Origin of the sequence: Aquiflexum gelatinilyticum (assembly GCF_024741135.1) — a bacterium.
Lineage (GTDB): Bacteria > Bacteroidota > Bacteroidia > Cytophagales > Cyclobacteriaceae > Cognataquiflexum > Cognataquiflexum gelatinilyticum.
This window is the reverse complement of record NZ_JANSUY010000005.1, coordinates 115,343-230,685: the sequence shown is the minus strand read 5'-3', so window position 1 is coordinate 230,685 and position 115,343 is coordinate 115,343. Positions and strand designations below refer to the sequence as shown.

The window sequence follows — 115,343 nt, the reverse complement described above, 5'->3', positions numbered from 1 at the left end:
GGAGAGGTTTATTTTTTAAAATCTAAGTATGATTCTGCAATATATTTTCATCAATTGGCTTTAGAACTTTGCGATGGTACTCTTGACGCGACATTTCCGCTCACTCAATTAGGTGAAATCAATGCTCAATTGGGGAATTTTCAAAAAGCATTTGGTTTTCACAGACGAGCATTGGAAATCTCTGAACGCTTGGATGCAAAATTTGAGCTGACACAAGGCTTGATAGGATTAGCCAAAACCCAAAGGAAAAGGGAAGATTTTGAGAGTGCTGTCAATACTTTGGAAAGAGCCAAAATCATAGCTAAGGAGATAGATGCAAAAAACGAATTGGTTGATGTATATCTAAATCTTTCGGAAATACATGCCTTTGTGGGAGACTATAAAGCTGCCTATGAAAATGAAATCAATGCAAAGTCTGTAAAGGAGGAAATTGCAAAATCGAGTACTGAAAAAATGATCCAACAACTTCAATTCGAATTTGAATTGGATAAAAAAGAGGCAGAAATAGCCCTTCTTCAAAAAGATACGGATTTAAAAAATGCCGCAGTTTTTAACCAAAGGATAATCATCTTTACCTCATTAGGAGGATTGGTGATGTTTATCATCATCAGTATTTCTTTGTTTAAAAATAACCTCAGCAAGCAAAAGGCAAATCACTTACTTCAAGCCCAAAAAGAAGAAATCCACGCCCAAAGAGAAAAAGTGGAATCTGCTTTTGACCAACTGAAATCCGCTCAAGCCCAATTGATTCAATCAGAAAAGATGGCTTCTCTTGGGGAACTGACAGCGGGAGTTGCACATGAAATCCAGAATCCATTAAATTTTGTAAATAATTTTTCAGAAGTCAGTAGCGAATTGATTGATGAAATTGAACAGGAAAGAGCCAAAAGCGCAGATAAAAGAAGCGAAGCTTTTATTAGTGAAGTTTTGAGAGATGTCAAAACCAACCTGAATAAAATCACCCACCACGGAAAGCGAGCAGATGCTATTGTTAAAGGCATGATAGCTCACAGCCGTCCAAGTACAGGAGAAAAAGAACCGACAAATATCAATTCATTATGTGAAGAATACCTTAGGCTTTCTTATCATGGCATTAATTCCAAAGATAAATCCTTTAATGGCGAATTTATTACAATAGAGACCAAGACCAACTTAGATCCAAATCTGCCCAAAGTCAATATTGTCCCGCAAAACATTGGTAGGGTACTAATGAATATTTTAAGTAATGCTTTTCAGGCTTTGAATAACAATGAGTTTAGTATAAAAAAATCTATTAATCCCGGTTCAGGATGCAAACCACTTGTAACTGTATCGACTAAAAATAAAGGAAATAAAATCGAAATATCAGTAAAGGATAACGGACCGGGTATTCCTGATTCTATCAAAGATAAGATTTTCCAACCTTTCTTCACCACCAAACCCACAGGTCAAGGAACAGGATTAGGTTTGAGTTTAAGTTACGATATTATCAAAGCCCACGGAGGGGAAATTACTGTAGAATCTAAAGAAGGAGAGGGGACAGAGTTTATTATAACTTTACCTGTCTAGATTGATATTTAAGGCGTAAATCCAAATTAATTCCGGTAATAGGATTGGGATTTCAGATACCGGTTTTTCCTTGGAATTCGTAATTCTGTCAGTAAAAATTTTGCAAAAAAAATAATTTGTTAGGCATTATGTTTGGTTTTTGAATATTTTAAAAAAATTACCTCACAAAAGGAAATATGATTTTAGAAAATATTATTTCAATCTTTATTTTAAACTATCTCAGGAAGAATAGAGATTTAACGGCTGATTTTGCCAAATGGGAGAAATTACTAAGAATAGGAATCGGGATAGGAGTTGCTCTTATTTTTTTGGAAGTCACCCATCTGCTTCCGGGTTTTCTACTCACTGTATTGACCATAGCATTATTTGTCGCCCTCAGTTATTTGGTCTATAGGGTACCCGGATTTTCTAAAGGGAAATCATTCGTCTATGCTGTGCTGCCTTATTTTATTATCACTTCTGCCGGACAGTTGATTCAAAATCTGGCACCTGATTTTTTTGGTAAAATTGACACTTACTTTGAGACAGCTGAATTCTTTGCTTTTATATGGGCTATTTCTGTATGGTGGACAGGTAGAAAACAGAAAAAAGCACTTGATGCAGAAAGATTGAAAGCGCTTGAAAAAGAGAAAGAGTTTCAGATGAGTCAAGCTCTCAAGGCCCAGCTTGAAATCCAGGTTGCGGAACGTACTGCCGCTCTCACTCGACAAAAAGAAGAATTGGAAACTACCCTCAGCGAACTTAAAGCTGCCCAATCCCAACTCATTCAGGCAGAAAAAATGGCTTCTCTTGGAGAGCTCACTGCCGGAATCGCCCACGAGATACAAAATCCATTGAATTTTGTGAATAACTTTTCGGAAGTCAGTAACGAACTGATAGAAGAGATCGAAGAGGAGAGAAGTAAAAAACAAGAAGCCAGAGATGAAGAATTAATAGATGAAATATTAAAAGACATCAAAGAAAACTTGGGAAAAATAGCCCATCATGGCAAGAGGGCAGATGGCATCGTCAAAGGAATGCTGCAACACAGCAGGACAGGTTCCGGCCAAAAGGAGCTGACCGATGTCAATGAATTGGCAGATGAGTTTTTGAGATTATCCTATCATGGTTTGAGGGCCAAGGATAAAAGTTTCAACGCCGATTTTAAAATGGATTTTGATGCTTCATTACCGAAAGTAAATATTGTTTCACAAGACATCGGAAGGGTATTGTTAAACCTGATCAACAATGCATTTTATGCATGCGGAAACTCTGAATACAGGATAAAGAATCCGGAATTGAAACCCACAGTAACCGTTTCTACCAAGAAACTTGGAAAAAAAATACAAATCACTGTTTCCGACAACGGACCGGGTATTCCTGAAGACATAAAGGAGAAAATCTTCCAACCTTTCTTTACCACAAAGCCAACAGGACAGGGGACGGGTTTGGGTTTATCCCTTTCGTATGACATTGTAAAAGCACATGGAGGAGAATTAAATGTAGAAAGTGCAGCAGGAAGAGGAACTCATTTTGTAATTACTTTACCAACGGGGCATTAGGAATACATTTTATCCTTATCTAGAATTTGTTTTAAGTATTGAGTTAGCGATACATCAATTGAGTTAAAAACAAAGGATGTTCAAAATATCGAATAGAATTTGTATTTTACATTAATAATTGACCTTTGTCATAATATGAAAAAAGCCTTTCGCCCGAATAACTCTTTTTGTAGCATATTTTATTTACCGGTTTTCATTTTATTTTTTTTTCTTTTAATCCAATTTCCCGGAATAGCTCAATCCGATATTGAAATTGGTATTCCACCCATTAAAGCCTATCCTCCCAATGTGTACAAAGGCCACCATCAGGTTTGGAGCGCAGTTGAAGATAATAGAGGGATCATGTACTTTGGTACTTCTAATGGTATTGTGGAATTTGATGGAGTTTCTTGGAGAAAGGTTGATTTGCTTAAAGAATTCGGGTCCTCTAATGTCCGATTTTTGGGAAAAGATCCAAACGGGAAAGTGTTTTTTGGAGGAAGTGATTTTGGTTATTTGGAAGTTGACCCATTTGGGTTTACTAGGCCAAAATCCCTGAAGTCTATTTTTTCGAATAAGGAAGACCTATATGGAGATATCTGGAGTTTGGTTTTTTCAGGCAACAAAATTTTTGGACAGGCAAGAGAATTTCTATTTAGATTGGAACTTAATGAAGATAATACAGCGAAGGAATTTAAAATCTGGAAACCTGAGACCTCATTTATGTATGCATTTGACAAGGATGGAGAGGTTATAGTTCATGAACTTGGAAAAGGTCTATTTAAAGTTGTTGGAGAAGAGTTAGAAATTATAGAGGGCAGTGAAATTTTGGGGGATGAAAGAGTACAAGTCATGGTACCTCTTGGTGAAAGTCCTGAAGGCAAAAAAAAGTATCTTTTTGGTATGTTTTTTAGTGGGTTTATACTTTACGATGGAGAAAAATTTCAGCCTTTCAAATCAGAAATTGACCCATTTGTAAAAAACGGTTCTGTTATTTATAAAGGAATTTCTCTTCCTGACGGAAATCTGGCTTTTTCATTGTTAGGAGAAGGTTTGGTGATTGTAAACAAGGATGGTGAAGTCCAAAAAATCATCAATAGTGAGACAGGAATGTTAGATGAATCTTTTTATGCCACCTATTTAGATAAATCAGGCACTTTATGGTTGGGTAGTGAAAACGGAATAGCAAGAGTCGAGGCATCTTCACCTGCCACAAGATTTACCAAGCAATCAGGCCTTAATAGTGGTGTTTTGTCAATGGCACGTGTAAAAGGAAATCTCTACACAGGAACAGCCACAGGTCTATTTAAATTTGAAAATAAAACCAAAAGTTTTAACAAGATTCTTGGAGTTCCCAATACCCAGATTTTTCAATTATTGAGGGATGGTGAGGATTTGATAGTGCCCACTAAGGGATTGTTCATCATAAGAGACCAAGAACTTATCCAAATTGAAGGGACTGATTTAGGATTTGAAGCCCTTTCATTATCGATTTCACCTAATCGTCCGAATTATTTGTTTGCAGGAACCAATGAAGGTCTAGTTATATTTAAAAGGAATTTGGATTCTGGCAAAACCATTTGGGAGAATTTGGGAAAAGTCCCTTTACTCCAAAATCAAATATGGTCCATTGCCCAAAATTCAAGAGGGGAAATATGGGTCGGTACTCAAGACGGAGTGGTATTCAAAGTCGAATTCGAAGAGGATTCCTCTGGAAATTTAGATATACAAAAATCAAAAATCCGAAATTTTGGCCCTGAGCAAGGCCTTAAGGACGGTTCAGGTTTTGTCTTAGAGGTAAAAGACAAAGTTTATTTTCCTGCAGCCTCAGGATTCTATACGTTTGATACCAAAACTGAAAAATTTCAAATTGATAGTGTATTCAGTATTGATTCAAGAAATGTAGCACCAGAAGAAGCATTTATTCAGGAAGATGTTGAGGGAAGAGTCTGGATTCAATTTGAGGAAAAGCAAGCTATAGCAGAACCGCAACCTGATGGGAGCTATAAAATCGTAGATAGCCCTGCAAATATGTTTGGAGGTGAGGTGATTTTGTCTTTTTATTTTGAGGAAAACGGGATCGTGTGGATGGGAACTGGTAATGGATTGATAAGGTTGGATGAGAAAGTCAGTGGAAACGAATCCAGGGATTTTAAAATTCTAATGAGGCAGGTAAAAGCAGGTCCGGATTTATTAGAGTGGAATGAATCTTCCGGATCCCTAAAGTCAGAAATTAAAAATAGTATTAATTCTTTGAGGTTTGATTATGCATCCCCGTTTTTTGAACAAGAGGATCGGATTGAGTTTCAAACCTTTTTGGAAGGTTTTGACAAAGATTGGTCAGATTGGGGAACAAACTCATACAAAGAATATACCAACCTAGGTAAGGGGGATTACACCTTCAGGGTGAGAGCAAAAAACATTTATAATTCAGTCAGTGAAGAGGTTACATATTCATTTACCATTCTTCCACCTTGGTACGGTACCTGGTGGGCCTATCTAGTATACCTGACAATAATTGGATTCATAATTTACTTGATTGACCGCTACCAGAGAAGGAGATTAATAGCTAAGGCACGAGAAAAAGCTAGAGAAAGAGAATTGGAACATGCAAATGAAATAAGAGAGGCTTATGAAAACTTAAAAGCCACGCAAGAGCAACTTATCCAACAGGAAAAATTGGCCAGTCTAGGGCAGCTTACAGCAGGAATAGCCCATGAAATTAAAAATCCTTTGAACTTTGTTAATAATTTTTCAGAGCTGAGTATTGAATATGTCGGTGAAATAAAAGAAGCTGTCGAGAAGTTGGAACAGGTTGAAATTAAGGAAGAAATCAACTCCCTTCTTGATGAAGTTAACGGAAACCTTGCCAAAATTTTGCAACATGGGTCACGTGCTGACGGCATTGTAAGGTCGATGTTGATGCACTCACGGGGTGGAAAAGGAATCAAGGAACCGACAGATCTTAATGAATTGATTAAGGAATATGTCAATCTAGCTTTTCATGGAATGCGGGCAAGCAAGAATCCGATCAATGTGGATATAAAAGTCCAATTAGAAGAAAACCTTGCCAAAGTGATGCTCAATCCTGAGGACTTTAGTAGGGTAATTTTGAATCTATGCAAAAATGCATTTGATGCAATGCGGGATAAAATTGAAGCAATTGGTAAAGATTATCTCCCTAAACTTTCTGTGAGTACCAAAAACCTTGATGACAGTGTTATGGTTGTAGTTGAGGACAATGGGCCAGGTGTGGCGGATGATATTCGTGATAAGTTGCTGATGCCGTTTTTCACGACTAAAAAAGGGACAGAGGGAACGGGACTTGGCCTGAGCATCACACACGATATAATTAAAGACCATGAGGGTGTTCTGGAAATAGACTCTCAGGTGGGAGTTTACACCAGATTTATTATTTTAATTCCAAAGATTCAATAATTTAGATTGTTATGAAAATACTGATTGTGGACGATGAAAAAGACGTCGAAATGCTTTTTAGGCAAAAATTCAGAAAGGAAACACGTACCGAAAATCTGGAATTGGTATTCGCTTTTTCAGGTGCAGAAGCATTGGAAATATTAGAGGAATCAGACCCTCCAAATGTTGTCTACGTATTTTCAGATATCAATATGCCGGGAATGACAGGCCTAGAATTATTGGAAAAAATCAAGGATCGCTTTCCACAGATCAACGTTAGTATGATTTCTGCTTATGGGGACAGCGATAATTATAACAAAGCAATCAAATCCGGCGCAAAGGAATTTTTCACAAAACCAATTGATTTTGAATCTCTTAAAGAGGAAATTCGGAATTTGATGAAAACTTAAATCATTGATTTATTATGGCAAAGATATTAGTAGTTGATGACGAGGCTGATTTGGAGATTTTGATCAAACAGAAGTTTAGGCAGAAAATTCGGCAGAATGAATATGAATTTGTATTTGCGCTGAATGGTAGGCATGCGCTAGAACAACTCCATGAGCATAAGGATGTGGATGTAGTTTTGAGTGATATCAATATGCCTGAAATGGATGGTTTGACGCTTCTTTCCAAACTGAATGAGCTGAATGGATTGATGAAATCTGTAATTGTATCAGCCTACGGTGATATGGACAATATCCGGACTGCCATGAATAGAGGCGCCTTTGATTTTGTGACAAAGCCTGTCAATTTCGTAGACCTTGAAATCACAATCGACAGGACAATAAAACATGTACAGGGTATCAAAGAAACAATAAAAGCGATAAAGGAAAACAACATCCTCAAAATGTATGTTGATGAAACAGTTTTAAATTTCATGGTGGGAAAGGATGCTGAATCATCCTTTTTCGATAATGAAATAGAAGAAGGAACTGTGGTTTTTATTGACATATGTGGGTTTACGGCCATCAGTGAAAATGAACCTGCTGACAGGGTTGTGAGCATGTTGAACGCCTATTTTGATATCATGGTCCAAGAAATCATCAAAGAATCAGGTGTTGTGGATAAATTTATGGGAGATGCCATATTGGCTACCTTCAAAGGTGAAAGACATTTGGAGAAAGGTATCAGAGCTTGTTCTTCGATTAGGTCCAAAATCCATGAAGCCAAAATCGGAATCGAATCAGGTACCTATAAACCTGATGTTTCTATAGGAATCAATACAGGAGACATGGTTTGGGGAAATATTGGATCTGCCACGCTAAAAAGACTTGATTACACCGTCATCGGAGATACCGTAAATGTGGCAGCAAGATTGCAGGCAGCTGCAAATAGAGGACAGATTTTGGTGAGCGAAGCATGCTACGAATCTGCCAAAAATTCATTCCACTTTGAAAAAGTCGGATCTTTTGATTTAAAAAATAGGGAAAAGCCGGTAATAACCTATGAGATTTTGGAGTAAAAATTTTTGATTTTGGCACTGATATTCTTAATGTCATTTTCTTCCAAAAATGGGTTCAAAGGAAGAGAGAGTACAGTTTTGGAAAGTTTTTCTGAGACTTTGTATTCCTCTTGAAAAGAATAAGGTTTCATTTTTGGGACTATGGTTGGATAATGGATGGCTGTTCCAATTCCCTTGTTTTCCAGATACTGCCTTAATGCATCCCTATAATCACTTTGTATCACAAATAAATGGGCATTATGGTCAGGAGCCAAAATTGTCTCAGGTAGAATAATGTCTCCTACACCTGATAGTTTTTTAAGATAAACACCGGCCAAGGTTTTTCTTTTTTGCTGCCAAGTTTGAAAAAAACTCATTTTTACATTTAAAAAACCTGCTTGAATGGTGTCAATTCTGGCATTTCTGCCGAGAATTTCATGATGGTCTCTGCTGATTTGGCCATGGTTGATCAGCATTCTTATTTTCATGGCGAGCTGTTCATCTTGTGTAATCAGTGCACCGGCCTCTCCAAGTGCTCCAAGGTTTTTGGTTGGATAAAAACTTAAACATCCTATATCAGCAAAGCAACCGGCACTTTTCCCTTTTTGAATTGCTCCAAAAGCCTGTGCATTGTCCTCAATTACCTTGATTCCCTTAGATTTGGACCATGATACAAGTTTTTCCATATCCAACATTTTCCCATAAAGATGAACCCCGATCACTGCTTTTGTCATAGGACTCAAGGCACTGTCCAACAATTCCAAATTCATCAGTCCTGAAGAATCCGTATCAATAAAAACAGGAGTTGCTCCTACCATCGATACTGCTTCAGCAGTGGAAACCCAAGTCAAGGCAGGTACAATCACTTCGTCATTTTTCCCGATCCCTATAGCACGGAGAGCGATTTCTAAAGCGTCAGTTCCATTTGAACAAGGAATAATGGCACATGTTGTGTCTAGGAAAAGACAAAGATTTTTTTCAAGCAACTCCACTTCCTTTCCTCCGGAAAATATTCCCTCAGATAACATGTCTGAAAATTTCCGCTCCAAAGCAGACTTCAGTTCCCGGTCAATCAAACTCAGGTCAAGAAACGGAATTGGCATTTTCATTTAATATTTTGGCGAGTTGCTTGGTTAGCTTTTTTCTGGAATAATTCTCGATTGAACTGGATTCACTAAAGTCAGATTTTGGTTGGAAATCTTGCATAAAAGAACGTATTCCCTGTATATCTTTATGGGTATAAACATTTCCCGAACCCGAATTGTATAATATTTTGGCACTATCACCATCAGGATCTCCCAAAGCTATAATGGGTCTCCTTGTAGCTATGTATTCAAAAAGTTTTCCGGGAATGTTTCCTTGGGCATTTTTGGTATCGGTCAGGATCAAAAGAAGCAAATGGGCATTTTGGTAAAACTTAAAAATTGCTTCATGTGTGACATACCCTTCCAATATCACATGTTCTTTAAGCCAAGAATCTGATTCAATTTCACTTTTGACATTCTCGGAAACTTTCCCTACAAATCGAAGATTAACTTTTTCTGATTTCTTTTCGAAGACTTCCTTCAATGCCGTTAAAAAGGGGATTGGATTGCGGATGGAATCAATCACACCTGTATAAAGTATTTCAAGACCATTTGCAGAGGGCTTTAAAGCTGACCAATTTTCAGGTAAATCGGTCATATCAAATCCGTTGGTCAATAGGTGGATTTTTTTACCTGAAAGATTTTCAAAGTCTTTTTGAAAAGTTGGGCTGATAGTCATAATGGAATCTGCTTCACTTAGCACCTCTTTTTCAAAGGTTTCATGCTTTTTTCGTACCCAATCCATCATGGGCAGTGTATCTAGGAACTCCCATTTGGACCAAGGATCCCTGAAGTCTGCAATCCATTTAATGCCTGTTTTTCGCTTGAGAATTAATCCAATCAAATGCAAACTATGTGGTGGCCCTGTAGTGATAATGGCATCAAATTGCCCTTTTTCAATCAGCTCAGTCAAGAATTCTACCGAAGGTTTTATCCAGAATTTTCTTGGATCAGGAATCAAAGCATTAGCCCTAAGCCAGATTCCGGCTTTGTCAGTGAAAGATTTTTTCTTCTTTTCAAGGACTTTTGAAGTGTCAGCCAATTGCTCTTTTTTTATCTTTCTAAAAAGACCATATGGTTCCCATATCGGAAATTTCAGTACCTCTAAAGTAGGACTGATTTCTTTCTCAAGACTTTCATCTTTGAGTTCAAAATCAGGGTTTTCGGGAGTGAAGATGACCGGTTCCCAACCAAATTCAGGTAAATACTTTGCGAACTTCAACCATCGCTGTACGCCCGAACCCGCAGAAGGTGGCCAATAATAAGTGATGATAAGTACCCGCTTAGCCATTTGTTCAGTTGATAGTGTTCAGTTTACAGTAAACAATTTGATCAATTTGGATATAAAGGTTTCTCTTATTTGCTTTTGGAAAAACCCCGTCGAACTTTACCACAAAGGATGTATGTCTGCCTTGAAATATTTGTCATAAATATTTTTGACAGCTTCCATTTCCTTGGACGAAATCTCTTGAAGATTAGAAGCTTTGACATTAGAAAGAACCTGATCGATTTTGGAAGCACCTGGAATTACTGTGCTGACTTGAGGAAACATTAGTATCCACCTGATAGCCCATGACGCTAAAGATTCATTGCCTCGGAATATTTCTTTTAATTCTTCTACTGCAAGAAGTCCTTTTTTATAATCTACTCCTGAAAAAGTCTCTCCTTTGTCAAAAGCTTCTCCTTTCCGATTGAATTGTCGGTGATCTTCTTTGGAAAAAACAGTATCAAGTGTCAGTCTACCTGTCAAGAGGCCACTTGCCAAAGGTACTCTGGCAATTATCCCAAAGTTTTCAATATCAGGATGAGAAAACAGCGTTTCAGAGGGCTTGATTCTGAACATATTAAAAATAACCTGAATGGAAGAAACGATATCGTATTTCATTGCCGCCAAAGCTTCATCGACAGTTTCTACACTTACTCCCATAGCTAGAATTTTACCCTCTTCTTTAAGTTTTTCAAATAATTCAAAAATTTCATTCCGTCCGTAAACATTGGTAGGAGGGCAATGAAGTTGTATGAGGTCAATGGCTTCAAGTCCTGTATTTTTCAAGGAAGCTTCTACAAATGCTCTAAGATTTTTTGGTGTATATCCTTCAGAAACATGCGGTTGGATTTGTCTTCCGCATTTTGTAGCTACAAATATCCTTTCTGAACTTTCCCTAACAGCCTTGCCTACTGCTGCTTCACTCAATCCATTATCATATACATCGGCGGTGTCAATAAAATTGATTCCTTGATCTATTGCTGCGTGGATGATTTGATTGGCAAGCTTTTTATCAAATAGATTTCCCCATCCTCCGCCGACCTGCCAAGTGCCTAAGGATATTTCAGAGACTGACCATCCTGTTTTCCCAAGTTTTCTATAATTCATCTCGATTTGTTTATTTTGGCAGTCAATTTCAGGAAGCAATTTAAATTTTTATCTTTAAACCTTTAAATTACCCTTATGAAATCCAGAAGAAAATTTCTCCAAACCTTAACCGTTGCCGGAGCGGCAGCAACTTTACCAATTTCACTTATGGCAGAACAAGAAACAAAACAAAAAATGATCCACCAGGTGTTTTTCTGGTTGAAAGATGGCGTAGACACAAAAGATTTTATGAAAGAGGCCTCAGTGCTTGGAAAATGCAAGACCGTGGATAATTTCTACATGGGTGTTCCGGCACCCACCGAAGCAAGAGATGTGGTCGACCATAGTTACCAAGTAGCATGTACTTTGTTTTTTAAGAGCATCGAAGACCAGAATTATTATCAGACTGATCCGATGCATTTGGCATTTATTGAGAAAAACTCGAACAAGTGGTCAGGTGTAAAAGTTTATGATTTTGTGATTTAAACCATTTTGGCTCAGAATTACGTATATCCAAAAAATCATCTTAGTTAAGTTTATGTCAAAAGTAAGATTATCCATTTGGGGAATTTTCATGGTAGCTGTCATGTTGTTTCCCGCCTGTAACCCGGAAGAAGAAGTTCCTGCGATTGTACAGGAAGATGTTGTCAAAAAAGCGATTTTTGAAAGCATGAAAGAGTGGTACTATTGGGAATCCGAGCTACCTCAGACACTTGATGTTTCAAAATTCGCTTCCAACCAAGCTGTTTTGGATGAATTGATGTTCAAGCCTTTGGATATATGGTCTTATCTTACTACAAAAGCTGCTTTTGACGCGGCATTTACAGGACAAGCTTCAGGCGCACATGGTTTCAGTTTCGCTTTTGATCAGGATGAAAAGTTATTCGTTGCCTTTGTTTATGATGAAGCACCTGCGGGAAAGGACGGTTGGAAAAGAGGATGGCAGATAACTCAGATAAACAGCAAACCAATATCTGACTATAAAACAAGCACAGGAGTTTATTCTTTTAATTTGGGTGCCAATGAAGTTGGAGTGACCAATACCTTCAAATTCAAACTTCCTGACGGAACTGAGACAACAAGAACTATCCAGAAGGGAGCATTTCAGACCAATTCTGTTTTATACAAAAATGTATATGAAGTCGGCTCGAAAAAGGTAGGTCATTGGGTTTATCAAAGCTTCAAAGCAACTGCAGGTCTTAGTCCGACCCGAAGTCAAGAAGTGGAGGATTTGTTCAATTACTTTATTGCTGAAGGTATCAATGAACTGATTATTGACTTGAGGTACAATGGAGGAGGATCTGTAGCTGTGACTGAGCAGATTTTGAATTATATCGCTCCTTCAAGTGCCAATGGAAGAGTAATGTATACCAACAAACACAATGGTAATAAATTCGGAAACAACCGGACTGTGAATTTTTCCAAGAAAGGAAATCTCAACCTTGACCGTGTTATATTCATTACTTCACGAGGTTCAGCCTCAGCTTCTGAGTTATTGGTCAATTGTCTAGACCCTTATATGGATCTAGTTTTGATTGGCGATAACACCTATGGTAAACCTGTAGGGTCATTTCCTTTGTCAAGCTTCAATAGAAATCTAAGCAGCAACGATGTCGAATTGGTACCCATAACTTTTGCCATAGCCAATTCTGAAGGAAGGGCTGAGTATTTTGACGGATTCCCTGTCAATTTTACAGTTGGGGACGATCCTGCAAGGAATTGGGATGACAAAGAAGAAAAGAGATTGAAAGCTGCCCTGGAGTTCATCCAAAGCGGTTCTGTGAGTGCGAGGATGAAGCATACATCCTATATTCCAAAATGGGAAATGATAGATGCATTTGAAGGTTTAATGAAAGAATTTCCGATGTATTGAGAATCGAATTGTTAATACTTCAAAAGTAAAAAGCAAAAGCGGCACTCATGCCGCTTTTGCTTTTTATATTCCTACAAAAGAATGAAACCTTATTTATTCTTGTCTTTTATAGATTTTTCAGGGAATCTGATTTTTTGAAGAAAGGAAATTAAAAGTTTCCTCAATCAAGGTGTTGTGACCTGAATTCAATTCAAACATTAAAAGATGTGGGATTTTGGAATTGAACCTGCTGAGGTTATCCGAAGTGATCATTTTATCAAATTGACCTGTGAATAATGAAATGGGTGTCTGGTTCATTCTGATAGTTTTGATGATTAACCCCAAATCAGGGCGGAGCGGTTTAAATACATTCCAAGTAAAATAAACTTGAGCCCTCTTTTTTCGGGTGCCCATCTGAGATTTGACAAATTTGATCAGGCTACTTTGAAGAAGTCCGAGCCGATGAAAAAAATCCATTGTTCTAAAAAACCTTTCCGGGTGAAATACAACATGTCTAAACAACCGGTTTAGGATTCCCGGAAACGTGGCCATGTTGTACCAAAAGCCTGTTTTGATCCCATCCGGTGCCATCAAGAGAAGTGATTGGACAAAATTTGGAAATAACTCATACGTGATCAGACAGAATTTGCCACCCATGCTGTATCCGACAAGATGGAATTTTTCGAACTTTTCTTTTTGCATCAATTGAAGTACAATTTCTCTCCAGATTGCCTTTGTTAATTTTTGGTTGACCGATTTCCAACTGCTCTGTCCATGATAAAACATATCGAAAACCAAATAAGTGTCGGTTTCCCTTCTGAGGGTTAAAAATGAATCGTATGCTTTCATATTTTGGCCAAATCCATGAAAAAGTAAGTGAATATTTTGACCGGTTCCATGTTTTTTGTAAGCCAAATGGCCAAAAGTAGTCTCCAGAAATTCCATTTTTTTATTTAAAATAAAATATAATCAAAGGTAACTTTTGTGAATAATTAATTTATAAAAAAATGTTTTTTAAGTATATAATTCTGTATAAATGATAAAATTGGTTTTTTATATTTTTTGTATCCAATCAAAATTAGGTTTTTCAAAATATTATTTCAAAAAAAACTTAAGAAACTTTGAACATTCAAATAGTTTCCTGAGTTTTGTATCCTACTTATGGAAAATTTGGAGACAAGAAATAAGATAATTGAAACTGCGGCAGAGCAGTTCATGCGTTTTGGCGTAAGGTCCGTGACAATGGATGATATTGCCCGTCAAGCTGGGATGTCGAAAAAAACCATTTATCAGGAGTTTGCAGATAAAAACCAATTGGTATATGAAACATTTTCAGCCTCATTAGAGAAGGACAAATGTATGATGGAAATACTCCCAAAAATAAATGATGGGATTATTGAGCACCTAGTGGGGCTTTCCACTTATATGAGAAAGCGTTTTGCAGATATCAATCCATTGGTCATGAATGAACTGCAGCGCTATTTTCCACAATGCTGGCAATTGTTCGAAGATTTCAAACACAGCCATATTTTTAAGGAAGTGGTCAATGTTTTGGAAAGAGGAAAAGAAGAGGGTTTTTTCAGGCCTGAAATAAACAATGAGATTATAGCCTTACTGAGATTGGAACAGATGATGATCACTTTTGATCCGATAAAATTTCCCCCATCAAAATACAACATGGTCGATTTGCAGATAGAAATTTTCGAACACTTTCTATATGGAATTTTTACAGAAAAAGGAAGAGAAGCATACTTAAAACAGAAAAACGAAAACCAATGAAAACCACAGCCAAAAAGTTCTTAGGAATAGGGATATTCCTTTGTGCTATGTTGATTGAAGGACATGCCCAATCTGATCAGGTCCTGAAGTTGACACTTGAAGAAAGCTTGCGGTATGCCCTGGAAAACAACGTGGATGCGAAAAACGCACAGTTGGAGACCATGATTGCCAAAGCACAGATTGTAGAACGCCGGTCGGCCGGGTTACCCCAGATTACGGGTAGCTATGACATCACCCATAATGCCGCAATTCCGATTGTTTTTGTGCCAAACGAAGGAGGATTTCAACAGCCGGATATCGATTCTGATGTCCTTCCACTAAGATTTGGTGTCAATTACAGTTCGGCGTTGGTGGTCCAACTTAATCAGATGATTTTTGACGGATCCTATTTTGTGGGATTAAAAGCCGCTCGTACATATAAGATGTTGACAGAATTTGACAAGGAAAAGAGTGAAATTGATGTCAAGGAAACTATCAAGAAAGCTTATTTCTCAGTTTTGGTCAATGAACAGCGCAGCCGCCTGATAGGCGCCAACCTTGGAAGATTGGACACATTGTTAAAAGAGACCCAGGCATTGTTTGAAGCTGGTTTTTCTGAGAAAATTGATGTTTCCAGGATCAGGGTTCAGCGAAATAACCTTTTGACCGAAATGGATAGGGTCAATGCTGCCCGGGATATCAGCGTCCAACTCCTGAAGCTTCAAATGGGACTTCCTATGGAATTTGACATTGAATTGGCTGAAAGCCTTTCTGATCTGAACAGTCCCCAAGAAATCAATGAACTGTTCGCATTTGAAGGAACCCGTAGGGTAGAAATGGATCAGATCAATACCAACATTGATTTGGTTGGGTTGGATATCAAATACACCACCTCACAGTATATCCCAAATCTAGATTTTTTTGGTACCTACCAAAGAAACGCCGCTGCACAGTCAACTGGTTTGATCTGGGAAAATGACAGGTGGTTTACAGGCGCATTTATAGGCTTGAGATTGAGTATTCCGATTTTTGACGGTTTGTTGAAAAGCTCTCAAATCCAACAAAAAAGAGCACAGTTGAGTCAATTGGAAAACCAAAAATTGTTTTTGGAAAGCAATATCGAGGTAGAAAAATTCCAAGCTAGAACCAACCTCGAGAATAACATTCAGGCATTGAAAGTCCAGCAAGAAAACAGGGAACTTGCTATGGAGGTCTTTAGGATGGCAAAAATAAAATACGATGAAGGCGTTGGTTCAAACCTTGAGGTGGTAGAGGCTGATTCAGCCCTGAAGGACGCCGAAACAAACTATTTTTCAGCGCTTTATGATGCTTTGATCGCCAAAGTGGATCTGGAAAAAGCATTGGGTTTATTATAATTTATCAAAAGAAAAAACATACAGAAAATATGAAAACGAATTTTCCCTTTTTAATCATCGCCATTTTGGTTTTGGCTGCTTCATGTGGCCCCAAAGATGAGATCAGTATCAAAAAAGAAGAATTGGCTAAGATGAAGGCTGATGCTGCCAGTCTCAGGACATCGATAGAAACCTTGGAAAAAGAAATTGCGGTTTTGGACCCTGAGTTTGCTAAAGAAAACAGGAAATCCATTCTGATTTCGACAACCAAAGTTGAAAAAAAGCATTTTGAGCATTTCGTCGAAGTCACAGGATCGGTTTTGTCCAAGAAAAATGTCAGTATATCAGGTGAGGTTTTGGGTAGAATCCAAGAAATCACAGCTGTAGAAGGAATGAGGGTAAGCAAAGGTCAGATTTTGGCCAAAATAGATGCAGAGACTATCCTTAGAAATATTGACGAAGTTGAAAAACAGCTTGAGTTGGCGAAAATTCTTTTTGATAAGCAGGACAGGTTATGGAAGCAACAGATTGGTACTGAAATCCAATATTTGGAATCAAAAAACAGGAAAGAAACGCTAGAAGCCAATCTCGCTTCGCTAAAGACCCAACAATCAAAAACTTTGGTGAGAGCGCCATTTAACGGTACGGTAGAAACTGTTCAGGTAAGATTGGGTGAACTGGTTCAGCCGGGAGTGCCTATGTTTCAGTTTGTGGGTGACAGTGACTTGTTTATTGAGGCTGACATTTCTGAAAAATATGTAGGCTTGATTCAAAGGGGTGATTCGGTTGAGGTTAGTTTTCCTTCAGTGGAAAAAGAGCTCAGGGCAAAGATTACCTCAGTAGGAGCTATCATCAATCCTAATAACAGGACATTTAAGGTTGAAATTGCTGTTCCTTCTTTGGAATTTTTGAAGCCAAATATGATTTCAGTAATCAAAATCATGGATTATGAAAACAAAACTGCTGTAACGGTACCCAATTACCTGATCCTTCAGGACAACAAAGGCGATTATGTCTATACTGTCGATGAAAGCCTGAGTAAGAAAAGGTATATCAAAAGAGGAAAAACCTACAAAGAGGTGACTGAAGTTTTGGAAGGTTTGACAGGAACTGAAGTTCTGGTCGACAAAGGATTCAGAGAAGTGGGGGATAATTTTGTTGTAAACATTGCCAAGTAATTTTGTTATGGCAGAGATAGAAGAAAAGAAAAAAGGAGTTATCAGGGAATTTGGAATCAGTTCGTTTTCCGTTGACAACCAGATATCCGTACTCATTCTAGTGATCATTATCACGGCATTGGGTTTGGGTGCATACAGGACGATGCCTAAGGAGAGTTTTCCGGAAATCATCATACCAACGGTTTATGTGGGTACTGCTTATCCCGGAAACTCTCCGGTTGATATGGAAAACCTTATCACAAGACCGATAGAAAAAGAGCTCAAGTCGCTCAATAACGTCAAAAACATCACTTCTACTTCAGTTCAGGATTTTTCATCCATAGTGGTGGAATTCAATCCGGGTGTTGAAATTGCCAAAGCAATTCAGGATGTGAAAGACGCAGTGGACAAATCCAAGGGCGAGCTTCCTACAGATCTTGATCAGGAGCCTGATGTTTTGGAAATCAACACCTCAGACTTTCCCATTATGAATGTCAATATTTCCGGAAACTATTCAGAGGAAGAGTTGAAGAAATATGGTGAATTTTTGGAGGATGAGATCGAAAAGCTTGGTGAAATTTCTAAGGCTGAACTGCGTGGTACAATAGAAAGAGAAATCCGTGTAGATGCGGATATTTACAAGATGGAAGCTTTAGGAGTATCATTCAGCGATATTTCCGATGCGATTTCCCAAGAAAACGTGACCATTTCCGGAGGAAATATTCTTTCAGGAGATTTCAGAAGATCATTAAGGGTGACCGGAGAATTCAAATCCCCCGATGAATTGAATGACATTATCATCAAAACCGAGGAAAGCAAGATTGTTTACCTCCGTGATGTGGCCACTGTCACTGATACTTATAAAGAAAGAACAAGCTATGCCCGTAGCAACAAACTTCCGGTGGTCACTGTAAATGTGATCAAGAGGAGTGGAGAAAACCTATTGGACGCTGCTGATAAAATCAAAGAAATCATACAGGAAGCAAAAGCTCAGAGATTTCCCCAGGATTTGGAAATCAGCATTACCAATGACCAGTCCAAGACCACAAGAGCACAAGTAGCCGATCTTGAAAACAGTATCATCTTCGGTGTCATATTGGTGGTTTTGGTTTTGATGTTTTTCTTGGGTTTCAGAAATGCCCTTTTTGTAGGTATTGCGATTCCTTTGTCAATGTTCATTTCCTTCCTCATCTTGAATTCATTGGGAATATCACTCAACTTAATGGTGTTGTTTGCTTTGATTCTTGCTTTGGGGATGTTGGTAGATAATGGAATTGTGGTCGTTGAAAACATTTACCGACTTATGAGCGAAGGCTTGTCTCCGGTAAGGGCAGCCAAAGAAGGTGTCGGTGAAGTCGCATGGCCAATCATTACCTCTACGGCTACAACTCTTGCAGCATTTCTGCCTTTGGCATTTTGGGATGATATCATCGGGGAATTTATGAAATACCTTCCCATTACATTGATCATTGTCCTTTCTTCCTCTCTATTTGTGGCCTTGGTGGTGAATCCTGCTTTGGCGTCGGTTTATATGAAGGTTGAAAATCTGGACATCGTCAAGTCAAAGAAAAGGCCTTTGGTTGTTTCATTGGTACTCACAGTAATGGCCATCATCGGATACATTGCCGGTTGGATTGCTTTTGCAAATATTTTGATGCTAGCTGCAATCCTGACCGTTTTCAATGTTTTTGTGCTTAGAGGTGCTATCCGATGGTTCCAAAATGTGCTACTTGTCAAAATGGAAAATGCATATGAAAAGACTTTGGCCTTTGCTTTAAGAGGTAGGAATCCATATCTGTTTTTTGGAGGTACCGTATTGCTGTTGTTTTTGAGCATAGCATTACTCGGGATAAGAGCTCCAAAAGTGCTTTTCTTTCCGGATAACCAGCCTGCCTTGGTCAATATTTTCATCGAAAATCCAATCGGAACAGATACTGAAGCGACCAATTCATTTATGGTAGATAGGATGGAAGGAGACTTGTTAAAATTGCTTGAACCATATGGAACGATCATCGAGTCTGTCATCACCCAAGTAGGTGAAGGTACAGGCGATCAGACCATGGGCCCCAGTATTGCCAATACTCCCCATAAAGCAAAAATCACAATCAGCTTTGTCGAATACCAATTTAGGCAAGGAATCAATACCAATAAAATCATGGAAGAAATCCGTGAGATGGTGGAGATTTATCCTGGTGTTTTGGTGACTGTCAATAAGCAGACTAATGGACCTCCTGTAGGTAAGCCGGTGAATATCGAAGTAAGCGGAGAAAATTTCGAACAATTGATCGGATTTGTAGGGCAATTCAGAGAAGATCTCGCGTCTGCTAATGTTCCCGGAATTGAAGAATTAAAGTCAGATCTTGAATTGGGTAGCCCTGAAGTCATTCTCAATATTGACCGGGAAAATGCCAGAAGGTTCGGACTTTCGACCGCCACAATTGCGACTGAATTGCGGACAGCTTTGTTTGGACTTGAGGTTTCCCGATTCAAGGAAGGAGAAGAGGATTTTCCTATCCAATTGAGGTTAAATGACGAATACCGTTATGATATTTCTTCTTTGATCAATAAGAAAATCAGCTTTAGGGACAAATTTGGTAACAAAAAGGAAGTTCCGATTTCGGCTGTTGCTGATTTGCAATATGGATCTACATATGGTTCTGTTAAAAGAAAAGACCTCAACAAGGTAATTACAATTTTCTCAAATGTAACAGATGGTTATAATCCAACTGAGATCAACAATCAATTGAAGGAGCTAGTGGCTCAGTATGATGTGCCTGAAGGCATAACTGTAAAATTCACAGGTGAGCAGGAAGAGCAGGCAAAATCCACAGCATTCCTGATGAATGCCTTGTTCATAGCCATTTCAGTCATATTTTTGATCATTGTAGCTCAATTTAATTCAGTGACAACACCTTTGATTATCATGGCTTCTGTTGTGCTGAGTACCATCGGTGTTTTCTTGGGGTTGGTTATTTTCAACATGGATTTTGTCGTGATCATGACGGGTATTGGTATTATTTCTCTTGCAGGAGTAGTGGTAAATAATGCGATCGTGTTGATTGATTATACCAATCTAGTAAGACAAAGAAGAAGAGAAGAGTTGGGAACACCTGAGGGTGAATTCCTTCCAATGGATGAGTTGCTTGGCAGTATAATTCTAGCAGGAAAAACAAGGTTAAGACCTGTATTGCTTACGGCGATTACAACAGTACTTGGCTTGATTCCTTTGGCAATAGGGATGAATATAAATTTCGGATCATTACTTAGTTCATTTGATCCTCAATTTTACGTTGGGGGCGACAATGCAGCGTTTTGGGGACCAATGGCTTGGACAGTAATATTCGGTCTAACCTTTGCGACCTTCTTGACGTTAGTAGTCGTACCTGTCATGTATTTATTGGCAGATAAATTAAACATGTTGATTCGTAGAATGAAATAGCATGATTAAATAAAGGTTGGTGGTTTTTAAATGTCAAAACCCCCGGAGTAATATTCCGGGGGTTTTTTGTTTTTTAAAAAAAGATATGTCAGTCAAGAGCTTAAAATCCTTACTTTTGCATCCGGTAAAATAAATTTTTATATGTCGGAATTGCAGTGGTTTGTTCTTTATACTACTTCCAGGTCAGAGAAAAAAGTAGCAAAAAGACTGAATGAAATGGGAATTGAGGTATTCTTGCCAATCGTTGAAGAATTGAGGCAGTGGAGTGACAGAAAAAAGAAAGTCCAAAAAGCACTTTTCAATGGATACGTTTTCGTCAAAACCAACCGCACCAAATTATGGGAATCACTACAAGTTCCTGGAGCTGTTAAGTTTGTAAATTTTTCCGGAGAACATGCCACTGTTAGAGAAGAGGAAATCGCAACCATCAAAAGAATCCTTGATACCGGTGTAGCCGTGGAAACAGACGGCTCGGATATTGAAGCAGGAGAGCAGGTCGAAATTATGGGAGGCCCACTTCAAAACATGAAGGGAGAATGCGTAAACAAAGGAAATAAGGATTATTTCATCATCAGGATTCCAGGAATCAACCAAAACCTATTAGTGAATATCGAACGGAAATTCCTAAAAGTAATCGGTTTGTAAACTTGGATTATTTAAAAAAACTCAATTTTCCTCTGCATTATCTTCCAAGGCTTTTGCTATTTCGGATTCAGTTGACCTTAACTTCAACTTACAGTTTTTGACGAGCATCGCAGCCTCTTTGACCAGTTCCGACAACTCGTCCATTCCTTTTTCTCCACTTTCGAGAATAGCCACGATTTCTTCTATCCTCTTGATTCCTTCATCATAACCACTCGCTTTATTTTCCATAATCTTTGATTTCATTGATTGTACTTGATAGGATTATATTTTTTGAAAATGTCAACATTTCCTGCCCAATTTTGGGAGATGATTTATGGATCGGAATTCCGTTGATTTCTGATCGTGTATACCCCTTTTCAAAGAAAGTATTAGGGTCAGATTTGTTCAAGTCTTTTTCCAATAATTCTAAATTCCGGTTTTCCTTTTCAATAAATACCTTCCATGATTTGATTAAATTCTTATTTAAATTAATTAAGGATAAAGCACTGAATTTGATCTGATTATGATAGGATGACTTAATTCTATTTTGGTAGAAAGTCAGCTTTTCGATGTTTTTTGAAAGATTGAATCTGACTAGGTTCTTCAACCTGTTTTCAAGTTCGGTTGTCTTTTTATCCTCTTGAACCAACATTTGGCCGGCAAACCTGCTCAGGTTTTTTGTCCAGAGGTTGAGGCTGTCCTCAAAATCCCTAAATCCTGAAAGGATAAATTCAGCTACTGCTGTCGGGGTTTTCATTTTGGTATGTGAAACAAGATCTGCGATGGTTTCATCCCGCTCGTGGCCTATTCCTGTCAACACCGGAAGCGGTGATTTTGCGATAGCCATCGCAAGTCCATAATCGTCAAAGCAATCCAAATCCAATTGAGCTCCTCCTCCGCGAATCAATACGATGACATCGAACTTCTCTAAGTTTTGGTCTGCTTCTATTCTTTGAAATGCTGATATCAAGGTCGCAGCTGCATCAGTTCCTTGTAGGGTGGCTTGGTAAAGCTTATACCATACTTTGTAGCCAAACCTGTTTTGTTCAATCTGATTGACAAAGTCACCGTATCCTGCCGCTGTGGAAGAACTGATGACAGCGATTTTTTGGGGAACAGTCGGAAGTGCGTAGCGTTTATTCAGCTCTATCATTCCTTCTTTGGAAAGTCTGTTAATGATTTCCTGACGGATTCTTGCCCTTTCACCCAAAGTGAAATTGGGATCAATGTCCTTGATATTGAGGCTGATTCCGTATAGTTCATGGAAGGTAACCGTCACCTGAGCCAAAATTTTCATTCCGGCGCGGAGTGATTGACCGGTAGTGGCTTGAAATCTTCCTGCAATAGTCCTATAGGAATAAGCCCAGATATTTGCCCGCATTTTGGCTGCAATCTGATTCCCTTGCTTTTCTACGAGATCGAGGTAAGCATGACCTTGTCCTGCCTGTTTGAGTTCCCCGATTTCAGCTACAATCCAATAAGAAGGTTCAAGATGAACATCTAATGTTTCACGGATCAGTTGGTTAAGCGCTAAAAGGGAAATGGCCTGTTGCATTTGGGAAATTACTCAAAAAGTAGGGTAGGGGCAAAAGGAAACTTCTTTTGCCCCTGAATTTTATTTTACAAGATTCTTCAAAATCCTTTCTTTCAGACTTTCTGTAGCCTTTAACAAAGGAAGACGAACCGTTTCTCCGCAAATCCCCAAATGGCTCATAAGAAACTTCAATCCGACCGGATTGGCTTCTTCATACATCATTGGGTTGATATCCAAAAGCTTGAAGGCTGCCTCTTTTGCTTCGTCAAGATTGCCGTGGCAGATGGTTTTGAAAATAGCAGGATAAGCATTCGCCAACACTGAAATTACGCCCTGACCACCGATGACCCGCATAGACGGAGTCAGGATATCATCTCCCGATATCAGAAGAAAATCTTTTGGCATCCTTGCTGCTATCCTCATGCATTGGGAAAGATCGCCACTTGCCTCCTTCATTCCAATAATGTTGGGATGTTGGGAAAGGTGGACAGTCGTCTGAAAAGCCACATTGGACATGGTCCGACCAGGTACATTGTACAAAATCACCGGAACAGGACAAGCATCTGCTATTGCTGTATAATGGGCAATTATTCCTGCTTGCGTCGGCTTGTTATAATATGGACTGACAGAAAGAATAGCGTCAATCCCTGAAAAATCTGTTTCTTGGATTTCTTCCAATACTCCGGAGGTGTTATTTCCTCCGATACCGTATACGACAGGAATCCTACCGGCATTGTATTCCAAAGCTGCTTTTAGAACTTGTTTTTTTTCTGATTTGGATAAAGTTGCACTTTCCCCTGTAGTGCCACATACTACCAAATAATCTACACCACCGTCTATGACGTGGTTGATTACATTTCTCAATCCTGCAAAATCAATTGATCCGTCTTCAGAAAATGGGGTGATTAAGGCCACTCCCGTACCGTGTAACTTCAACATGTTTCTTTTATTTTTTTGAAATAAGCCATCAGCTTTTCTAGGTTTGGCTTGAGGTTTTCACCTTCAGTTTTAATCATAAAATCGAGGATGGGACTGTTTTCTTTTGAGAAAAAACCCATTTTGAACCGACTTTTGTTTGCGAGCAGCAAATAACGCAAATATGGGCTAAGGTGTAAAGTGGGTACCAAAATAAAATCAAGTTTTTCCTCCATAAACTCATTGAAGTAATCGGTGGGCAAACCCCAAATGGAAAAATAAATCGGGCAAATGGCTTCCGCATCTGTATTTTCTTCAGAAAAATATCCACCAATGATCCTGATATTGAATCCCCATATTTTCCTTAGCATCTCTTTTGACTCCAGAAATTCCTCCTTGTTAGATGCCAAAATCGCTACCCGCCTAGGATTGATAGGAAAAGCAACTTCGGTTTTTTTCTTGTTCTTGAGGGCTTTATCCAATTGATAGGTGATCATCCGGTCTTTGATCCACTTCATGGCGCTATTGGTTTTTCTACCATTTTGAGGAATTCTTCTTCAGAAATCAATTTGATCCCCAATTTCTCTGCTTTTTCTTTTTTGCTTGGTCCCATTTCTTCTCCCTCTATGATAAAATCAAGTCCTTTCGAGACAGCTTTCAAGTATTGACCTCCATTGGCTTCAATAAAGTCAATGATTTCGTCTCTTTTAAAATGGTTGAGTCGGCCGGAAGCAAGGATTTTCATTCCCTCTAATTTATTGCTTTGCAAAACAGCGGTACTTTCCTCTACTTCAAACCTCAATCCCTTATCTTTCAACCTTTGGATCAAAAGCAGGTTTTCAGGATCTCGGAAGTAGTCCTGCAAACTGATGACAAGCGTTTCTCCTACGCCATTGATTTCCAAAAGCTGTTCGGTACTTGCCGCTCTCAGTGCATCTATGTTTTTGAAATGTCTTGCCAAAATCTGTGCTGTATTCTCCCCGATATTGCGGATTCCCAAGGCAAACAATACCCTTTCAAAGGATTGGTTCTTTGAGGCTTCAATCCCTTCTATCATGTTGCTGATCACACCTTCCTGAAAGGTGTTGGCTTTAAGCTTTTTGATCCGGTCTTCCTGTTCATTGGTGAGCTCGAGCTTCATTTTCAAAAGAATTCCATGAACAGTATTTTCATGGTAAGCGGCTTTTGAAATTTCAGATAGGGTAGATCTGTTTCCAATCAAAAGACTCAAAACCAAGGCAACAGGCACATAATCCTCCAAAACCGAAAATTCGGAAGTCATCAGGAGATTTTCTAGGAGCTGAACAGTGCCTACATTCTGTGCAGTTTTCTTTTTGCTGTTTCGGATAAATGCCTGAAAATTCTGAAGAACATTCAGCAGTGGTTTTTCGGATTGACTTTCGCAGAAACTTTGGATGGCAGTCAAGGAAATTCCTTCGGTTAAGGCGAAGAATGCCTTTGGCAAAGAGATATAAAGCAAGCCATCATCGGTTTTTTGATATTGGTCTTGGCTCATTTCGAGTCCGAGGAGGTTTTCCTGAACAGCTTCCAAATCGTATATATCAGCAGGATTTTTGATGAATCCCTGATCGATCAAAGTCCTGATCCGCTCTGTACCCAAAGAGTCAATGTCCATTGCCCTTTTATGGACGAAATGCTCAATTCGCCCGAGAATCTGTGGCGCACAACCTTTGGTATTGGGGCAAAAATGCTTGGCTTCGCTTTCCTTTCTTTCAAGTTTGGTTCCACATTCCGGGCAATGGTCTATGTATTGAATGGGTTTGGATCCGGGAATTCTATTGTCCAAAACAACCTCGGTGATCTTGGGGATGATTTCGCCGCCTTTTTCTACCTGCACCATGTCGCCTTCATGCAGGCCAAGTCGGAGTATTTCATTGGCATTGTGAAGGGAGGCTCTTTTGACTGTTGTTCCGGCAAGGTGCACAGGGGCAAGGTTGGCTACGGGAGTAATGGCACCGGTTCTGCCTACTTGGTAAGAGATGGAAAGTAACCTTGTGGCTGCGCTTTCGGCCTGATATTTATATGCAATTGCCCATCGTGGAATCTTTGCGGTGAACCCCAATTCTTCTCTTTGGTCATAGTCGTTGATTTTCAGCACAACACCATCGGTATCCAAGGGGAGTGAAAAGCGTTTTTCCTTCCATTCTTCAATGAATGTAAGTACGCCTTGGATATCCCTGTATTTGGAATGGGTAGGGGAGACATTGAACCCCCATTTTTCGATCATTGTAATAGCTTCGTCGTGTTTTGTAACTCCGATTTCCTCGCCCAATAATTGGTAAAAGTAGCAGTTCAATCGTCTTTTGGCGACTACAGTGCTGTCTTGCATTTTGATTGTGCCCGAAGCAGCATTTCTTGGATTTGCAAGAAGTGGTTCTCCAAGAATTTCCCTTTCGGCATTTATCTTTTCAAATTCTTTTTTTGGCAAAAACACTTCTCCCCTCACCTCAAACCGGTCGGGAATATTGTCCCCATGGATTTTCAAGGGGATATTTCTTATCGTTTTGATGTTTTCGGTGACCACATCTCCACGTGTTCCATCTCCGCGTGTTACAGCACGGACAAGTTTTCCGTTTTCATATACCAAACTGATGGCCACACCGTCAAATTTCAATTCACAGAAATACTCATAATCACGGTGTCCCAATCCTTTGGCTACTCTTTCATCAAAAGCCAAAAGGTCTTCTTCAGAATAAGTGTTTCCCAAAGAAAGCATCTTGTAGCCATGTTCAGCTGTTTCAAATTCCTTGGTAATGGTTCCGCCAACCCTTTGACTTGGGCTATCAGACTCAATGAATTCAGGGTATGCCTTTTCCAGTTTGACCAACTCCTCCAATAACCTGTCAAATTCAAAATCACTGATTTCTGTCCTGTCCTCCTGATAATATAGATGGTTGTGGTGATTGATTTGCCTGGTTAGTTCAGCAATCCGAGCTTTTGCCTCAGTTGGGTTCATGACGGTATTGGGATGAAAATTAAAAGGTAAGATTCCAAAATTAACTTTTGTAGAAAGAAACACCAAGGATTCTTTCAGGCTATTTGACATTTTACACCATGGGGCAAAAATCGATGGGAATGCCTATATTTGCCCCTCTATTCCAATCGATGAGTAAGAAATCAGATATCGAAGCCAAAATCCTAGAAGTAGCCTACCAATACTTTATCAAGAAAGGCTATAAAAATACCACCATGGATGAAATTGCCCAGGAATTGGGTATGAGTAAGAAGACACTTTATAAGTATTTTCCCGGTAAATTAGAACTTTTGGGTGCTACTTTTGACGTGCTAAAAACCAAACTTTCAATCAAGGTCAGTATGCTTTTGGAGAACAAGCTCATTCCATACACAGTCAAATTAAAATCACTGCTGACAACCGTTGCCTCTGATGTATCCACAATCAACCCCAAGATATTGGATGAACTTCGTGACCATGCACCATCCATTTGGGCTGATTTATTGGCATATATCAGAGAATCCGGGTATTTGAGATTTCAAAAACTGATTCAGGAAGGCATTGAAAAGGGATATGTACTCCCTTCGGTCAATGTTTCTTTTATTGTATTTATCTATACTTCCGCGATACAAAATCTGATAGACCACAAATTTTTAAGTCAGTTTCCTGAGGAAATGCGCGCAAGTTTCAAACTCAGTCCTGCTGAAATCTACGATCAGGCCATTCAGATCATTTACACCGGCATACTTACGGAAGATGCACGCAAAGAAATGGCCTTAATTTGAAATCAATTTCCAACTTACCCATTCCATTCTAATTTCTACCTTTGCGGCTTATGAAACCAAGCGAATTCAAAAGATATACAATCACTGCTGCGCTGCCTTATGCCAATGGTCCTTTGCACATCGGTCACTTGGCTGGATGCTATATTCCTGCTGACATCTATGTGAGATACCTGCGTTCACAAGGTCGAGATGTGGCTTTTGTCGGTGGGTCTGATGAGCATGGCGTTGCCATCACCATTAAAGCAAGGAAAGAAGGAATAAGTCCCCAAGAAGTCGTGGACAGATACCACGAGCTGATGAAAAAGAGCTTTCAGGAATTTGGGATAAGTTTTGACCATTATTCAAGGACTTCCGCGAAAATCCATCATGAAACTGCTTCAGGATTTTTTCGGGACCTTTATGACAAAGGAGAATTTCTTGAACAGACCACCGAACAGTATTTTGATGAGGAAGCCGGACAGTTTCTCGCTGATAGATATATAGAAGGCACTTGCCCCAAATGTGGCAATGAACATGCTTACGGAGACCAATGTGAAAGATGTGGATCTTCACTCAGTCCAACGGAACTGATCAATCCGAAATCCAAACTGTCAGGCAATACCCCTGTATTGAAGGAAACCAAGCATTGGTTTCTCGATTTGGCCAAATACACAGATTTTCTCAAAAACTGGATTTTGGTCGACCATGCTCAAGATTGGAAAAACAATGTACTTGGACAGTGTCGCTCTTGGTTGGAAGCCGGTGACGGATTGCAGGCGAGGTCGATGACAAGAGATATGGATTGGGGAATTCCTGTACCCGTCGAAGGAGCGGAAGGAAAGGTCCTCTATGTATGGTTTGATGCACCGATAGGCTACATCTCCAGTACGAAAGAATGGGCAGCTGAAAAAGGGATCGATTGGGAGCCTTATTGGAGGTCAGAAGATACCAAATTGGTTCATTTCATCGGCAAGGACAATATCGTTTTCCATTGTATTGTTTTCCCCGCTATTCTCAAAACTCACGGAGGATATGTGCTTCCGGACAATGTACCCGCAAATGAATTTCTGAATCTCGAAGGAGACAAAATATCTACTTCACGAAATTGGGCGGTCTGGCTGCACGAATACCTGGAGCAATTTCCGGACAAACAGGATGTATTGCGCTATGTCTTGACTGCAAATGCTCCCGAAACCAAGGACAATGATTTTACCTGGAAGGATTTTCAATCCCGAAACAACTCAGAGCTTGTGGCCATTTATGGCAATTTTGTGAACAGGGCGGTGGTTTTGACACACAAGTTTTTTGATGGTAATGTTCCCGGTTTGGGGACATTGAATGACTTGGACAAAGATGCTTTGGAAGCATTGAAATCCTTCCCTGAAAAAATTGCGGCTTCTATCGAAAGATACCGATTTAGAGAAGCACTTTCATTTGTAATGGATTTCGCCCGTACGGGAAACAAATACCTTGCAGAAACAGAACCTTGGAAAACTATCAAGGAGGACAGGGAAAGAACAGGGACAATCCTCAATATTGCCCTTAATTTTGCCGCAAACCTGGCTATTGTTGCAGAACCGTTTTTGCCATTCACTTCGGCTAAAATATTTGGGATGTTTGGTCTACAGGGATTGAAATGGGAAGATGCAGGAAGCCACGAATTGTTGCAGACCGGTCAACAGATCTTTGAGGCTGCTCTATTATTTGACAAAATCGAGGATGCTACGGTCGAAGCCCAAATCCAAAAACTCATGGCTACCAAAAAACAAAATGAAATTTCAAATGCTGTGGCAGAACCTATGAAGGACATTATTTCTTATGAAGATTTTGCCAAACTCGACATGAGGGTGGTAAAAGTCCTGACTGCTGAACCAATGCCAAAATCCAAAAAGCTGCTCAGATTGACGGTGGATACGGGTTTGGGAGTGAAAACAGTATTGAGTGGCGTGGCAGAACATTTCCAACCTGAGGATCTTATTGGAAAGCAGGTAACCATGTTGATCAACCTTGCGCCAAGAAAGATGATGGGTATAGACTCTGAAGGGATGATCTTGATGGCCGAAGACCGGGACGGCAGCCTAAGGCTTCTTCAACCCAATACTCCAACTTCTGAAGGATCGACGATTTCCTGATATTAAATACACCGAATGGAAGGCCTTGAATTGAAAGTCAGTTCAAGGCTTTTTTATTTTTAATAATTTCTTAATGATCAGATATTATTTTTATCAATTTAATGAATCGGAGTCCAAGTTTTTGTTTGTTTTTCAAAATCCGCTATATTCAAGCAATATCATTTTTAAATCCAAAAAACAGGCCATATGGAGACGAATCAATACCAAGTTGGGGATAATTTTGATGAAATGTTTGCCAAAGAGGGTCAGGTGAGACCCCATTATCAGGAATTTCTCAAACTTTTGGGAAAAACCACTTCAAAAAGGATGTCTCATCTTCAATACTCTGCCAATAAGACTCAGGTAGCGATGGGGATGACTTTTAATGTCTACCATGATAATCAGGGAATGGAAAAAATCCTTCATCTTGATATTATCCCAAGGATTATCGCGCATCAGGAATGGAAGAAAATCGAAGCAGGACTGAAGCAGCGGATCCATACACTCAACCTTTTTTTGCAGGATATTTATAATGACAGGAAAGTACTGAAGGACAAAATTGTACCTGAAGACCTGATTCTTGGCAGCAAGGATTACCTAAAACCCTGTGAAGGACTTACGCCTCCCAAAGGAATTTGGTGCCACATCACGGGAACAGACTTGGTCCGGAACAATGACGGAAACTATTATATTCTGGAGGATAATCTCCGCTGCCCGTCGGGTGTGTCCTACATGCTCGAGAGCCGTGAAATCATCAAGCGCGCTTATCCCGACCTATTCAATAAACTGGGTGTGATGCCTGTTTCGGATTATCCGGTCAAGCTTTTGAAAATGCTTCAATTCATTTCCAATAAAGAAAAGCCTGTTGTCGGGGTTTTGACTCCGGGGATTTATAATTCTGCGTATTTTGAGCATTCCTATCTTGCTTTGCAGATGGGAGTTGAGTTGGTTTCTGGTGTGGATTTGATCACCAAAGGCAAGAAAGTCTTTATGCAGACAACCAAGGGATTGGAGCAGATTGATGTTCTGTACAGAAGGATCGATGACACTTTTTTGGACCCATTGACTTTCAATCCACATTCTATGTTGGGCATACCGGGGATATTTGAAGCCTATAAGGCTGGAAATATAGCGCTCGCCAATGCGCCTGGAACAGGGGTGGCAGATGACAAAGCTGTCTATGCCTATGTTCCGAGATTGATCAAATATTACCTTGGTGAAGAACCGATTTTGGAAAACGTACCTACTTATCTCTGCAGAGAAGAACAGGATAGAAAATATGTTTTGGACAATATTGAAGACCTTGTTGTGAAAGAAACCAATGCTGCAGGTGGCTACGGCATGCTGATAGGTCCCAAAGCCACCAAAGAAGAACATGCCAAATTCAGGAACCTTGTCAAAAACAATCCGACCAATTATATCGCGCAGCCCACCTTATCCTTATCCACAGTACCAACTTTGACTGACAATGGATTGGAAGGAAGGCACGTGGATTTGAGACCTTATATTTTGTATGGACAAGAAATCGAAGTGATACCCGGAGCGCTGACGAGGGTGGCATTGAAAAAAGGGTCATTGGTAGTTAACAGCTCCCAAGGCGGGGGAAGTAAAGATACTTGGGTTTTATATAATTAAAATACTATGCTAAGTAGAGTTGCAAGTTCGATATATTGGCTGGGGAGATACCTCGAAAGGGCCGAAAATTATTCCAGGTTTATTGATGTGAATTTCAACCTGATGCTTGACCTTCCACCTGACTTGAAAGAGCAGTGGGAACCCTTGGTCATCACCACAGGCGACAATGAAATCTATAAAACCAAGCATAAAAACTTTGAAAGAAAGGATGTTATCCATTTTCTGACATTTGATTCAGATAATCCAAACTCGATCATTTCTTCTATCTCTTATGCCAGAGAAAATGCAAGGGTAATCCGTGAAAACCTAACCAAGGAAACTTGGGAAAATCTAAATGAATTGTATCATTTTGTTTTGAAAAGGGCAGATAAAAAAGATTGGAACAAAGAAGACCCCAGGGCTTTTTTCGAAAGTGTAAAAAATCAGGTTCTCTTACTCTATGGACTTGCTGACAGTACCGTAGCAAGGACAGAAGGCTGGTATTTTAGGCAATTGGGGCTGTTTTTGGAACGGGCAGATAAGACCAGCAGGATTGTAGATGTCAAATATCATATTTTGCTACCAGCACCGAGTTTGGTAGGTAGTCCATTGGATTTCCTTCATTGGACGGCTTTGTTAAAGTCAGTAACAGCTTTTAATACCTATAGAAGGATGTACGGAAATATTGAGCCAGCCAAAGTGGTTGAGTTTCTTATTTTGAATAAGTATTTTCCAAGGTCTGTTTTTTATTGCATCAGAGAGGCAGAGAGTTGTCTTCACAAAATTTCCGGTCTGGCGGATAGCGGTTACAAGAATTCTGCAGAAAAAGCCATCGGGGAATTGAGATCAAACCTGGAATTTACCGATGTGGAAGAAATCATAAACATGGGTCTTCACGAATACCTTGACCAACTCCAAATAAAAATAAATGATGTTTCAAATAAAATAAATACCAACTTCTTCCAAATTAAGGATAACTTTATCAATCAAACACAGATTCAGGAATGACCTTTTGCCTAGGAATAAAAACAAAAAACGGCCTGATTGGCCTATCTGACACCCGCATCACTTCAGGAAACGAAACTACTACTTCCAAAAAAGTCTTTACGGTAAATAGAGAGAAACATTCCTTTTTTATAATGACTTCGGGTTTGCGGTCTGTAAGGGACAAGGCAATCACCTATTTTTCTGAAGTCATTGAAGACCAAGATGCCAACTTTACCAAGCTTTATAAAGCAGTCAATGAATTTGGAAATCAGGTAAAAATTGTTGCAAAAGAGGATAAAGAATATCTAGAAGAATCAGGACTTAAATTCAATTTATTTTCAATTATTGGAGGCCAATTGGAGCATGATAAAGTGCCAAAGCTATATCTGCTTTATCCACAAGGAAATTGGATAGAAATCAGAAGGGGCACGCCTTTTGTCATCATAGGAAATACAGGTGCAGGCAATCCTGTTTTGAGAAGATCCTTGAGTTATGAAGAATCTTTGGATTATGCTTTGAAATGTGCTTTCCTTGCATTTGATGCCACAAGGATTTCAGCCAATGATGTAGATTACCCGATTGATACTGTGATTTTGGAAAATGACACCTATCATACTATTGAAAAAAGGTTTGAGCAAAAAGAACTTGAACATATTTCTGCTTTTTGGAATAACCGGTTAAAGGAAGCGATAAAGGTATTACCGGCGGAAGTTTTGCAAAAAGCTTTTCGGGAGTTTGAAATAGTATGAATTTAAAGAAATGAAATTAAGAATCAGACATTCAACAAGATATACTTACGATCAGAAAGTACAGCTTAATATCCATGAATTTTATCTGATTCCTTTACAACGTTTTTATTTCAAAGTTTTAAACTCAAATTGGACTGTTTTTCCCACTCCTCTTGGGTTTCATGAAAGGATCAATTTTGAGAACAACCCCTACTTTCAAGCTTGGTTTACAGGTGAATCGGATTTTTTGGAAATCAAAAGTGATTTTGAAATAGAAGTTGGGGAGTTTAATCCCTACGGATTTATCATCCAACCGCAACCCGTCTTTCCATTTGAGACCTTTTCTTATCCAGAGGAAGTCAGAGACTATTTAAGGATATATATTGAGGGAGAAAAACTGCCCGGATTGGATGAATTCGTCAAAAGTATAATGAAAGAATCAGATGGTCTTGTAGGTTTTTTAGTTTTGCTTTTGGCCAAAATCCATTCCAATTGGGAACATATCATCCGTCATGAGGAGGGTATTATGCCTTTGGGGGAGATTTTTGAAAGTAAAATTGGTTCTTGCCGTGATTTATCATGGATGCTGATGTCCATGCTGAGAAGTATCGGTTTAGCCTGCAGGTTTGTCAGCGGCTATGCTTTCAACCCTGAATTGGACGCTGGACACGAGCTTCATGCTTGGGTTGAAGTATTTCTTCCCGGAGCTTCTTGGATTGGTTTGGATCCAAGTTTGGGATTATTGGCAGATAGCCGATATATTCCTTTGGCAATCAGCTATGACCCAAAGTTTGCATCGCCGGTTATAGGGAATTACGGCGGCGCCTCTCAGTCTCATTTGACCACTGATGTGGTGATTAAGGTTGTTTGATTTTTTTTAATTAGGAAACACACTGGATTTCATTAATTCGTATTCCTCAATTTGTGTTGATCAGAAGATGATTTTTTACAAGGTATAAGTTCAATCTTTTCCAAGACATACCTTTTTTCAATAGTTTATCTTGACCAAAATGAACAAAATCCAATCTTATTATGTATACAGGATTGTAAAACTACAAAGAAATGAGTCAATCCGGATCAATAATATTTTTCTCCATCTTAATCATCTTTATACTCTTTTTAAGTTGGTATGTGTTTCAGGCTATCAGAACCGTCAGCATGGGAATCGAGCTAATTCGCATCCAACAAATGATTAAATGGTCCTATTGGGCATTTATGTTGAGCTTATTGACTTGGCTAGTATTTAAATCTGTTCAGGTTTTTTCAACGGGAGAATTTGCATCCTCGGCACAGACCCTATCCAGTGTTTTTCTCACCTTGATAGTTACTCAGCTAGTCATTGTTTTAGTCCTTTTTGGAGAAGATATCTTTAGAAATATTCAAGCCATTACGGTTTTTGCAATGAATGGTGCCAAAGGTTATTCCTTTCCATCTAGAACAGTTTGGGTGAGTATTTTGGCCTTGACAGTCGCTTCTGTGCCCCTCTTTAGCTTTGTTTATGGGATCAAGTATGGTAAATACAATTTCAAAGTTCACAGGGAAGTCTTATACTTTGAAGATTTGCCTGAAGCCTTTGATGGCTTTACCATTACGCAGATTTCTGACATCCATTCTGGAAGCTTAAAGGACCACAAAGCCGTGGCAAGTGGGGTTCAGATGGTATTGGACCAAAAATCTGATCTTTTTGTTTTTACAGGTGATCTGGTCAACCATAGGGCAGATGAAATTGAACCGCTGATTAAAGAATTTTCAAAAATAAAGGCAAAATATGGTCAGTTTTCAATCTTGGGAAACCACGACTACGGGGATTATTCCTCATGGCCAAGCCCTGAAGCAAAAAAAGAAAACTTTGAAAAATTGAAGGGACAGCATGCAAAGCTAGGTTTTGATTTGCTCTTGGATGAAAATATCAGGATACAAAAAGACGGGCAATCTATCGTAATTGCAGGAGTTGAAAATTGGGGAGTTGGATTCAAAGAAAAAGGCGATTTGCAAAAATCATTGAAAGGAACTGAAAACGGGGATTTCAAAATTTTGCTTTCCCACGATCCATCCCATTGGGATGCCCAAGTCAAAAACAATCCTAATCCTGTTCATCTGACACTTTCAGGACATACCCACGGTATGCAGTTTGGTATTGAAACCCAATTGGTCAAATGGAGCCCTGTCCAATACCGATATCCCAATTGGGCCGGATTGGCAGAAGAAGCCGGAAGATACTTATATGTCAATAGGGGTTTTGGTTTTCATGCTTTTGCCGGAAGGGTAGGTATATGGCCGGAGATCACTGTGATCGAATTAAAGAAAGGGAAAAAACCAGCTCCAATCCATTTGGCTTCTGCTAAAAATTAGGTAAGTTACATCTGAACAAAACATTCTTTTCTTGGTTTTTGATTCATGTTTTGGTCAATTGTAATTTTGATGTCATTCATTTTGGGAGAAAAAGAAAATCTAACCCTTGAAGATTTGAGATGGAAAAACCGCATTGTAATCTATTTTCCCGCAAAGCACCATTACCCTCAATTTGACCTTAAATCTTTGGAAGATGAACTTTCTGAAAGGAAAATTATTTTTTTATCAATTCCTGAGCATATCCAATCCAATACCGCTGTTTCGTTTGATAAAAATTATTTGAATGCCTTAAGGGAAAATCTTTCTTCTTCAATAGCTGAGGGTAATTGGATTTTGATTGGATTGGATGGGGGAATTAAATTGAACAAAAAAGGAGAACCTGATTGGGATTATATTTTTAGGACTATTGATTCAATGCCAATGAGGCAATTGGAAATCAAAAGGATTAAATGAAAAGAATTTGATTGTTAATCTTTTAAATAATAGTATGTTTTTTAGCTTGAATACTTAAAAAATACCCTGATTAGGTTATTTTTTAAAGGTGCTTAAATTTTTAATTTTGACTGAATTTAAATTTTACTTAATGAAATTTTACTATTTATCCACAATCGCCAACAAAGAAGGAGAGTTCGAAATACACCATCGTGAATGTTCGAAAATACCAACATTCCAAGAAAGGATATATTTAGGACCATTTAATAATGGTCAAGAAGCTATAAATCAAGCGATTAAAACAAATCCAAAATCTGTAATTTGCAAAACTTGTCAAAGTACATCGATGGTACCAAAATTTTCACGTTTTAGCGATTCTGATTCTAGACAATCCAAATCTTAGTATTGGTCAAGCAGGTATTGTATCACATCCGTTGTGGTTACAATTCCTTTCAGTTCATCTCCTGCCACTACAGGTAAAGCGTGAAATTCCTCATTTGCAAAGATTTCAGCAATATCTTTTATTGAATCCTCTTCTGAAACGACTTTTGGTTTGGCTGTCATAACCTGATTGATACTAAGGATTTCTAAAACAGCTTCGTCAGCTCCTTCCTGGTTTTCGAATAATGCACCAAAGGTCAACCTATTGATATCAGTTCGGCTGATGATTCCGCTAATTTTTTTTCCGGACAGCACAGGTATATGTCTAATTTTATGTTTTCTAAACATCTCTACAACCTTGGATAGTTTTTCATTCTCCTGAACTGTATATACATCCTTGGTCATTATTTCCTTTACAGGTTCTCGCTTTTTCATGATTTTTAGGTTTATTTTATTACTCTAATGTACAAGGATGTAAAAAACCTTAACCTGATTAAAGTCATATTCAAAGTTGATTTTGAGCTTAATTGATTAAAAAAAAGGTTTTTTATAGTTGTTTTTCTTTTTCATTAGGATAAAAAGTAACAAAATCCACTTGTATTTTAGAATTATTCAGGAAAATACTATTTTCGAATCCAAATCGGGGTGTGGCGCAGTCCGGTAGCGTACACGTCTGGGGGGCGTGTGGTCGCAGGTTCAAATCCTGTCACCCCGACAATATTTAATTTTAAGGTCTCAACCAATTAGGTTGAGATTTTTTTTTTGATTTATTGTATCAGCCTTTTTCTTTGACTTTAATAAGCTTTGATATTCAAAAGCATTCAATTTTTTTCAGAAGAATAAAAACAGGAATCCTATTTTTTGAAAAAGGAAATTAGTAAGAAGAGGTTGAAATCTAAAATTATATTATAAATGATAATTTTTTTTAATTGACAAAATCTTATTATTGAAAAAAGCATATAAAAAATAATTAAAAGTAAAAAATATATGAGAATAGGTAATTAAAAATTATTTTTAACGAAATAGTATTGTTTATAACTTTCTGAATAAACATAGATTAGTGTCAATTAGTGACCATTTTAGAATGTGTTTAATTTTATGGTGTTAATATATTGTTATTATTAATTTTTTTAAATACAAAAATTTGTTTAATAAATACTAATTAATGATATTAAAGTTCGTTGAATAATAAAATATTAAAAAATTAACGCTATAAATAATTCTTTTTTAAAAATCAACTAATTATAATATATCAATAAAAAATACACAAAACAAAAAATATAATATCCTATTACATGAAAAAATATAAAAAATCAAATAATTTAGAAGCCTATTTCGAGCTCGTCGGTTACTCTACATTTTATTCTTACAGAAAACCGATAGGTTATTTCAATTCCTCATAAAAGAAATACTGAATTAATTTGAAAGGATTTTTAGGTCACACCTTTTTAAATTAAAATTTTAATTTATTATTTAAATTTTGTTCAAACCATATAACTGATTAAATATGAATTTTATTTATACCTTAAAAGAAAACATTTGTTCATTTCGGACATGGGTGTTTTTTTTCATATTAGCTCTAATTTTAATCCCTCCTCCTTCAATAGGAAAGGATATAGAGAAAGATTTTGGGTCCAATGGTGCTATTGCAAATTTGGTTTTGATTTATTCCGATGAAACTTTATCTCTTCCACTTGTTGGGTTTAGTGAAACAATTCAAGGTGCGGTTGATTTAGCATCAGATGGTAATGTTTTGGTTGTCTTCCCGGGTACCTATTCGGAGACCATATCTATTTCAAAAAATATTATTCTTCAAGGTGCGAATGTTGGTGTAAATCCAAATACAGGTACAAGGGTTATTGAATCTATTATTTCTGATGGAAACATTAATATCCTTGGCTCGAATATTGTTACGATAGATGGCTTTCACATATTCCAAACAAATACTGTAACGCCGATTTCCTTAGGGGGAAGTGCAGAAGTAATATTTCAAAACAATATCCTTGAACGATTTGGTAGTACTACTGGAAGTACTGTAAGGGGTATAGAAATATCAAATGGAGCTGGAGTAAAGGATATTAGAAACAATAAATTTACAGGAGATGTTTCTGGAGGACTTTTTAGTGGACACAAAACTTGGAATTCCGGTATTTTTCTTAACGGTCCGTTAAGTTTGATCAATATTGATGATAACGTCTTTGAAAATTGTAGAACCGCCATCAACATTGATGACATGGGTTCTGGGATAACCTTATCAGGAAACATTTTCCAAAATAGTGGATCCTTCCTTTCATTTGGAGGAACAACACCTACTACAGGTTCTTATACTTTTGAAGCCAATGAGTTCAAGACCCTGATAAGTACATTTGTAAATCTTTCTAATGTTTCGACAGATTTCAGACTGGATATCAGTGCAGGAACTTATAATGGGACAGCTTTTAGTGCATTGTCGCTAGCAACACTTTTTGGAATAGAGAGTACTATGTACCATCGAAATAGAAGTGGTAGAAATGGATTGGTATATTATGTTCCCGGAAATCAATATGTCCTAAATGCTGTCAATAATAGTATTCAAAGTGCTATAGATTATGGCGCCACTAATGATATAATCAATGTACAGGAAGGGACATATTCTCAAAACTTAATTGTTAACAAACCTCTTGGGTTTAAGGGCGCTAATTTTGGAATCAATCCAAACACGGGGACAAGAGTTGCAGAATCCATCTTGAATGGAACATTCTCCTTGCAAAGCAGTGGAATCAACATAGATGGATTTACTGTAACGGGAGCAGGTGCCGCATTTGCAGCGGGAGGCGCAGGTCCTTGGAGCAATGTTTCTTTGACTAACAACGTTGCTGATGCCAATACAGGTCAGCAAACTATCGTATATGGTTTTGCCTCCGGTGCTGTAACAACATCAATTGGAGCTCAAAATTGGGAGGTAAGCAATAATCGAATTGTTGACATTCAATCAGCGAATGCAACTGCTTTGGCATTATTTAATATTGATGGACTTATTGTAAATGGAAATATTATAGAACATGCAAATAGTTCCTTTACCGGCCGTCGTGGAATTAACCTTGATGGCAGTATCAATGTGACGGTTTCAGGAAATACTATTGATATGGGAGATATTGCCCCTAGTGCTTTAACCAATGCACCATTTGGAATTCAGATTTCCATGAGTGATAGGGCAGTTTCAAACATTACCATCAGCGGCAACAGCTTTACTAGGACATATTCCGCAGTTGTGGGATTGAGTCAAAGAAATCTTTCTGGTGTCCTGATTGAAAACAATGATGTGTCTGATGTATTTAGGGCCTTCACATTCAACTCAGGCGGAGCAGTTCCTGTTGCAAACGGGACCAATATGGCCAATATTACAATTAACGGTAATTTGGTAGACGCTTCAGATTTTGCAGTTTGGCTTAGAAATCTCCATTCAGGCGCAGGAACAGGCCCAGTATCTTTTACAAATATTTCGGTATCTGAAAATTCATTTATAGGAGGTTCTTTTACTGTCGATACTGATCTCAATGTAACCGATGGCCCTGTTTCAGGAACATGTAACTGGTATGGATCTAGTGATTTCGAAAGTGTCGATGCCTTGGTTTCAGGTGCGATTAATTTTGTTCCTTTCTTGACCAACGGTACAGATAATGTACCATCTGTTATTGGTTTTCAGCCTGTTCCGAACGCGTGTAACGGGATAGCCCCTGTCCGTGTTTATTCTGATGGAACAGAAACTACTTTATTAAGCAGCCATGGAACAATCCAGGAAGGTGTAAATGCGGCGGTGACTGGTAATGTTGTGAGGGTCGATGCAGGGACATATGTTGAAAATGTCATAGTTACAAAAGATCTTGAAATCAGGGGTGCCAACTATGGTATTGACCCGAATACAAGCGCTCGTGGTCCGGAATCAATTGTTCAAGGATCTTCTAGTACAAGTAGGGCTTTTCAGGTAACTTGTTTGAACACAACCACCAATGTAAGTGTCGATGGATTCTTATTTGAATTGGGAAGTCCTTTGCATGATGGTAATGACACTGGAAACGGACCTAGCAACTGCGATGTGAGTTTTACAAATAATCTTGTTCAAAATGCGAATGCAATTTACTATGGGCAAGGAACTTCTTGGAAAAATGTTTTAATCAGTAACAACTTATTCCAAGACATTAATGCCACACCAACAACAAGTGCGTTGCAATTATTAGGAGGATCTTTGTCTGCTACAATTACAGACAACGTTTTCAATAATATCAACTACTCTGCGATTTCATCAGGATCGATTCCTTCGGTTACCATTTCAGGGAACGCAATTGATGGCACAGGAAATACAGGAATTCAGTTGGCAAATGAAATCGGAGATGCAATAGTCCAGAATAATTCAATTAACAATGCCAACAATATTTCCCAAGAGGTTGGAAGAGGTGCTATCCGACTTTATGGCTCTAGTTTTACTGGAACAGTGTTGGTAAAGAATAACACCATAACAGGTGGGTATACTGGAATTGCTGTTCGTGATGGTGAAAATATTTCTGGAAAGGATATAACAATTACAGAAAACAGCATAACAGGTCTTTTAGGAGGAAAAGCAATTTACAATGGTGCAATTTCTGGAGAACTTAATGCAACCTGTAATTGGTTTGGATCTGTTGATTTTACCGAAGTTAACAACCTTATAAGCGGAACTGTGAATTTTGTTCCATTCCTGACAAATGGTACTGATAATGAGCCTTCAATTTTGGGCTTTCAGCCAGTTGCAAATGCGTGTGGTGGTGTTGCACCGGTACGCGTTTATTCAGATGTTACAGAGACAACTTTGCTCAGCAGCCATGGCACAATTCAAGCCGGGGTTGATGCTGCAGTTGCCGGAAACTTGGTGAAAGCAGATGCTGGCACTTATGTTGAAAATGTATTGGTAAACAAATCAATTTTTATCCGCGGATCGAATTTTGGTATCAATCCAAACACGGGGACAAGAGTTGCAGAATCCATCTTGAATGGAACATTCTCTTTACAAAGCAGCGGTATCAATATTGATGGATTTACAGTAACTGGAGCAGGAGCTGCATTTGCAGCGGGAGGAGCAGGTCCTTGGAGCAATGTGTCTTTGACAAACAACGTTGCAGAAGGTAATACCGGTCAACAGACAATTGTATATGGTTTTGCTTCGGGTGCTGTTACAACTTCCATCGGAGCTGAAAATTGGACTGTGAGCAATAACCGTATCACTGATATCCAATTTGCGGATGCAACAGCTATTGCTCTGTTCAACATTACAGGTTTAACAATCAGCAACAACACGATTTTACATTCCAATGCCTCTTTCAATGGTCGCAGGGGCATGAATATCGATGGATCTCGGGATGTAGTAATCAGTGGAAATACTGTCGATCTTGGGATAGTTAGCCCGTTGTTTGACAATTCTGACGGTACATTTAACAAAGCCAGGTATTCACTTCAACTATCTGCAAGCAACCGTTCTGTAAGCAATGTTTCTGTTTCGGAAAACACTTTCGGTGGCGCTTATGACGGCATTATCACATTAGGCAATGGAGAATTCTCCGGAATAAATTTGTTGTCCAATGAGATTTCAAATGTGGTAATAGCCATAAGAACCCAAGCAGGCACGAATACTCCAACTGGTTCGCACAGCAATTTTACGATCAGCAACAATAAAATCAGCAGTTCAAACAGAAGCATATTCCTCCAAAGCGGAGGAGCTGGGACAATAGATCCTTACAATGCGATGAGCATAACTGAAAACAGTTTGTTGAGGTCAAGTGCAGGAGCTGCTTTGGAAATTGATGCTATCGCGGTAATTACAGATGGAAACGTAGCCGCCAATTGTAACTGGTTTGGTTCAGCCGATTTTGCGGTTGTTGACGATTTGGTAACTGGTGCCATCACTTTCGAACCTTTCTTAACTGATGGTACCGATAATGCGCTAGGAACCATAGGTTTTCAGCCTGTACCGGGTAAATGTAATGGTACAGCAATTCCTCCATTGAGCATTGTGAGCTTTACTTTAATCAATGCAGGAACGGACACGGATATTTTGACTATTACAGATGGGCTTCAAATTAGTCAGAGTCAAGTTCAAGGGCTTAGTCTAAATATTAGGGCTAACACTAATCCGGCTGTGGTAGGAAGTGTATTTATGACTCTCTCAGGTCCTGTAAATCGTTCAACAACTGAAAATGTGGCACCTTATGCACTGTTTGGGGATTCAAATGGTAATTTTAATGGACGTACACTTCCACTTGGAAACTACACATTGACCTCTCAAGCATATTCAGGAACAAACAGAAATGGTACAGCAGGTACTTTATCTTCTATACAGTTCTCAATTGTAGCAGCACCTGTTCCTGTAACCGGAATAACATCCTCCCCGTCATCATCCTCACTTGTTGTCGGCAATACACTTCAGGTAACGGCAACAGTCTTGCCTTCCAATGCTACCAATAAAACAGTTAATTGGTCGACTTCTGACCCTGGAGTGGCATCAGTGAGTAACAGTGGATTGGTTTCTGCATTAAACCCTGGAGAGACTATCATAACTGCTACAACTCAAGATGGAGGCTTTACAGCCATAACCTTAGTGACAGTAACGGAAAATAATCCTCCATTAAGCATTGTAAGCTTTACTTTGATCAATGCCGGAACAGATTCTGATATATTGACAATCACTGACGGTCTTCAGATAAGTCAAAGCCAAACTCAAGGGCTAAGTCTGAATATCAGAGCGAATACCTTCCCGTCAGTTGTAGGTAGTGTCTTTATGACCTTATCTGGTCCTGTAAACCGATCTGTGACTGAAAATGTAGCTCCATATGCTCTCTTTGGAGATAACAATGGAAATTATAATGGACGGACATTACCTGTTGGGAACTATACGCTAACTGCTCGGGCCTATTCTTCTTCAAACAGAGGAGGAACGGCGGGTGCTATCAAGACCATTAATTTTTCTATCATAAGTGGTTCATTTAGGATCAACGGAAACCAAGATGAAAGCGGTACCTACAGTGAGTCTAAAGAAAATGATTCTGTGATAGAAAAAGGTCCACAACAGAGGGATGGTTTGGGTGTTAACAAGATTTATCCAAATCCTGTTGAAGACAAAATCAACCTTGAACTTTCAAATATGGGAATTGAGCGTGTTGAAATCACGATCTTTGACATGAAAGGTGTTCAATTGTTGAACCAAGAGTATGATTCTGAAAACGGATCTTTGGTCTTGGAGATTGCTAACCTTAGGTTGAAACCTGGAACTCATGTTCTCTTGGTTAATACCAACGGCTACCAACAGGTCTTTAAGTTCTTGAAAAAGTAAGCTTAACCCTTTGATTTAAAATTCAGCCTCCAAGGTCATTGTTTGATTTTGGAGGCTTTTTTTATGTTGAATTATATGCCACAAATTAATGCTTCCCTACCACTCTAAGGATAAAATCTGGGTTTTGTTGAGATTAAGGCAAATGGGATCCTAAAAAAATCGACTGAAGTCGATTATTCCAAGTTTTCTTGTCCATTTTGAAAAGAATTGTAAAAAAAGTGACCAACCATTTAGAAAAATCAGATGTTTTCCCAATAAATCAGCTAGAATTTGACCTTTAAGAAATGAAATAAGATCAAAAAAAAGTCTCTATCACCCAAACTTCATCGTAAAAACAGTCCTTTGTCCGGGAATTGACTCCACTTCAAGATTTCCTTTGTGAAGGTTCATGATCTGACGGGAAATGGCCAAACCGATACCGCTGCCGGATTTTTTGGTAGTGAAAAAAGGGACAAAAATCCTTTCCAAGGCTTCAGGAACAATCCCTTCTCCATAATCTATCACTTGTATAAATGGGAAAGATTGGCTGTTTATTCCTGACTTTAGAATAATCGTTTTTGTGTTTGATTTTTCCATGGCCTCTTTTGCATTTTTCACCAGGTTAATCAAAATCATCTGTATCAAATCCTGATCAGCCAACAATTCAAGTTCTTTTGGACTTATTTCTGTCTGAAGCTGTATTCCTGATTTCGCCAATTCTTCCTTCAGCAAAACACAGATGTTTTCAAATAACTGTTGGACAGCAAATCTCTTTAAAACCGGCTGTGGGATGTTGGTGTAATCCCTGTATGCATTTACAAAATCAACCAATCCGGAACTGCGTTTGGAGATGGTTTCCAGGCCTTCACATAGGTCAACATAACTGTCTTTCTCAAGGATCAATTCCCCTGTTTCCTCCTCGTGGATATCTTCCTCCAGGATAGTTCCCAATGAATTTGCAAGACTCGCTATCGGCGTCATTGAATTCATGATTTCATGGCGGAGGACTTTGGTCAGATTTTGCCATGCCTCTAATTCATTCTTTTGTAATTCAGAACGAATATTTTGAAAAGAAAGTAAAGTCCAACTGTTGCCTTCCATTTTGAAAGAAGCTGACTGCACGTTAAGATGGAGTTCGTTGTTGATTTTGATAGAAAATGAACCCCCCGGCTTCAGAGAAAGGACATTTTTTAATAAATCAATAGATAACTTCCCCAAATCGTTGATGTCTTTGAATTGCGGTATCTGAAGCAGCTGCTTGGCTTCTCCATTGATCACACCGATTCGTCCCTGACTATCAAAAGACAATATCCCAGTATTGATATGCTGGATCATGATCTGGAGAAAAAGCATTTGCTCTTCCTTTTCTGCCCTTGTTTTTTTGAATGCCTCAATGACTTCATTGAAAGACATGTTCATTTCTTTAAATGAATTTCCAAGTTTGCTGTCTTTGGTAAATGATGATGAAAAATCAGAATAACGGATTGATTCCAAAAACCGGGTTATTTTCCTGTTTGTGGTATTTCCATAAGAAATCAGATTGAGTACCAAAAAGAAAACAATTACTGAAAACATAATGGTTTGAACCATGGACTGTTCTTTAAAGAAAAAAAACAGGCCCAAATAGGCAAAGACCACGATCAGCAAAACACGAATTAAAATACCTATTGAAAATGACCTAAAGCCCATACCTTTCCAATCTTCTATACAATGATGACCTGGTCAATCCCAATTCTTCAGCCGCTCTGGTGATATGGCCGTTGTGTTTTTGAAGGGCTTTTCTGATCAATATTTTTTCTACATCTTCTATATTCAAATGGTCTAAGCTGACCAATTCCTCTTGTTTTTCAGGACTAAGCTGCTTTTGCATAAATAAGTCCTCAGGCTGTAACACACCATGAGTAGTCATGATAACTGCCCGTTCGATGCTGTGCTGAAGTTCACGGATATTTCCAGGCCAATGATATTTTTGCATGCGTTTGATCAATGCTTCACCGGCTTTTCGGATTTCTTTATTGTATTTTTTAGAATAGACCTCGATAAAATGATTGGCAAGATGTGGGATATCTTCCAATCTCTCCCGCAGGGGAGGCAAGGTAATTTCGATCGTATTGATTCTATAGAGTAAATCCTGCCTGAATGTATTCTCATAGACCATGCTGTGGATAGGCATATTGGTGGCAGAAATCAACCTGATATTTACAGGAATTGCTTTATTGGCACCTACACGGGTTACTTCTCTATTTTGTAATGCAGCCAAAAGTTTAGATTGGAGAGGGAGAGGGAGATTTCCGATCTCATCCAAAAACAATGTGCCTTTATTTGCCTGCTCAAATCTTCCTGCCCTGTCTTCCTTGGCATCTGTAAATGAACCTCTTTTGTGTCCGAAAAGCTCGCTTTCAAAAAGAGTAGTTGTAATAGATCCCAAATCCACGCCTATAAATGCCTCGCGGTGTCTTTTGGAATGCCTATGAATGGCACGGGCAATCATTTCTTTTCCTGTACCGTTTTCTCCCAAAATCAACACATTGGCATCAGTAGCAGCGACTCTCTCTATTGTTTCAAAGACCTTGACCATGGAAGAACTTTGTCCGATGATGTCTTTGAATTTGCTGTCTATGTCTTGATAGAGTTGTTGCTGTTGGGTTTTTAATTGAGATATCTCAAGTTTTGATTGTCTCAGCTGAAGCGCTGAGTTCAGTGTTGCGAGTAATTTTTCATTCTCCCAAGGTTTCAAAACAAAGTCTGTTGCACCTTCTTTGATGGCTTTAACGGCCGTATTCACATCCCCGTATGCCGTAATCAATACGACCACTGCAGAAGAATCAAGTTCCAAAATCCTGTCCAACCAATAGAATCCTTCCTGTCCGCTGCTGACATCTTTGGTAAAATTCATATCCAAAAGGATCACATCGTATTGCTCATTGATAATGAGTACTGGCAGTAGACCTGGATTGGTTTCTGTATCCACTTGACCAAAGTGCCTCTTTAAAAATATTTTGGCAGCTTTTAACAAATCCTCGTTGTCATCGACGATGAGGATTTTACCTGGTTTGTTTTCTTTCATAAAATTAGACAAGAGATATTAGACGTGAGATGTGAGACATGGATACACGAGATTTGAGAAAGAGTGAAGTATATAGAGGCAAAGCAATTTTTTTAACAGCCGAAATAAATTGCTTTTGATCTTCATTTTAGAAAGGACCATCGCACTTCACATTTCGTATTTCCTACTTCAGAATGCCAAAACTTGTACCGAAATGATACAAACGGACAATATCATTTCAAAATCGCTCAATGGATTGAATTTAAGCAGTTTTTATTAAATCTATAGGAAATTTTTTCCACGAATAATTGCACTGATTTATTCATTCTTTGGTCGCAGGCGGACGTTTTTGTTCGAAAAATCTCAAGCTAAAAATAGGATATGCCCTTTTTGGTTGTTTTTGAGCGGTTTTTTTGATGGCATGTTAATTGGCTATTGAGAGTCAAAGTAAAACTGAAAATTTATAATGGATAGGAAGATTGAGAAAAAGACGTGGACTCCAAAGTTCATCGCTATCATCACAGGAAGCACACTCCTGTTGGCCTTTATCATTTACCAATTGTTTTTTGCCGACTCAAGGTCTTCTATGAATGTCAATAAGGACAGGATTACCATTGCCACTGTCATAGAAGGAGAATACACTGATTACATTCCGGTAAGCGGGACGATTGAACCAGGGGAAGTTTTTTTCTTAGATGCTTTAGAAGGTGGTAATATTTCAAAAATTATCCGAGAATCAGGTGCCATAGTCGATAGAGGTGACACGATATTGTTACTTTCTAATAGCAAACTGCAATTGGAGGTGATGGAAAGGGAATCAGGCCTCTACTTCCAAATTAACAACCTCAGACAAGTCAGGCTTCAGTTGGATCAAAATGATTTAAGCCAACAAGGGCAACTTGCCGAAATTGATTATCAAATCAGCCTGCTTAAACCTCAATACGAAAGGTTTAAGGAACTTCATTCCAAAAAACTGGTATCAGATCGTGAATTTGAAGAGGTGAAAGAACAATATGAGTACAATGTCAAAAGAAGAAAATTGACATACGTGGCCTATAGAAATGATTCAGTTTCAAGAGTAGCTCAAAAACGACAGCTTTATGATTCTGAAAACAGAATGAATCAGTCTCTCAATGGAGTAGGTCACATTCTCGATAACCTTGTTGTCAGGGCTCCGATTTCTGGTCAGTTATCTACCCAGCAAATTGAGGTTGGACAATCTATCAATGCCGGGGAGCGATATGGTCAGATTGATATTCTGGATAAATTCAAAGTAAAAGTACAGATAGACGAATTGTACCTTCCAAGGATAAGTACAGGATTAAAAGGCACTTTCACATTCTCTGGAAGCAGTTACGAACTTGAAATCGATAAAATCTATCCCAATGTCACAGGTGGAAGATTTGAGGTCGACATGGTTTTTACAGGGGAGACACCATCCGGAATCCGAAGGGGACAAACAGTAAGAATTGGCCTTGAACTTGGCGAAAGCAAACAAGCCATCTTATTACCAACAGGAGGGTTTTACAAAGATACAGGAGGGAATTGGGTATTTGTCGTGGATGAGTCTACCGGCATTGCGGAAAAGCGAAACATTAGGCTAAACCGTAAAAATCCAGAACATTATGAAGTAATCGAAGGTCTCAAGCCGGGCGACCGCGTCATCGTCAGTGGATATGAGAATTTTGGAAAAAATGAGGTTTTGAATTTGAAGTAGCGGGAAGTAAGTCGAAAGGCACTTGTTGGCTTCAGGCAATGTAAATATCTCAGTCCGATTAAAGAATTTAGTTGTATTGATTATTTAATAAACGATTAAGCCATTTGTCAGATTAATTCCTGTGTTGAAAATTTTGAATGAAAAACCACAAATTATCAGAAAAAATTTAACTATCCATTGCTCATTGCAGATCGCAAGTGTATCAAAAAACAATAATAAAACTTATAAATTAATCAGCACATCATACCACACGAATCATGGAAAACATCATTAAAACCGTCAATCTCCGAAAACTCTACACTACGGAGGAAGTAGAAACCACAGCACTGGACGATATCCAGATAGAAATCAAAAAAGGAGAATTCGTCGCCATCATGGGCCCATCAGGTTGTGGCAAATCTACTTTGCTTAACATCATCGGACTGCTTGACAATCCCGATTCAGGCCAATATTATTTCATCGAAAATGAGGTTGCCAAATTTTCTGAAAGACAACGCTCTCAGTTGAGAAAGGGAAATATCGGTTTCGTATTCCAAAGCTTTAACCTCATCGACGAATTGACTGTATTTGAAAATGTTGAACTTCCACTTCTGTACCTCAAAACACCTGCAGACGAAAGGAAAAGAAGGGTAGAAGAAGTTTTGGGCAGAATGAACATCATGCATCGAAAAGACCACTTTCCGCAACAACTTTCAGGTGGTCAGCAACAGAGGGTAGCTATCGCCCGTGCCATTGTCGCTAAACCTTCAGTGATCCTTGCCGATGAACCTACAGGAAATCTTGATTCAGCAAACGGCGAAGAAGTCATGAGGCTTTTGGAAGAATTGAATAATGAAGGAACCACCATTGTGATGGTAACACACTCCCCTCATGATGCGAACTATGCCCACCGTATCATCAATCTATTCGATGGAAAAGTGGTGACTGAGAATATCAGGGAGCAGTTTCATATTTGAAAAATAGATATAAGACACAAGACTTTTGTTACCTGGTAATTTCAAAAGCAGTATTTATAATTGATTGTCTTAGATACATACTTTATCAAGAGAGATTCTCAAAACATTGTTAATCTCTCTTGATTTGAACCTAGTTAAAGAGGCTATTCGGCTTTTCCCGATTGTTGAAGATTTTTATTTCTGTACCTAGAAAGCTGCATACAGCTAGCGACATCAACTAGAATAATTACAACATTATCAACCTCCCAACTTCCACACTTCCCACGCCATGCTCACCAACTATCTCAAAACTGCCATTAGAAGTTTCAAAAAGCACAGATTGACTTTCGTGATCAACCTGCTTGGGCTCACTATGGGATTGACCACAGTGATTTTGATCATGATGTGGGTCAAAGATGAATTGAGCATAAACAGATACCATGTACTCGGAGATAGGATTTACACTGTATTTACCAACCATGCCAATTCCACAGGAATCGTTACCATTGGAATCACTCCTGCAGAAATGGCTGAAGCCATGGAAGCTGAACTTTCTCAAGTTGAAATGGCAGCGGCGATTTCACCATACATTGAAGGAGTTTCTTTTGATGATGGAAATGATGTGCAGGTCGCTGATGGTTTATTTGTCGATCAGGAATACCTGGAAATGTTCAGTGTCGAATTTTTGGATGGGGATAAATCGAAAGCTCTTTCAGACATAAATTCGGTGGTTTTGTCTGAATCAACAGCAATCAGGATATTCGGTTCTTCCGGAGAAGCCGTTGGAAAAACCCTGAAATGGACAGTTTTTGAATTTGGAAATGAAGTAATAGTGAGGGGTGTATATAAGGATTTTGGCTCTTATGATATAGATAAACCAGAATTTCTACTTTCTTTTCCCTACTTCAAAAAAATGCTCGGTGACGGTGCACATTGGGACAATTTTAATGCAGGAACATTTTTATTACTGAGGGAAGGAACTGATATTGATTCCTTTAATGCCCAAATTGCCAACTTCTTAAAGGATAGGAAGGTAGAAAGTAATGTGACTCCTTTTGTCCAGGCTTTTGAAGACAATTACCTCTATGGGACATTTGAAGATGGGAAAGTGGTAGGAGGAAGGATCAATTATGTCTGGATTTTTTCGGCCATTGCATTCTTCATTCTATTGATTGCCTGTATCAACTTCATGAACCTGACCACTGCAAGGGCCATGAATAGGCTCAAAGAAATTGGAGTCAAAAAATCTATGGGGGCAAGCAGAGGCGGTTTATTTAGCCAATTCATAGTCGAGTCTATGCTTTTGTCCTTAATTGCGATGATTCTTGCTTTGGTTTTGGCAATGATATTACAGCCATTTTTCAATCAGGTTACTCTCAAAGAACTCAATCTCAACTTGGATTTGCCTCAAATTCTGATGTTGGTTTTGATCTGGGCCATCACAGGCTTAATTGCAGGGATTTATCCGGCAGTTTATTTGTCCAAATTCAGACCTATCCAAATCCTGAAAAGTAACATCAAAGGAAGCTTTGGAGAACTTTTGGCTAGAAAGGGCTTGGTCGTATTTCAATTTTCAATTTCCCTGCTTTTGATTATTGGGATTTCTGTGATTGGACGACAGATGGCTTATATCCAAAACCAGAACCTTGGCTACAACCAATCCCATTTGCTTCAAGTCAATTCCTCCTCTCTTTCAGACACACAACTTGAATCATTTTTGAATCAGGTAAAAGGAATCCCGGGGGTTGAAAATGCATCAAGTCTATCCCATCCCCTCGTAGGTTTGATGAGCTCGACTATTGGGCTGAGTTGGGAAGGGAAAAATCCCGATGAACAGGTCAAATTTGAGAACATCACGGTCAATATGGATTTGATCGAAACAATGGATTTTGAAATTTTGAAAGGAAGGTCTTTCTCAAGGGATTTTGGAGATGAAAGTTCAAAAATCATCCTCAATGAGGAAGCGGTAAAAGTAATCGGGCTGGAAGAACCCATTGGTGCTACAGTCAATCTTTGGGGAAATGACATGGAAGTAATAGGGGTTTTGAAGGATTTTCATTTCGAATCACTGAAAGAAAATGTCAAGCCTGCCTTTTTGAAATATGACAAAGCATTTGCCCAAAAAATCATCATCAGAATCAATCCCGAAAATCAGCTAGAGACCATTGCCTCGGTATCAGGATTGTTTGAAAATCTGAATGCCCAAAAGATGGATTACAGCTTTATGGATGAAGATTTTCAGTCCTTATACCTACAGGAACAGCGGATTTCAAAACTTGCCAGATATTTTGGATTGGCAGCAATTTTCCTTTCCTGTTTGGGTTTGTTTGGATTGGCGGCTTTCACAGTAGAAAACCGCAAAAAAGAAATCGGAGTCAGGAAAGTCCTTGGAGCTTCGATCAGCGGAATTTTGACCATGATTGTCAAAGATTTCATCCTTTTGGTACTGATTTCCATTGTGGTCATGGTTCCATTGGGATGGTATCTTTCCCAAGCTTGGCTCCAAGGTTATGCTTATAAGACCAACCTGAGTTGGTGGATTTTTGTAGGATCTGCAGCCGTGCTTCTTTCTATAGCTTTGATTACGGTCAGTTTTCAAGCCTTCAAAGCCGCAACTGCCAATCCCGTAAACTCTTTGTCATCCGAATGATAGCCTCATGTTAAAGAACCATTTTCTCATAGCCTGGAGAGCCCTAAACAAAAACAGGATGTTTACCATCTTGAATATTTCAGGACTGACAATTGGCATTGCAGGATTTTTTATGATTTTATTTTTTATCGTAGATGAAAAAAGTTATGATCGTTTTTATGGTCATTCTGAAAGCATCTATCGGGTGACTTCTCATTGGGGTATAGGAGAAGGTTCTCAGTATGCCACTGCGCCGCCACCACTTGGCAGGGTTTTGGGTGAAAATTTTCCGGAGGTTGAAGCAGTCACAAGGATATTAAAATGGAATGATTTTACTGTTCAGCCCGAATCAGGCCCCAATGCGGATCAGATATTTAGAGAAGCATCAGTGTTCTATGCTGAGCCTAATTTCTTCGAAGTTTTTGATTTTGAAATCCTGGCGGGAAATCCTAATTCCCTATCAGGTGGTAAAAGTGTCATTCTTACAGAATCAACGGCCAAAAGGTATTTTGGAGACATTACAGCCAGAGAGGCGGTAGGAAAAAACATACTTATTGGATCCGGATCTACTGATCTCGCCATGGTGGGTGCAGTTATTAAGGATATCCCTGTGCAATCCCACTTTCATTTTGATATGCTGGTTCACAACCTCGATATGCACAGGGAAATTTTCCTGATGGACAATTGGATGTGGTCAATCTTACATACTTATGTCAAGATTCCAAATGGAGAAGTCTTATCAGTTGAAGGAAAACTTGGACAGGTAGTGACGGATCAAATTGTGCCAAGACTATCGGGTGAACAGTCAGGAACTGATTTCTTTTTTGGCCTTCAGCCTGTCCAAGATATCCACCTCCATTCCCATTTGCTAAGGGAGCATGAAGCCAATAGTTACGAAAGCTATGTAAACATTTTCTCAATTGTAGCCGGCATCATTTTGCTTTTGGCAAGTATCAATTTTATGAATTTGTCCACTGCCAAAGGCGCCAAAAGATCTATGGAAGTGGGAGTGAGAAAAGTGATGGGTTCAAGTAAATTCCAATTGGTTGGTCAATTTTTGACTGAGGCGTTTTTTCTGGTAGTGGCCAGTACTTTCTTGGCAATGGTTTTGGTTGAGCTGCTCAATGGGACTTTCAACGAGATCAGCAATAAACAGATTCAGTTCAATATTTTTCAGTTTTCATGGATTTGGGGAGTAGCGCCTATCCTCATTATCCTTCTTACTTTGATGGCAGGGTTTTATCCGGCATTTTATCTTTCATCTTTCAAGCCTCTCAAGGTCATCAAAGGAGTACAGATGCAGGGTAAAAATACCATCGGTCTAAGAAGTGGATTGGTCGTTTTTCAGTTTAGCATTTCATTGATATTGATTATTTGCGCATTGGTAGTACAGCGGCAACTCAGTTTTATCCAAAATACAAATGTGGGATTTGACAGAGAGCAGCTGCTTATCATCCACAATGACGGTGAAATCAAAAACGAAGAAAGGGAAGATTTCAAACGGAGGTTTGCTTCAAGTTCATCGGTCAGTTCACTCAGTTTTTCTACAGGTATTCCGCTTCCAGGAAATTTCCAAATGAGGAATTTTAATCTTCCCCAAATCATAACCGACAATGGCATGAATTGGTATGAGGCTGATCATGAATTTGTATCTACTTTGAACATGGAAATCGTTGAAGGACGAAATTTCACTGACATTGCCGGATCTGATAAGTATAAAGTTTTGATCAATGAAAAAGCTGCAAAAGTGTTGGGAATCAGTGACAAAGCAATTGGACAAAAGATCATCAAAAACCGTGGAGATGAAGATGAGGCGGAATTGGAAGTGGTAGGCATATTGAAAGACTTTAATTTTGAATCTCTCAGGCAGGAAATCAAACCATTGGTGATCGAATATATGGATGATTATTTTCTGCGGGACTACATCACCGTTAGGCTTAATCCGGAAAATTTTGAAGATGGCATTGCTGAGTTGCAAGAAAACTGGAAGCTGTTTGAACCAAGAGTTCCCATGAATTACTCTTTTCTTGACGCTGATTTTCAGGCTGTTTACCAATCTGAATTGCAGATGGGTAAGCTGATGAATGCGCTGACTGTCATGTCCATATTCATTGCATTTTTGGGATTGTTTGGGTTGACAGCATATTCCGTACAACAGCGCGCAAAAGAAATCGGAATCAGAAAAGTATTTGGGGCCGGGGAGTCTGAAATTTTTCTGCTTTTGTCCTCTGGATATATGAAGCTGATTTTGATAGCGTGTTTGATTGCCATTCCAATGGCTTATTTTCTGGTTTCGACCTGGCTGGATGACTTTGCGTTTAGAATTCCATTTGAGCTTTGGGTTTTTGCGACTGCCGGTTTGGGATGTTTTGTATTGGCAATCTTTACTGTGGCGATCCAGTCCTTTAAAAGCATCGGTACCAATCCTATCAGCATCTTAAAAAGTGAATAATCTCGAATTTCGGAATAGATCAAATTAAAAATACAATTAAAAGATAACCAACTTAAACCACATTTATCAATGTTTGCCAACTACCTCAAGATCGCAATTAGGGGCTTTGCTAAGCATAAGCTTACTTTCTTTATCAACCTTTTTGGCTTGGCCCTTGGCCTTTGGGCTGCCATTCTGATCGGCCTTTGGGTCAAAAGTGAATTGAATATGAACCGTCACTTTACTGAAATTGATCAGGTGTATCGAATCATGGAGCATCAAAAGTACGGGGCTGATGTTTTTACGACTACTTCAACGCCGGGAATATTGGCTGATGAACTGAAGAATGTCTTCCCGGAGGTAGAAAAAGCAGCTACATTTTCATGGCATGAAGAAAAACTATTTGCAAAAGAAGATACAAAAATCAAACTGAACGGGTTCTTTGCGGGAGAAGATTACCTCCATATTCTGCAATATGACCTCCTCCATGGAAATAGGGAAACGGCCCTCGCCGAAAAGACCCATATCGTTTTGACCAAAGAAGCAGCCATTAAATTATTTGGTAAAACAGATGTTATCGGTGAAACACTCTTGCTCAAAGAATCAGAAGGTGAAACCCCTTTTGTAGTTCAGGGAGTATTGGAATCTATACCCAATACCAGCAGCACTACTTTGGAATATTTGCTTCCTTTTAAGTTTATGTCCGAAAAACCATATAATTCCTGGCTGAAAGAATGGGGAAATAATGGCCCGAGTACCATTGTCCGGTTGAATAAACAAACAGATTGGCAGGCGTTTTCTGCAAAACTTGAAAATTTTATACTAGAAAGAAACGAAGGCAGTAATGTCAAACTTTTTGCCTATCCCCAAAAAGAACTTTATCTCCATGGAGAATTCAAGGACGGAATTCAGCAGGGCGGCAGAATTGAATATGTTAAGTTATTTGCTTTGATAGGATTGTTTGTGTTGCTGATTGCATGTATCAATTTCATGAATCTATCCACCGCAAAATCCCAAAAAAGAGCCAAAGAAGTAGGAGTAAGAAAAGTGGTGGGTGCCGAAAAGGGTGCTTTAGTCAAGCAGTTTTTGAGTGAGTCACTTTTGATTACATTCTTTGCTTCCATTTTGGCTCTGTTACTCGTACAGCTGACTTTGCCGGTGTTCAATGACCTTACAGGTAAAACGATGCAAATACCTTACGATGACTCCAATTTTTGGATACAATATCTTGGTGTGTTGTTATTTACAGGCTTGGTTGCCGGCAGCTATCCGGCATTTTACCTTTCGGCCACCAAAGTGGTTTCAGTTTTCAGAAGTCATACCAAATCCGGCAAGGGAGTTGCGATTGCCAGAAAGGGTTTGGTTTTGTTCCAGTTTATTCTCGCTACCATCTTGATTGTAGCCACTGTGGTTGTCTACCAGCAGATAAATTTCGCCTTGAATCAAGACCTGGGATATGACAAAGAACAACTTCTGGTCATCCCATTGGAAGGAAATCTTCAAGAAAATTATGATGCTTTTAAAAATAGGTTGAAGCAAAACCCGGATATCAAATCTGTTTCAAAATCCAACCATTCATTGTTGGGAAGAAACTCAAATACGGGAGGAGTGAATTGGGAAGGAAAGGATCCTGAATTCAATGCTTTATTTGAAATCATGCGGGTGGATTATGACTTTCTGGAAACTACCGGCATGAAACTGATCCACGGTGAAGATTTTAATCCGGCAAAAGGTGCTGATTCTGTCCAGGGAGCAATTATTAACAGAAGGGCTTATGAATTGATCACTAATGATAATCCTGAGGCTGTTTCATTTAACATGTGGGGAGAGGAAAGAACAATCACAGGAGTGGTGGAAGATTTCCATTTTCAGAGTTTCCATCAAAACATGGAACCGGTTGTGATATTATTGGACCGGGAATTTGGTTCTAATGGCTTTGTAAGATTGAATACTGCAGATATTCAAACGACCATTGCTTCCATCAAAGCACTTTCTGAAGAGTTGAATCCTGATTTTCCTTTTCAATATACCTTTATGGATGAAAATTATGCCAATATGTATAATGAAGACGTAAGAATCAGGGACTTGGCCAAGTACTTCAGTATCCTGACGATCCTGATCTCATGTCTTGGATTATTTGGCTTATCCGCCCATGTGGCAGAGCAAAAAACAAAAGAAATAGGAATTCGCAAAGTGTTGGGCGCATCTACAGCTTCCATTTTAAATGTCATCAACAGGGAATTTATCATGATCGTAGCGGTATCCATCTTGATAGGATCGGCGGTTGGATATTGGTTGATGCAGGATTGGTTGTCAGGATATGCTTATAAGATCGATTTCGAATGGTGGTTTATTCCAATGGCAGCTGGCGTTATATTATCCATTGCATACTTGACAGTCACCATGCAGGCACTCAAAGCAGCACAAATAAATCCAGCAAATACGCTTAAAAGTGAGTGATAAATATTATCCTCTTTTTAACCCGAAGTATTTTACACTTCGGGTTTTTTGTTTTTTGATAATTTCAATCCAAAAACCAATCCCCCTAATCCGATTAATGCACAGATTCCGAACCAGAATATGGGGTCATACCTGTCTGTAAAAAGCCTATATCCGGCAGTATAAAGGAATAACACCAAGCCTGTGATCTCCCAAGACTTTTGGTCTTCGAGCCTGTTAGGCCTGTCTGGTATCGTAGGAAGATCTATCAACGTCCTCAATTCATTCCAATGCCATACCAATAGAACAAGATTGGCAAACAACATCATACCTGTGATGACGGGGGTGTAATTGAAATCCATTGAAATAGTGATCACAAAGACATTCAGGATAATCGGTAAATTGACCACCGTACCCAATTTGGCATAGCGCTGTGTCATCAATAGCAATCCAGCTATCAATTGTCCCCATCCTAAAAATTGCCAATAAATACCTGTCCGATACATTGTTTCAAAAAAATGAAAAGCAGTTCCAAAAGCTTCATTTTCCCCGCTTTCAGTCGTAAATCTTAATCCTTTGATTTTGATCAGACTGGCAAATACAAATCCGCCTCCCAATAAATATCTGGTATAAATTATGACGAGTTGTGCCAAAAAATTATCCTTGATTTGCTGCATGTTTTGTTTCAGTTGGGTTTGGAATGAAAAGGACAAAGTATCGATAGAATATGATGATTTGGATAATCAAATGTTACATTTCAATCCGAAATTAATCTTTCATCCTTAAAATGAATTTTTGTTTGATCAGAATTTTTGAAAGTCCTGTTTAAATGCCTCGTTAGATGAAAAGTGATGAATGGTTAGGAAATGAATATCTATTTACACAATTTGAGACAATAGAATAAACTCTTAACCATAAACCTGATGAAGAATAACCGACGTGAATTTTTACAAAAAATCGGCATTGGTACTGCCGGTATCGCTGCCGTTCCATTTGTAGCGAATGCAACAAGCTCCCAAACAGAAAACATGGCTGATGGAGAGCAGTTTCTACAGATCGGTGATGACATAGCTGTCGCCGAAACCACTTTTGGGAAAATTAAGGGATACAGACTCAATGGCGTATATACGTTTTTGGGTGTGCCATACGGTGCCAATACTGCTGGTAAAAACCGTTTTATGCCTCCCCAAAAACCTGAGAAATGGGAAGGGGTCAAAGATACGATCTGGTGGGGAAATACCGCACCGCAAATCATGGACAACAGGTACGCCAATGTGCATTATTCCTTTGCTGACCATTGGAACTATGATGACCTTAGCGAAGATTGCCTCAAACTCAATGTATGGACAAATGCCATAGCGGATGGAAAAAAGCGGCCCGTATTGGTTTGGTTGCATGGAGGTGGATTTACCAATGGTAATGCGATAGAACAAGACGGCTATCATGGTGAAAATTTTGCCAAAAACGGAGACATGGTTTTTGTATCGATCAACCACCGTCTCGGTCCGATCGGGTTTACAGACCTTTCCGGAGTAGGAGGGGACAAGTATGCCCATTCTGGGAATGTGAGTATGCTTGATATCATTGCCTCACTACACTGGGTGAGGGACAACATTGCAAACTTTGGTGGAGATCCGGGCAATGTCACCATCATGGGTCAGTCGGGTGGCGGCGCCAAAGTGACCGCAACCATGGCGATGCCAGCTTCCAAAGGATTGGTGCATAAGGGTGTAGCTTTGAGCGGAAGTATGCTGACAGCCAATGATCAGGAATACAGCAGAAAATTAGGGCAATATGTGGTAGAAGCTGCAGGTTTGACCCCTGATTCCATTGACAAACTCCATGATATTCCTTGGAGGGAATACCTGACGATCGCAAACAAAGCCATGGATAGGATGCGAAAGGAATTTCCTCAGCCAGGTTTCCGTGGTGGTTTTGGGCCAGTGGCAGATGGTGTCAATATTCCTAAGGGAGAGTTTTTCTCTAACCCAAACAGCCATGATTCAGAAATGCCTTTGATGATCTGTACCACCTTCCACGAATGGAGCGCAACAAGGGCCAATCCGCAATTGGAAGCAATTGACCTGAACGGCGTCATCGAACAATTGAAACCAAGATTTGGAGACAAAACCGCTGAAATCGTAAATGCCTACAATTCAAATTTTCCCGGTAAAAAGCCTGCAGAAATCATGGCTTTGGTTGCCTCCAACCGGCAAGGTGCAGTGGCTACCGGAAATGCCAAATCAAAACAAAAAGCTCCCGTTTACATGGCTTGGTTTGGTTGGGAACCTAATCTCTACAATGGTAGGATGAGGGCTTTTCACTGTATAGACATCTGCTTTTGGTTTGACAATACAGACAGGATGTACACCCATACCGGCGGAGGAAAGCGGCCAAAAATGCTCTCGGATAAAATGTCTGCATCCCTTTTGGCTTTTATGAAAACAGGAAACCCGAACACCGGAACCTTGCCCAATTGGCCAAAATTCACTCCCGATAAAGGTGAAACAATGGTACTCAATGATACCTGTGAAGTCAAAAATGATCCTGACAGGGCAGCGAGGATGACTTTGCCTAAAGCGTAGATTTTAAGGTTGTTTGCAATAAAACCATCAAGACTGTCGGTTCAATTCCGACAGTCTTTTTTTATTTTTTCGAAATAGCGATTTCTTGTTTTTCGATTTTTACATTTCTGGGTTTTTTTACTTTCGTCCGTACACGTACAAACCTGTTCGGATATCAAATTTTTTAATCATTAAATAGGCCTAATTTCCTCAATTTCAAATCTTTTGATTGGCATGTCAATGGTTAAGGACCTTATATAAAATTCCAACCAAAAAATTAAATAGCCCTTTTGGGAAATATCCAACTGTCATTTACCATTACAATATATCGACCTATGTGGAAGAACTATCTTAAAATAGGTTTCCGTAACCTGCTTAAAAACAAGACTTATACGGCCATCAATTTATTGGGGCTGACAATCGGAGTGGCATCAACGGTGTTGTTATTTTTTTACATCCAACATCAGCTTAGCTTTGATGATTTCCATCATTCCAAGGATTCAGTTTACAGAGTATTGTCCACCTATAAAAATGGAGTTGAGGTTACCAAATCTTCCGGGATTCCTTTGGCATTGAAACCTGTAATGGAAGAGAACTTCGGTTCAGAAATGATTTTCACCAATGTGGTTTCCAATAATTTTTTATCAAAAGTGGAAGGTGGGGAAGGATTCAACCAATCAGTGATGATGGTTAGTCCGGCTTTTTTTGAGATGTTTTCATTTAAAATGCGTAATGGAAGTTATCCCAAATCCTCAGAAATGCGGGCTGACATTATTTTGTCAGAAAGCACTTCCAAAAAATATTTTGGGGATGAAGATCCGGTTGGAAAGAACCTTTTGATCCGACTTGCAAATGACTTCGTCAGCTTCAATGTAGCAGGAGTAATTGAGGATGCTCCAGCAAATTCCAGCTTGACTTATGAATTGCTGATGTTGGATACCAATGCTGATATTTTGTATACAGCAGAACAAAGGGAACATTGGTATATGGTGTTTGGTGATGGCTATATCATGGTGAAGGAACCTGCCCAAGGTAAAATCTTTGAAGAAGCTATGCAGGCTTATATCAAGAGGCTGTTTACTGACAGAGAAGATCCGATTGATTATACTTTTTCACTTCAGCCACTGAGCGACATTCATATGAATACCGATATTCCTGAAGGAACAGCATCGGTTTTGAATCCAAGGATTCTATGGATTTTGGGAGCAATAGGATTATTGATCATTTTGATCGCCTGTATCAATTTTACTACGATGGCGATCGGCAATTCTGCAGGACGTGCCAAAGAAGTGGGAGTGAGGAAGTCAATGGGTGCAGGAAGCGGACAGCTTTTTGGTCAGTTTATGGCTGAATCCGTTCTGATCACTTTTGCTTCTTTGGGCTTGGGAATTTTGTTGGCAATATTCTTCCTGCCAACTTTCAATAAGTTGATGGATACAGGTTTGGCCATATCATTTTTGCCGGTACAGGTCTTTATCATTTTGGGTCTAGGAGTTTTCATAGCCTTGTTGGCAGGCTTTTATCCTGCTGTTTTCCTCACTTCATTCAAACCGGTAGAGGTATTGAAATCAAATATGAGCCTAAAGTTTGGCAAACAGGGTCTCCGATTGACATTGCTTGGGTTTCAGTTTTTCATTTCTATTTTTCTGATTACATGCACTTTAGTGATGTATAGGCAAATGAAAACCATAGAAAATCATGAGCTGGGAATCAACCATACCGCCATTCTTCAGATCAATGTGCCTCCTCCTGCATCCCAAGGTTTGGGGGATTTTATCAATAAAGGATTTGAATATGGGCAGGTTTTCAAGAATGAAGTACAAAAGATGTCTGAAGTTGAAAAAGTGGCAATGGCCACTTCCATGTATGGGGACAATGCTTGGTTCAGTGCAGGATTTGATACACCGGAGGACAAAAACATTGAGTTCAGGATCAATATTGTAGATGAAAATTTTGCTGATATTTTCGGACTGGATTTTATCGAAGGTAGAAATTTCATGGCTAGTATCCCTTCGGACAGAACAGGAGGATTTATATTGAATGAATCGATGAGGACGGCTTTAGGATGGGATTCTGTTTTTGGCAATTCCTTGGAAAGCAAAAGAGGATTTCCTGAAAACAGGGCAATTGGCTTGGTGAAGGATTTTCATTTTGAAAGTTTGTACAGGGAGGTGTCTCCAGCGATCATGATTTTGTCCCATGATAATTTCTTTCCTGGCTTGCACTCTTTGATGATGAATGAGCAGATGAATCCAAAGATTTTTGTCAAAATACAGTCAAAAGACATACCTGCGACTGTTTCCAAAATAAATGGCATTTGGAAAGCGGTCTATGGTTCGGATCCGTTTAATTACAGTTTTTTGGACGATACCATAGCCAACCAATATACCCAAGATCAAAGCCTCAGAACTTTGGTTTCAATCGCAGCTATTTTGGCCATCATCATTGCCGGATTGGGATTATTCGCCATGGCTTCGCTGACCATTGCGAGCAGGATCAAAGAAATAGGTATCCGAAAAGTATTGGGAGCGACGACGATGGAGATTTCCATGCTTTTCAACAAGCAATTCCTCAGCATTACAGTCATTGGGATCATTTTGGCACTTCCTGTAAGCTATTACATGATGCAGCAGTGGCTCAATGATTTTGCTGTCAAAACGCAGATGAGTATTTGGATTTTCATAGTTGCGATTTTCATCGGAATTCTCTTCTCGGTCTTTATAGTAAGTGCACAGACTATCAAGTCTTCATGGTCAAATCCTGTGAAGTCCTTAAAGTCAGATTAAAAAGCGAGAAGCGAGAGGCAAGAGCCAAGACTATAAAATGGAACAAAGTATTAAGTACCAAGTACCAAGATTCTGACAACCTGATAACCTGACAACGCGAAGCAGACAACAATTACAACAACTACAACCATTAACCAAATAACCCACTAACCCATTAACCCAATAACCCAATAACCATTAACCATTAACCAATTAACCCCCTCCATCATGACCCACATCGCTATACCCATTCCAACCGGTTCCGGAAAGCAGGACATTAATATTGAGGTGACCATCAACAACCAAAAGCAATCTCTCCACTATAAGGTAGAATTGTTTTATTGGGATGACTGTCAAAATCCACAAGGTCACCGGGCAGACTGCATTTCTGAAATGCTCTCCAAACACGATCCCAATTGGATGTTGTATTACATCGGAGCTCCCACTGACCAATTTGTTCCGATTACGTTTGTGGAAAAGAAAGTTAGATATTAGTTGATATTAGATATTGATGGATATTTTGAGGTATCCGATAGGTATATCGATTGTGAAATATGGTGGAAATATACTTCGTGAAATAAAGTTGAAATATGCTTTGCGAAATAATTTGATATAATGCCTTCGGCGATATATTCCACAATCAGGGTTATTTCGGAAAATAATATCTATTAGTATCAAGTATCCATTAATATCTCTTTGATTGAAATTGGGATCAAAATATTTCCATTTATCTCAACCATATATCTACTTTATTTCAAAATCCATTAACCAAATAACCAATAACCATATTTCCATTAACCACAAACCAATCAATCATGATTAAAAACTACTTTATAACCGCTTGGAGAAATATCATCAGGCAAAAATCTTTTTCTGCCATCAACATTTTTGGTTTGGCGATGGGTTTGGCTTGTTGTCTGATTTTAATGGCCTTTGTAAGGCAGGAATTGAGTTATGACCATTTTCATACCAATTCTAACAGGATATTCAGAGTGGCCCAAAGGGTGGATGGAAACCAAAATTGGGCTTGGACAGGTGGTGCAGTTGCCCCGATGATGGTGAAGGAATTTGACCAGGTTGAAAGTGCAGTCAGGATCCACCGTATCAGTACTTACCTCAGACCTGCCGATGGGCCAAATCAGAAAGAGAGTTTCAGGGAAGAAAAATTCACTTTTGCGGATGAAGGTTTTTTTGAGGTTTTTGATTTTCCGTTGCTGAGTGGGACTACAACCGGGGTTTTGGATGACCCGTTTCAGATTTTGTTGACAGAATCCATGGCCAAAAAATACTTTGGTAAGGAAGATCCGATTGGTAAAAGTTTGATTTCGACAGGTGATTTTGAATTTGTGGTCAAAGGCGTTTTGAAAGATTTACCCTCAAATACACATTTGGACTTTGATTTTATCACTTCTCTCAACTCATTTAAAGCCACAGAAAGCTATCCGCTCACTGCTGAATTTGGGAGTTTTTGGTGGCCATTTTGTTATACATATGTCAAGTTAAAAGATGCTTCGGAAGTTGACTTCATCAATCAAGGCACGATGGAAGCTTCCAAAAAAGCAAGATCAGAGGAGGAAGCCAAAAAGTACGTTCCATTTTTACAGCCTATCACAGACATCCATTTGGACAATTCCTATCAAAGTGAACTGAGTCCAAGTACACCCAAGTCCACTGTTTATATTTTCTTAAGTATTGGGATTTTTATTTTGATTTTGGCTTGCATCAACTTTATCAACCTCTCCACTGCCCGTGCCATCAAGCGGATGAAGGAAATCGGAATCAGGAAAGTGACAGGTGCGAAAAAATCACAATTGGTCCTGCAATTCTTTACGGAATCATTTCTCGTCAATGTGTTTGCAATGGTTTTGGCACTGGTTCTGGTTGAGATCTTGTTGCCGGTGTTCTCCGGATTATTGCAACAGGAGATTCCTTTCAACCTTTTTGCTGACCGTCAAGTTTGGCTGTTTCTTTTGATCACTTTGGCGGTTTCCACCTTTTTGTCTGGATTTTTTCCGGCATTGTACCTTTCAGGATTGAAGCCAAATCTGATTTTGAAGGGAACTACTTTTCAGTCCAATAAGAGTGCCCTGAGACAAAGCTTGGTCGTATTGCAGTTTGTGATGTCAGGAATCTTGGTGTTTTGCGCCACAGTGGCCTATTTTCAACAATCTTATATGCGCAAAGCTGATTTGGGTTTTGATAGGGAAAACATCATTTCAATATCAATGGGTGAGGTCTCAAGATTAAATAGGGAAAGTCTCACCAATGCTTACAAGCAGTTTTCATTTGTTGAAAATGTATTGGGATCAAGTGCCCGGCCGGGTATAGATGCAGGTTGGGGTCCGCAGTTTTCCTATGAAGGTCAAAATCCAAATGACCAAAACTGGATCAACCAACAATATATTGACTTCAATTATTTTGAAACAATAGGTGTAGAGTTGGTTGCGGGAAGGGAATTTTCTCCAGAATTCAACGACAAAGGGGACGCATTCAAAATGAGGGAAATGTTCCCTGCAGTGCGCAATGGAGGTTTTATCATCAATGAATCCCTTGCTAAATTGATGGGACTGTCACCAGAAGAAAGTTTGGGAAAACCCATTGAGGTTTTCACAGAAGAAAATGGGCAGCGGTTTTTGGATTTCCATGGAAATGTTATCGGTGTGGTAAAGGATTATCAGACTTCAGATTTAAGATTTCAGATTTTTCCCACAGTATACATGCCGGTACAAAATGACCATTTTGATGCTTCTTCACATCTTTTGGTCAAAATCAATACGGATGATATTCCTCAGGTAGCTGCAACCTTATCTTCAAAATGGAAAGAATTTAACCCAAGTATTCCCTTTGAATTTTCTGTTTTGGAAGATAGTCTGATCAAACAATACGACAGAGAAACGAGACTAAGCAACCTGCTGGGATTATTCGCTTTGTTAACCTTGCTGATTTCAAGTTTGGGATTGCTTGGCTTGTCCATCTTTATGGCAGAAGGAAGGAGAAAGGAAATCGGAATCCGGAAAGTGATGGGTGCAAGTCCTCTTTCCATTGTCCACCAATTGACCAAAGATTTCCTCAAGCCGGTCATAATAGCTATTGTTTTGGCATTGCCGATTGGGTTTTATATCATGGTTACTTGGCTGGAACAGTTTGCAAATAAGGTTCAGATGCAGGTTGGGTTTTTTGTACTCACGGCTGCTGTTGCTATTCTTATTGCCTGGCTGACTATCGCCATCCAATCTTGGAGAGCTGCTACAGACAATCCAGTGGATTCACTTAAATCAGAATAAAATTGAAATATACTTCGTGAAATAAGGTTGATATATGCTTCGTGAAATATTGTTGAAATAGGCTTCGCGATATAAATTGAAATATGCTTTACGAAAACGGTAGATATATGCTGCGCGATATAAATGAATATATTGCCTTCAGAGATATAATTTTCCTCATTCGCGGCAATTCTGGAAATTAATATCCTTCAATATCCAATATCCATGAATATCAATTTCAGGGATATTTCAACCTATTTACTTTATTTCAAAATCCAATAACCCTTCAACCAAAAACCCATGATCAAGAACAATGTCAAAATCGCTGTCAGAAGCCTCTTCAAACAGAAGGTCTATACATTCATCAATGTCCTCGGTTTGGCAGTGGGGATTGCGAGCTGCATATTGATCGTACTTTTTATACAAAATGAATTCTCTTATGACAGATTTTTCAAAGATCAGGACAGGATTTATCGGATGTCATTGGAAAGGATTTACCCAAACCATTCCACTTATTACGCCATCATTCCCCATTCATTTGCAGGAGTAGCAAAAGAGACATTTGCAGAAATCGAGGAAGCAACCATCTCTTCAAGATTTCCAAATGTGGAATTGACTTACAAAAACCCAAGGGATGAAGAAGTCAAATTCGACGAAGAGATGATCATATCAGGAGACAGCTCATTTTTTAAGATTTTTGATTTTGAAATAATCAAGGGGAATTCAGAAAATCTCTTTAGGAAGGGTAATGAGATTGTCGTGACAGAAGAGTTGTCAAAAAGGTATTTTGGTGGGGAAGACCCATTGGGTAAACTGATCCGGATCGGTGAAAACCTGGAATTTACAGTTGCTGCCGTGATAGCTGATATTCCGCTCAATTCCCATTTCAAGTTCAGCGCGATTGTATCCAACACCGGTTTTCCATTTCTCCAACAGGAGAATTTCACCGGTTTTTCCGCATTCACTTATTTCAAACTCCGGGAAGGTACCGATCCGGCAGTCTTAGAAGCCAAAATCCCTCAATTAGTGGATAAATACGCAGCCGGACAGATCGAAAGGGAATTGGGTAAATCCTGGGAAGAATACCGGAATGCGGGAAATGGCTATCGGTACTTTCTCCAGCCATTAAATGCCATCCATCTTTTTCCGACTTACCTCGAAGCGCAAATGAAACCTTCGGGCAATATCAATTCTGTCTATATTTTGATTGCGGTAGCGTTTTTGATATTGGGAATCGCCTGTGTCAACTTCATGAACCTCGCCACAGCTAGGTCTTCCGAGAGGGCCAAAGAAGTGGGCATCAGAAAGGTGATGGGCTCCCTCAGGCCGCAGCTGATGCGGCAGTTTTTGACTGAAGCCATACTTTTGAGCGGAGTAGGGGTTTTCTTGGCTTTGGTCATTGCACAGTTTGCCATTCCTTTTTTCAATGACCTGACCGAAAGAAATCTTCAACTTCCGTTTAGCTTCGGCTTTGCATTATCCATCTTGGGCATCATCCTTTTTGTGGGACTTTTGGCGGGTTTATATCCTGCATTGGTACTGTCCTCCTTTAAACCTACGGAGGTCATGAAAGGGCAGTTTACCGGCAGCCAAAAAGGAAAATGGATCCGAAACGGCTTGGTGGTGTTCCAGTTTTGGATTTCCATCATCCTGATCATCGGGACTTTGGTGATCAGGGATCAGATGGCCTACATGCAGCATATCTCTTTGGGTTTCGACAAAGAACATGTTTTGGTCGTCGAAAGGGGATTCAGCTTTGGTCCCCAAAACCTCAAAACCTTTGTCGAAGAACTCCGCAATATGCCTGAAGTTGAAAATGCCGCGATCGCTTTTGCATCACCGGGGCAGGAATCCACCTTTTTTGGGATTCAGTTTCAACCTGAAGGATCTTCCGAAATCCTTACCACCAAATCCATGGTAGTGGCAGACGGAGTTTCAGAAACATTGGGCCTTGAAATTTTGGAAGGAAAAGGATTTTCGGAAGACACCAATGATTCACTTTATGTATTGCTCAATGAAACAGCCGTCAAAGTCATGGGCATCGAAGATCCGATCGGCTCCAAGCTTATGGAAACACAAAACACACCTGAAGGAAATGTCATAGTAGCACACACGGTCATCGGCGTTGTAAAGGACTTCAACTTCATTTCACTCAGGGATGAAATCACACCTTTGGTACTGCAGAATACGGAAAGTTTTGGTACGAATATCGGCGGACAGTATGTGTTTGCACGGATCAAACCCAATCAGACCCAAGCCGCCATCGAAGCTATCGAGGCCAAATGGAAAGCAATCGCTCCGGCACAGGCCTTTAAGTTTTCCTTTTTGGATGAAAGCCTCGATCAACAATACAGGGAAGAACAGCAGACAGGAAGGATTTTTTCCATATTTTCTGTTTTGGCCATCTTCGTTTCCTGTATCGGATTGTTTGCCTTATCGGCTTATATTACTTCACTTCGTACCAAAGAGATTGGAGTGAGGAAGGTTTTGGGTGCTTCAGTAGGCGGGGTTGTGATGATGCTTTCCAAGGATTTTACAAAAATGGTTTTGATTGCCTTTGCCTTGGCAGTACCGGTCGCTTGGTGGGTGATGGAAAAATGGTGGCTGCAGAATTTCGCTTTTAGGATTAATGTCAACTTGTGGATCATCCTTATTTCTGGCATTTCGGTCTTGGCAATTGCTTGGCTGACCGTCAGCTTCCAATCTGTCAAAGCTGCCTTGGCCAATCCGGTGGATTCTTTGAAGTCGAATTGAAAATTGAATCACCACAGTGGTCTCTGAGGGCACAGAGGTGAATAATCAATTCTCCTGCAAATCTCGAAGATTGACGTAGAAAAACAGGCAGTCACTCTGATCCGCCGCGGCGGATCACATTCTTCTTGGCTTCCTTTTAGCCCGATATTTTTTAACCGCAAAGGTCGCCAAGGTTTCGCAAATGGTCGCCATGGTCCAAGCTTATTCTATTTTTTCTCTGTGTACACTGTGAACTCTGTGGTGTTTTTTTTCCAGAGCCATGGTCGCCAAGGTTTCTCTTTGGTCACAATGAAATATCCTTGAGATACCTCATCCTGATTTTTGTAAATCCATAATCAACAGGATTTTTAATTTTTGAAGAAATAGATTCTTTTTAATTTGAAATAGTGTGAAAGTATAAGAGATTGTTTGGTACTTTGAGGGTAATTCAAATTTTTTTGTAAGTAAATTTATTTCCTTTTTATCAAATTATTTGGATAAATGATAACTTTAGAAAACATCCCAAACAGTTTAAATAATCAACAAACCTAAACTTGGAAAAAATGAAAAAATCCACCAATTATTTTTTTGCTTTAGCCTTATTTATAGCGGTTGCTTGTAATCCACCAACCCAAGAGAATGAAATAATTTCGCAGGATTCCGGGGTTTTGGACCGTTCTATTCTTCCGATCCAAGAACCGTTATATCCGGCAATCAACGAGCTCGATGCACGCAATGTTACTGCGCCTAAACGGTTTCAGGTAAATGCACCCGAAAATGCACCCAACGTGGTCGTGGTGTTGATTGATGATATTGGCTTCGGGCACTCCAGTGCTTTCGGAGGTCCGATCCACATGCCTACTTTGGAAAAACTGGCAGCAAACGGATTGAAGTACAACCGTTTTCACACGACAGCTTTGTGTTCACCTACACGGACGGCCATACTCACAGGGTATAACCACCACTCCAATAATGCCGGTGCCATCATGGAAGTTGCTACGGCATTCCCGGGCAATACAGGAATCCGTCCACAGACCATCACTCCTGTAGCTGAAGTGCTGAGGCTGAATGGCTATAGTACTGCGGCATTTGGAAAATACCACGAAACGCCACCATGGGAAGGTTCTGTGTCCGGTCCTTACGATCGTTGGCCTTCGCATTCCGGTTTTGATAAGTTTTATGGCTTTATCGGAGGAGAAACAAACCAATGGCATCCAATGGTTTACGATGGGACGACCCGTGTCTATCCAAATGTAAAAGACGAAAATTACCACTTTACAAATGACATGACCGATCAGGCCATCGCATGGATGAACACGCAGCAATCTCTTACTCCTGATAAACCATTTTATGTCTATTTTGCTACAGGAGCAACCCACGCACCACACCATGCGCCAAAGGAATACATTGAAAAATACAAAGGAAAATTTTCCCAAGGTTGGGATAAGGTTCGCGAAGAAACATTGGCAAGGCAAAAAGCATTGGGCGTAGTTCCGGAAAATACAGTACTCGCCCCAAAGCCTGAAGCCATTAAGGATTGGGACAAACTAACTGCAGATGAAAAGAAACTGTTTGAAAAGCAGATGGAAGTTTTTGCAGGGTTTGCGGAACATACCGACAGTCAGGTTGGCCGTTTGGTAGAAGCCCTTGAAGAACGTGGGGAGTTGGAAAACACGATTTTCTTTTATGTGGTCGGTGACAACGGCTCAAGTGCTGAAGGCGGAATGATCGGAATGTTCAATGAGAATACCTACTTCAACGGTGTCCAAGAAACACTCGATATGCAAATGAAAGTAATTGACAAACTAGGTTCAGAGCATGCTTACAACCATTTTGCTGCAGGTTGGGCCGTGGCAGGAAATACGCCTTTTACCTGGACCAAGCAGGTTGCTTCAAATTTTGGAGGTACACGAAATGGTATGGTACTCCATTGGCCTGCAGGTATCAAATCAAAGGGTGAAGTTCGCTCCCAGTTCCATCATGTTGTGGATGTGGCCCCGACCATTTATGAGGCAGTGGGAGTTCCTGCGCCAAAGATTGTCAATGGCATAGCCCAAAGACCGATTGAAGGTGTCAGCATGAGTTATTCCTTTGACAATGCAACAGCGGAAGACACCCGCAAAACACAATACTTTGAAATGATCGGCAACAGGGCCATTTACCATGAAGGATGGTTTGCGGGTACCATCCATAAAGCACCGTGGGAAGGCCAACCAAGGCGTCCTCTTCAGGAAGATATTTGGGAATTGTATAATGTGGATGAAGATTTCAGCCAGGCCAATAACCTTGCGGAACAAAATCCTGAGAAACTCGAAGAGCTGAAAAAGAAGTTTATGGAAGAAGCATTGAAATATAATGTGTTGCCCATAGACGACCGCAGCATCGAGCGCTTCGATCCGGTGATTGCAGGTAGACCTGACCTCATGAACGGCCGTACCAAACTCGTGCTTTATGAAGGGGCAAAGGGTATTCCTGAAAATGCTTTCATCAATGTAAAAAACACTTCCCTGTCCATTACAGCTGAAGTGGATGTTCCTGCCAATGCCAACGGCGTTATCATCTGTCAGGGCGGGGACTTTGGCGGATGGTCTTTCTACATGCAGGATGGAAAACTAACCTACTTCTATAATTGGGTGGGACTTGAAAAGTATTCAGTCACCTCCAAACAAAAAGTGGAAGCAGGCAAACATACCATCAAACTTGATTTTGCCTATGACGGTGGTCGTGGAGGTGGAGGCACTGCCACCATTTCAGTGAATGGAAATGTAATCGGTGAAGGGAAAATCACCAGGACCAATAGCAATACCTTTGGAATAGATGAGTCTGCCGATGTCGGAACTGATGAAAACACCCCTGTAAATCCGGCTTATGCGGATAAAGAAAAGTTCACCGGTAAAATTAAATCGGTGACCATCGAGACCAAACCTGGAGCAAAATGAAACTCTAAAAATGAGATTATAAATGAATAAAGGGCGTATTTAGGCCCTTTATTCATTTTAATCCAACCCAATTTGTTATCCTGCTTCTCCGGAAGCTGGATATTTTTTTAACCGCAATGGCCGCCAAGGTTTCGCGAAGATCGCAATGGTCTAAGCTTACGCTGTTTTTTCTCTGTGCACACCTTGAACTCTGTGGTGTTTTATTTTTAACCGTAATGGACGCAAAGATTTCGCAAATGGTCGCCAAGTCTTACATCCCAAAAAATCTATTCTTCCATTTGTAAAAATACCCCGATCACGGGGTTTTTTGTTTGTCAAAGAAAAGGTAAGTTTGAAATTGTGGTTATTTCAATAATATTTGGGAAATCAGTCTATTTTAAAATGCTTTACTTTATTCCTGAAGAAAGAAACTTACTAAAAGCCAAATAATAAAAAATGGATAATAATTTGATAAACAAACTTGAAAAGTTCTACGACCTTAATGATCATGAAAAACAAGAAACTTTGATTTCAATTTTGAATCTTGCTAACGATAACCCAAAAAAATTTATAAATGCAATTCAAAATGAAAAATTCAATAGACTTAATAACCTGCCCATTATTTATGAAGCTCTATCGAAGGATTTGGATAACTGGGCGGACTTTTTTATAACTGAGATTGAGCGTCTATTTGAAACTGCCAAACAATCAAATACTCCGTATAGCATTCTTAATCATCTTCAAGAATTTACATTTATTGATCCGAATAAATTTAAACATCGGGACAGAATTGTAGAAATTTTAGCAACACAGTTGGATAATGAAAATTCTACTTTTCGATTTTGTGCTCTGGATCTATTACCAGATTTTGTTAAAGACGATGATATGCTGACAATAAATAAAATGAAAAAGCTTCTAAAAGATGAAAACTGGAGGATTAGATATTGGACGTATCTAAATTTGAAAGATATTGGAGTTCTAGATGAACAAAATGATAAATTATCCTGGACAGATAGATTAAGATCAAAGTTTCTTAATAATTTAAAGTTTCAATGATAAAGAAATGTGGTAGGTAACAATTTTTTACCTCGCTTGGGAGTAGTCTATACGGCTGATCTTGGACTGTATTGTGCCGAAAGCTATCGGCATGCAATTCCATCCTTATATTTTTGAAAATCCATTCTTTTTCTTCCTCTATAAAAAAATACCCCGATCACGGGATTTTTTGTTTGTCAAAGAAAAGGTAAGTTTGAGATTAGAGTTATTTCCACAAAACTAGAGTAAGCATGCTATATGGATGCTTTCCTTTATGATTGGAGAAGGATACTAAACCTGATTTTATGAAAATACAAAAAACACTGATGTTTTTGATTATGGGCCTTTCACATCTTGGAGCCTGCAACGGACAATCCGGTAATAGTTCTCAATCATCTGATAATAAGAAACAAATCATGGAAAATTTTGAACTTTCACCCGAAAAGGCACATCCAAAAGCAAAAGTCTTATTGAACGAACCATTTTATTGGAGTCCTATTGAAGAATCAGGCCCATTTGGAAGCGATGACGGTTCGGATGCTTTTTATGGTTTCTTAGATTGGAGGGAATCAAACGAAACGTCAAGCCCAACGGTATTTCTTTCAGACCTTATTGATGAATGGGGTTACAAGCCATTTGACTTTAATGAATTGGACGAAGAAATCCTTAAAATTTACATTTCATCCAATGAAATCGGAGCTAGGACTTTAAAGGGACAAGACGATGCCATCATTGCAATAGGCTTTGGACAGTTTGTCTTGGAAGGTAAAATTGATGAGGACATTAAATTGTTAACAAAAACTGCCCTTAAGCGAGAACTTTTACCTATCCTGATAGACTCATGGGATGGAGAATACAAAAAAACAAGGATAGAGCAATTGAATAAAATGCTTATTGTTTTGGGATAAAATGAATGATTGAAATAATTAAAATAGAAAGTATTTGAGAACCAGACAAAAAAGCACGGATCAATGACAAACAACGGTAAAGCTAAAATTGAAAAAACATTCGGAGGACTAAAAATTATCATTCCTTCAAAGAAAAATTGGTTTTCATTGCTGTTTGGGACGGCATGGATGGGCGGGTGGATTTTTGGTTTTGTATCAGCCTCTGATTTTTTGTTTAACTCAGGGATTGATAATTCAGGAGCAAGCGGCTTTTTGGCATTTTGGCTTTTAGCTTGGACTGTTGGTGGACTGGCGGTTTCCTTTATGCTCCTTTGGGGGTATTTTGGTCAAGAAAAATTTATAACTGACAGAAATGAAATTTTATTTGAAAAGTCTGTATTTGGAATAGGAAAGAAAAATAGAATGGAAATTTCAGCAATTAAAAACTTCCGGACAGAAAAAAGTAATGATGATTTATTTAGCGGAAATCGTATGGCATTTTGGGGTCTTGGACCTGGGAAAATAAAATTTGACTATGGCCTCAAGACCTTTTCGTTTGGACTTGGAGTCGATGACGCAGAAGCAAATTACATTGTTGGACTATTGAAAGAACAATTTAAAGAACAATAAACCGACGATTGGACAAATAATTTTTTCAGAAGCAGCCCGACAAAAAAACTGTCTAATTTGCTTATTGGCAATTCTTAAGGCAAAATACCCCTCCCTTTGATTATAATGTAGACAATTGAAACTGGACAGGGGGGTACCGAAATCTATCGGCATGTAATCCCACCCTTTTATTTTTGGAAATCCATTCTTTTTCTTTATTAAAAAACACCCCGATCAAGGGGTTTTTTGTTTGTCAAAGAAAAGGTAAGTTTTATATTGGAGTTATTTCCACAATATTAGGGAAAGCATGCTATATGGATGCTTTCCCCAATTATGGGATAAAGCAAAACGTTATGCGTAAGCAAATGAACCTACACCCACATGATAAGGAAGATTTTAATTAACAGAATTCAATTTGTTTTCTTTCCCGTCCTAATTTTTATGACACTATATTTTAGTCACAAACTTGGGTTAGAAAGATTTAGATTTGAGTTTCTCGACATTTTAGTTTTTCTAATGATTATTGGAATCTATTTTTCAGTATCATCAATTAAAAAAATACTAAAATTAAAGGCTTTCCGAGACAATATAATTTCTGAAGGGAGGACTAAAGAGCCAAAGATTACCAAGATGGATTTCCCTTTCCGAACAAAATTTGTTGAATTTGATATTGATATATCGAGCAAAGAGATAGAGGTATTTAAAGGAAGAAGAAAATTCCTAACAATTAATAAGTCAAGTGAAATCTTAAAATTTCATTCATTTTTATTTAAAAGAAAGATTGAGATAAATGATGTGAAATTTTTACTACTTGAATATCATCACTTTTATGAGTACACATTTAATGGTTGGATGTCAAGGGGACAATTTGATAATTGGAAATGGTTAAATACAATCTCAATAGTTCTTAATTCAGGAAAAATAGTGGAATTAATTAGTGGATCTCTTGAAGAGTCAGCCTATAAAAGTGATTTTAATGAATTGACTGAAAATCCCTTTGGAAATTTGCCCAAACAGAAAGTGAAAAACTATTTAGGTATTGGAGAAAAAACAGTAAATCTACTTAGTGGTGAATTGAATTTAAAATATTTAATCATTGATTACCCCCAAGGAATGCCTATGCATAAAGTAACCTTGGATACAGCAGGCAAAACTGAATAAATATGAAAATCAGTATCTTTTGGAAGTCAGGAGAAAGCTTGAAGGAAACTGCTTCGAATGTCCGCCAACTCCAAGCTGAGTCCCGTTAGCCACAATCAAAACCAAATGAAGAAAAAAACAAGAAACATTTTACTTATTAGCATCTCAATATTGGTTGCTCTATTTTTTTATGGAAGACACAATTTTGGCGACGATAGACAAAGTTTTAGAGAAATCGTATCATCAGCAGGTGTTGGAGATGTCAGCACTGCTTTTTTCAAAATGGAAGAAATAAAAAGTTTCTCCAATCCGATAGTGAATTTTATTTATCAAAGATGGAAGAAAAAAATGTATGCTCGTTTTGTTTCAAAAGAAGAAGTGTTTGAAAATACCTCGGGAAACAAAATAGTAAACGACATTTCCAACATTTACCGTGAATATTGGCGAGTGGAACTGATGAAACCCGTGCCAGAAAGCATAACAGACTCCACACTTTATAATAACATCGCTGACTATGTACTTTCCAACAATCTAACAAGACTTCCAAAAGATAGCTTACTAAAGAATATTAAAGATGACTCTGTGTTGAAAAAAATAATTGAGAAAGAAGGATTTAAAGTAAATTTTAACTTTCGAAATGGTTTTCAAGAGTTATTTATTTGGAATAAAGAAAGTACAGAAAAGTATGATGTGATTTTGCCAAAAGAAACTATCAAAACTACTGTTGTATTTATAGAAAGCTATCATATAAACGGCTATGACGAATTTGCAACATTTGGCGATTCTCAAGTTGGTGGATGGGCTACAAAAGATTCTACAAAGCTTTACTGTAACAAAAGCACTTATGATTTAAATTCAGAGAAATTTAAAGTTTCTTATTTAAAACATGAAAGTTTACATTTTACTGATTTATATAATTACCCAAACTTAAGTGCTACTGATTTGGAATATAGGTCTAAGGTTATTGAATTGATGTATTGTACCGAAGAAACTATTTATGACCGAATCTCAGAATTTGTGTCCGGAGCGAATAAAGCTGACAGGGATAATGCTCATCCGTACGCAAACTATATTTTGATTCAAAATATGTCGAAATTGATATTCAATTCCGAGTTCAACTCAGATATTAATCAATGGAAAAAAGTGTCGGTCGATAAAATTAACAAGGCCGCATCCTCATTGTATGAATCAAATGAAAATATACTACAGAAGGACAATAGCATAAATGAAATAATATAAACCCCCTTTGAGTGTCGTTTAGAAAATTGAAACTGGACTGGGTGGGTGTCTACAGCTATCGGCATGCAATTCCACCCTGATATTTTTGGAAATCCATTTTTTTTCTTTCATTATTAAAAATACCCCGATCACGGGATTTTTTGTTTGTCAAAGGAAAGGTAAGTTGGATATAGGAGTTATTTCCACAATATTAGGGAAAGTATGCTATATGGATACTTTCTCCTATATTAGAATAAAGCAAAATATTGTGCGTCATTCTCAATATAAATAACACGTTGTATATCATATGAAAAAATATTATTTTTTGATTGTAAGTAGCATACTCCTTGGTTTGTCCATACTAGCTTTCTCAGACAATTTGATAACTGATGTTGGTCAGAAAAGTAACAGTGACCCAAAATTTATTATTCACGGCTTATTTTGTTTTGCCTGGTTTATTATGCTTGTCATACAAACCAACTTTATAAAAAAAGGGAATCATAAAGCTCACATCAGTTTTGGGGTCGCCGGTTTAATAGCCGCTATCGGTGTATTCATTACTACAGTATACATATTTGTTGTTATTTTCAATGGTTGGAATAACATGGAGCCAATGGTTAAGGCAAATAGATTTTTAATATTTGGTTTTGCAATATTGGTGACCTTGGCATATTTGAAAAGAAAAAGGCTGCCCTATCATAAAAGGCTTATACTTGTTGCATCCTTTTTTATGTTAGGACCAATTTTGAGCAGGTCAATTGCACGTACAAATCTTGATTCACTCCTCATTTCAGACCTAAGTTGGGACATTGCCATTTTTGGGACATGGTCTGCTTTTTTTATTTCACTTTTTATTTATGACTGGACAATTAATAAGAAATTTCATCCCGTTACTTACTTAGGCTTTATTACTTTTTGTATTATTTATACAATTTCTTTTCATGCATAAGGTATTTTAAATAACACGAACCCACAAAAATGTAAATAAAAAATAGGCTAATTAGTAGTAAAATCAAGGCTTTTGGCACGTATCAAAATTGTTGCTTTACCGAAAGTTTAGTGCTTCGTAATCGCGTACTTTTTTACATAATAATCTTTATTTTTTCAGAATCTGTAATTCCTTTCCCTATCTTTTTCAATCTTCAAACTTACCATTCTCCTTTGGGTGTAGTTTAGACAATTGAAATTAGACTGGGTGAGATTTGTAATTCCACCCTTTTATTCTTTGGAATTTGTAATTCCAATTCCGAGAAGTTCAACCCTTGGCAGCTGATCGCTGATAAAAAATCCTGAATTCTTCCCAAGCCAAGAAATACCTTTCTCGAGAACCGGGAGGTAGGAGTATTTTGCCCAAAGGGGGTACTTCCCAAGTGGAGGGGGGTACTTCCGAAGTACCCCCCTCCACTTCATTACCTACCCAAGTCACCTTTTTACTGACACGGGTCGCCTTTTTGCTGACACGGGTCGCCTCGGAGGTGACACGTCTCGCCTTTTAGGTAACCCGTCTTATCTTTTTGCACCTCGCTGTCACCTTTTTGGTGACTCGTCTCACCATTTTGGTAACCCGTGTCACCTTTTTGCTCCTCGCTCTCGCCTCGGAAGTGACCCGTCTCACCTTTTTGGTTCTCGCTGTCAGCTTTTAGGCGACACGATGGTTCTCCGAAGTGGGTGAGGTGATATTTTTGGACAGGCCTGTAAGGTATTGGAGTAGGCTATAAGGCTTTTTCCTTGGACATGATGGATGTCAATAGCTATCGGCATGCAATTCCACCCTTATATTTTTGAAAATCCATTTTTTTTCTTTCTCTATTAAAAAATACCCCGATCACGGGATTTTTTGTTTGTCAAAGAAAAGGTAAGTTTGATGGGGTAGGGTTATCCAATTAATTATTGAAATCATACGTGACTGAAATGCTTTTCTTTATAAGGTGAGAAAGTGTAAGTTAGTCAGAAGTTAAAAACAGAAAATCAATGACAAGCGAACTATACATAAAAAACTTCTTTTCAAATGTTGAAACAAAAATAAAACTAACAGAACAATTAAAGAATTATTATGGAAAGGAAATCGCTCCAAATTTTAATTCATTTGACTTTTGGTGGATAGACGAAAACAAAGTTTCTGCTATAATTTCATTTTTTTTAAATCCTATTGAAACACACGAACATGGTTATGTTTATTTAAGACACTTTATTAAAAAGTTTGAACTTGATTTTTTTCAATTCAATGAAAATGATAAAGTAACCGTACAGTGTGAATACAGGATTGACAAAGGAAGAAGAATTGATATAATTATCAATAAAAACAATTTTGAACAAGTAATTGCAATTGAAAATAAAATCTATGTTGGTACAGCAGACCAACAAAATCAGATTGCTGATTATTTGGACTTTTTAGCATCCCAAACTAAAAATAATTACTGTTTAATTTACTTAAGCCCACAAGACAAAACAGTTTCAAATGAAAGTATAAGTGCAGAAGAAAGAGAAAATTATATTAATGAAAGCAGGCTAAAAATTCTATCATATGAAGAGCAAATGATTGAGTGTCTGAATGAATTTGGAAATTTAACACAAAACAATAGAGTAAAATCTTTTATAAATGACTTTGAAAAAAAGCTAAGAAGAATGTATATGGGAGAGAAAAACATTAATACTCAGGAAGTAGTAGTTGATTTGATAAATGAAAACGTTCAGAATTTAGAAATAGCATTTTTAGTGTCTAATTCACTGCAAGAAGTTAAGCGACAACTTAAACATAAATTTGAAGAACAGATATTTGAAATTGGCCAAGAGTTAAATTTAGAAGTGAAAGGCCTAAAACTAAGACCAAGTAAATGGACAAACAACAGAATAATATTTAACTATGAAAAAGGAGGACTTTTATTTGGTTTAATCAGGCTCCAACACGACAACAATAAAACACGATTTCCTGAAATAGAAACCCAATTAGAAAATGAATTAAGAGAAAAATTCTTTGTTTCTGGCTGGTGGCCAATGTGGCAATTCTTCTATAAAAATATAGAAAATAGCGAGCAATTTTGGATTGACATAGAAAGTGGAAAAGCCAAAGAGAGGGCAAAGACCTTCATAAAACTAATATGTGACAATTTTAATGACGAGAAATATTAAAAAATCAACTACTTAGATCGGTTGGCAAAAATGCCGAGTTAAGTTCCTTGTGAAAGTTTGCAAGAGAGGTATTCCGCAATTATTTTATTGGATGAAGCCAAGGTTTCGCAAAGGGCCGCTAAGTCCTATTTCAAAAAAATCTATATCTGTCTTTGGTAAAAAATACACCGACCACGGGATTTTTTGTTTGTCAAAGAAAAGGTAAGTTTGAGATTGGAGTTATTTCCACAATATTGTGGAAAACATGCTATATCGATGCTTTCCTCTATAATAGAATAAAGTAAACCGTTAGCTGATATTTTAAGAGACCAAAGTACAATGACGAAAGTAGCGATAGAATTAAATAAAAAAAGCGTTGTATCTCTACAACGCTTAATGCGATACCCCGCTCTACCACTGAGACGTATTCCCCCAAAATTATTTGACGCTTGTGAGGGAAGTTGGATTCGAACCAACGACCAAGATGGACTCTTTATTTATTTTCGATACGTAAATTTCAGCTTTTCTGATATGCAAAGTTAAATAAAGATGGAAAATTTCAAATCAGAACCCTTTCAAAAATTTCTGCACTCACATACTCGTTTGAATAACTATATAAAGGTTTCAACGGTAGCTGTTGATTTCCTTTATAAATCTAAGGAGGATTCAAAAGAATTATCTGAACACATAAATACACTAATTCTTGAAGCGGGGGAAAGATGGACCCCAAGAATAATTAAGAATATAGAGAAAGAAGTAGCGCAACTAAAAAATGACCTATCAAAAACTGGAATTATTTGGGTTTATTCAGCTTTTGATGTTTTTTTCAAACAGGCCGAAGGGCAGTTATCTAGCTTTTTCCCAAAATTAACGGTAGACAAAAATGTTTGCAACAATGAAGAGGATATAGAAGAAAAGAAAGAGTCTAAAATTATTTCACTCTATGCAAAACTAGGTTGGCCAATTGACAACATTAAAGGAATTCTACCTGTATTGAAATTTTATGAAGTTCTGAGGCATTGTGTTGCACACAATATGGGGCATCCAACCACGAAACTTATTGAAATCTCTGAAAGTGATGATTTCCAAATGGCAATAAAAAGTTGGGAAACAAAATATATTAAAAAAAAAATATCAGACCCTCCAATTGTGACGAATGAATCTATAGAGCTAAAACCCCATCATTGTATTATGTATTCGGAGACTTGTCTTAGAATTGCGACTGACATAAATACTAGAATATTTGAAAAATTTGGACTCAACTATTTTATCGGTTTGACAATAAAGAGTCATTTAATTGAACCAAGTAAATTAAAAAAGCCATTCTGTGAAAATTTTTCGAGGTATATTGTTTATCATTTAAAACAAGACTTCGACATATCAATCTCGCCCTATGACAAAATATACGATTACTACAGTGATGAGAATTTGAAAAAACAACACAAATTAAGATACATGACACTGAAAAACATCAGCTAACAGCACCTACCCAAAAGTGGCGGTTAAATGGTTAAATCAAGTTTTGTGCTTCGTATCAAGTTCAGTGCTGGCAGACAGTTTAGGGCTTCGAAATCCCCTTCTTCGCCTATTGCCTACCTTTTTAGAAAACCGAATAAACAGAACATATTAAACAGAAAAAAAATGACTGAACAAGAAACTTACATGCATGGAAATTCTTATGAGTTTTTTATAAGAAGAGCTTTTAATTGTGAACGTGGAAAACATGGTGCTGAAACGGCTTATTTTAAGTTTTTATTAATGGCTGATATTGGTAAAAATTTTCTCTCAAAGCCTTATGAAAAACAGTTTAAAGATGTAAAAGGATATATCATTAAGGCCATTGACAAATTCCTACAAAGAAAACCAACCTCCGACGAACAAATATTTCTTGCATCAATGCGAGCGAGAGTTGAGTCTGCCGAAAATGCAACTGACCTTGTTAATCCAATCATCGAGGGTCTTCATGCTACTCAACGGTATCGAGATTTATAATTACCAAATTAGCCCCCCGTGTCATTTCGAAAACAAAGAGAAACTTAAAATTTCCGCAATGCCTTTCCACTAGAAAATCTTATCTCAATCCAAGGAGAAAGAAAAAATTAAAATAAAGAAATAAGTTAATATGGGATCACATTTTGAGAATCTAAGTTCTAATACTCTTTTTCATTTTACAGGCTCTTTAAAGAATTTAACAGGTATTTTAGCCAGCACATTTTTACCTAGATATTGTCTTGAAGTACCAAATTTTTTTAAGAAAATTCCTTTCAATTCAAACCTTGCCTATCCTATGGTTTGTTTTTGCGACATTCCTTTATCAAAGGTTAAGAGGCACATTGGACTATATGGAAACTACGGGATAGGTTTAAGTAAAGAATGGGCAATTAAGAACAACTTAAGTCCTGTAATATACACAAGGAAAAATGCAAAAACTGCCAATACAATTGAAAATCTAATTTCTTGGTTTGATTCAATACAAGAGAAATTGTCTGAAGATGACAAATTTATTTTTAGAAAAAGTTATTCAGAACTTTTAATGCATTTAAAACCATATTATGGGAACATGATAAAAGATGGAAAAATCATTAAAAAAAGATTCTATGATGAAAGAGAATGGAGATGGATTCCAGAATTAGATCCAAAATTGTTTAGATCACATTTGCTAAAAGATGAATTTAATGATCAAAATATAAAAGAAGTAGAAAATAAAAAGATAGCGGTTTTTAGAAAACTGAATTTCAAACCTGAGGATATAAGATACCTCATAATTAATAATGATGATGAAATCGATTCCTTTATTCAAGATCTGGAATCAATAAAAGTAAACTTCAATAGCAGAGCCATTAAAAAGTTGACCTCTAGAATAATAACTAATGATCAAATAATTAAAGATTTTTAGAAAAATAAAGCCCCCTTTGGGTGTATTTTAGACAATTGAACCTGGACTGGATGGTGCCGATAGCTATCGGCAGGTAATCGCTCCCCCTTTTTTTTGGGGGATTTGAAATCCCACTCAAATGCCATTCCCAAGAACCTAGAGGTAGGAGTATTTTATTTTTCAGGGGTACTTCCGAAGTACCCCCCTCCACTTCATTACCCCACCGTCAGACCTATTTACTCCTCGCTTGCACCAATTTGCTCGGACGTTGAACCTTTTTGGTTCACGCTTGAGCCTTTTTACTCCGACGTTGATTCTTTTTGCTTCGACGTTGGACCTTTTTGCTCCAACGTTGAGTCTTTTTGGTTCAACGTTGAGCCTTTTTGTATCAACGATGAGCCTTTTTGTATCAACCTTGGATCTTTTAACCTTAACGTTTAGTCTTTTTATTTCAACGTCGGATCTTATTGTATCAACTTTGAGTCTTTTAATATCAAAGTTGGGTCTTTTTACATTATTGTTGGGTCTTTTTGTATCAACTTTGATTCTTTTTGCTCCGACCTTGGACCTTTTTGATTCAATGTTGCGCCTATTTGGTTGAAGCTTGGACTTTGGGGGCTCACTGGTGGGGTATGGAAGTACCCATTTCAAAGACCTATCCACATTTCATATGCTCCGCTGGGTGAAATTTGCAATCCCACCATTTTATTTTTTGGAATTTGTAATTCCAATTCCTTCTCTACTGTTCCTGAAATTACATGTAGATTGCCCGAATTCGGACATTTTTGATCGGGTAGAGCTTGTGCGTAGGCGGACAAATCGCTTAATTCTTTCAATTTGGGCCTCTTTCTGTGGCATAGAACTGGCAAAGCCAACAATATCAACTGATGCTTGTTTCTCTTTTGTCCCTTTTCCCAAATCCTCATTTTATACTCCCATGATCCACAGCTACCTTCGCATTGCCTGGAGAAGTCTAACCAAAAGAAAGCTTTTTACTTTTATCAACCTCACAGGTTTGGTCTTGGGCCTAAGTTCTTTCCTGTTGCTCTTTTCTTTTGTAGCATCTGAATGGACCTACAATGATTTCCATGCCAACAAGGATAATATTTACCGGCTTGTGGTGACGGATGGGGTCAATGAACCTGAGGTCTTTCTTCCTCCAGGATATGCGGCGGTAATGGAATCACAGTTTACGAATATAGCCCAAGTCAATACCTTGGCAAGTCAGATAGCAGGTGGATTGGTCATCATCCCCGATACCAAGGAATCTTTCAAAGAGGATCGGATCATGTATGCAGACGGGGATTTTTTCAGGGCATTTTCCTTTCCAATACTAAAAGGCAATGCCGATCTGACCCAACCAAATACGGTGGTAATTTCAGCTTCATTGGCTAAGAAGTTCTTTGGCAGTGAAAACGGCATAGGCAAAACCATTCAGGTGAGCAACCAATTTGGCAAAACCGACTATACCGTCAGCGGGATTTTGGATGAAATTTCTGACAGGTCTGATATCAAAGGAGAGATCTTTCTCTCCATCCATACTTTGGAAAATCAAGCCAATAGAAATGGCAATGACTGGGCAGACCCCAATGGGATGGATTCCGGTTTTGTCAACCTCTTTATTACCCTCAAAGACGGAGTTGACAAATCAAATACAGAAAACCTGATCACGCAATTTGTAAGGCAAAATCCGGATGCCAAGGACGAAACTGTCATTTTGCAGCCATTATCGGAAATCCATCTGGGCAATTCCCTGTCTGACCCTTTGCCGACGCAGGGAAGTATGGGAACCGTTCTGGTTTTTGCAGCCATTGCTTTGTTGATATTGGCCATAGCCTATGTCAATTACCTGAACCTTTCCGCTGCAAACATCCTTACAAGGATCAAGGAAATCCGGATGAGAAAAGTGCTTGGCGCCGGTAGTTGGCAGCTTGCACAGCAGTTTATGATCGAAACATTGCTGCTGATGGCATTTGCATTCGGGATTTCTTTTTTGATTGTCAATCTTTTGGAAAGCCCGTTTGAGAAAATATTCGGACAGGCGCTTTGGTTTGGGGCTTATGCATTACCGGTATTTTGGTTGGTGATTTTTGCCATATTCATGCTTTGTACCCTTCTTTCAGGATTTTATGTGGTGATGCTGTCAGGGAAATTTGGCCATCAGTTTCAGATCAATTTTCAACCAAAAAGCAGTCAAACGCTCAAGAAATCTCTTGTTATACTTCAGTTTGCCATATCGGTGACCATCATTGTCGGTACCATTGCGATCCGCGACCAACTCAGTTTTATGCAAAACCAAAATCTGGGCATGGATATCACACAGAAGCTCGTGATAGACGGGCCAAGTGATATCGGTGAAAACGGTGCTTCCAAAATATCAGCTTTCAAATCAACCGTCAGGTCACAGGCTTTTGTGGAGAAATTAAGCACCTCCAATGCCTTACCCGGAATCGGGTACAATTTCTTTGCGAGTGGCATCACGCCGATGGTCCCTAGGCCTGAGGATAAAGACAAATCCTATGGCATGATGATCATGGATGATGAATTTGTCAATACCTATGGCATGACCTTGGTGGCAGGAAGAAATTTCACAACTGAGGAAGCAAGCCAAGGATGGGGTAATTCCAAAAAACTCATGCTCAATGAAAAAGCAGCATTGGGCTTGGGATTTGAATCCGCTGAAGCGGCAGTGGGGCAGAACATACTTTGGGGAGAACCATTTGAAGTTTTGGCAGTGGTCAAGGATTACCACCATATGTCACTTAAAGAAGAGATCAAACCGATGGTTTTTTTGCCATCACAGGGTTCGGGCTATTTTAGTTTGGTTGTTAGGAGCGATCAAATGAAAGCCAATCTTGAATCCCTCCAAGAAATCTATAAAGACATTTTTCCCGGAAATCCCTTTTCCTATTTCTTCATGGACGAACGGTATGCCGTGCAATACAAGCAGGAACAGCAATTGGGTGAGGCTTTTTTGATAGGAGGGATCATTGCCATTCTGATATCCTGTATGGGTTTGTTTGCCTTGGCAGCTTACACCGTGCAGCAAAAATCCAAGGAAATCGGAATCCGCAAAGTCCTTGGCGCCAGCAGTGAAAGCCTTATCCAACTTATAAGTAAGGATTTTGTGATCTTGGTCGGAATTGCTTTGCTGTTGGCATTTCCAATTTCTTGGTGGGCGCTTGATGCTTGGCAATCAGGATTTCCTTACAAAGCAGGAATCTCATTTTCCACATTCCTGTTAGCGGGCGGTCTGACCTTGTTGATCGCATTGGTGACTGTGGGTTCGCAGGCTTTGAAAGCCGCTTGGGCCAATCCCGTGGATTCCATTAAGGATGAATGAAATTTATAAATCTCCACAGAGTTCACAGGGGGGCATGGAAGGCAATGAGAAAAAGGAAAAATGTTTGTGGACAGACAAACATTGGCGAAATAATGTGAAAAGGGTTAAGAGTTAAAGATTAATGGAATTTGGGGAGGTAAACAATTGCTACAGATTCTTTATTTCTGTTTCTCCGGATCCTTTGAGATAAACATTATTCCCTGCGATTGTTCCTATTTGACCCTAATCATTTTCCTCCTTCAAATTGATGATATAAGACAAAAGGGCGTCAGTCTCTTCTTCGCTCATACCATTGAGCAAGCCGTTATACATCAATGACTTTTCATATGATTCTTCACTCTTCACTTCAGCCTTTGGAATATCCAAGACGCGGTTTCCAATAACCATCAACTTGATATAATCCTGGTCCGTACCCACAACTCTTCCCAAAAATACCTCGCCATTCACATTGGTGATTTTAGTAGCAATCATTCCGGGTTTTAACCGTAGGGAAGGATTGTTGATTTCCTCGAGCAATTCAGTTTTGGAATAGAATTTTCCAATGTCCATGAGGTCAGGACCGATTAAGTCACTATTACCATCTACACTGTGACAGGCGCTACAGGCTTTTTCGGCAAAAAGCTGTTTTCCTGCAACCAAAACATCTTCTGAGGAGGGAGTCGTTTTTTCTTCAGCGAGCATTTCGCGCGGCATGGGTTTGATCCAAGGGGCATAGGTCATTCTGTAAATGGCCCCTTCTATCTGTTCGATAGGCTGATACCAATAGTCGGTCTTTCCGACATGGGTAATGTAAAGGTCACCATTTGACCCAAATGCCAAATCGGATATTTTCGGAATTCTTTTGGCTATCGGTATTTCCTCAATTTGGTAAGTTCCATCTTCTTTGCGTTCTATTTCCAACCTGCTGATAGCCCCCCGTTCCCATCTTTCACCCGGTCCAAAAAATGATACAAAAAGGTCACCTGCAGTTCCACCAAAATCATTTGTCAAGGGATTGAAAACCATTCCTGCAGGTGCCACTTCGGAGACAAAATTGTGAATCGGCAATTCCTTGGATTCAGGATTGTTGTATTTAACAGGATGGTGTCCGTAGAATTTGCCCTGCTGTGCGAGATTGAGTTCTTCGGTGGGATTTCCTCCGCCGCCATTGTCTATAAACAAGAGGTCATTGTATTGATTGAAAACCATACTGTGGACTGATCTCACTCCTGTAACAAATTTTTCTGCTTCTTTTCCGTCAGGGCTGATTCGGAGTACCGCACCTCTAAATCCATCGGGATCCGCGGCTGCGCCTGCATTCCATGAATCTGTGGACAAAACAACATATAGGTAGCCATCAGGACCAAAAGTCAATCCGGAAGTAAATTCATAGGGATGTTCTGATTGTGGTATACGATCAAAAAAAGTTTTGCTGATATCAGCTTTCCCATCACCGTCTTGGTCTGTATAAATCCGGATTTCTTGTGCCGTGCCTACGTAAAGTTCATTGCCTTTGAATAAAAGGCCGACAGGAGTGCGGAGTCCATCATCTTTCACATTACAAAACAGCCTTGCCTCATCTTCCCAACCATCTCCATCAGAATCATGGAGCGAATAGATTTCTCCGGTGTTGTTTGCTACATACAGTACACTGTCCGGTCCCAAGATGATTTTAACAGGATTCCTGACTTTGACTCCTTTTTCTATAGGAAGTTTGGTGATGGCATAAGAACCAAAAACATCGATATCTTTCTCCCTCAGCTTTTCAATTGTTTCCTGACCAAGAGTGGATTTTTCTTGATTTTGACAAGAAATAATCAAAACGGTTAGAAATATCGAAAAAACAAAGGAGCTTATTTTAGAAAAAAGATAGACCATGTTGGCCTCTTTATATGTCGTGCTCATAGGTGCTTTTGATTAGTAAAAACTCAAAATATTTAAAGGATAGAATTGAAGAATGGAAAAAAAGAAAAACCTGTATTAAATGATATTTTCCCCTATTTCAAACCTATTAAATGTAGGTTAAAGGAATTAAATTTTGATTCGAAATTTGAATATTTATTTATTACAATGAATCAAATCAAAACACGGGAAAACCAATAGTAAAAAACAGGTTCAAGGTCTTTGAGTCCATAGAAATGAGGAAGTTACCAGATCCTAATCATTTCCGCATTCCTAAATCCAAATTCACAAAGTCTTCCTTCAATTTATTGACCGTGAGCGAACAAAATCAGTCCTGTACGGACAATGAATGTTCTTAAAATTGCCAATTTATACTCTTTAAGCCTGTTTTTGGCTTTGGCACAATCTCTGAAAAAGATATGGAAACCAATTCTTATTCTATAGCCATGAAAAACAGCAAATCCATCATTCTCGCTTTTTCTCTTTTCTTTATTGCCATATCAGTTTTGGCACAACAAACCGAAACCCGTACACCGGGCAATTTTACAAAAATATACTCAGGCGGAAGTTGGGATGTCATCGTCCAAACGGGAAACAAAGACGAGGTCCGCTTGGAATCCTCCAACATTTCCCTGGACAAAGTCATCACCGAAGTTGAAAACAATACCTTAAAAATTTCCCTCGAAAAAGGCAATTACCGGAATATCGGCTTGACTGTCTATGTGACTGTCAGGGAGGTGGAAGGTTTGAAAAGCACCGGTTCGGGAAGTATCAAGATGCAATCTGATATTTCTGTAGGGTCGCTTTCCCTGGGAAATACAGGTTCAGGGAGTGTCATTTTAAAAAATGTAAATGCGGACAACCTATCTGTGGGATTGACAGGATCAGGAATCGTGTCCATCGCAGGTGGAACTGTAGGAATGCTTAGTGTATCCCAAACGGGTTCAGGCGATTTCAAAGGGTCTGAATTGGTGGCTGAAGAAGCAAGCATCAACAAAACAGGATCAGGACAATCATACATCGGCATGGTAGAAAACCTGAATGTGAAATCCACGGGTTCCGGAAATGTCTATTATTCAGGAAATCCTGAGAGGACCAATATATCCTCTACAGGTTCGGCAAGGGTGATTAAAAAGAGTGATCAGTAGACATTAATCAGTGGTCAGTATTCAGTTTTTGGAATGATGAATTCGGAATGATAAAAATTAAAAATGTTGGATTCGAAAAGAAAAAGAGATACAAGATGCAAGTCGCAAGATTCAAGACTTGACATCTCGACTATAATGAGAACTCGACAACCTGCCTACCGTAGGCAGGCGCGCAGCAGACAACAATTATAACAATTACAACCACTATAACCACTACAACCACTAGAACTCTACAACCATGGTCAGTAACTATTTTAAAATCGTATTCAGAAATACCAAAAAGCATCCGCTTTATGTCATGATCAATATCTTTGGTTTGGCTGTGGGGATGGCAGTAAGTATTTTGATTCTTTTGTTTGTCAAGCATGAACTGAGTTACGACAAATACCATGAAAATTCTGACCGAATTGTTAGGGTTTCCCGGGCTTGGTTCAATCAGGATGGAGAAATCAGTCTTCACCTAGGCCATGCTGCGCCGCCTTTTGGGCCACTGATCAAATCTGACTTTGGAGATGATGTGGAACAAACAGTAAGGTTTTTCAATTTCAATCCTTTAGTCAAATACAATGATGACGCGTTTGTAGAGGAGCGCTTTTTTTTCGCTGATCCGGAGGTTTTCGAAGTGTTTTCATGGAAGCTGCTTGAGGGAAAATCTGATGTGCTTGGCCAATTCAGCGATGCGATTATCCTGACTGAGACCATGGCCAAAAAATATTTTGGCAATGAAAATCCTATCGGAAAAACCTTGGAATTGGAGCTTGTCGGAAACAGGGTCCCTTTTCAGGTTCGAGGCCTGATGGAAGATGTTCCTGACAATTCTCATTTTCAGGTGGATTTCCTCGCTTCAATGCGGCCTGTCAAGGATTTTTATGGAGGGGAGGAGCAGATGATGCAAAATTATGGTTCCAATAATTTCTCTACTTACCTTCTTTTGGCCGAAGGTGTGAAAGCAGAAGTTTTGGAAGCTAAATTGCCGGAGTTGATCGATAGACATATGGGCGAAAATCAGGCTGGAGTTCCTGCTTCCAAAGGTACCCAATTGTTTCTTTGGCCTTTGACAGATATTCACCTGCATTCCAACCTTGATTCAGAAATAGAACCAAACGGAAATATCGATTATGTCTATGTTTATCTGGCAGTAGCGCTGTTTATCCTTTTGATTGCCTGCATCAATTTCATGAATTTATCCACGGCACGTTCTTCACTGCGCTCTATGGAAGTGGGGTTGAGGAAAGTGATGGGGGCTGACAGGTCCGGTTTGGTAAGGCAGTTTATGGGAGAGTCGTTTGTTCTGGCATTTATTGCTTTGGTTTTTGCGGTGATTCTGGTATTTGTGTTCTTGCCGGTTTTTGCCAATTTCACGGATAAAGCATTAAGTTTTAACCTTATTAAAAATCCTGAGTACTTATTTGGATTGCTAGGTTTGGCGCTCTTTGTTGGTTTGATATCAGGAAGTTATCCTGCCTTGTTTCTATCAGGATTTACACCTTCCAAAGTCCTGAAAGGTGTCTTTAAAGCTGGTTCGGGACACAAGCAATTCAGGTCAGCCTTGGTTACAGGTCAGTTTGCCATATCGGTCATGCTGATCGTGGCGGTATTGGTAGTGATAAGCCAACTCAATTTTATGCAATCCAAAGACCTTGGATTCAAGAAGGATGATCTGGTGGTCCTGCCTGCCAATCAAAATATAACAAGCAATTATTTGATCCTCAAGGACCGGCTGGAAAACCATCCCGGTATCAGGGAAGTGAGTATTTCTAGCAGGGTTCCATCAGGCAGGTTGCTCGATTCGCAAGGCGCTTCTGCAGAAGTCAACGGTGAGTTGAGTCAGGTCAATGTGCGGATCGCAGATATCCATGTTGCCCATAATTTTACCCAGACATTTGGTATTCCGATTGTGGCAGGCAGGACCTTCGATTATTTACAGGCGACAGATTCTACAGAAGCATTTGTCTTAAATGAAGCGGCTATCAGGGCCATCGGTTGGTTAAGTCCTGAGGAAGCTGTTGGAAAGCAATTCAACTATGGCGGCAGAAAAGGTTATGTGACAGGTGTAATGAAGGATTTTCATTTTGAATCGCTTCATCAGCCTATTGTTCCGATCGTATTTATGATTTCGGTGGATCGGAGCAATCTTGTGACCATCAAAATAGATGCAGACAAGAAAGAAGAGACTTTGGCCTACCTGAAAGAGGAATGGCAGCAGTTGAGACCCGATTATCCCTTTGATCCGCTTTTTGTGGATGAAGGATTCAACAGGCAATATGAAGCCGAAAATAAGGTGAAGACCATCTTCACTTTTTTTGCAGGGTTGGCGGTACTGATTTCAATTTTAGGTTTGTTGGGTTTGACCACTTTTGAGACCGAGCAAAGAACCCGTGAAATCGGAATCCGAAAAGTAATGGGAGCAGAGACTTTCAATATTGTGACATTGTTAGGCAAAGACTTTATGAAACTTGTCTTTTTCGGATTTTTGATAGCTGTGCCCATTTCCTGGTATGGCATGTCACAGTGGTTGGAGGATTTTGCCTTTAGGATAGGGATTTCTTGGCAGGTATTTTTGATTGCGGGCTTGGTAGCAGGTTTGATTGCAGCAATCACCGTGTCAGGTCAGGCGATTAAAGCGGCTTTGGCCAATCCGGTCAAATCGATAAAGAATGAATAGATAAAAAACCCTGTTGAACCTAGAATGAGAAAACCCATCGTTGGCTATTGCCCGGTGGGTTTTTGTTTTATACTGGCGGAGATTTCATTTTTAACGAGCGTAGACTTCAGTTTTGCCCACTGGCGGACAAAAATGTTCGGGTTTTTAAGTAAAATATTACACAAACAGCCTTTTTGATAAATAGAAGGCATTTTTCTGATGGCATGGAAGTGGGATAGTGTGAAATGACGAATCTAAAATAATGTATTCAGAATGACGGATTCCGATAACCCGAAAACCGGATAACAACTACAACCACTAAAACAATTATAACAAATAGTATCAAGTATTAAGTATCAAGTACCAAGATTCGAAGACAAGCGGGCAACATTGAAAACTCGAAAACAATTACAACAACTACAACCATAGACCCCATGCTCAAAAACTACTTTAAAATCGCTTGGAGAAACCTCGTAAGGAATAAATCCTTCAGTATAATCAATATCCTTGGCTTGGCGGTAAGTATGTCTATTTGTTTGCTGATTATCATGATCGTGATGGACCAGTATAGCTATGATTCCTACCATAGCAAAAAGGATAGAATCTACAGGGTGCATTCGACGGAGTACCAGACCAACCAAGGAGAAACAGCGAGCTCTGCTTTGCCTTTGGCTGAAAAACTTAAAAGGGAATACCCTATCATAGCTGAGGCTTCAGCCCTCAACAGTGAAATAGGGGGAGATGTCATCTATGAAGATAAGTTTGCATCAGGAGGAGGTTATTTTGCTGATGAGAACATTTTTAAAATACTTGATTTTTCTTTCAGGGAAGGAAATCCCGAAACAGCACTGAAAAAACCTTTTTCTCTGGTCATCACTTCAGAGTTGGCGGAGATATTATTTAAAAATGAATCAGCCCTTGGCAAAACAGTTGCTTTCCATGACAAAGATATCAGGGCCACCGATATCGAGGAAGGCAATATTGAAACTGATTTCGGCTACTTTACCATCACAGGTGTACTCAACCCCAATCCCGGCAAAACCCATCTACCCTTCAAACTTTTGGCCTCAATGAGTACAATGAAATCCTTACCGGAAGGATCGGTAATGGCTACAGATGAGCAGGATTGGAACAACGTTTGGACCAATTATACTTATGTGCTATTGGAGGAAGGAAAGAAAAAAAGCGACTTTCAGTCAATTCTTGATAAAGTTTCTGAGGAAATATATGGGGCAAAATTTGAAGACAAGCATTCTTTTAAAGCTGTTGCTTTGAGTGAAATTAACCCAATGGGGATAATTGGAAACACGACCCATGTTGGGATTCCAAAAGTAGTCCTGTTGATATTGGGCGTGCTTTGTATCATTGTAATGATTTCAGCCTGTCTGAACTATACCAATATGTCGGTAGCCAGAGCACTCACTAGGATCAGAGAAGTAGGTATCAGGAAGGTTTCAGGTGCAAGCAAGACACAGATTTTTGCGCAGTTTATTACTGAAGCTGTGGTTATCTCTCTTTGTTCATTGGTCTTGGCTTTCTTTCTGCTCCAATTGCTCCAAAAAGGTGTGGCAGGAATGACTTTTGACAAGTATCTCAAGATATCCTTTGATCAAAATCTACCAGCAATATTGATTTTTATAGGTTTCAGTATAGCTGTTGGGATTTTGGCAGGATTGCTTCCGGCTTCCTATGTGTCCAAACTGAATCCCATTAATTTATTCAACAAATTAAGTGGTGTCAGATTGTTCAAAAACTTGAGGATCAGAAATATCCTATTGGTAGTGCAGTTTTCCATTTCTCTGATTTTCATTATTTCAGTGGTGCTGATCAAGTCACAATCCATGCATATGTTGAATTTCGAATATGGATTTGAAAAGGATAACATTGTTACCGTTAAGCTTTATAACACTGAGAACTATTCAAGATTTGCCCAAGCTGTAGCTTCTACACCATCAGTCATCGAAGTAGGGGCGACATCGCTGTTGCCTGCCGGAGGTTGGAATTTTGGAAGTGATGTGGTGAACCCTGATTTTCCTATGGATAGTATTTCCACCAATTTTTTTGACATCAATTCCTCAGCAGTAGATGTTTTTGAATTAGAAATCCTGGCAGGGTCTAACCTTCCTGCTGAAGGAAGTCCCAATTTGGTTTTGATAAACGAAAAGGCGGTTGGTGAATTCAAATTCGGAAGTGCAGATGAGGCAGTCGGCAAGCAATTTACAATAAACAATAATGGTGAATACCAAAATTTGCAGGTAGCAGGAGTGGTCAGGGATTTTCAGTTTCTTCCTTCCATCAGAGAAATGCAAAGCTTGGTATTGCGAAACAGGGAAGACCAACTTGGCTTTGCTTTGGTCAAAATTTCAAACCAAAACCAAGCTGAGACACTTGCGGCATTGGAATCATCCTGGAAAGAAGTGAATCCAAATTCCAAGTTTTCTTATAAATTTCTGGACGAAGAGCTGTTATTCATACATCAGGTTTTGGGTGATGTATCCTCCGTAATCGGTTTGATTTCCTTTTTGGCAGTATTTGTTTCTTGTTTGGGTCTCTTGGGAATGGCGACCTATACCGCCCAAACGCGGATCAAGGAAATCGGAATAAGAAAAACCCTTGGGTCAAGTACCACTCAGATCATCTATTTGTTATCTAAGGCATTTTTGGTCTTATTGGGGATCGCTGTTTTGGTAGCAGTGCCATCAGCCTATTTCATCAATAATTTGTGGCTCAATTTCTTCGCCTCTAGGGTTAGTATCGGAGTAGTTCCGATCGGGATTGGAGTAGGAGCTGTTTTATTGATCAGTTTGGGGATAATCTTTTCCCAAGCTTATAGGGCGGCAACCATTAATCCCATTGAAAGCCTTAGAAATGATTAAAATCAAGGAGGATCAGGGTGACGCAACCTGACAACGAACTACACAACATTGACAACCTGACAACAATCATAACAAATACAACCACTACAACAATTTCTTCCATGCTCAAAAACTATTTCAAAATCGCCTGGCGCTCTCTTACACGAAGCAAATGGATCGGGGCCATCAATATCCTCGGTCTGACTATTGGGATTACTGCGGCATTGTTGCTATTTATCGTAGTGCAGCACGAACTGAGTTATGATAAGTTTCAAAGCAATTATGACAAAATCTACCGGGTTGTCTCCCACGATACATATGAAAACATTACCGAAAAAACACCCGGTGTTTCCAATCCTGTGCCGGATGCCTTGATGGCAGATAAGGGAAGGTTTGAAAAGGTGGTACCTGTGATTTCCCATTATGATGTTCAAGTCAATGTCCAATCGGATGATAAACCTTCAGAAATAAACAAATTTAGATCTGAGTCTCTGTTTTTCTCCACATCGGAATATGCAGACTTGTTTGACTTGGAGTTTTTGGCAGGAAGTGCAGGGGTCTTGAACCAACCGGAAATGGTTGTTTTGACGCGCGCAGAAGGAGACAGGTTTTTTGGATCTTGGCAAACTGCACAAGGGAAATCACTTCAGCTTACCAATGGCGTGAATTTGGAAGTAGGTGCGGTGGTAGCGGACATACCTGAAAACAGTAATTTTAATTTTGACATCTTGGTTTCTTATGAGACACTCAGATCGCATCAGGATGTATTTGGGTATGATCTTGGAGAATGGGGGAGTACCGGGAGTAATTTTCAGGCCTATGTTTTGGTGGATCCCAATGCAGATCTGACTTTGATTCAGAGTCAGTTGGATGATTTTTCTAAAAAGCACTTCGAAGGTAGGGGAACTTCAATAAGGACGCATCACCTGCAGCCGATGAGTGATATCCATTTTAATTCTGATCTGGAGCCGCTGACCGGAAGATTGGTCAGAAAATCAACGATACAGACTTTGATCATTGTAGGGGTTTTTATTCTGATTATGGCCTCGATCAACTTTGTCAATCTGAGCACGTCACAGGCCATCGGCAGAAGCAAAGAAATCGGCGTGCGCAAAGTGATGGGCAGCTCAAAATCCCAAATAGCTTTGCAATCCTTTGGAGAGACTTTTTTGACCATCGCGCTGGCTTCTGTTTTGTCATTTGGATTAGCCAATCTTTTATTGCCTTTTTTGGATAAAATCGCAGATGTCCCGGCTACAATCAGTTTCTTTCAGCAGCCAATTCTATTTTTTATGATGGCAATGATTTCTATCCTGACCTTGCTTGCAGGCTTTTATCCTGCCATGATCATTTCCAAATTTCAGCCTATCCGCGCATTGAAAAACAAGTTTCAAGGCGCAGAGATAGGAGGCGTTTCTATCAGAAGAGGTTTGGTGGTATTGCAGTTTGCCATTGCACAGATCCTGATGATCGGTACATTGATTGCAATCAGACAGATGAATCTGGTTCAAAATACTGACCTTGGCTTTAACAAGGATGCGGTTTACTTTATCGATGTACCTACTGATTCCAAATCAGATGTTCGGATTGAAGGATTCAAGCAGCAGTTACTGGGGATTCCCGGCGTGATAGGAGCGAGTATGGCTTCAGATGTACCCTCCTCGGACAACAACTCCGCTTCGAATTTTTATTTTGACAACAAGAGTAAGGACATTGTTTTTCCTGCTTTTCTCAAGTTTGCAGACGAGGACTATTTTGATTTGTATGAAATGGAATTTGTTGCGGGTCAGGGATATCCTATGAGTGATACCATCCGAAATGTGGTGATCAACGAGACCATGGCGAAGAAACTTTTGATTCCATCCCCGGAGGAAGCCATCGGCAAAAACATCCGACTAGGAGGTGGCGGAGATTGGGTTCCCATCACAGGTGTGGTAAAAGATTTCACGGTCAATTCACTTCGCGAAGAAATTAAGCAATTGCTGATTACGAGTAACAAACCGAACTACAGGCAAGTTGCGGTTCGCCTTGACAGATCTGCGCAAAAGGCAACACTGGAGGCGATTCAGGGAAAGTTTGAAGAAATATATCCGGAACAAATTTACAGCGGAAATTTTCTTGATGAATCTATTGCCGCGTTTTATGAAAGCGAGCAGAAACTGGCTTTGGTCTATAAAATATTTGCATTGCTTTCCATTTTGATTTCTTGTATCGGACTGTATGGCTTGGTGTCATTTATGGTGGGTCAAAAAGTAAAAGAAATTGGAATTCGAAAAGTCCTTGGCGCATCGGTAACACAGATTACTTTGATGCTTTCCAAGGAATTTATCTTAATGGTTTTGCTGGCATTTGTGATTGCCATTCCGCTAGCCTATTTCATGGTGCAGGAATGGTTGGCTTCCTTTGCCTACAAAACCCCGATGTCGGTCGGTTTATTCTTTTCAGTGATGTTGGTTTCCCTGCTGATCACCGCATTGACGGTAGGATCTAAAGCAATAAAAGCAGCCATTGCAAATCCGGTGGATAGTTTGACGGATGAATAAATAGACAAAAGATTTGAGACGTGAGATATGAGACGCAAAGAATCAAGAAGCAAGAAAAAAGACTTGGGGAAATGGGAATTAGGAATGATGAATTAATAATGAAAAATGAAGGATCCAGAAAATCCGACAACAATGGCCACCAACAGACCAAATCCACCAATTAGATCTGAGATTCTTCGCTACACTCAGAAAGACGGTTCTCGAAACCAGACAACCTGACAACGCAAAGCAGATAACAATTAAAACTATTACAACCACCATAACCACTACAACCACTTTAATTTTCTTCCTATGTTCAAAAACATCTTCAAAACCGCAATCAGGAGTTTTTGGAAAACCAAAACGATCTCCTTGATCAATGTACTAGGCCTTTCCCTTGGTATAGCGATCTGCATTATCATTTCCCTGTTTTTGTTTAATGAACTGAGTTACGACAAGCATCACACAAATGCGGAGCGGATTTACAGGGTAAAATCCGACATCATATTCGGCGGAAACAGTTTCAATATGATCCAATGCCCTGCACCCATGGCTGAGGCCATGCCACTTGAGATTCCTGAAGTGGAAGCAGCAGTTCACTTTAGGAGTCAGGGATCATTTTTGGTCAAAAGGGAAGAAGATAACATTAAGGAAAATGATGTTGTCTATGCCGGTAAGGACTTTTTCAAAGTTTTTACTGTACCCTTGGTGGAAGGCAATGTTGAAGGTGCTTTGGATGAACCCAATACAATGGCCATCAGCAAAAAAACCGCGGACAAATTCTTCCCTAATGAAAGTGCCGTTGGCAAAACCCTGATTTTGGACAATAAATCCAATTATAAAATCACAGCTGTTTATGAAGACATGCCGGTCAACAGCCATTTTCATTTTGATCTGATCTTGGCTGCAGCCGGATTGGAAGAAGCTCAATCCACTTTTTGGTTGAGCAATAATTTTCCCACTTACCTTTTACTCCATGAAGGTGCTGATCCAGCTGCTGTCGATGCCAAACTCAAGGAAATGATCCAAACCCATGTTGTCCCGGCTTTGGGACAGGTGATGGGAGAAAGTTTTAGCCTGACGGAGTTTGAATCAAGCGGAAACAAAATTGATTATTCGCTTCAGCCTTTGCTTGATATCCACCTTTACAGTAACCTTCAAGGTGAGTTTGAACCCAATTTCAACATCACCTACATCTACATGTTTGCTGCCATCGCGGTATTTATTCTGTTGATAGCCTGTATCAATTTCATGAACCTTTCCACTGCAAGGTCTTCAAGCCGCGCCAAAGAGGTGGGAGTGAGAAAAGCGCTTGGATCGGGTAAGAAAGATCTGATGTGGCAATTTTTGACCGAAACCTTTTTGATGAGTTTGTTCTCTTTTATTGTCGCGTTGGCGATAACTGTCTTTTTGCTTCCGTTTTTCAACGAGCTTTCAAACCGCTCATTGGAGATTCCTTATTCCGACATTTTGTTTTACGTTAGCTTACTAGGAGGTGCGTTTTTCGTGGGACTTTTGGCAGGAATTTATCCTTCCTTTTTCCTTGCAGCCTTTGAACCGATAAAAGTTTTGAAAGGCAATTTGTCCGGCAGAAAAGGAAGTGGGTCTGTTAGAAGCAGCCTGGTAGTATTTCAGTTTGCAATCTCTATTATCCTGATCATTGCCACAGTTTCAGTATTCAGTCAGCTTAATTATATTCAGAAAAAGGAGCTCGGCTTCAACAAAGACCAAGTGATCATGGTGGAGGACATCTATGCCCTTGGAGATCAGGCGCAGTCCTTCAAAGACGAAATCGTGCAAAGCAGTTTGGTGGATGTGGGGACATTCAGCGGTTTTCTGCCTGTTTCCGGTACTTGGAGATCAGACAATCCATGGTGGGGTGAAGGCAAAGATCCAAAGCAGCAGGAGAACTTGGTAAGTCTTCAGAACTGGTCTGTTGATTTTGACTATATCAAAACTTTGGGAATGAAAATCATAGAAGGGAGGGATTTTTCCGTGGAATTTCCTTCTGACTCCAATGCAGTGATACTAAATCAAACTGCCTTGAAGAACTTTAATCTGGAAGGAAATCCGATTGGACAGCGGATAGCCACTTTTTCCGGAAATCCTACAGATGGATTATCCAATATGGATTTGGAATACAAGACCATCGTGGGGATTGTCGAAAACTTCCACTTTGAATCCCTAAAGGAAAATATCAATGCCGTAATGATTTATCCCAGCAAAAGGCCTCAGGGATTTGCCTCTTTTAAGTTCAATGCCAAGGACAGTAAAGAAGTTATAGATCTGGTCGAATCAAAATGGAGGTCAATAGCACCGGGTCAACCCTTCAACTATTCATTCCTTGATGATAAGTTTGGCGATATGTACAAAGCTGAGTCCCGTATCGGAAATGTTTTCGCTTCCTTTACCGTCATAGCCATTTTTATAGCCTGTCTCGGTTTATTTGCCTTGACAGCCTATACTGCAGAGCAAAGAAGAAAAGAAATCGGTATCAGAAAAGCACTTGGGGCAAGTGTGGGAGGGATAGTTTTCTTGCTTTCTCAAGAGTTTACCAAACTGGTTTTGATTGCATTTGTCTTTGCTGCGCCTCTGGCTTGGTATGGCATGAGTCAGTGGCTGGAAGATTATCAATTCAGGATTGACTTAGGTTGGGAGATTTTTGTATTTTCTGCCTTGGGTGTTTTGTTGGTAGCGTGGGGAGTTATGGGAGTCCAATCTGTCCGTGCGGCAATGGCTAATCCGGTTGATTCTTTGAGAAGCGAGTGATTTGAGAAGCGAGGCTTTGAGAATTCATAATGATGAATTAATAATTAAGAATGACGGATCCCGAAAACCCGACAACAATGACAACTTGATAACGATTAGAACAATTACAACCAAATAAAACCCCCATGATCCACCGCCATTTGAGAACCACACTTCGCTTCCTATGGAGACAAAGACTGTTTACAGGGTTGAATATTCTAGGATTGGCGATTGGCATTGCTTCAAGCTGGATGATTTACAGGATCGTGGATTTTGAGTATAGTTATGATAAGGACCTTCCTCATAAGGAAAGGACATTTAGGCTCATAACTGGGGCGGTTTATGATGAAGGAGAATCCAGGTATGGAGGTGTGTCTGCACCAATCTATCAGGCTATCCGGGAGGAAGTTTCGGGTGTAGAGAAAGCTGTCCCTGTTTTTGGACAGTGGATAGGGAGCGTGGAAATTTCTCAGAAGGTAGGAAAACCAATACTCGTCGAAGATCAGGAGGGAATAGTGGCTGTCGATGAATCCTACTTTGAAATGGTTCCTTATACTTGGTTGGTGGGAAATTCCGCTTCAAGTTTTGAAAATCCCAATAATGTTGTTCTTACCGAAAACCGGGCAAGGGAATATTTTCCCCAATTGAAAATTGAAGAAATACTGGGAAAACCTTTGGTCTATAATGGGGAAATCCAAAAAACCATTTCTGGAATTGTCAAGGACTTGGAAGGTCCTACGGAATTTACCGCTCAGGAATTCATTTACCTCAAGCCGGAAGTTTACGCTCTTGGCGATTGGACCAATACGAATGGATCGGATAAACTCTATCTCAGGTTTTTTGAAGATTCCAATCCGGTGACGGTTTTGGAACAGATCAACGAACTATCAGCTTCCAAATGGGATGAGTTTAACAAAAACCGGGACCAAAATCTCTCTGTAAAAAAATGGTATGAATTGCTTCCAATTTCAGAATCCCACTTTTCGACCCATATCAATGACTATAATGTAAGAAAAGCAAGCAAGCCTGTGATTTATGGACTCATTGGCATCGGCGGATTTCTTTTGCTCTTGGCCTGCATCAATTACATCAACCTCAGCACTGTGCAATTACCTCAAAGGAGTAAGGAAATAGGTGTCAGAAAGACGTTGGGAGGAGGAAGGGTTCAGCTGATCTCCCAGATATTAGGGGAGACATTGATCACCGTTTTGCTTTCAATTATCCTGGCTTTTTTCCTTTCAAATTTCGCCTTCAATCTTTTGGGAGATATCATTCCTCAAGGCACTTTGGAGTATTCAAACCATATCGGAGCGGCTGTTTTCTTGGTTTTGCTTGTCTTGTTGGCAACCATGTTGTCAGGAATTTATCCTGCTTGGCTCATCGCAAAGGTCAGGCCTATCAATATCATGCGTGGTCCAACTATAGTCAATACCGGATCAGGAAAGTTGACTTTGAGAAAAAGCCTAATAGTATTTCAGTTTACCATAGCTCAAGTGTTCATCATTGGTGCTTTGGTTGTAGGACAACAGTTAAAATATGTGCTGCAAAAAGACCTGGGATTCAATAAAGAAGCGATAGTCCTTGTGGACATTCCCATCAAAATACTGTGGGACTCAGCCTTGCAGGTCAAATCATTTCCTTTGCAGGAGGAATTAAAAAATATCGATGGTGTTCAAAAAGTCTCCCTAGGTAGTGAACCGCTTACTCCTGAATACAATTCGGGTCCATTTGCCTATATGGATGAAAACAGCGGTGTTTCCACAGAAAGACAACTCAATATCAAATGGGTTGATACCAATTACCTCGATGTATATGATATGGAGTTGGTTGCCGGAAGGAATATTGAATCTTCAGAAGCTGCAAACGAATATCTGATCAATGAGACAGCGGCTGAAGCTTTTGGATTTGCAAGCCCTCAAGATGCCATCGGGAAATTTATCAATAGAAGGGAAGAGGAATCATTTCCTATTGTTGGTGTGGTCAAAGATTTCCATATCAAGGATTTTTATACAGGAATTGAACCCTTGGTGATGATTCACGAAAAGTCAAATCTTGGCACATTCAATATCAAACTTAACTCTATTGATCCCGCCCAATGGCAAAAAAGTCTGGCGGAAATCGAGGAGAAATGGTACAGCTTCTATCCCCCTGAGACCTTTTCATATAAGTTTTACGGCGAAGCCTTGGATGCCATTTATGTCCAGGAGCGGAATCTTTCCAAGCTTATCAACCTGACCACAGCTATTGCAATTGTGATCAGCTGCCTAGGATTGTTTGGACTGGCCTCGCTCACTGCCTTCCAAAGGACAAAAGAAATCGGAATCCGAAAAATATTGGGAGCAAATGTCGCGGGAATAGTCGCCATGCTTTCCAAGGACTTTGTCAAACTGGTAATTATCGCCATCCTGATTGCTTCTCCATTTGCTTGGTGGGCAGTGGATAAATGGTTGGAAGATTTTGCTTATAAGGTAACTGTCAATTGGTGGATCTTCGGATTTGCAGGATTGCTTGCTGCGGGGATAGCGATGTTGACCGTCGGCTTCCAATCCATTAAAGTTGCGATCCGGAATCCGGTGGACAGTTTAAGAAACGAGTGATTTTAGAGGCGAGAAGCGAGACATGAGACACGAGACAGATTCGCGAAAAGGAGAAGAAATCGTTATTGAACAAAGTATTATATACCAAGTACCAAGCCTCTTGAAAAGAAGCAAGATGCGAGAAGCGATAAGCGAGATTTACAGAAATGATGAATTTTGAATGAATAATTAAGAATTTCGGATTCAGAATGAAAAATGAAATAAACATCGGTCGTCACTCTGAACGCAGTGAAGAGTCTCAGAAAAATGAGATTCTTCACCTCCTCAGGCTCCGGTTCAGAATGACGGATTCCGACAACCAGACAACTTGACAACCCGACAACCATTATAACAATTACAACCACTATAACCATTAGAACAATAACAACCACTAAATCCCCTTCCCTTATGTTTCGAAACTACTTGATCATCGCCTGGAGAAATCTAAAGAGAAATAAACTCAGGACGGCAACCCATATTTTGGGATTGTCAATCGGGATTTCTATCTGTTTTTTGATTTTCAACATCGTTTGGTACTCAAACAGTTTTGACAAATTCCATCCTGATACCGAACAGATATTCAGGGTAGGGATGATTACTGATTTTGGTGACGGGGAATTCCCGAATTCCGGAACTCCCGGTCCATTGGGAGAAGTGATCGACAAGGAATTGACCGGCATAGCGCAGAAGGGGAGGCTTTATACCCTTTGGGAGACCTTGGTGTTTTTGCCTGAGGGACAAAAAGTGATGGGAAGGACCAATAACGTGACTTTTGCAGATGCAGGGTTTTTCCGGATTTTTCCAAGAAAATGGCTCGCCGGAAGTCCTGAAAATTCCCTTGCAAATCCTTACACAGCCGTCATCAGCCATGCTTCCATGCAAAAGTATTTTCCTGGACAGGAACCTTCTCAGGTTTTGGGCAAGGAGATTTTTTACTATGACTCGGATACGATCAATGCTCAGATTACCGGTGTTGTGGCTGACTTTGAAGAAAATACGGATTTCCTTTTCACGGATTTCATTTCTTATTCTACAATCAGAAGTATGGATAAAGAAAATTGGTTTGGACTTGACTCTTGGGGCAATGTCAACTCCAGTTCACAACTCTTTATCAAAAAAGAAACCCTGAAGACTGATTCAGACCTACTTGCCGGATTGACAAAAATATCTGAAAAGAACCTCAACCAAGAAGGGGGAAACTCTAGGTTTACGCTGCAGCCCTTGGCAGAAATACATTTTGACCAATCTGATGGGGGGTCCCAAACAGTATCCAAGGTTTTCTTAAATGGCCTGATATTTATCGGCCTGATCATTTTGTCATTGGCCTGTCTGAATTTTATCAACCTCGAAACAGCACAAGCCATCGGCAGGGCTAAGGAAGTGGGTATCAGAAAAACCCTTGGTGGAGGCAAATCCCAGTTGGTTTTACAGTTTTTGTCAGAAACGTATCTGATGATATTCTTTGCATGTCTTTTGAGTTTGGCAATGGCAGAAGCTTTGGTGATGGTATTCAGAAATTACCTTCCTTCAGGATTGGAAGTGAATTACCTCAAGCTGGAAAATATAGGTTTTCTGACCCTTATCTCTTTTGTTTTGACCCTATTGGCAGGGATTTATCCCTCACTTATTTTGGCCAATTATGATCCGCAACGTGCCCTCAAAGGGGAGAAGGAGCAAAACGGAAAGTTTTCCATCGGGGTTTTTCTGAGAAAAAACCTCACAGTATTACAGTTTGCCAGCTCCATTGCCTTTATCATCTTGGTTTCGGTGATCTCGTTTCAGATGAAATATGTATCCAGCCAACCTTTGGGTTTTGACCGGGATGCGGTGGTATACACACAGTTGCCTTTTATGGCTGGCATAGATAAGGCTGAAAGATTAAGGGAAAGGGTATCTCAGTTTAGTTTTGTGAAAAGTGCAAGTTTGAGCGGAGATTTGGTTTCCTCGGACGGGCTTTGGACTTCGGATATCTATGTCCCACAGGATACTTCTGAAACCCGCTATTACATTCAGGTCAAGAATATCGATTCGGCATTTGTGTCAGTGAATGGTTTGAAGATCTTGGCAGGAAAAAGCAGTTCCAACCAAACTGATGAAATCATGGTTAACGAAGCCTTTACCAAAGAAATCGGCGTCAACAATCCGGATGAAGTGGTAGGGAAATTGGTGAGGTTTGGTGCCAACCAGAGGAAAATCACTGGAGTGGTCAATGATTTTAATTCACGGACTTTGCGAGAAGAAATCCGTCCGATGGTGCTTACTTATGTACCTGAAGGTTTTAATGTACTGAATGTCAAATTAGAAAGCGGTTATAACCTAGCCCTCGCCAAAGCAGAAATGGAGGGAATCTTCAAAGAGATATATCCCTACGACGCCTCAGAATTCAAGTTTTTAGATGAAGCGATTGCTAAGTTTTATGAAGAGGATTTGAAGATCAGAAATGTGCTGGGAATGGCCTGCATCCTTGCAGTCATAATATCAGCTTTGGGATTGTTTGGACTTTCTTCTTATACCATTGCGCAGCGAACAAAAGAAATCAGTATCCGGAAAGTATTGGGTGCGTCGATTGCACAGATCCTCGGATTGATCTCCAAGGAATATGTCGTGCTGATTTTGGTTTCTTTTGTATTGGCGGTTTATCCTGCGTATTACTTCTTGAGCGAATGGCTGAACAATTTCAGCTACAAGGTGGAAATGCCCTACTTTATTTACCTGCTTTCTGGTCTTGGCGTGCTTTTACTCTGCCTTTTGATTGTGGGAATCCATTCCTACTCAGCAGCACAGACCAATCCGGCAAAGATTCTGAAAGATGAATGAGTTTAGAAGCAAGAGACGAGAAGCGAGAAACGAGACTGAATTCTCGAAAGGAAGAGGGGCTTTTGAAAGTACAAAGTATTAAGTACCAAGAGCCCCAAGGACGCAGACAACTGCCAAAAGGTTCAAGATGTAGGTCCGAGGGAATTCAGAATTATGAATGATGAATAAAAAATAACTTAGTATTCGTCACTCTGAGTGAAGCGAAGAGTCTCAATTTAAAGAGATTCTTCACCTTTGCAGGCTGCAGTTCAGAATGACGGATTCCGCAACCTGACAACGCGAAGCAGACAATTATTACACCTGTCCGCCGTGGCGGAACAACTACAACCATTACAACAACTAGAACAACTACAACCTTACAGCTTTCCAACCTTTAAATTTTAAAATTTTCCAATCTTTCAATTTTCCAATCTTCAAATTCCATGTGGACATACTACCTTAAAATAGCTTGGCGTAACCTGAGAAAAAACAAACTTTTCTCTTTTCTCAATATTTCCGGTCTTTCTATTGGGATGGCTGTATGTATTATGATCATGCTTTTTGTTAGTTATGAGCGGGATTTTGATGGATTCCAAACCAAGAATACTTACCGACTCAATGAAGTTCAAAAGTGGGAGGGTATGGTTTCTCCCCAAAAGGTAGCACTGACCATGTACCCAATGGGGCCAACTCTCTTAGAGGAAATGCCTGAAGTTATAAACTTTACCCGGCTAACCCAAGGTGGGGAAATGGTACTAAGAAACGGAGAAAAAGAAACTTCTCTCAAAAGTATCTTATGGGCAGATTCTTCATTTTTTGACCTATTTGATTTTCGGATGTTGGAAGGCGATCCAAATTCTGCCCTGAAGGAACCAAATAGCATGGTGCTGACAGCTTCTTCTGCCAAACTGATTTTCGGTGATGAACCGGCTATGGGTAAGACTGTATTCAGTTCCGCCCAGGACAGTAGTTATTATAGGATTACCGGTGTGATGGAGGATATCCCTGCCAATTCACATTTGCAATTTGAAGGATTGACTTCTTTTAGCACCTACTTTAGTCCTCAGGCGATGGGTGATTGGGAAGCCAATTGGTATACGACTTACCTCAAATTGGCAGATGGTGCAAACATTTCAAATCTCGAATCCAAATTTCCGGAATATCTTGTGTCCCATTTAGGGGAGGAAAGGGCGAAAGAGTTTGAGCTTTTCCTACAACCAATTCAAGAAATCCATGCAAATTCATCAGAGATTACGCATGATTATTTTAATTACAGAAAATTTGATGGAGCATATACTCAGGTGTTTTTTTACATCGCATTGATTGTACTTTTTATTGCCGGGATCAATTTTGTAAACCTCTCTTCCGCAAAGTCCATAGGAAGGTCCATGGAAATCGGGGTGAGGAAAACTTCAGGGGCTTCCAAACCACAATTGTTTATCCAATTTATCGGTGAATCCATTTTCATCAGCATGATTGCTTTGTTTTTTGCGATTGGGATTGTTTTGCTTGCTTTGCCATATCTCAATCAATTCAGCCAAAGACAATTGGATTTCCCATTGTTTAGTAATCCTATTCTTTTGCTCAATCTCATTTTGGGGGCTGTTGTGGTAGGCGTGCTTTCAGGGACTTATCCGGCCTTTTATCTTTCTAATTTCCGCCCGGCAAAAGTGTTGAAAGGATCACCTGAAGTTGGAAATAAGAAATCAGAATTCAGAAATGCACTAGTCGTTGTCCAGTTTGCGGGTGCGGTATTCCTGATTATCACGACACTTTTTGCGACACAACAGATCAGATTTATGCAGGAAAAGGACCTCGGTTTTTCCCATGAACAGGTGCTGACCATTCCCTTGAATCAGCGTTTCTTTTCGAGGTATGAATCCATGAAGCAAGAACTCCTTTCAAATCCAGCCATAGAAAAGGTAACCGGATCGGGTCAACGGCTTGGTAATAATCTCCATCAGACAGGAATTGTATTCCGGGGAGATGGACCTGAAAGAATCCTTTCCACTTCCCATATAGTGGTTGATCCGGATTATCTTGATGTGTATCAAATCGACTTGATCGCAGGCAGGGATTTTGACCAGAACATAAGTTCTGACAACGGCAATGCATTTATCATCAATGAATCACTCGCCAAAGAATTGCTCAAAAGTGAAGGCAATACCCGACCGATTGAGTCTTTGATCGGGCAATCCATCGGCTTGGCTTGGATGGATTCTGTGGGACAGATTGTGGGTATTTCCAAGGATTTCAACTTCAATTCCCTTCACCATAAGATTGAGTCCTTGGCCATTTTCAACAAAAAAGATTGGGGCTATTCTGAGGTCTCTGTCAAAATCAAAGGCGATGCAGCTCCTGCAGCAATCGCACATATCGAGTCGGTGTGGAACACAATGATACCGGAAGAGGAATTTCAATATAAGTTTTTGGATGACCACTTTAATGAAATGTACCGTTCCGATCAGACTTTGAATACCATTGTGGGCATGCTGACCTTGCTTTCGATCCTAATATCCTGTTTGGGATTGTTTGGGTTGGTATCATTTACCACCGAACAGCGGGTCAAAGAAATCGGAATCCGTAAAGTCCTTGGTGCATCTGTTGGTGGCGTGGTGGTGATGCTATCCAAGGATTTTATGAAATTGATATTGGCAGCTATACTGATTGCGATCCCGATTTCATGGTATGTGGTTGACAGCTGGATTCAGGACTTTGCTTACCGGATAGCAATCGAATGGTGGGTATTTCTCCTTGCAGGAATGATCGCAATTGTGATTGCATTGGCAACAGTCAGTTCACATGCTTTCAAAGCCGCTATGATGAATCCTGTGGATAGCCTTAAGAGTGAGTAATTTGTGAGGCGAGAGGCAAGAGACGAGAGGCAAGAGACGAGAAGCGAGAGACGAGACTTGGGGAATTCTGAATTCTGAATGAAATAAATGCATGTCGTCACTCTGAGTGAAGCGAAGAGTCTCAATTTAGAGAGATTCTTCACCTCCGCAGGCTGCGGTTCAGAATGACGGATTCCACATCCTGACAACACGTAACAGAAAACCATTACAACCAATAGAACAATTACAACAACTAAAACAATTAGATCTGTAACAGTCAAAAAACACAAATATTTTTTACCATTGCAATCACTGATGGTAGATCTGAATTTTGAACCCCGATATTTTTCAATTTGGGTTATTTTAGGTCTTCCTCTTCCTATTTGCTTTTCTATTGGGAAAATAAATCCATGCGTTGGGACAAAAAAAGCAGCTTTTCGTCCCGACCTACATTTTTTTGTATATAATAATCAATATAATTGATATAAAGTATTCGTTGGAAGTAATTAATCTGTAAAAACATCAGCTTAATCCCATTCTGCATATCAAAATTCACCCAATCCTATCTTTTGTTTTTTTAAAATCTGTCCTAAACCTTGAGCGAACTCATGAATAGATTTCTTAAACAACTTGAAACACCTTAAAAATTAGCTTTCTAATTTAATTAAACCAATATGAATAGAATTATACCCAATGAATCTTCTGAATGGCAGAAGTATCCTGTTTCCTCGAATAAATGGAAGCATATTTCCACCTCTTTCTGGAGTTTATCCTTTTTGGCATTCTTCCTGACGATGACGCCGTTACTGGCCCAAACCCCCAAGTTTTATGGCCTTACTTCCCGGGGAGGAAAAGATGGGACAGGCGCCATTATCGAATACGATATCAACAGCCAAACCTTGACAGATCCTGCTCCGACGGGATTTACGAACTTCTCGCCGGGAAAGCCTCTGTTCAATGATTTGACCGAATTCAACGGCAAACTGTATGGATTGACTTATTCTGGAGGAGTCTATTTTTATGGTGTTTTGTTTGAATTTAATCCAGTAAATGGGGTTTACACAAAAAAGCATGACTTTAAAGGTGAAAGCCTTCCAATTGGTGGACTTACAGAACTCAACGGAAAATTGTATGGAACTACATCAGGTGGCATAAACAATGCCGGAGTCATTTTTGAGTTTGATCCGCTCACTGATGTATACTCGGAAAAGCATGTGTTCTCCACAGCCGATAGTCCGAATGGGGTAAGCCCTTCAGGAAGCTTGGTGAACTTAGGAGGTACACTTTTCGGAATGACCACTTTAGGAGGAGTAAATGGTTTGGGTGTGATCTTTTCATTTGACCCTACGACTGATGAATTCTCTAAATTGCACGATTTTGACGGAACTGATGGAGCTAATCCGAGAGGTGGATTGACAGTCTATGATGGTAAGCTTTACGGAACCACAAATAAAGGAGGGAGAGACGATAATGGGATTATTTTTGTCTACAGCAATGGCGTGTTTACTAACCTGAAAAGTTTTTTTATAACTGCTCAGAGCAGTGACGCATTGGGTGGAAGTTTGACGCTATATGGAGATAAGCTCTATGGGACAACTCCAAAGGGGGGAATTGCTGACAGTGGATTCATTTTTTGGTATGACCCCCTCAGCAACACGATTGAACGTGCCGATGTATTTGTTGGGGTAAAGGACGGAAGCACACCCTTTGGCAGCTTGACCGTTTTCAACGATAAGCTTTACGGGATGACCTCAAGTGGTGGGGCTGGCAATGTCGGGGTTCTTTTTGAATTCGACCCTTTAACCAAAAGTAACACCATAAAAAGGGATTTTGAAAAAGAAAGTGGCAGTATCCCACTAGGTAGTTTAGAGGTCTTTGATGGCAAACTATTTGGTATGACTTCCGCGGGAGGGGACAATGATTCAGGTGTGATTTTTGAGTACACACCTGCTACTGAATTATATACGCGACGGATTGATTTCGAAAGAACCAATGGCAGTTATCCTTCCGGAAGTTTGACTTTGTACAAGGATATTTTGTATGGAATGGCACCGGCAGGAGGTAAAGGTAAAGTGGGCGTTATTTTTTCCTACGATCCCGTAAGTCAGAATTATACGCCACTCTATACTTTTGATGGGATCAGTGGTTCAAAACCCTCTGGGGACTTGACTGTCTACGATGAGAAACTCTACGGGATGACTCCCTTTGGAGGAGTTAATGACCAAGGGGTTATTTTTATGTACGATCCAGTAGGCTCTTCTTTTACAAAATTGGCTGACTTTGATCAATCAAGTGCAAGTGGGGGATTTCCTAATGGGAGTTTGACGGTACTGAATGGCAAGTTTTATGGGCTAACAAATAAGGGAGGGAATAATGATAAGGGAGTGGTATTTGAGTTTGATCCAGTCACCGGCCTTTTTACTAACGGGGTATCATTTGATGGTTTAAATGGTGAGGGTCCCAATGGAAGTCTTGTTGAGTACAATGGCATCCTCTTTGGAATGACATCTTCAGGTGGTGCCAATCAGGGCGGCGTGCTTTTTGAGTATGATCCTTTATCAGCAACCATTGTGAAAAAGTTGGATTTTGATCCTGCAAATGGTATGATTCCTTTTGGAAGCCTAACTGAATATAACGACAAACTTTATGGGTTGACCTCAGGTTTTGGTGATTTCAATAATGGTGTTTTGTTTGAATATGATCCTGCTACGGATACATTTAGCAGAAAACATAGCTTTAGTTTTTCGAGTGGTGGATTTCCTTACGGCACCCTGACCGTATTCAACGGAAAGCTCTATGGCATGACACAAGCCGGAGGTATAAATGAATACGGTGTTGTGTTCGAATATGATCCCGTCAATGAAGTCTTTACCAAGAATGCAGATTTTAATTTGACAAATGGGGCATCGCCTTTATACGGTCAACTCACCTTGTTTACTTTTCCTCCAGCTGACTTGGGATTGTCCGTAACCAAAGTTGATGAATCTTGCCCAGGTCGTAATGGAAGTATTGACCTTACCATAAGCGGGGCTAGCGGAACGCCCGTCATCTCCTGGACAGGACCGGATACTTTTACTGCTGACGTAGAAGATTTGAATAACCTAGCCGCAGGTATATATAAGGTAGTGGTCACGGATGATGCAGGTGCTACCGGAAGCCTTGAGGTAGAAATCCTATTGACGCCTGATACGGAAGATCCCATTATTTCCTGTCCTGACGATATCAACGAGACGGTTGCCTTCGGAGAAACAGGAAAAACGATCAGCTATAGCGATCCGTCTTTCAGCGATAACTGTACAGGAGCAGGGATTGAATTGAAATCAGGATTTGCAAGCGGAGCAACTTTTCCTGTAGGGGAGACTATAGTTACTTACCTAGCAACAGATGCAGCAGGCAATACCGCCGAATGTAGCTTTAAAGTGACAATCATGGAAGATGCTGATGCGGTAGACCCAATAATCAACAACTGTCCGACAGACATCACCGTGTCCAACGATCCGGGTGACTGCAGTGCGGCAGTCAGTTGGACTGCACCGACTGCGAACGACAACAGCGGTTCTGTAGACTTAGTCAGCAACTTTGAGCCGGGTGCGGTATTCCCTGTGGGGACTACAAAAGTTACCTACACCGCTACCGATGCAGCAGGCAATCAGGTGACCTGTAGTTTTGATGTAACTGTAGCAGATGATGAATTGCCGGTGATTGGATCAGTATCTGATATCGATGTAAGCGTTCCGTCAGGTCAGACAGTCACCAGTGTGTCGGTTCCCGAGCCTTCGGTATCTGACAACTGTTCTGCCACGGTCACAGGATTAAGAAGTGACGGTAAAGATCTTGGAGAGCCATTTGGGTTAGGAGAGACTACTATTACATGGTCAGCGGAGGATCCTTCCGGAAATGATGCTGTGGAAGTGATCCAGAAAGTGACTGTCACTCAAAGTGAGCCTCCTTTGTCCATTACAGGCTTTACTTTGATCAATGCCGGGACGGATGCAGATATTTTGACAGTTATAGACGGGCTCCAGATCAGCCTGAATCAGGTTCAGGGCTTAAGTCTGAACATAAGGGCAAATACCAATCCATCAGTGGTGGGGAGTGTTTACCTCACAATCTCGGGACCTGTAAACCGTACTTCAACAGAAAATGTAGCACCATATGCGCTCTTTGGTGACAATAACGGCAATTACTCAGGAAGGACGCTGCCTGCAGGGACCTATACCCTGACGGCAAGGGCTTATTCGGCTTCCAACAGAGGCGGCACAGCCGGAATCCTATCTTCCATCCAATTCTCCATCGTAGCACCTTTAGTTGCTGTGACAGGGATAACAGTAAGTCCATCGACAGCCACCATCAATGAAGGCAGTGCATTTCAGCTGACAGCAACAGTATTGCCGTCTAATGCGACGGACAAGGCAGTGAACTGGAGCAGTTCCGACGAATCGGTTGCTACGGTAAACGAAAACGGATTGGTGACAGGGCATGGTACAGGGCAGGCGTTCATCACCGCGACTACAGTCAACGGAGGGCTCATGGCCTCTTCGACGATCACCGTACAGGCTGTTCCAAACTTTGACATCGAATCATTTACCCTTGTAAATGCAGGAACGGATTTGGATATTATGACTGTTACAAATGGTCTTCAGATCAGCCAAAGTGAAGTTCAGGGACTGAGTCTGAACATCAGGGCAAATACAAATCCATCAGTAGTGGGAAGTGTGTACTTGAAGCTATCAGGTCCGGTAAACCGTACAACAACTGAGAATGATGCCCCATATGCCCTGTTTGGGGATAAAAATGGCAATTATTCAGGAAAGACACTGTCTCCGGGAAACTATACGCTGACAGCAAGGGCATATTCCGAGAGCAAGAGAAGAGGTACGGCGGGACCTGAAAAGACCATTACTTTCTCTATAGTCAACAATTCATTAAGGATAACAAATGAAACTGACCCCGCTGCAGATGAATCCATGGAGAAGGAAAGACCAGGCATGGAAATCCTGAGCGGATATTCCCTGAAGGCATTCCCTAATCCGGTAAAGGATGGCAGGGTAAGTATAATGGACAGCAGGTTTAAGGAAGGAAAAGTGAAGTACATCCTGTACAGCATCAACGGTGCGAAACTGACAGAAGGGGAAGCAGAAATCGGAGAAAGCAAAACCATCCGATTGGATTTCTCAGGAAACGTCAACCAGGCAGGAATGTATATCCTGATCCTTGAAAGCGATGTTTATCTGGCTCCTGTACGTGTACAACTGATCTTTGAGTGATGTTGAATGCCGGTTATCACCGGTAAACTGAGAATACAAATTGAATAAAAACCCGGGTAAATCTGACCATTGATATAAGGTTGGGCTTCCCCGGGTTTATGTTTTTGGGGAAGGCGGCTTTGTAAAAAACCAGATATTAATGATAGCGCTTATCAGGAAACCAAGAAGATCCAAAAGGCAGGAACAAGGGAAAATTTGAATTTAGAATGATAAATTAATAATGAGAGTCAAGTGGCAAGAAGCAAGAAACGAGACAAAAGAAATTTGGAATTTCTAAGTGATGCAAAGTGTCTCACTAGTCAAAGTGATTCCTTACCGTTGCAAGCTCCGGTTCAGGATAACGGATTCCTCAACCTGACACCCTGAAAACGCAAAGCAAACAACCATTACAATCAGTAGAACAATTACAACAACTAAAACAATTAGAACTGTAACACTCAAATAACACAAATTTTCATCACCGCAATCACTGAGGGTAGTTCTGAATTCTGTTCTTAGATTTTTTTCATTTTGGTTACTTTTTGACATGCCTTTTCCTTCCCGATTTCAAGTGGGTAAATAAAATCATACGTTGGGACAGAAAGAGAAAGCGTTTGTCCTAGACTGTGTTTTTCTGTGCTTGAACATCATTATTTTTAAACAAAGGTATCAGCATGAATTATCCCCAATTTAATGGTAAGATTTCTTAGACTATTGACCTAAGGTTGGATACCAAACTGTTTATTGTTTATATCTAAAAATAAATACCTAAAATATGAATTTCTCCAGAAGATTATTTTTAAAAAAATCAATTGCTGCCTCTGTGGTATCCACATTGATTTCTATTCCTTCGGCAGTATTGGCTTTGGGAGACCCCAAGTCAATCAGTTGGGTACATCTCGGTCCGGGAATAGATGAAGAGAACCTGAAGAATCTCATGGACTCCAACTATGCAAGAAATTCTGCCCTGATTTTTATCAATTCGGGTAGGTATAGAAATACAAAGGATATGATTGGTATCGGTCCATCAGGATCAATTGCCCAACTGATCAATTTTGACCCCGGCCTTTTACAGCTTTCTGATGATGACTTGCAAAAGAAAATAGCGGAAGCGCCGTACCCTCTAATAAATTCAAATTTTGATAAAAGTACAAGAGGCGGTTTGGCTGCTCTCCAAGAAAAGGTGGTTATCAAATTGAATGGAAAAAAGATCGGAGTATTAGGTATTGCCTTTACTGGAAGTAACCAGAGTATCACCCAAATTCTCAACATAATCCAAGCAAAAAGTCAAGAATTGAAAAATGAAGGATGTGATAAGGTCATCTGTTTGTTGGAAAATCCCAAAGATGTTTTTCCTTATTTGAATTATAGAGACTTTGTAAAAAGCAGCAAAGATGTCGATTGGTTTTTTACAGATTCAGACACATCAGAAAAGTCAAAAAGCTTTTCTTTAAGAAACAAAGATAATCAGGAAGTATTTCTTCAAGTTAACTCCGAAAATTCCAAAAATTTTGGAGTTACTACCATCAACCAGCATAAAGGAGCTTTTAATCACTACATCATTTAATCATTTAAAACTATGGATCCATTTATCGGACAAATCATGGAGACAGGTTTCAATTTTGCCCCTCCAGGATGGGCATTTTGTGACGGTTCTCTTTTACCAATTTCAGAATATGATGCTTTGTTTGCATTGATAGGTACTACTTATGGCGGAGATGGTCAAACAACCTTTGCACTGCCCGATCTTAGGGGGCGTAGTGCGCTTCATGCAGGTCAGGGACCAGGTTTGCCTTCTAATTCTATGGGTCAAACCGGGGGTGCTGTTTCTACCACTTTGACAGTAAGTAACCTTCCTCCCCATAATCATACCATTCAGGCTTCATCAGCGGCTGGAACCCAATCAAATCCTGCCAATGCCTTCCCTGCAAATGCCAATGTGATACCTGAGCGGGGAGCAGATCCAATTGGTGTCAACGCCTATGCTTCAAATCCAAATACGACGATGAATCCTATCATGGTCGGGAATGCAGGTGGGGGACAACCCATTGACAATATGCCTCCTTATTTGGCAGTAAATTATATTATTGCATTGTTTGGAATTTTCCCTTCACAGTCCTGAGATCAGAAAAAACATGAAAATTTCTCTTTTTAATTTTTCTCTTAGTATTTAAACAAAAATATAATGGAAACACCATATATAGGACAAATCATGGTAGTAGGATTCAATTTTGCCCCGCGAGGCTGGGCATTATGTGACGGCCAACTCTTACCGATTGCACAGAATACTGCTTTATTTTCACTATTAGGCACCACCTATGGTGGTAATGGTCAAACAACCTTTGCACTGCCCGATCTTAGGGGACGCATGGCGCTCCATCCAGGTCAGGGTCCGGGCTTGCCCGATTATAGTCTGGGTCAAATGGCGGGGGCACCTTCAACCACTTTGCTTGTCACCAATCTCCCCTCTCACAACCATCAGATTCAAGTTTCATCAGCAGATGGAACCCAATCAAATCCTGGCAATGCCTTCCCTGCCAATGCAAATGTGATACCTGAGCGGGGAGCAGATCCAATTGGAGTCAATGCCCATGCTTCAAATTCAAATACGACAATGAATCCAAGCATGGTCGGGAATGCAGGCGGAGGACAACCCATCAACAATATGCCTCCCTATTTGGCAGTATATCATGTTATTGCACTAGAAGGAATTTACCCTCCAAGACCCTGATATCAGGAAAAAACATAAAAATCTCTCTTTTTTTATCTCTCTGTT

70 protein-coding genes and 1 tRNA gene (1 of these 71 cut by a window edge) are annotated in these 115,343 nt (G+C 39.5%); 56 read left to right on the top strand and 15 right to left on the bottom strand.

All coding sequences use genetic code 11. The annotated features are described in order from the left end of the window. The 5 genes from NU887_RS10110 to NU887_RS10090 form a co-directional block, all read left to right on the top strand. Positions 1-1,548 carry the 3' portion of a tetratricopeptide repeat-containing sensor histidine kinase gene (locus NU887_RS10110; protein WP_258423245.1) on the top strand. It extends 633 nt beyond the left edge of the window, so the window shows 1,548 of its 2,181 coding nt (coding positions 634-2,181); its start codon lies beyond the left edge, outside the window; it ends in the stop codon at positions 1,546-1,548. A gap of 176 nt (positions 1,549-1,724) precedes the next feature. Beyond that, positions 1,725-3,089: a sensor histidine kinase gene (locus NU887_RS10105; protein WP_258423244.1), complete on the top strand. Its 1,365-nt coding sequence runs from the start codon at positions 1,725-1,727 to the stop codon at positions 3,087-3,089. Between the two features lie 288 nt (positions 3,090-3,377). Further along, complete coding sequence (locus tag NU887_RS10100) at positions 3,378-6,506, top strand: sensor histidine kinase (RefSeq protein ID WP_258423243.1); 3,129 nt, start codon at positions 3,378-3,380, stop codon at positions 6,504-6,506. An 11-nt stretch (positions 6,507-6,517) separates the two neighbouring features. Next, positions 6,518-6,895, top strand: coding sequence for a response regulator (locus NU887_RS10095; RefSeq protein ID WP_258423242.1), 378 nt, complete (start codon positions 6,518-6,520; stop codon positions 6,893-6,895). Positions 6,896-6,909: 14 nt separating this feature from the next. Continuing rightward, positions 6,910-7,950, top strand: coding sequence for an adenylate/guanylate cyclase domain-containing protein (locus NU887_RS10090; RefSeq protein ID WP_258423241.1), 1,041 nt, complete (start codon positions 6,910-6,912; stop codon positions 7,948-7,950). On the opposite strand, the gene NU887_RS10085 is transcribed toward NU887_RS10090, so the two are convergent. From NU887_RS10085 to NU887_RS10075, 3 genes are all read right to left on the bottom strand, one after another. Beyond that, positions 7,932-9,032, bottom strand: a complete 1,101-nt coding sequence (locus tag NU887_RS10085) for a DegT/DnrJ/EryC1/StrS family aminotransferase (RefSeq protein WP_338080991.1) — start codon at positions 9,030-9,032, stop codon at positions 7,932-7,934. The two genes, NU887_RS10090 and NU887_RS10085, sit on opposite strands and share 19 nt — an antisense overlap. After that, entirely contained in the window at positions 9,013-10,305 is a 1,293-nt protein-coding gene (locus NU887_RS10080; protein WP_258423239.1) for a glycosyltransferase family 4 protein, read from the bottom strand. Before NU887_RS10080 ends, NU887_RS10085 begins: the two co-directional genes overlap by 20 nt. 96 nt (positions 10,306-10,401) lie before the next feature. Next, on the bottom strand, positions 10,402-11,388 hold the full coding sequence (locus tag NU887_RS10075; protein WP_258423238.1) for an aldo/keto reductase: 987 nt from the start codon (positions 11,386-11,388) through the stop codon (positions 10,402-10,404). A 75-nt stretch (positions 11,389-11,463) separates the two neighbouring features. On the opposite strand from NU887_RS10075, the gene NU887_RS10070 reads away from it, so the two are divergent. Together NU887_RS10070 and NU887_RS10065 are read left to right on the top strand one after the other, a co-directional pair. Further along, complete coding sequence (locus tag NU887_RS10070) at positions 11,464-11,853, top strand: Dabb family protein (RefSeq protein ID WP_258423237.1); 390 nt, start codon at positions 11,464-11,466, stop codon at positions 11,851-11,853. A 52-nt stretch (positions 11,854-11,905) separates the two neighbouring features. Next, the gene (locus NU887_RS10065; protein WP_258423236.1) at positions 11,906-13,240 is read left to right on the top strand and encodes a S41 family peptidase; all 1,335 of its coding nucleotides are present in this window, start codon (positions 11,906-11,908) and stop codon (positions 13,238-13,240) included. A gap of 117 nt (positions 13,241-13,357) precedes the next feature. Here the strand turns inward: NU887_RS10065 and NU887_RS10060 are convergent, their stop codons facing one another. Next, positions 13,358-14,164: an alpha/beta fold hydrolase gene (locus NU887_RS10060; protein WP_258423235.1), complete on the bottom strand. Its 807-nt coding sequence runs from the start codon at positions 14,162-14,164 to the stop codon at positions 13,358-13,360. A gap of 216 nt (positions 14,165-14,380) precedes the next feature. Here NU887_RS10060 and NU887_RS10055 point away from each other — a divergent pair, with 216 nt between their 5' ends. From NU887_RS10055 to NU887_RS10035, 5 genes are all read left to right on the top strand, one after another. After that, the gene (locus tag NU887_RS10055) at positions 14,381-14,998 is read left to right on the top strand and encodes a TetR/AcrR family transcriptional regulator (protein ID WP_258423234.1); all 618 of its coding nucleotides are present in this window, start codon (positions 14,381-14,383) and stop codon (positions 14,996-14,998) included. Next, on the top strand, positions 14,995-16,353 hold the full coding sequence (locus NU887_RS10050) for a TolC family protein (RefSeq protein WP_258423233.1): 1,359 nt from the start codon (positions 14,995-14,997) through the stop codon (positions 16,351-16,353). The genes NU887_RS10055 and NU887_RS10050 overlap by 4 nt, the downstream gene beginning before the upstream one ends. A 29-nt stretch (positions 16,354-16,382) precedes the next feature. Continuing rightward, positions 16,383-17,510, top strand: a complete 1,128-nt coding sequence (locus NU887_RS10045; protein ID WP_258423232.1) for an efflux RND transporter periplasmic adaptor subunit — start codon at positions 16,383-16,385, stop codon at positions 17,508-17,510. 7 nt (positions 17,511-17,517) lie between these two features. Then, a complete protein-coding gene (locus NU887_RS10040; RefSeq protein WP_258423231.1) occupies positions 17,518-20,928 on the top strand; it encodes an efflux RND transporter permease subunit in 3,411 nt (1,136 codons plus the stop codon). Between the two features lie 141 nt (positions 20,929-21,069). Then, complete coding sequence (locus tag NU887_RS10035) at positions 21,070-21,573, top strand: UpxY family transcription antiterminator (RefSeq protein ID WP_258423230.1); 504 nt, start codon at positions 21,070-21,072, stop codon at positions 21,571-21,573. A gap of 21 nt (positions 21,574-21,594) precedes the next feature. Here the strand turns inward: NU887_RS10035 and xseB are convergent, their stop codons facing one another. Genes xseB through ligA form a run of 5 tightly spaced genes read right to left on the bottom strand, consistent with a single transcriptional unit; the run spans position 21,595 to position 26,978 of the window. Continuing rightward, a complete protein-coding gene (gene xseB / locus NU887_RS10030) occupies positions 21,595-21,801 on the bottom strand; it encodes an exodeoxyribonuclease VII small subunit (RefSeq protein ID WP_258423229.1) in 207 nt (68 codons plus the stop codon). After that, positions 21,791-23,107, bottom strand: a complete 1,317-nt coding sequence (gene xseA, locus NU887_RS10025; RefSeq protein WP_258423228.1) for an exodeoxyribonuclease VII large subunit — start codon at positions 23,105-23,107, stop codon at positions 21,791-21,793. Before xseA ends, xseB begins: the two co-directional genes overlap by 11 nt. Positions 23,108-23,167: 60 nt before the next feature. Then, positions 23,168-24,025, bottom strand: coding sequence for a 4-hydroxy-tetrahydrodipicolinate synthase (gene dapA / locus NU887_RS10020; RefSeq protein ID WP_258423227.1), 858 nt, complete (start codon positions 24,023-24,025; stop codon positions 23,168-23,170). Beyond that, complete coding sequence (locus NU887_RS10015; RefSeq protein WP_258423226.1) at positions 24,019-24,519, bottom strand: DUF6913 domain-containing protein; 501 nt, start codon at positions 24,517-24,519, stop codon at positions 24,019-24,021. The genes dapA and NU887_RS10015 overlap by 7 nt, the downstream gene beginning before the upstream one ends. Next, positions 24,516-26,978 (bottom strand): NAD-dependent DNA ligase LigA, encoded by a 2,463-nt coding sequence (gene ligA / locus NU887_RS10010; RefSeq protein ID WP_258423225.1) that lies wholly within the window; start codon positions 26,976-26,978, stop codon positions 24,516-24,518. The genes NU887_RS10015 and ligA overlap by 4 nt, the downstream gene beginning before the upstream one ends. A 119-nt stretch (positions 26,979-27,097) precedes the next feature. On the opposite strand from ligA, the gene NU887_RS10005 reads away from it, so the two are divergent. The 8 genes from NU887_RS10005 to NU887_RS09970 all read left to right on the top strand — a co-directional run bounded on the left by NU887_RS10005 (position 27,098) and on the right by NU887_RS09970 (position 35,984). Further along, positions 27,098-27,760 (top strand): TetR/AcrR family transcriptional regulator, encoded by a 663-nt coding sequence (locus NU887_RS10005; RefSeq protein WP_258423224.1) that lies wholly within the window; start codon positions 27,098-27,100, stop codon positions 27,758-27,760. A 50-nt stretch (positions 27,761-27,810) separates the two neighbouring features. Beyond that, entirely contained in the window at positions 27,811-29,871 is a 2,061-nt protein-coding gene (metG, locus tag NU887_RS10000) for a methionine--tRNA ligase (protein WP_258423223.1), read from the top strand. Positions 29,872-30,057: 186 nt separating this feature from the next. Continuing rightward, on the top strand, positions 30,058-31,485 hold the full coding sequence (locus tag NU887_RS09995) for a circularly permuted type 2 ATP-grasp protein (protein WP_258423222.1): 1,428 nt from the start codon (positions 30,058-30,060) through the stop codon (positions 31,483-31,485). A gap of 6 nt (positions 31,486-31,491) precedes the next feature. Beyond that, the gene (locus NU887_RS09990) at positions 31,492-32,472 is read left to right on the top strand and encodes an alpha-E domain-containing protein (protein ID WP_258423221.1); all 981 of its coding nucleotides are present in this window, start codon (positions 31,492-31,494) and stop codon (positions 32,470-32,472) included. Next, positions 32,469-33,200: a proteasome-type protease gene (locus NU887_RS09985; protein ID WP_258423220.1), complete on the top strand. Its 732-nt coding sequence runs from the start codon at positions 32,469-32,471 to the stop codon at positions 33,198-33,200. The genes NU887_RS09990 and NU887_RS09985 overlap by 4 nt, the downstream gene beginning before the upstream one ends. A gap of 10 nt (positions 33,201-33,210) precedes the next feature. Further along, positions 33,211-34,050 (top strand): transglutaminase family protein, encoded by an 840-nt coding sequence (locus NU887_RS09980; protein ID WP_258423219.1) that lies wholly within the window; start codon positions 33,211-33,213, stop codon positions 34,048-34,050. Between the two features lie 191 nt (positions 34,051-34,241). After that, on the top strand, positions 34,242-35,531 hold the full coding sequence (locus tag NU887_RS09975) for a metallophosphoesterase (protein WP_258423218.1): 1,290 nt from the start codon (positions 34,242-34,244) through the stop codon (positions 35,529-35,531). Between the two features lie 69 nt (positions 35,532-35,600). Further along, positions 35,601-35,984: a DUF4174 domain-containing protein gene (locus NU887_RS09970; protein WP_258423217.1), complete on the top strand. Its 384-nt coding sequence runs from the start codon at positions 35,601-35,603 to the stop codon at positions 35,982-35,984. Between the two features lie 378 nt (positions 35,985-36,362). On the opposite strand, the gene NU887_RS09965 is transcribed toward NU887_RS09970, so the two are convergent. Continuing rightward, a complete protein-coding gene (locus NU887_RS09965; RefSeq protein ID WP_258423216.1) occupies positions 36,363-36,779 on the bottom strand; it encodes a CBS domain-containing protein in 417 nt (138 codons plus the stop codon). Between the two features lie 206 nt (positions 36,780-36,985). On the opposite strand from NU887_RS09965, the gene NU887_RS09960 reads away from it, so the two are divergent. Both NU887_RS09960 and NU887_RS09955 read left to right on the top strand, forming a co-directional pair. Then, positions 36,986-37,059, top strand: a tRNA-Pro gene (locus tag NU887_RS09960). 945 nt (positions 37,060-38,004) lie between these two features. Beyond that, positions 38,005-43,683: a right-handed parallel beta-helix repeat-containing protein gene (locus tag NU887_RS09955; protein ID WP_258423215.1), complete on the top strand. Its 5,679-nt coding sequence runs from the start codon at positions 38,005-38,007 to the stop codon at positions 43,681-43,683. A 312-nt stretch (positions 43,684-43,995) separates the two neighbouring features. Here NU887_RS09955 and NU887_RS09950 read toward each other — a convergent pair whose 3' ends face one another. Both NU887_RS09950 and NU887_RS09945 read right to left on the bottom strand, forming a co-directional pair. Then, positions 43,996-45,237 carry a sensor histidine kinase gene (locus tag NU887_RS09950; RefSeq protein WP_258423214.1) on the bottom strand — a complete coding sequence of 414 codons (1,242 nt, stop codon included), beginning with the start codon at positions 45,235-45,237 and terminating at the stop codon, positions 43,996-43,998. Between the two features lie 103 nt (positions 45,238-45,340). Continuing rightward, positions 45,341-46,729: a sigma-54-dependent transcriptional regulator gene (locus tag NU887_RS09945; RefSeq protein ID WP_258423213.1), complete on the bottom strand. Its 1,389-nt coding sequence runs from the start codon at positions 46,727-46,729 to the stop codon at positions 45,341-45,343. Positions 46,730-47,174: 445 nt separating this feature from the next. On the opposite strand from NU887_RS09945, the gene NU887_RS09940 reads away from it, so the two are divergent. The 5 genes from NU887_RS09940 to NU887_RS09920 all read left to right on the top strand — a co-directional run bounded on the left by NU887_RS09940 (position 47,175) and on the right by NU887_RS09920 (position 56,880). Further along, on the top strand, positions 47,175-48,425 hold the full coding sequence (locus tag NU887_RS09940; RefSeq protein WP_258423212.1) for an efflux RND transporter periplasmic adaptor subunit: 1,251 nt from the start codon (positions 47,175-47,177) through the stop codon (positions 48,423-48,425). Positions 48,426-48,682: 257 nt separating this feature from the next. After that, the gene (locus NU887_RS09935) at positions 48,683-49,381 is read left to right on the top strand and encodes an ABC transporter ATP-binding protein (RefSeq protein WP_258423211.1); all 699 of its coding nucleotides are present in this window, start codon (positions 48,683-48,685) and stop codon (positions 49,379-49,381) included. A gap of 268 nt (positions 49,382-49,649) precedes the next feature. Next, the gene (locus tag NU887_RS09930) at positions 49,650-52,010 is read left to right on the top strand and encodes an ABC transporter permease (RefSeq protein WP_258423210.1); all 2,361 of its coding nucleotides are present in this window, start codon (positions 49,650-49,652) and stop codon (positions 52,008-52,010) included. A gap of 7 nt (positions 52,011-52,017) precedes the next feature. Next, positions 52,018-54,441: an ABC transporter permease gene (locus tag NU887_RS09925; protein ID WP_258423209.1), complete on the top strand. Its 2,424-nt coding sequence runs from the start codon at positions 52,018-52,020 to the stop codon at positions 54,439-54,441. A gap of 69 nt (positions 54,442-54,510) precedes the next feature. Continuing rightward, positions 54,511-56,880, top strand: a complete 2,370-nt coding sequence (locus NU887_RS09920) for an ABC transporter permease (protein WP_258423208.1) — start codon at positions 54,511-54,513, stop codon at positions 56,878-56,880. 32 nt (positions 56,881-56,912) lie between these two features. Here the strand turns inward: NU887_RS09920 and NU887_RS09915 are convergent, their stop codons facing one another. Further along, positions 56,913-57,536, bottom strand: a complete 624-nt coding sequence (locus NU887_RS09915; protein WP_258423207.1) for a hypothetical protein — start codon at positions 57,534-57,536, stop codon at positions 56,913-56,915. A 246-nt stretch (positions 57,537-57,782) separates the two neighbouring features. Here NU887_RS09915 and NU887_RS09910 point away from each other — a divergent pair, with 246 nt between their 5' ends. The 16 genes from NU887_RS09910 (at position 57,783) to NU887_RS09835 (ending at position 81,995) form a co-directional block, all read left to right on the top strand. Then, entirely contained in the window at positions 57,783-59,444 is a 1,662-nt protein-coding gene (locus NU887_RS09910; protein WP_258423206.1) for a carboxylesterase/lipase family protein, read from the top strand. 314 nt (positions 59,445-59,758) lie between these two features. Next, on the top strand, positions 59,759-62,209 hold the full coding sequence (locus NU887_RS09905) for an ABC transporter permease (protein ID WP_258423205.1): 2,451 nt from the start codon (positions 59,759-59,761) through the stop codon (positions 62,207-62,209). A gap of 207 nt (positions 62,210-62,416) precedes the next feature. After that, positions 62,417-62,683, top strand: coding sequence for a hypothetical protein (locus NU887_RS09900; protein ID WP_258423204.1), 267 nt, complete (start codon positions 62,417-62,419; stop codon positions 62,681-62,683). A gap of 320 nt (positions 62,684-63,003) precedes the next feature. Continuing rightward, the gene (locus NU887_RS09895) at positions 63,004-65,472 is read left to right on the top strand and encodes an ABC transporter permease (RefSeq protein ID WP_258423203.1); all 2,469 of its coding nucleotides are present in this window, start codon (positions 63,004-63,006) and stop codon (positions 65,470-65,472) included. Between the two features lie 279 nt (positions 65,473-65,751). Next, on the top strand, positions 65,752-68,205 hold the full coding sequence (locus NU887_RS09890) for an ABC transporter permease (protein WP_258423202.1): 2,454 nt from the start codon (positions 65,752-65,754) through the stop codon (positions 68,203-68,205). 542 nt (positions 68,206-68,747) lie between these two features. After that, the gene (locus tag NU887_RS09885) at positions 68,748-71,123 is read left to right on the top strand and encodes an arylsulfatase (protein WP_258423201.1); all 2,376 of its coding nucleotides are present in this window, start codon (positions 68,748-68,750) and stop codon (positions 71,121-71,123) included. 435 nt (positions 71,124-71,558) lie between these two features. Then, complete coding sequence (locus NU887_RS09880) at positions 71,559-72,158, top strand: hypothetical protein (RefSeq protein WP_258423200.1); 600 nt, start codon at positions 71,559-71,561, stop codon at positions 72,156-72,158. Positions 72,159-72,442: 284 nt separating this feature from the next. Further along, positions 72,443-73,045, top strand: coding sequence for a hypothetical protein (locus tag NU887_RS09875; protein WP_258423199.1), 603 nt, complete (start codon positions 72,443-72,445; stop codon positions 73,043-73,045). Between the two features lie 63 nt (positions 73,046-73,108). Next, positions 73,109-73,654, top strand: a complete 546-nt coding sequence (locus NU887_RS09870; protein WP_258423198.1) for a hypothetical protein — start codon at positions 73,109-73,111, stop codon at positions 73,652-73,654. Between the two features lie 420 nt (positions 73,655-74,074). Further along, positions 74,075-74,794 (top strand): hypothetical protein, encoded by a 720-nt coding sequence (locus tag NU887_RS09865; RefSeq protein ID WP_258423197.1) that lies wholly within the window; start codon positions 74,075-74,077, stop codon positions 74,792-74,794. A gap of 105 nt (positions 74,795-74,899) precedes the next feature. Then, positions 74,900-76,012 carry a hypothetical protein gene (locus tag NU887_RS09860; RefSeq protein WP_258423196.1) on the top strand — a complete coding sequence of 371 codons (1,113 nt, stop codon included), beginning with the start codon at positions 74,900-74,902 and terminating at the stop codon, positions 76,010-76,012. 286 nt (positions 76,013-76,298) lie between these two features. Further along, on the top strand, positions 76,299-76,940 hold the full coding sequence (locus NU887_RS09855; protein ID WP_258423195.1) for a hypothetical protein: 642 nt from the start codon (positions 76,299-76,301) through the stop codon (positions 76,938-76,940). A 1,022-nt stretch (positions 76,941-77,962) separates the two neighbouring features. After that, a complete protein-coding gene (locus tag NU887_RS09850; protein WP_258423194.1) occupies positions 77,963-79,120 on the top strand; it encodes a PDDEXK-like family protein in 1,158 nt (385 codons plus the stop codon). Between the two features lie 528 nt (positions 79,121-79,648). After that, positions 79,649-80,578 carry a hypothetical protein gene (locus NU887_RS09845; RefSeq protein ID WP_258423193.1) on the top strand — a complete coding sequence of 310 codons (930 nt, stop codon included), beginning with the start codon at positions 79,649-79,651 and terminating at the stop codon, positions 80,576-80,578. A 162-nt stretch (positions 80,579-80,740) separates the two neighbouring features. Next, the gene (locus NU887_RS09840) at positions 80,741-81,091 is read left to right on the top strand and encodes a hypothetical protein (protein ID WP_258423192.1); all 351 of its coding nucleotides are present in this window, start codon (positions 80,741-80,743) and stop codon (positions 81,089-81,091) included. A 130-nt stretch (positions 81,092-81,221) separates the two neighbouring features. Beyond that, on the top strand, positions 81,222-81,995 hold the full coding sequence (locus NU887_RS09835; protein WP_258423191.1) for an abortive infection system antitoxin AbiGi family protein: 774 nt from the start codon (positions 81,222-81,224) through the stop codon (positions 81,993-81,995). A 159-nt stretch (positions 81,996-82,154) separates the two neighbouring features. Here the strand turns inward: NU887_RS09835 and NU887_RS09830 are convergent, their stop codons facing one another. Beyond that, the gene (locus NU887_RS09830) at positions 82,155-82,625 is read right to left on the bottom strand and encodes a hypothetical protein (protein WP_258423190.1); all 471 of its coding nucleotides are present in this window, start codon (positions 82,623-82,625) and stop codon (positions 82,155-82,157) included. A 286-nt stretch (positions 82,626-82,911) separates the two neighbouring features. On the opposite strand from NU887_RS09830, the gene NU887_RS09825 reads away from it, so the two are divergent. Continuing rightward, the gene (locus tag NU887_RS09825) at positions 82,912-85,317 is read left to right on the top strand and encodes an ABC transporter permease (RefSeq protein WP_258423189.1); all 2,406 of its coding nucleotides are present in this window, start codon (positions 82,912-82,914) and stop codon (positions 85,315-85,317) included. Positions 85,318-85,539: 222 nt separating this feature from the next. Here NU887_RS09825 and NU887_RS09820 read toward each other — a convergent pair whose 3' ends face one another. Beyond that, positions 85,540-87,201 (bottom strand): DUF7133 domain-containing protein, encoded by a 1,662-nt coding sequence (locus NU887_RS09820; RefSeq protein WP_258423188.1) that lies wholly within the window; start codon positions 87,199-87,201, stop codon positions 85,540-85,542. Between the two features lie 416 nt (positions 87,202-87,617). Here NU887_RS09820 and NU887_RS09815 point away from each other — a divergent pair, with 416 nt between their 5' ends. The 12 genes from NU887_RS09815 to NU887_RS09760 all read left to right on the top strand — a co-directional run bounded on the left by NU887_RS09815 (position 87,618) and on the right by NU887_RS09760 (position 115,298). Further along, the gene (locus NU887_RS09815; protein ID WP_258423187.1) at positions 87,618-88,346 is read left to right on the top strand and encodes a head GIN domain-containing protein; all 729 of its coding nucleotides are present in this window, start codon (positions 87,618-87,620) and stop codon (positions 88,344-88,346) included. A 238-nt stretch (positions 88,347-88,584) separates the two neighbouring features. Beyond that, positions 88,585-91,011 carry an ABC transporter permease gene (locus NU887_RS09810; protein WP_258423186.1) on the top strand — a complete coding sequence of 809 codons (2,427 nt, stop codon included), beginning with the start codon at positions 88,585-88,587 and terminating at the stop codon, positions 91,009-91,011. A 413-nt stretch (positions 91,012-91,424) separates the two neighbouring features. After that, on the top strand, positions 91,425-93,866 hold the full coding sequence (locus NU887_RS09805) for an ABC transporter permease (protein ID WP_258423185.1): 2,442 nt from the start codon (positions 91,425-91,427) through the stop codon (positions 93,864-93,866). 101 nt (positions 93,867-93,967) lie between these two features. Further along, complete coding sequence (locus tag NU887_RS09800; protein WP_258423184.1) at positions 93,968-96,388, top strand: ABC transporter permease; 2,421 nt, start codon at positions 93,968-93,970, stop codon at positions 96,386-96,388. Positions 96,389-96,679: 291 nt separating this feature from the next. Further along, positions 96,680-99,136 carry an ABC transporter permease gene (locus NU887_RS09795; RefSeq protein ID WP_258423183.1) on the top strand — a complete coding sequence of 819 codons (2,457 nt, stop codon included), beginning with the start codon at positions 96,680-96,682 and terminating at the stop codon, positions 99,134-99,136. 125 nt (positions 99,137-99,261) lie between these two features. Next, complete coding sequence (locus NU887_RS09790; RefSeq protein ID WP_258423182.1) at positions 99,262-101,712, top strand: ABC transporter permease; 2,451 nt, start codon at positions 99,262-99,264, stop codon at positions 101,710-101,712. A gap of 387 nt (positions 101,713-102,099) precedes the next feature. Continuing rightward, positions 102,100-104,508, top strand: a complete 2,409-nt coding sequence (locus NU887_RS09785) for an FtsX-like permease family protein (protein ID WP_258423181.1) — start codon at positions 102,100-102,102, stop codon at positions 104,506-104,508. A 422-nt stretch (positions 104,509-104,930) separates the two neighbouring features. Beyond that, positions 104,931-107,342: an ABC transporter permease gene (locus NU887_RS09780; protein WP_258423180.1), complete on the top strand. Its 2,412-nt coding sequence runs from the start codon at positions 104,931-104,933 to the stop codon at positions 107,340-107,342. Positions 107,343-107,995: 653 nt separating this feature from the next. Then, positions 107,996-112,588, top strand: a complete 4,593-nt coding sequence (locus NU887_RS09775; RefSeq protein ID WP_258423179.1) for a choice-of-anchor tandem repeat GloVer-containing protein — start codon at positions 107,996-107,998, stop codon at positions 112,586-112,588. A gap of 754 nt (positions 112,589-113,342) precedes the next feature. Further along, positions 113,343-114,134: a hypothetical protein gene (locus tag NU887_RS09770; RefSeq protein ID WP_258423178.1), complete on the top strand. Its 792-nt coding sequence runs from the start codon at positions 113,343-113,345 to the stop codon at positions 114,132-114,134. A gap of 12 nt (positions 114,135-114,146) precedes the next feature. Beyond that, entirely contained in the window at positions 114,147-114,689 is a 543-nt protein-coding gene (locus NU887_RS09765) for a phage tail protein (protein ID WP_258423177.1), read from the top strand. A 63-nt stretch (positions 114,690-114,752) separates the two neighbouring features. After that, on the top strand, positions 114,753-115,298 hold the full coding sequence (locus NU887_RS09760; protein ID WP_258423176.1) for a phage tail protein: 546 nt from the start codon (positions 114,753-114,755) through the stop codon (positions 115,296-115,298). Positions 115,299-115,343: the final 45 nt, after the last annotated feature.

What these genes read in the sequence shown, in the direction of transcription:
- NU887_RS10105 (WP_258423244.1), top strand. Translation starts at nt 1,725, where the DNA reads ATGATTTTAGAAAATATTATTTCAATCTTTATTTTAAACTATCTCAGG.
- NU887_RS10095 (WP_258423242.1), top strand. Translation starts at nt 6,518, where the DNA reads ATGAAAATACTGATTGTGGACGATGAAAAAGACGTCGAAATGCTTTTT.
- NU887_RS10090 (WP_258423241.1), top strand. Translation starts at nt 6,910, where the DNA reads ATGGCAAAGATATTAGTAGTTGATGACGAGGCTGATTTGGAGATTTTG.
- NU887_RS10085 (WP_338080991.1), bottom strand. Translation starts at nt 9,032, where the DNA reads ATGCCAATTCCGTTTCTTGACCTGAGTTTGATTGACCGGGAACTGAAG.
- NU887_RS10080 (WP_258423239.1), bottom strand. Translation starts at nt 10,305, where the DNA reads ATGGCTAAGCGGGTACTTATCATCACTTATTATTGGCCACCTTCTGCG.
- NU887_RS10075 (WP_258423238.1), bottom strand. Translation starts at nt 11,388, where the DNA reads ATGAATTATAGAAAACTTGGGAAAACAGGATGGTCAGTCTCTGAAATA.
- NU887_RS10070 (WP_258423237.1), top strand. Translation starts at nt 11,464, where the DNA reads ATGAAATCCAGAAGAAAATTTCTCCAAACCTTAACCGTTGCCGGAGCG.
- NU887_RS10065 (WP_258423236.1), top strand. Translation starts at nt 11,906, where the DNA reads ATGTCAAAAGTAAGATTATCCATTTGGGGAATTTTCATGGTAGCTGTC.
- NU887_RS10060 (WP_258423235.1), bottom strand. Translation starts at nt 14,164, where the DNA reads ATGGAATTTCTGGAGACTACTTTTGGCCATTTGGCTTACAAAAAACAT.
- NU887_RS10055 (WP_258423234.1), top strand. Translation starts at nt 14,381, where the DNA reads ATGGAAAATTTGGAGACAAGAAATAAGATAATTGAAACTGCGGCAGAG.
- NU887_RS10050 (WP_258423233.1), top strand. Translation starts at nt 14,995, where the DNA reads ATGAAAACCACAGCCAAAAAGTTCTTAGGAATAGGGATATTCCTTTGT.
- NU887_RS10045 (WP_258423232.1), top strand. Translation starts at nt 16,383, where the DNA reads ATGAAAACGAATTTTCCCTTTTTAATCATCGCCATTTTGGTTTTGGCT.
- NU887_RS10040 (WP_258423231.1), top strand. Translation starts at nt 17,518, where the DNA reads ATGGCAGAGATAGAAGAAAAGAAAAAAGGAGTTATCAGGGAATTTGGA.
- NU887_RS10035 (WP_258423230.1), top strand. Translation starts at nt 21,070, where the DNA reads ATGTCGGAATTGCAGTGGTTTGTTCTTTATACTACTTCCAGGTCAGAG.
- xseB (WP_258423229.1), bottom strand. Translation starts at nt 21,801, where the DNA reads ATGGAAAATAAAGCGAGTGGTTATGATGAAGGAATCAAGAGGATAGAA.
- xseA (WP_258423228.1), bottom strand. Translation starts at nt 23,107, where the DNA reads ATGCAACAGGCCATTTCCCTTTTAGCGCTTAACCAACTGATCCGTGAA.
- dapA (WP_258423227.1), bottom strand. Translation starts at nt 24,025, where the DNA reads ATGTTGAAGTTACACGGTACGGGAGTGGCCTTAATCACCCCATTTTCT.
- NU887_RS10015 (WP_258423226.1), bottom strand. Translation starts at nt 24,519, where the DNA reads ATGAAGTGGATCAAAGACCGGATGATCACCTATCAATTGGATAAAGCC.
- ligA (WP_258423225.1), bottom strand. Translation starts at nt 26,978, where the DNA reads ATGAACCCAACTGAGGCAAAAGCTCGGATTGCTGAACTAACCAGGCAA.
- NU887_RS10005 (WP_258423224.1), top strand. Translation starts at nt 27,098, where the DNA reads ATGCCTATATTTGCCCCTCTATTCCAATCGATGAGTAAGAAATCAGAT.
- metG (WP_258423223.1), top strand. Translation starts at nt 27,811, where the DNA reads ATGAAACCAAGCGAATTCAAAAGATATACAATCACTGCTGCGCTGCCT.
- NU887_RS09995 (WP_258423222.1), top strand. Translation starts at nt 30,058, where the DNA reads ATGGAGACGAATCAATACCAAGTTGGGGATAATTTTGATGAAATGTTT.
- NU887_RS09990 (WP_258423221.1), top strand. Translation starts at nt 31,492, where the DNA reads ATGCTAAGTAGAGTTGCAAGTTCGATATATTGGCTGGGGAGATACCTC.
- NU887_RS09985 (WP_258423220.1), top strand. Translation starts at nt 32,469, where the DNA reads ATGACCTTTTGCCTAGGAATAAAAACAAAAAACGGCCTGATTGGCCTA.
- NU887_RS09980 (WP_258423219.1), top strand. Translation starts at nt 33,211, where the DNA reads ATGAAATTAAGAATCAGACATTCAACAAGATATACTTACGATCAGAAA.
- NU887_RS09975 (WP_258423218.1), top strand. Translation starts at nt 34,242, where the DNA reads ATGAGTCAATCCGGATCAATAATATTTTTCTCCATCTTAATCATCTTT.
- NU887_RS09970 (WP_258423217.1), top strand. Translation starts at nt 35,601, where the DNA reads ATGTCATTCATTTTGGGAGAAAAAGAAAATCTAACCCTTGAAGATTTG.
- NU887_RS09965 (WP_258423216.1), bottom strand. Translation starts at nt 36,779, where the DNA reads ATGAAAAAGCGAGAACCTGTAAAGGAAATAATGACCAAGGATGTATAT.
- NU887_RS09950 (WP_258423214.1), bottom strand. Translation starts at nt 45,237, where the DNA reads ATGTTTTCAGTAATTGTTTTCTTTTTGGTACTCAATCTGATTTCTTAT.
- NU887_RS09945 (WP_258423213.1), bottom strand. Translation starts at nt 46,729, where the DNA reads ATGAAAGAAAACAAACCAGGTAAAATCCTCATCGTCGATGACAACGAG.
- NU887_RS09940 (WP_258423212.1), top strand. Translation starts at nt 47,175, where the DNA reads ATGGATAGGAAGATTGAGAAAAAGACGTGGACTCCAAAGTTCATCGCT.
- NU887_RS09935 (WP_258423211.1), top strand. Translation starts at nt 48,683, where the DNA reads ATGGAAAACATCATTAAAACCGTCAATCTCCGAAAACTCTACACTACG.
- NU887_RS09930 (WP_258423210.1), top strand. Translation starts at nt 49,650, where the DNA reads ATGCTCACCAACTATCTCAAAACTGCCATTAGAAGTTTCAAAAAGCAC.
- NU887_RS09925 (WP_258423209.1), top strand. Translation starts at nt 52,018, where the DNA reads ATGTTAAAGAACCATTTTCTCATAGCCTGGAGAGCCCTAAACAAAAAC.
- NU887_RS09920 (WP_258423208.1), top strand. Translation starts at nt 54,511, where the DNA reads ATGTTTGCCAACTACCTCAAGATCGCAATTAGGGGCTTTGCTAAGCAT.
- NU887_RS09915 (WP_258423207.1), bottom strand. Translation starts at nt 57,536, where the DNA reads ATGCAGCAAATCAAGGATAATTTTTTGGCACAACTCGTCATAATTTAT.
- NU887_RS09910 (WP_258423206.1), top strand. Translation starts at nt 57,783, where the DNA reads ATGAAGAATAACCGACGTGAATTTTTACAAAAAATCGGCATTGGTACT.
- NU887_RS09905 (WP_258423205.1), top strand. Translation starts at nt 59,759, where the DNA reads ATGTGGAAGAACTATCTTAAAATAGGTTTCCGTAACCTGCTTAAAAAC.
- NU887_RS09900 (WP_258423204.1), top strand. Translation starts at nt 62,417, where the DNA reads ATGACCCACATCGCTATACCCATTCCAACCGGTTCCGGAAAGCAGGAC.
- NU887_RS09895 (WP_258423203.1), top strand. Translation starts at nt 63,004, where the DNA reads ATGATTAAAAACTACTTTATAACCGCTTGGAGAAATATCATCAGGCAA.
- NU887_RS09890 (WP_258423202.1), top strand. Translation starts at nt 65,752, where the DNA reads ATGATCAAGAACAATGTCAAAATCGCTGTCAGAAGCCTCTTCAAACAG.
- NU887_RS09885 (WP_258423201.1), top strand. Translation starts at nt 68,748, where the DNA reads ATGAAAAAATCCACCAATTATTTTTTTGCTTTAGCCTTATTTATAGCG.
- NU887_RS09880 (WP_258423200.1), top strand. Translation starts at nt 71,559, where the DNA reads ATGGATAATAATTTGATAAACAAACTTGAAAAGTTCTACGACCTTAAT.
- NU887_RS09875 (WP_258423199.1), top strand. Translation starts at nt 72,443, where the DNA reads ATGAAAATACAAAAAACACTGATGTTTTTGATTATGGGCCTTTCACAT.
- NU887_RS09870 (WP_258423198.1), top strand. Translation starts at nt 73,109, where the DNA reads ATGACAAACAACGGTAAAGCTAAAATTGAAAAAACATTCGGAGGACTA.
- NU887_RS09865 (WP_258423197.1), top strand. Translation starts at nt 74,075, where the DNA reads ATGACACTATATTTTAGTCACAAACTTGGGTTAGAAAGATTTAGATTT.
- NU887_RS09860 (WP_258423196.1), top strand. Translation starts at nt 74,900, where the DNA reads ATGAAGAAAAAAACAAGAAACATTTTACTTATTAGCATCTCAATATTG.
- NU887_RS09855 (WP_258423195.1), top strand. Translation starts at nt 76,299, where the DNA reads ATGAAAAAATATTATTTTTTGATTGTAAGTAGCATACTCCTTGGTTTG.
- NU887_RS09850 (WP_258423194.1), top strand. Translation starts at nt 77,963, where the DNA reads ATGACAAGCGAACTATACATAAAAAACTTCTTTTCAAATGTTGAAACA.
- NU887_RS09845 (WP_258423193.1), top strand. Translation starts at nt 79,649, where the DNA reads ATGGAAAATTTCAAATCAGAACCCTTTCAAAAATTTCTGCACTCACAT.
- NU887_RS09840 (WP_258423192.1), top strand. Translation starts at nt 80,741, where the DNA reads ATGACTGAACAAGAAACTTACATGCATGGAAATTCTTATGAGTTTTTT.
- NU887_RS09835 (WP_258423191.1), top strand. Translation starts at nt 81,222, where the DNA reads ATGGGATCACATTTTGAGAATCTAAGTTCTAATACTCTTTTTCATTTT.
- NU887_RS09825 (WP_258423189.1), top strand. Translation starts at nt 82,912, where the DNA reads ATGATCCACAGCTACCTTCGCATTGCCTGGAGAAGTCTAACCAAAAGA.
- NU887_RS09820 (WP_258423188.1), bottom strand. Translation starts at nt 87,201, where the DNA reads ATGAGCACGACATATAAAGAGGCCAACATGGTCTATCTTTTTTCTAAA.
- NU887_RS09815 (WP_258423187.1), top strand. Translation starts at nt 87,618, where the DNA reads ATGGAAACCAATTCTTATTCTATAGCCATGAAAAACAGCAAATCCATC.
- NU887_RS09810 (WP_258423186.1), top strand. Translation starts at nt 88,585, where the DNA reads ATGGTCAGTAACTATTTTAAAATCGTATTCAGAAATACCAAAAAGCAT.
- NU887_RS09805 (WP_258423185.1), top strand. Translation starts at nt 91,425, where the DNA reads ATGCTCAAAAACTACTTTAAAATCGCTTGGAGAAACCTCGTAAGGAAT.
- NU887_RS09800 (WP_258423184.1), top strand. Translation starts at nt 93,968, where the DNA reads ATGCTCAAAAACTATTTCAAAATCGCCTGGCGCTCTCTTACACGAAGC.
- NU887_RS09795 (WP_258423183.1), top strand. Translation starts at nt 96,680, where the DNA reads ATGTTCAAAAACATCTTCAAAACCGCAATCAGGAGTTTTTGGAAAACC.
- NU887_RS09790 (WP_258423182.1), top strand. Translation starts at nt 99,262, where the DNA reads ATGATCCACCGCCATTTGAGAACCACACTTCGCTTCCTATGGAGACAA.
- NU887_RS09785 (WP_258423181.1), top strand. Translation starts at nt 102,100, where the DNA reads ATGTTTCGAAACTACTTGATCATCGCCTGGAGAAATCTAAAGAGAAAT.
- NU887_RS09780 (WP_258423180.1), top strand. Translation starts at nt 104,931, where the DNA reads ATGTGGACATACTACCTTAAAATAGCTTGGCGTAACCTGAGAAAAAAC.
- NU887_RS09775 (WP_258423179.1), top strand. Translation starts at nt 107,996, where the DNA reads ATGAATAGAATTATACCCAATGAATCTTCTGAATGGCAGAAGTATCCT.
- NU887_RS09770 (WP_258423178.1), top strand. Translation starts at nt 113,343, where the DNA reads ATGAATTTCTCCAGAAGATTATTTTTAAAAAAATCAATTGCTGCCTCT.
- NU887_RS09765 (WP_258423177.1), top strand. Translation starts at nt 114,147, where the DNA reads ATGGATCCATTTATCGGACAAATCATGGAGACAGGTTTCAATTTTGCC.
- NU887_RS09760 (WP_258423176.1), top strand. Translation starts at nt 114,753, where the DNA reads ATGGAAACACCATATATAGGACAAATCATGGTAGTAGGATTCAATTTT.